Source organism: Atlantibacter sp., assembly GCF_032062175.1.
Lineage (GTDB): Bacteria > Pseudomonadota > Gammaproteobacteria > Enterobacterales > Enterobacteriaceae > Atlantibacter.
Genome location: NZ_DAMBQK010000010.1, coordinates 1 through 115343 on the forward strand (window position 1 = coordinate 1; position 115343 = coordinate 115343).

The 115343-nt window shown below is 55.6% G+C and carries 114 protein-coding genes, 1 tRNA gene and 3 pseudogenes; 42 read left to right on the forward strand and 76 right to left on the reverse strand.

The annotated features are described in order from the left end of the window. Positions 1-550: 550 nt before the first annotated feature. The 8 genes from RT120_RS10940 to RT120_RS10975 form a co-directional block, all read right to left on the reverse strand. Positions 551-847, reverse strand: a complete 297-nt coding sequence (locus tag RT120_RS10940; protein WP_312982581.1) for a c-type cytochrome — start codon at positions 845-847, stop codon at positions 551-553. After that, positions 847-1332, reverse strand: a complete 486-nt coding sequence (locus RT120_RS10945) for a TlpA disulfide reductase family protein (RefSeq protein WP_312982583.1) — start codon at positions 1330-1332, stop codon at positions 847-849. Before RT120_RS10945 ends, RT120_RS10940 begins: the two co-directional genes overlap by 1 nt. Continuing rightward, entirely contained in the window at positions 1319-2011 is a 693-nt protein-coding gene (locus tag RT120_RS10950; protein WP_161659950.1) for an ABC transporter ATP-binding protein, read from the reverse strand. Before RT120_RS10950 ends, RT120_RS10945 begins: the two co-directional genes overlap by 14 nt. A gap of 4 nt (positions 2012-2015) precedes the next feature. Beyond that, entirely contained in the window at positions 2016-3146 is a 1131-nt protein-coding gene (locus RT120_RS10955; protein ID WP_312982584.1) for an ABC transporter permease, read from the reverse strand. Continuing rightward, on the reverse strand, positions 3136-4419 hold the full coding sequence (locus RT120_RS10960) for an ABC transporter permease (protein ID WP_312982586.1): 1284 nt from the start codon (positions 4417-4419) through the stop codon (positions 3136-3138). Before RT120_RS10960 ends, RT120_RS10955 begins: the two co-directional genes overlap by 11 nt. Positions 4420-4421: 2 nt before the next feature. Further along, the gene (locus RT120_RS10965; RefSeq protein ID WP_312982588.1) at positions 4422-5795 is read right to left on the reverse strand and encodes a Fe-S-containing protein; all 1374 of its coding nucleotides are present in this window, start codon (positions 5793-5795) and stop codon (positions 4422-4424) included. A gap of 108 nt (positions 5796-5903) precedes the next feature. After that, positions 5904-6431, reverse strand: coding sequence for an iron transporter (locus tag RT120_RS10970; RefSeq protein WP_312982590.1), 528 nt, complete (start codon positions 6429-6431; stop codon positions 5904-5906). A 34-nt stretch (positions 6432-6465) separates the two neighbouring features. Continuing rightward, a complete protein-coding gene (locus tag RT120_RS10975; protein WP_312982592.1) occupies positions 6466-8397 on the reverse strand; it encodes an FTR1 family protein in 1932 nt (643 codons plus the stop codon). Between the two features lie 311 nt (positions 8398-8708). Here RT120_RS10975 and RT120_RS10980 point away from each other — a divergent pair, with 311 nt between their 5' ends. From RT120_RS10980 to RT120_RS11000, 5 genes are all read left to right on the forward strand, one after another. Then, positions 8709-10055 (forward strand): LLM class flavin-dependent oxidoreductase, encoded by a 1347-nt coding sequence (locus RT120_RS10980; protein WP_312982593.1) that lies wholly within the window; start codon positions 8709-8711, stop codon positions 10053-10055. Between the two features lie 10 nt (positions 10056-10065). Then, complete coding sequence (locus RT120_RS10985) at positions 10066-10905, forward strand: ABC transporter permease (RefSeq protein WP_312982595.1); 840 nt, start codon at positions 10066-10068, stop codon at positions 10903-10905. A 50-nt stretch (positions 10906-10955) separates the two neighbouring features. Next, positions 10956-11921, forward strand: coding sequence for an ABC transporter substrate-binding protein (locus RT120_RS10990; RefSeq protein ID WP_312982596.1), 966 nt, complete (start codon positions 10956-10958; stop codon positions 11919-11921). Positions 11922-11926: 5 nt separating this feature from the next. After that, a complete protein-coding gene (locus RT120_RS10995; protein WP_312982598.1) occupies positions 11927-12700 on the forward strand; it encodes an ABC transporter ATP-binding protein in 774 nt (257 codons plus the stop codon). Between the two features lie 191 nt (positions 12701-12891). Further along, complete coding sequence (locus tag RT120_RS11000; protein ID WP_312982600.1) at positions 12892-14631, forward strand: alpha,alpha-trehalase; 1740 nt, start codon at positions 12892-12894, stop codon at positions 14629-14631. Positions 14632-14898: 267 nt separating this feature from the next. On the opposite strand, the gene RT120_RS11005 is transcribed toward RT120_RS11000, so the two are convergent. After that, positions 14899-15153: a GlsB/YeaQ/YmgE family stress response membrane protein gene (locus RT120_RS11005; RefSeq protein WP_312982790.1), complete on the reverse strand. Its 255-nt coding sequence runs from the start codon at positions 15151-15153 to the stop codon at positions 14899-14901. 217 nt (positions 15154-15370) lie between these two features. Between RT120_RS11005 and RT120_RS11010 the strand changes: the two genes are divergently transcribed. After that, positions 15371-16102: a flagellar brake protein gene (locus RT120_RS11010; RefSeq protein WP_312982601.1), complete on the forward strand. Its 732-nt coding sequence runs from the start codon at positions 15371-15373 to the stop codon at positions 16100-16102. Here the strand turns inward: RT120_RS11010 and emtA are convergent, their stop codons facing one another. Continuing rightward, complete coding sequence (emtA, locus tag RT120_RS11015; RefSeq protein ID WP_312982602.1) at positions 16103-16714, reverse strand: membrane-bound lytic murein transglycosylase EmtA; 612 nt, start codon at positions 16712-16714, stop codon at positions 16103-16105. A gap of 139 nt (positions 16715-16853) precedes the next feature. Between emtA and ldcA the strand changes: the two genes are divergently transcribed. Both ldcA and RT120_RS11025 read left to right on the forward strand, forming a co-directional pair. Beyond that, positions 16854-17789 carry a muramoyltetrapeptide carboxypeptidase gene (ldcA, locus tag RT120_RS11020; protein ID WP_312982603.1) on the forward strand — a complete coding sequence of 312 codons (936 nt, stop codon included), beginning with the start codon at positions 16854-16856 and terminating at the stop codon, positions 17787-17789. 97 nt (positions 17790-17886) lie between these two features. Beyond that, complete coding sequence (locus tag RT120_RS11025; RefSeq protein ID WP_312982604.1) at positions 17887-19617, forward strand: potassium/proton antiporter; 1731 nt, start codon at positions 17887-17889, stop codon at positions 19615-19617. Between the two features lie 17 nt (positions 19618-19634). Here RT120_RS11025 and dadX read toward each other — a convergent pair whose 3' ends face one another. Next, complete coding sequence (gene dadX / locus RT120_RS11030; protein WP_312982605.1) at positions 19635-20705, reverse strand: catabolic alanine racemase DadX; 1071 nt, start codon at positions 20703-20705, stop codon at positions 19635-19637. A 13-nt stretch (positions 20706-20718) separates the two neighbouring features. Then, entirely contained in the window at positions 20719-22017 is a 1299-nt protein-coding gene (locus RT120_RS11035; protein WP_312982606.1) for a D-amino acid dehydrogenase, read from the reverse strand. 323 nt (positions 22018-22340) lie between these two features. Here RT120_RS11035 and RT120_RS11040 point away from each other — a divergent pair, with 323 nt between their 5' ends. After that, the gene (locus RT120_RS11040) at positions 22341-23873 is read left to right on the forward strand and encodes a SpoVR family protein (protein WP_312982608.1); all 1533 of its coding nucleotides are present in this window, start codon (positions 22341-22343) and stop codon (positions 23871-23873) included. Positions 23874-24557: 684 nt separating this feature from the next. Here the strand turns inward: RT120_RS11040 and RT120_RS11045 are convergent. From RT120_RS11045 to RT120_RS11085, 9 genes are all read right to left on the reverse strand, one after another. Next, positions 24558-25097 (reverse strand): glycine zipper 2TM domain-containing protein, encoded by a 540-nt coding sequence (locus tag RT120_RS11045; RefSeq protein ID WP_312982610.1) that lies wholly within the window; start codon positions 25095-25097, stop codon positions 24558-24560. Positions 25098-25287: 190 nt separating this feature from the next. Next, the gene (locus RT120_RS11050) at positions 25288-26592 is read right to left on the reverse strand and encodes an NAD(P)/FAD-dependent oxidoreductase (RefSeq protein WP_312982612.1); all 1305 of its coding nucleotides are present in this window, start codon (positions 26590-26592) and stop codon (positions 25288-25290) included. Between the two features lie 222 nt (positions 26593-26814). After that, the gene (gene ycfP / locus RT120_RS11055) at positions 26815-27357 is read right to left on the reverse strand and encodes an alpha/beta hydrolase YcfP (RefSeq protein WP_312982613.1); all 543 of its coding nucleotides are present in this window, start codon (positions 27355-27357) and stop codon (positions 26815-26817) included. Positions 27358-27390: 33 nt separating this feature from the next. Further along, positions 27391-28416 carry a beta-N-acetylhexosaminidase gene (nagZ, locus tag RT120_RS11060; RefSeq protein ID WP_312982615.1) on the reverse strand — a complete coding sequence of 342 codons (1026 nt, stop codon included), beginning with the start codon at positions 28414-28416 and terminating at the stop codon, positions 27391-27393. A gap of 12 nt (positions 28417-28428) precedes the next feature. Beyond that, complete coding sequence (gene thiK / locus RT120_RS11065) at positions 28429-29253, reverse strand: thiamine kinase (protein WP_312982617.1); 825 nt, start codon at positions 29251-29253, stop codon at positions 28429-28431. Then, complete coding sequence (gene lpoB / locus RT120_RS11070) at positions 29231-29878, reverse strand: penicillin-binding protein activator LpoB (RefSeq protein WP_312982618.1); 648 nt, start codon at positions 29876-29878, stop codon at positions 29231-29233. The genes thiK and lpoB overlap by 23 nt, the downstream gene beginning before the upstream one ends. Positions 29879-29890: 12 nt before the next feature. Next, positions 29891-30265, reverse strand: coding sequence for a YcfL family protein (locus RT120_RS11075; RefSeq protein ID WP_312982620.1), 375 nt, complete (start codon positions 30263-30265; stop codon positions 29891-29893). A gap of 1 nt (position 30266) precedes the next feature. After that, positions 30267-30626, reverse strand: a complete 360-nt coding sequence (gene hinT, locus RT120_RS11080; RefSeq protein WP_312982622.1) for a purine nucleoside phosphoramidase — start codon at positions 30624-30626, stop codon at positions 30267-30269. Positions 30627-30812: 186 nt separating this feature from the next. Next, positions 30813-31862, reverse strand: coding sequence for an NAD(P)-dependent alcohol dehydrogenase (locus RT120_RS11085; protein ID WP_312982623.1), 1050 nt, complete (start codon positions 31860-31862; stop codon positions 30813-30815). A 376-nt stretch (positions 31863-32238) separates the two neighbouring features. On the opposite strand from RT120_RS11085, the gene fhuE reads away from it, so the two are divergent. Further along, positions 32239-34416, forward strand: a complete 2178-nt coding sequence (gene fhuE, locus RT120_RS11090; RefSeq protein WP_312982791.1) for a ferric-rhodotorulic acid/ferric-coprogen receptor FhuE — start codon at positions 32239-32241, stop codon at positions 34414-34416. Between the two features lie 107 nt (positions 34417-34523). On the opposite strand, the gene ptsG is transcribed toward fhuE, so the two are convergent. From ptsG to yceD, 14 genes are all read right to left on the reverse strand, one after another. Further along, the gene (gene ptsG, locus RT120_RS11095; RefSeq protein ID WP_312982625.1) at positions 34524-35957 is read right to left on the reverse strand and encodes a PTS glucose transporter subunit IIBC; all 1434 of its coding nucleotides are present in this window, start codon (positions 35955-35957) and stop codon (positions 34524-34526) included. Positions 35958-36262: 305 nt separating this feature from the next. After that, complete coding sequence (locus RT120_RS11100; protein ID WP_312982627.1) at positions 36263-37051, reverse strand: metal-dependent hydrolase; 789 nt, start codon at positions 37049-37051, stop codon at positions 36263-36265. Between the two features lie 8 nt (positions 37052-37059). Further along, complete coding sequence (gene holB, locus RT120_RS11105) at positions 37060-38067, reverse strand: DNA polymerase III subunit delta' (protein WP_312982629.1); 1008 nt, start codon at positions 38065-38067, stop codon at positions 37060-37062. Next, positions 38067-38702, reverse strand: a complete 636-nt coding sequence (gene tmk / locus RT120_RS11110) for a dTMP kinase (protein WP_312982631.1) — start codon at positions 38700-38702, stop codon at positions 38067-38069. Before tmk ends, holB begins: the two co-directional genes overlap by 1 nt. Continuing rightward, on the reverse strand, positions 38680-39714 hold the full coding sequence (gene yceG, locus RT120_RS11115; RefSeq protein WP_312982632.1) for a cell division protein YceG: 1035 nt from the start codon (positions 39712-39714) through the stop codon (positions 38680-38682). Before yceG ends, tmk begins: the two co-directional genes overlap by 23 nt. Positions 39715-39718: 4 nt before the next feature. Further along, on the reverse strand, positions 39719-40525 hold the full coding sequence (gene pabC / locus RT120_RS11120; protein ID WP_312982634.1) for an aminodeoxychorismate lyase: 807 nt from the start codon (positions 40523-40525) through the stop codon (positions 39719-39721). Positions 40526-40630: 105 nt separating this feature from the next. Continuing rightward, positions 40631-41872, reverse strand: a complete 1242-nt coding sequence (fabF, locus tag RT120_RS11125; RefSeq protein ID WP_312982635.1) for a beta-ketoacyl-ACP synthase II — start codon at positions 41870-41872, stop codon at positions 40631-40633. Between the two features lie 83 nt (positions 41873-41955). Beyond that, entirely contained in the window at positions 41956-42192 is a 237-nt protein-coding gene (gene acpP / locus RT120_RS11130; protein ID WP_000103754.1) for an acyl carrier protein, read from the reverse strand. A 274-nt stretch (positions 42193-42466) separates the two neighbouring features. Then, on the reverse strand, positions 42467-43201 hold the full coding sequence (fabG, locus tag RT120_RS11135; protein ID WP_125292105.1) for a 3-oxoacyl-ACP reductase FabG: 735 nt from the start codon (positions 43199-43201) through the stop codon (positions 42467-42469). Between the two features lie 13 nt (positions 43202-43214). Beyond that, positions 43215-44144: an ACP S-malonyltransferase gene (gene fabD / locus RT120_RS11140; RefSeq protein WP_312982638.1), complete on the reverse strand. Its 930-nt coding sequence runs from the start codon at positions 44142-44144 to the stop codon at positions 43215-43217. Between the two features lie 18 nt (positions 44145-44162). Then, positions 44163-45116, reverse strand: coding sequence for a beta-ketoacyl-ACP synthase III (locus tag RT120_RS11145; RefSeq protein WP_312982640.1), 954 nt, complete (start codon positions 45114-45116; stop codon positions 44163-44165). 6 nt (positions 45117-45122) lie between these two features. Next, positions 45123-46220: a phosphate acyltransferase PlsX gene (plsX, locus tag RT120_RS11150; RefSeq protein WP_312982644.1), complete on the reverse strand. Its 1098-nt coding sequence runs from the start codon at positions 46218-46220 to the stop codon at positions 45123-45125. A gap of 73 nt (positions 46221-46293) precedes the next feature. Continuing rightward, a complete protein-coding gene (gene rpmF / locus RT120_RS11155) occupies positions 46294-46467 on the reverse strand; it encodes a 50S ribosomal protein L32 (RefSeq protein ID WP_002435125.1) in 174 nt (57 codons plus the stop codon). 50 nt (positions 46468-46517) lie between these two features. After that, on the reverse strand, positions 46518-47039 hold the full coding sequence (gene yceD / locus RT120_RS11160) for a 23S rRNA accumulation protein YceD (RefSeq protein ID WP_312982646.1): 522 nt from the start codon (positions 47037-47039) through the stop codon (positions 46518-46520). A 139-nt stretch (positions 47040-47178) separates the two neighbouring features. Between yceD and RT120_RS11165 the strand changes: the two genes are divergently transcribed. Next, positions 47179-47763, forward strand: coding sequence for a nucleoside triphosphate pyrophosphatase (locus RT120_RS11165; protein WP_312982648.1), 585 nt, complete (start codon positions 47179-47181; stop codon positions 47761-47763). A gap of 36 nt (positions 47764-47799) precedes the next feature. Here the strand turns inward: RT120_RS11165 and rluC are convergent, their stop codons facing one another. Further along, positions 47800-48753 (reverse strand): 23S rRNA pseudouridine(955/2504/2580) synthase RluC, encoded by a 954-nt coding sequence (rluC, locus tag RT120_RS11170; protein WP_312982792.1) that lies wholly within the window; start codon positions 48751-48753, stop codon positions 47800-47802. Between the two features lie 571 nt (positions 48754-49324). Here rluC and rne point away from each other — a divergent pair. Further along, positions 49325-52531, forward strand: a complete 3207-nt coding sequence (gene rne / locus RT120_RS11175; RefSeq protein ID WP_312982651.1) for a ribonuclease E — start codon at positions 49325-49327, stop codon at positions 52529-52531. Positions 52532-52550: 19 nt separating this feature from the next. Here rne and RT120_RS11180 read toward each other — a convergent pair whose 3' ends face one another. Then, positions 52551-53498: a LysR family transcriptional regulator gene (locus tag RT120_RS11180; RefSeq protein ID WP_312982652.1), complete on the reverse strand. Its 948-nt coding sequence runs from the start codon at positions 53496-53498 to the stop codon at positions 52551-52553. A gap of 114 nt (positions 53499-53612) precedes the next feature. Between RT120_RS11180 and RT120_RS11185 the strand changes: the two genes are divergently transcribed. The 3 genes and pseudogenes from RT120_RS11185 (at position 53613) to RT120_RS11195 (ending at position 56878) form a co-directional block, all read left to right on the forward strand. Then, a complete protein-coding gene (locus tag RT120_RS11185) occupies positions 53613-54821 on the forward strand; it encodes an MFS transporter (RefSeq protein WP_409515043.1) in 1209 nt (402 codons plus the stop codon). A 180-nt stretch (positions 54822-55001) separates the two neighbouring features. Next, positions 55002-56246, forward strand: coding sequence for a phosphoadenosine phosphosulfate reductase (locus RT120_RS11190; protein ID WP_312982655.1), 1245 nt, complete (start codon positions 55002-55004; stop codon positions 56244-56246). Continuing rightward, a pseudogene (locus RT120_RS11195) lies at positions 56231-56878 on the forward strand (ParB N-terminal domain-containing protein). Before RT120_RS11190 ends, RT120_RS11195 begins: the two are co-directional and overlap by 16 nt. A 92-nt stretch (positions 56879-56970) precedes the next feature. On the opposite strand, the gene flgL reads toward RT120_RS11195, so the two are convergent. From flgL to flgB, 11 genes are all read right to left on the reverse strand, one after another. Next, complete coding sequence (flgL, locus tag RT120_RS11200; RefSeq protein WP_312982656.1) at positions 56971-57933, reverse strand: flagellar hook-associated protein FlgL; 963 nt, start codon at positions 57931-57933, stop codon at positions 56971-56973. A gap of 15 nt (positions 57934-57948) precedes the next feature. Beyond that, a complete protein-coding gene (gene flgK, locus RT120_RS11205) occupies positions 57949-59592 on the reverse strand; it encodes a flagellar hook-associated protein FlgK (protein ID WP_312982657.1) in 1644 nt (547 codons plus the stop codon). Between the two features lie 76 nt (positions 59593-59668). Next, positions 59669-60616: a flagellar assembly peptidoglycan hydrolase FlgJ gene (gene flgJ, locus RT120_RS11210; protein WP_312982658.1), complete on the reverse strand. Its 948-nt coding sequence runs from the start codon at positions 60614-60616 to the stop codon at positions 59669-59671. Between the two features lie 9 nt (positions 60617-60625). Next, on the reverse strand, positions 60626-61723 hold the full coding sequence (locus RT120_RS11215) for a flagellar basal body P-ring protein FlgI (RefSeq protein ID WP_312982659.1): 1098 nt from the start codon (positions 61721-61723) through the stop codon (positions 60626-60628). An 11-nt stretch (positions 61724-61734) separates the two neighbouring features. Then, positions 61735-62433 carry a flagellar basal body L-ring protein FlgH gene (gene flgH / locus RT120_RS11220; protein ID WP_125292496.1) on the reverse strand — a complete coding sequence of 233 codons (699 nt, stop codon included), beginning with the start codon at positions 62431-62433 and terminating at the stop codon, positions 61735-61737. A gap of 55 nt (positions 62434-62488) precedes the next feature. Continuing rightward, positions 62489-63271 (reverse strand): flagellar basal-body rod protein FlgG, encoded by a 783-nt coding sequence (flgG, locus tag RT120_RS11225; protein ID WP_125292120.1) that lies wholly within the window; start codon positions 63269-63271, stop codon positions 62489-62491. A 12-nt stretch (positions 63272-63283) separates the two neighbouring features. Beyond that, positions 63284-64039, reverse strand: a complete 756-nt coding sequence (locus RT120_RS11230; RefSeq protein WP_312982662.1) for a flagellar basal body rod protein FlgF — start codon at positions 64037-64039, stop codon at positions 63284-63286. Positions 64040-64058: 19 nt separating this feature from the next. Then, on the reverse strand, positions 64059-65273 hold the full coding sequence (gene flgE / locus RT120_RS11235; RefSeq protein WP_312982664.1) for a flagellar hook protein FlgE: 1215 nt from the start codon (positions 65271-65273) through the stop codon (positions 64059-64061). Positions 65274-65297: 24 nt separating this feature from the next. Further along, positions 65298-65984 carry a flagellar hook assembly protein FlgD gene (flgD, locus tag RT120_RS11240; RefSeq protein WP_312982666.1) on the reverse strand — a complete coding sequence of 229 codons (687 nt, stop codon included), beginning with the start codon at positions 65982-65984 and terminating at the stop codon, positions 65298-65300. 10 nt (positions 65985-65994) lie between these two features. Beyond that, entirely contained in the window at positions 65995-66399 is a 405-nt protein-coding gene (gene flgC, locus RT120_RS11245; RefSeq protein ID WP_125292124.1) for a flagellar basal body rod protein FlgC, read from the reverse strand. Positions 66400-66401: 2 nt separating this feature from the next. Next, a complete protein-coding gene (gene flgB, locus RT120_RS11250) occupies positions 66402-66818 on the reverse strand; it encodes a flagellar basal body rod protein FlgB (protein WP_312982668.1) in 417 nt (138 codons plus the stop codon). A gap of 153 nt (positions 66819-66971) precedes the next feature. Here flgB and flgA point away from each other — a divergent pair, with 153 nt between their 5' ends. From flgA to flgN, 3 genes are all read left to right on the forward strand, one after another. Further along, positions 66972-67628: a flagellar basal body P-ring formation chaperone FlgA gene (flgA, locus tag RT120_RS11255; RefSeq protein ID WP_312982670.1), complete on the forward strand. Its 657-nt coding sequence runs from the start codon at positions 66972-66974 to the stop codon at positions 67626-67628. 200 nt (positions 67629-67828) lie between these two features. Further along, positions 67829-68125 (forward strand): flagellar biosynthesis anti-sigma factor FlgM, encoded by a 297-nt coding sequence (flgM, locus tag RT120_RS11260; protein ID WP_312982672.1) that lies wholly within the window; start codon positions 67829-67831, stop codon positions 68123-68125. A gap of 4 nt (positions 68126-68129) precedes the next feature. Next, positions 68130-68552, forward strand: coding sequence for a flagella biosynthesis chaperone FlgN (gene flgN, locus RT120_RS11265; protein WP_312982674.1), 423 nt, complete (start codon positions 68130-68132; stop codon positions 68550-68552). 43 nt (positions 68553-68595) lie between these two features. On the opposite strand, the gene murJ is transcribed toward flgN, so the two are convergent. The 4 genes from murJ to rimJ form a co-directional block, all read right to left on the reverse strand. Continuing rightward, on the reverse strand, positions 68596-70131 hold the full coding sequence (murJ, locus tag RT120_RS11270; protein ID WP_312982676.1) for a murein biosynthesis integral membrane protein MurJ: 1536 nt from the start codon (positions 70129-70131) through the stop codon (positions 68596-68598). A gap of 300 nt (positions 70132-70431) precedes the next feature. After that, positions 70432-71355 (reverse strand): Gfo/Idh/MocA family oxidoreductase, encoded by a 924-nt coding sequence (locus RT120_RS11275; RefSeq protein ID WP_312982677.1) that lies wholly within the window; start codon positions 71353-71355, stop codon positions 70432-70434. Position 71356: 1 nt separating this feature from the next. Continuing rightward, a complete protein-coding gene (locus RT120_RS11280) occupies positions 71357-72004 on the reverse strand; it encodes a YceH family protein (protein ID WP_312982679.1) in 648 nt (215 codons plus the stop codon). A gap of 9 nt (positions 72005-72013) precedes the next feature. Next, entirely contained in the window at positions 72014-72598 is a 585-nt protein-coding gene (rimJ, locus tag RT120_RS11285; RefSeq protein WP_312982681.1) for a ribosomal protein S5-alanine N-acetyltransferase, read from the reverse strand. A 244-nt stretch (positions 72599-72842) separates the two neighbouring features. Here rimJ and mdtH point away from each other — a divergent pair, with 244 nt between their 5' ends. From mdtH to RT120_RS11335, 10 genes are all read left to right on the forward strand, one after another. After that, positions 72843-74051, forward strand: a complete 1209-nt coding sequence (gene mdtH / locus RT120_RS11290; protein ID WP_312982683.1) for a multidrug efflux MFS transporter MdtH — start codon at positions 72843-72845, stop codon at positions 74049-74051. Between the two features lie 61 nt (positions 74052-74112). Further along, positions 74113-74760 carry a glutaredoxin 2 gene (grxB, locus tag RT120_RS11295; protein WP_312982685.1) on the forward strand — a complete coding sequence of 216 codons (648 nt, stop codon included), beginning with the start codon at positions 74113-74115 and terminating at the stop codon, positions 74758-74760. Between the two features lie 108 nt (positions 74761-74868). Further along, positions 74869-75429 (forward strand): lipoprotein, encoded by a 561-nt coding sequence (locus RT120_RS11300; RefSeq protein WP_312982686.1) that lies wholly within the window; start codon positions 74869-74871, stop codon positions 75427-75429. A 127-nt stretch (positions 75430-75556) separates the two neighbouring features. After that, positions 75557-76603, forward strand: a complete 1047-nt coding sequence (pyrC, locus tag RT120_RS11305) for a dihydroorotase (protein ID WP_312982688.1) — start codon at positions 75557-75559, stop codon at positions 76601-76603. An 81-nt stretch (positions 76604-76684) separates the two neighbouring features. Then, positions 76685-76930, forward strand: a complete 246-nt coding sequence (dinI, locus tag RT120_RS11310; protein WP_312982690.1) for a DNA damage-inducible protein I — start codon at positions 76685-76687, stop codon at positions 76928-76930. Positions 76931-77297: 367 nt separating this feature from the next. After that, the gene (gene bssS / locus RT120_RS11315; protein ID WP_183171914.1) at positions 77298-77552 is read left to right on the forward strand and encodes a biofilm formation regulator BssS; all 255 of its coding nucleotides are present in this window, start codon (positions 77298-77300) and stop codon (positions 77550-77552) included. A gap of 228 nt (positions 77553-77780) precedes the next feature. Continuing rightward, entirely contained in the window at positions 77781-78902 is a 1122-nt protein-coding gene (solA, locus tag RT120_RS11320; protein ID WP_312982692.1) for an N-methyl-L-tryptophan oxidase, read from the forward strand. Positions 78903-78991: 89 nt separating this feature from the next. Beyond that, on the forward strand, positions 78992-79105 hold the full coding sequence (locus RT120_RS11325; RefSeq protein WP_312982693.1) for a YceO family protein: 114 nt from the start codon (positions 78992-78994) through the stop codon (positions 79103-79105). A 233-nt stretch (positions 79106-79338) separates the two neighbouring features. Beyond that, positions 79339-79890, forward strand: coding sequence for a cytochrome b (locus RT120_RS11330; protein ID WP_312982696.1), 552 nt, complete (start codon positions 79339-79341; stop codon positions 79888-79890). A 21-nt stretch (positions 79891-79911) separates the two neighbouring features. Continuing rightward, the gene (locus RT120_RS11335; protein ID WP_312982698.1) at positions 79912-80487 is read left to right on the forward strand and encodes a YceI family protein; all 576 of its coding nucleotides are present in this window, start codon (positions 79912-79914) and stop codon (positions 80485-80487) included. Between the two features lie 36 nt (positions 80488-80523). Here RT120_RS11335 and RT120_RS11340 read toward each other — a convergent pair whose 3' ends face one another. Further along, a complete protein-coding gene (locus tag RT120_RS11340; protein WP_312982700.1) occupies positions 80524-81573 on the reverse strand; it encodes a rhodanese-related sulfurtransferase in 1050 nt (349 codons plus the stop codon). Positions 81574-81787: 214 nt separating this feature from the next. On the opposite strand from RT120_RS11340, the gene RT120_RS11345 reads away from it, so the two are divergent. Both RT120_RS11345 and RT120_RS11350 read left to right on the forward strand, forming a co-directional pair. Then, positions 81788-82708, forward strand: a complete 921-nt coding sequence (locus RT120_RS11345; RefSeq protein ID WP_312982701.1) for a Kdo(2)-lipid IV(A) acyltransferase — start codon at positions 81788-81790, stop codon at positions 82706-82708. 139 nt (positions 82709-82847) lie between these two features. Then, positions 82848-83222 carry a MysB family protein gene (locus RT120_RS11350; protein WP_312982702.1) on the forward strand — a complete coding sequence of 125 codons (375 nt, stop codon included), beginning with the start codon at positions 82848-82850 and terminating at the stop codon, positions 83220-83222. Position 83223: 1 nt separating this feature from the next. On the opposite strand, the gene RT120_RS11355 is transcribed toward RT120_RS11350, so the two are convergent. The 3 genes from RT120_RS11355 to mdoG all read right to left on the reverse strand — a co-directional run bounded on the left by RT120_RS11355 (position 83224) and on the right by mdoG (position 87586). Next, entirely contained in the window at positions 83224-83451 is a 228-nt protein-coding gene (locus RT120_RS11355) for a YceK/YidQ family lipoprotein (RefSeq protein WP_312982704.1), read from the reverse strand. 72 nt (positions 83452-83523) lie between these two features. Continuing rightward, on the reverse strand, positions 83524-86088 hold the full coding sequence (gene mdoH / locus RT120_RS11360; RefSeq protein ID WP_409515044.1) for a glucans biosynthesis glucosyltransferase MdoH: 2565 nt from the start codon (positions 86086-86088) through the stop codon (positions 83524-83526). Further along, on the reverse strand, positions 86051-87586 hold the full coding sequence (mdoG, locus tag RT120_RS11365; protein WP_312982793.1) for a glucans biosynthesis protein MdoG: 1536 nt from the start codon (positions 87584-87586) through the stop codon (positions 86051-86053). Before mdoG ends, mdoH begins: the two co-directional genes overlap by 38 nt. 271 nt (positions 87587-87857) lie before the next feature. On the opposite strand from mdoG, the gene mdoC reads away from it, so the two are divergent. Then, complete coding sequence (gene mdoC, locus RT120_RS11370; RefSeq protein ID WP_312982707.1) at positions 87858-89018, forward strand: glucans biosynthesis protein MdoC; 1161 nt, start codon at positions 87858-87860, stop codon at positions 89016-89018. Here mdoC and RT120_RS11375 read toward each other — a convergent pair whose 3' ends face one another. The 6 genes from RT120_RS11375 to csgB form a co-directional block, all read right to left on the reverse strand. Next, positions 89019-90506, reverse strand: coding sequence for a phospholipase D family protein (locus RT120_RS11375; RefSeq protein WP_312982708.1), 1488 nt, complete (start codon positions 90504-90506; stop codon positions 89019-89021). Further along, complete coding sequence (gene ymdB, locus RT120_RS11380) at positions 90439-90981, reverse strand: O-acetyl-ADP-ribose deacetylase (RefSeq protein ID WP_312982710.1); 543 nt, start codon at positions 90979-90981, stop codon at positions 90439-90441. The genes RT120_RS11375 and ymdB overlap by 68 nt, the downstream gene beginning before the upstream one ends. A gap of 56 nt (positions 90982-91037) precedes the next feature. Then, positions 91038-91349 (reverse strand): hypothetical protein, encoded by a 312-nt coding sequence (locus RT120_RS11385; protein WP_312982711.1) that lies wholly within the window; start codon positions 91347-91349, stop codon positions 91038-91040. Positions 91350-91529: 180 nt separating this feature from the next. Then, complete coding sequence (gene csgC, locus RT120_RS11390; protein ID WP_312982712.1) at positions 91530-91859, reverse strand: curli assembly chaperone CsgC; 330 nt, start codon at positions 91857-91859, stop codon at positions 91530-91532. A gap of 54 nt (positions 91860-91913) precedes the next feature. Then, positions 91914-92348: a hypothetical protein gene (locus RT120_RS11395; RefSeq protein WP_312982713.1), complete on the reverse strand. Its 435-nt coding sequence runs from the start codon at positions 92346-92348 to the stop codon at positions 91914-91916. Positions 92349-92445: 97 nt separating this feature from the next. Then, positions 92446-92901: a curli minor subunit CsgB gene (gene csgB, locus RT120_RS11400; RefSeq protein ID WP_312982714.1), complete on the reverse strand. Its 456-nt coding sequence runs from the start codon at positions 92899-92901 to the stop codon at positions 92446-92448. Positions 92902-93673: 772 nt separating this feature from the next. On the opposite strand from csgB, the gene csgD reads away from it, so the two are divergent. From csgD to csgG, 4 genes are read left to right on the forward strand one after another with little or no spacing between them, the layout of a single operon-like run. After that, positions 93674-94324 carry a biofilm master transcriptional regulator CsgD gene (gene csgD, locus RT120_RS11405; protein ID WP_312982716.1) on the forward strand — a complete coding sequence of 217 codons (651 nt, stop codon included), beginning with the start codon at positions 93674-93676 and terminating at the stop codon, positions 94322-94324. Between the two features lie 3 nt (positions 94325-94327). Continuing rightward, positions 94328-94717, forward strand: a complete 390-nt coding sequence (csgE, locus tag RT120_RS11410; RefSeq protein WP_312982718.1) for a curli production assembly/transport protein CsgE — start codon at positions 94328-94330, stop codon at positions 94715-94717. Between the two features lie 30 nt (positions 94718-94747). Beyond that, entirely contained in the window at positions 94748-95164 is a 417-nt protein-coding gene (gene csgF / locus RT120_RS11415; RefSeq protein ID WP_161661590.1) for a curli production assembly/transport protein CsgF, read from the forward strand. A gap of 23 nt (positions 95165-95187) precedes the next feature. Then, a complete protein-coding gene (csgG, locus tag RT120_RS11420; RefSeq protein ID WP_125292158.1) occupies positions 95188-96021 on the forward strand; it encodes a curli production assembly/transport protein CsgG in 834 nt (277 codons plus the stop codon). 28 nt (positions 96022-96049) lie between these two features. Here csgG and RT120_RS11425 read toward each other — a convergent pair whose 3' ends face one another. The 4 genes from RT120_RS11425 to ghrA form a co-directional block, all read right to left on the reverse strand. Beyond that, positions 96050-96538, reverse strand: a complete 489-nt coding sequence (locus tag RT120_RS11425) for a DUF1097 domain-containing protein (protein WP_312982720.1) — start codon at positions 96536-96538, stop codon at positions 96050-96052. 97 nt (positions 96539-96635) lie between these two features. Then, the gene (locus RT120_RS11430) at positions 96636-97193 is read right to left on the reverse strand and encodes a molecular chaperone (protein ID WP_312982721.1); all 558 of its coding nucleotides are present in this window, start codon (positions 97191-97193) and stop codon (positions 96636-96638) included. Between the two features lie 20 nt (positions 97194-97213). Next, positions 97214-97951, reverse strand: coding sequence for a phosphatase (locus RT120_RS11435; protein ID WP_312982795.1), 738 nt, complete (start codon positions 97949-97951; stop codon positions 97214-97216). 87 nt (positions 97952-98038) lie between these two features. Continuing rightward, positions 98039-98980 (reverse strand): glyoxylate/hydroxypyruvate reductase GhrA, encoded by a 942-nt coding sequence (gene ghrA, locus RT120_RS11440; RefSeq protein ID WP_312982723.1) that lies wholly within the window; start codon positions 98978-98980, stop codon positions 98039-98041. Positions 98981-99184: 204 nt separating this feature from the next. On the opposite strand from ghrA, the gene RT120_RS11445 reads away from it, so the two are divergent. Continuing rightward, a tRNA-Ser gene (locus tag RT120_RS11445) sits at positions 99185-99272 on the forward strand. Between the two features lie 260 nt (positions 99273-99532). Here the strand turns inward: RT120_RS11445 and RT120_RS11450 are convergent. After that, positions 99533-100288, reverse strand: coding sequence for a DeoR/GlpR family DNA-binding transcription regulator (locus RT120_RS11450; RefSeq protein WP_312982725.1), 756 nt, complete (start codon positions 100286-100288; stop codon positions 99533-99535). 87 nt (positions 100289-100375) lie between these two features. On the opposite strand from RT120_RS11450, the gene RT120_RS11455 reads away from it, so the two are divergent. Further along, complete coding sequence (locus RT120_RS11455; RefSeq protein ID WP_312982727.1) at positions 100376-100960, forward strand: NUDIX domain-containing protein; 585 nt, start codon at positions 100376-100378, stop codon at positions 100958-100960. Positions 100961-101005: 45 nt separating this feature from the next. Here the strand turns inward: RT120_RS11455 and RT120_RS11460 are convergent, their stop codons facing one another. Continuing rightward, complete coding sequence (locus RT120_RS11460) at positions 101006-101878, reverse strand: helix-turn-helix domain-containing protein (protein ID WP_312982728.1); 873 nt, start codon at positions 101876-101878, stop codon at positions 101006-101008. Positions 101879-102055: 177 nt separating this feature from the next. Here RT120_RS11460 and celB point away from each other — a divergent pair, with 177 nt between their 5' ends. Genes celB through RT120_RS11485 form a run of 5 tightly spaced genes read left to right on the forward strand, consistent with a single transcriptional unit; the run spans position 102056 to position 106408 of the window. Next, positions 102056-103339, forward strand: coding sequence for a PTS cellobiose transporter subunit IIC (gene celB / locus RT120_RS11465; protein ID WP_312982729.1), 1284 nt, complete (start codon positions 102056-102058; stop codon positions 103337-103339). Positions 103340-103353: 14 nt separating this feature from the next. Further along, complete coding sequence (locus RT120_RS11470; protein ID WP_312982730.1) at positions 103354-104319, forward strand: N(4)-(beta-N-acetylglucosaminyl)-L-asparaginase; 966 nt, start codon at positions 103354-103356, stop codon at positions 104317-104319. Next, entirely contained in the window at positions 104312-105787 is a 1476-nt protein-coding gene (locus RT120_RS11475) for a leucyl aminopeptidase family protein (protein WP_312982732.1), read from the forward strand. The genes RT120_RS11470 and RT120_RS11475 overlap by 8 nt, the downstream gene beginning before the upstream one ends. After that, positions 105784-106095, forward strand: a complete 312-nt coding sequence (locus RT120_RS11480; RefSeq protein WP_312982734.1) for a PTS sugar transporter subunit IIB — start codon at positions 105784-105786, stop codon at positions 106093-106095. Before RT120_RS11475 ends, RT120_RS11480 begins: the two co-directional genes overlap by 4 nt. Position 106096: 1 nt before the next feature. Next, the gene (locus RT120_RS11485; RefSeq protein WP_312982735.1) at positions 106097-106408 is read left to right on the forward strand and encodes a PTS lactose/cellobiose transporter subunit IIA; all 312 of its coding nucleotides are present in this window, start codon (positions 106097-106099) and stop codon (positions 106406-106408) included. Between the two features lie 48 nt (positions 106409-106456). Here RT120_RS11485 and RT120_RS11490 read toward each other — a convergent pair whose 3' ends face one another. From RT120_RS11490 to RT120_RS11525, 8 genes and pseudogenes are all read right to left on the reverse strand, one after another. Further along, positions 106457-107596: a glycoside hydrolase family 88 protein gene (locus tag RT120_RS11490; RefSeq protein WP_312982736.1), complete on the reverse strand. Its 1140-nt coding sequence runs from the start codon at positions 107594-107596 to the stop codon at positions 106457-106459. A 4-nt stretch (positions 107597-107600) separates the two neighbouring features. Beyond that, the gene (locus tag RT120_RS11495; RefSeq protein WP_312982738.1) at positions 107601-109163 is read right to left on the reverse strand and encodes an MFS transporter; all 1563 of its coding nucleotides are present in this window, start codon (positions 109161-109163) and stop codon (positions 107601-107603) included. Positions 109164-109442: 279 nt separating this feature from the next. Then, positions 109443-109835: a flagellar protein FlhE gene (locus RT120_RS11500; RefSeq protein WP_312982739.1), complete on the reverse strand. Its 393-nt coding sequence runs from the start codon at positions 109833-109835 to the stop codon at positions 109443-109445. Beyond that, positions 109835-111913 (reverse strand): flagellar biosynthesis protein FlhA, encoded by a 2079-nt coding sequence (gene flhA / locus RT120_RS11505; RefSeq protein WP_312982740.1) that lies wholly within the window; start codon positions 111911-111913, stop codon positions 109835-109837. Before flhA ends, RT120_RS11500 begins: the two co-directional genes overlap by 1 nt. Beyond that, a complete protein-coding gene (gene flhB / locus RT120_RS11510; protein WP_312982742.1) occupies positions 111906-113057 on the reverse strand; it encodes a flagellar biosynthesis protein FlhB in 1152 nt (383 codons plus the stop codon). The genes flhA and flhB overlap by 8 nt, the downstream gene beginning before the upstream one ends. Positions 113058-113302: 245 nt before the next feature. After that, positions 113303-113737, reverse strand: a complete 435-nt coding sequence (locus tag RT120_RS11515; protein ID WP_312982744.1) for a hypothetical protein — start codon at positions 113735-113737, stop codon at positions 113303-113305. Beyond that, positions 113734-114086: pseudogene (locus tag RT120_RS11520) on the reverse strand (tlde1 domain-containing protein). Before RT120_RS11520 ends, RT120_RS11515 begins: the two are co-directional and overlap by 4 nt. A 10-nt stretch (positions 114087-114096) precedes the next feature. Next, positions 114097-114587: pseudogene (locus RT120_RS11525) on the reverse strand (Hcp family type VI secretion system effector). Positions 114588-115343 lie beyond the last annotated feature (756 nt).

A 115343-nucleotide genomic window follows, 5' to 3' on the forward strand; every position in this document is an offset into this window, starting at 1 on the left:
TCCCTGCGGGGCTGACCTGGCTCGTCAATTGCGCCTCGGCGATTTTGATGCCGGACTCACCCCCCAACTTTGAGATTTTTATTTTTTACTGAGCTGTCGTTGCCGCTGTGAGTATTTTTCATACTTTCAGCGACACGTTGGTTTCATTGAAAACCTGAACGTATCGCGGGGGTTTTTACTCCCCATCGAAATCGCCGAGGCGTTCGCGGGAGGCCGGGGCTGGCGGCATGGATGCCGCCAGAGGGGGCGAGCTACAGGATGTAGCATCGCGCCCGACCCGGAGCCGGACGCGATAAGCCGAGGGCACCGCGAAGCGGCGATTTCGCTCGGGGGAGCCGGGGGTGTTGGGGGCGCGGCGGCGAGCGCCCCCAACCCGTTCGCGTACTACGGAGCCAAAGATTGACTCGAAAGCCCAGGCGAACGGAACAATTCCACTAAACGGAACAATTCCACTGAACGGAACAATTCCACTGAACAAACTGAACGGGACAACTCCACTGAACGAAACAATTCCACTAAACAAAAACAAACACGCCCAAAAGCGTAACACCTACTTCTGCGTCTGAATAAACGCCGCCAGCCCCTTAATCTGCTCATCCGTAAGCTTCGCCTTCGCCCGCGCCGCCGCGCTATTCCCCCCGCCATCGCGGATCGTCGTCATCCCTTCCACCGCCTGCTCCTCGCTGAGTGTGATCAGCGGCGGCGCTTTATTAAACGCCGTTTTATCCGCCTTACGCCCGTGACAGCTTGAGCAATCGCGCTGGAATTGCCGGCCATAATCCTCGGTGGCAGCAGCACTGGTGGAAATGAACGCCAGACCACACAACATCAACATCCGACGCTTCATCACCCTTCCCCCGCCAGTTTGCGGAAGGTCGCGGTCAGCGCCTGTTCATCCCGTGCGCCCTGGTGCATATCAATCACCCGGCCTTTAGGATCAATCAAAAACGAGGTCGGCGTGCCGATCACCTGATAACGCTCCTGGGTGATTTTCATCTGGTCGCGCACTACCGGGTAGCTTATGTGGTGCTGCGCCAGCAGCGGCGCGATATCCACCGCGTCGTTATCGGTATTCACTGCTACCACTACCAGCTTGTCGCCCCACTGCTGGCTGAGTTTTTCAAGCGATTGCATCTCCGCCAGGCAGCCGCCGCAGCTAGCGGACCAGAAATTCAGGTACACGCCCTTGCCCTGCCACTGTTCCAGTTTCGCTTCGTGGCCCTGGCTGTCGAAGGCTGCCAGTTGGGGTGCCGGTTCGCCCAGCGCCAGTTTTTCCTCTTTGCAGCCCGCCAGCGCCACCAGCAGGATGAATAACAGGTTACGCCAGCGCATGGTTTCGCTCCTCGCTCAGGTATTTGCCGTGTTGCAGACGGATCACCCGGTCAGCAAACTGACCCAGCGCCGGGTTGTGGGTCACCATCACAATGGTGCGGCCCTGGCGGTGCAGATCCTTTAACAGCGCCAGCACCCGGCTTTCGTTTTCTTCGTCGAGGTTGCCGGTAGGCTCATCGGCGAAGATCACCGGTGGCTCGTTGACCAGCGCCCTGGCGATGCACACGCGCTGCTGTTCCCCGCCGGAAAGCTGGCTCGGCAGGTGCGTCATACGGTGCTCCATGCCGACCTGCGCCAGTACCGCTCTGGCGGCGTTTTCATCCACCACGCTGTGGTAATGCTGCGCCAGCATCACGTTTTCCAGCGCGGTAAGAAACGGGATCAAGTGGAACTGCTGGAACACCAAGCCGATTTTCTCGGCGCGAAAGCGGCGGCGGCCCTCTTCGTCCAGCCCGGCGGCGTCGGTGCCGTCGAGAAACACCTGGCCGTCGCTCACCGTATCCAGACAGGTGAGAATGTTCATCAGCGTGGTTTTCCCGGAGCCGGAGGCGCCCATAATCGCCACAAACTCGCCGCGCGCGATACGCAGGTTGATGTCATCCAGCGCGGTTACGTCGCCGAAGCGTTTATACAAATGGCGGGTTTCAATCACCGCCTGCGGAATGCGCGATACAGACATAGCGCTACTCTCCTTTGAGAACTTTTGCCGGTTCGACGCTCACCGCGCGGCGCACCGGGACAATGGCCGCCGCAGCGGCGACCAGAAGCGATAAAATTAAGGTGATCGGCAGGACCGGCAGGCGCAGCGCGATAGTGGCGTTAAACACCGTCATGCCCAGCAGTTGGGCCAGTAAATAACCCAGCACCCAGCCGCAGGCCACCGCCGCCAGGGCAATCAGCCCGGTTTCCGCCAGCATCTGGCGGATGATGTCCCGGTGGGTTGCGCCGAGCGCTTTTTGCAGGGCGAACTCTTTGGCCCGCTCGCCGACGATCGCCATCAGCGTGGTATTCACGCACAGCGACGACAGCGCGAGGATCACGATCGAGACAAGCCCCATCAGCCCTTTGATTTTGTCCAGCACCTGGCCTTCGGACGCCGAGACTTTGCGGATCGGGCGGATATCCAGTTGTGGATACTGTTTTTGCAGGGTGTCGGCGTACTGGTCCACCTGCCCGAGATCGTTATTCACGCTGAGCAGCGCGTGGTTCAGTTCGCCGGTTTTGTGCAGCAGGGTTTGCGCCAGGTCGACGTTGACGATCAGCATGTTGTCAGTGGCGTCGCCCGCTTCCACCCGCCCCTTAATGCGCAGCTTTTTCTTGCCGTCATCGGTCATCACGGTGACGCTGTCGCCGACTTTCAGGTTCAACCGCTCGGCCAGCTTGACGCCCACCATAGCGTTGCGATCGTCAAAGTTAACGCCCACCCAGTCGCCGGTTACCTGCCAGTACGGGGCCAGCTTCGGCATTGATTCGAACCACACACCCATCACCACCACTTTTTCCAGTTCGGTGCGGGCCATGCCGTAGAGCATCGGGCTGGCGGCGTTGATTAAGCCCGGCGGCGCGTCGGCGATAATTGGCTCCAGCTCGCGCTGTTCCATGCTTTTGCCGTGGCCAGGGCCGATGTAAAAGTTGGCGCCGAAAGTGCGCAGTTCTTCGCTCATCTTGGCGTTGATATCGAAATAGACCGCCGACAGCGCCGTGACAATCGCCGCGCCGACGGTAAGCGCCGCGAACACCACGCTGACGCGCTGCATCCGCAGGCGCAGCGCGCGCCACACCAGCAGCCACAGCATGGAATGCTTACCGCCCATACAGCACCTCCACCGGGTAGAGGCGCGCAATGCGCCGCGCCGGAAACCAGGTGCCGATCAGCGAAATCAACACCGCCACCACCAGCACGCAGGGCACCACCACCCAGGCAAAATTCAACGGGGCGTCAAACAGCATCAGGCCAATGGACTTCGCCAGCCCCCAGCCCGCCACGCAGCCCGCCGCGCCGCCCAGCAATCCGCTGCTGGCCGCTTCGAGATAAAACAGCAGCATGATTTGCCACTGGCGCGCGCCGAGGGCTTTCATCAGGCCGATCTCGTTGGCGCGCTCCATGATGGTGCTGGTCATCAGCGAGGCGATGCCCATCGCCGCCGCCACCAGCGCCGCGAGGGTGACTACCGCCAGCAACAGTTGGATTTTGTCGATCACCACGCCTTCCGAGGCCGCCACCTGCCAGATCGGGCGCACCACCGAGCCAGAAATCGCCTCTTCAAGCTGATGAGCAATCGACGAGACAAACGCGGTGCAGTACCACAGGTCGTACTCTTCGGCGTTCAGCGCGTCGAGGTTTTCCCTGGCGCGGCGCGACAGTTCATTTTCCGGCACGGTCAGCGCCGACACGCGGATCGCCTGCACTTTACCCGGCAATCCCAGCAGCGTTTGCGCGATGCTCAGCGGCATCACTAACTGGTTGTCTTCATCGCCGCCGCTGGCCAGGAGCCCGCTCACGGTGACGGTCTGGACGGTTTTCTCGCCCTGTAATGTCAGAACGTCGCCTGTTTTCAGACCCAGGCGCTTCGCCAGGGTCTGGCCGACCAGCGTTTGCGGCTGCGCGGCCACCGGCTCCTGCGGCCACGCGCCGGTCACTTGCCAGTACGGGCTCACCGCCTGCTGGCCGATGCGGTAATCCTCTTCATCCGGTACATCCACCGGCTGGTTGAAGAAGGTGCCAAGAATATTCACCGGCTTACCGTTGAGCATCACCTCACCGCCCAACAGCGGGGCGAAGCCGACGATGTTATTGCGCCAGAAGATGTCTTTGATATTTGGCAGCTCTTTCTCATCGAGAAAATCCTGGCCGGAAAGCGGATTGCTCTGCTCGCTGAACAGCGCAGGCAACGCCGCCTGGCCCGCCGGTTCGATCAGGATATTCGCGCCGTAGGATTTCAGCTCCCGGGACATTTTGTCGCCGATATCAATCGACACCGCCAGCAGCGCGGAAATCAGCCCGGAGGCCAGAAATACCGTCAACACCGCCAGCAGTTTCCGGCGCAGATTTCGTCCCCAGGTCTGACGCAGCATTCGCCACAGCATGGTTACTCCTCCTTCTCGCCCGGCACGAACTGCTCCGGCGCGTCGCGAAAGCGGTTGTAGTTGGCTTCGGAGGCAAAGAACCAGGTTTTGCCGCCATAGCTGAATTTGTATTCGGCTTTGTCGTTGGTCAGGGTCGCGCCGTTCACCGGATCGGTGACGTTCATGCTGATCACGGTAGAGAAGTAATTGACGCCCGCTTCCAGCGACGCTTTGGTCAGGGTCAGCTCTTTGTCGTCACTCTGCCAGTCCTCAATCGGCACCGGGTTGCAGCCGCCCGCTTTGCCAATGGACGGGATAAAGATATGCACCCCGCAGGCCACGCAGATCACCTGGTTACCTTCCATTACGTAGCCCTGGTCACCACACAGCAGGCAGGCGTCAAATACCACGCCGAGACGCAGCTTATCCGGGTAGCGGTTGATCACAAAGAAGCGCACCGCTTTGCCGTCGTCGGCGACCCAGACAAAGCGGTGAAGTTTACCGTCGCGCACCTGCTCGATGGGAATATGCACTTTGCCGTCTTTTTCCAGCATCACCGGTTGGGCTTCAGAGAGGCGCGGCGGCTGAGAGGCGACCAGATCCCAGTACAGTTGCCCGGCGGCGATCAGCACTGCGGCGCATCCGGCGGTAAGCAGCAAACGGCGCGCGCCCAGATAACGGGCGCAGGCGAGCCGATGGGGGATCGGCTCGTTGGTTTGCGCCAGGGTTTTACGGCGGCGCTGCAACTCCGGCAGCCAGCAGGCCGCCAGCGCCAGCAGCAGCGCGGCTCCCGCCCAGTTAAACCACGGGGCGTTATTGGTGACGCGCGAGACAAAGCTCAGCAGCGCTTTGGTCAGCGGCAGCACCTGCAATTTCATTAACAGCAGCAGCAAATCCCCCGCCAGCGGCACCAGCAGTAAAACGGTGACGGCGATAACGGTCGGCCACTGGGCGCGCGGCATCCGGCGCAGCAGCATAGCGCACAGCACCGCCGCCAGCGCCAGTAGCGCAAATGCCCCGACCAGCGCGGTGATGTTGAGCAGCAAATCGGTATTGAGCACATGGGTGGTGGTGACCGCGCCAAGATTCGGGTCCTGCACCCAATGGCGGGCCGCGCCGAAAATCAGTACGCCCTGCCAGAGATAACCGAGCCGAGAGGAAGGGTGACGCCAGGTTATCAGGAACAGCAGCAGCGCCCCGATTTCCACGCCGGTCAGCGTGAGCGGGATCGTCTGATTATTCGGCAGTTGCAGCCCCAGCCAGCCGCCCAGCGCCACGGCCAGCAGGCTTACCCACACCAGCGGACGCAGCGTCGCCGTCCGCCGCACCCCGTTCACCCCGCACAGCAGCGCAATACATAAAAACGCCTGCAGGGTCGTGACAAAAAAGTAACTCATAACGTCAACTCAATGCGCTCAAAACCGCCGTAGCGTAAAACCAGAAAAGGGCGGCGGCATAGCCGACACCCTGGTCACATCCTGTTGCATCTTGTGCGATGGTGGCGATCAGTTCAGCCCGACGTATTTAAACTCGTAGCTGACGTCAAACGGCTTCCACCAGCGACCTACGCCGGTTTCACCATCGGTATGGCGATGCATGCCCGCTTTTGACGGCGGATCGATGTGATAGGTGACTTTATAGTTGCCCACGCCCATCATTTTAATGTTCGCGCCATAGTGCGGGCCGTCGCTCGCCACCATCGGCATGAAGGTGCCTTCCTGTTTCGCGCCGGTATCGGTGTTCACCAGGGTGTAATTAATGGTCAGGAACGGGATCCACTCACCCGCGCCGAAGCCGTTTTTATTGCCTTCCACCGCGTGAATATCCGCTTCAAGGTGAATATCCGCTTTGGCTGCCGGCAGGCCCATGCCACGCGGCTCCATGTCGATCGGCTGGAGGTAAACTGCCGCCAGTTCCATTTCATTCATGGTGATCGGCTCGCCCGCCGGGTACTCTTTAAAGGCAAACGCCGCAGGTGCGGTAAAAATCCCGGCGATCACGGCACTGGCAATCAGGCTCTTCTTGATGGTCATCAGACTTATCCTCTCGTCTCAAAGAAAAATTCAGTTAAGGTTTGCTTTTAATGATGTCTGGCCCGGATACCGTCGCCCCGCGCCGTTGCATCACCCACAGGGCGATCAGCGCGGCGACCAGTAAAGCGGCCTGCGGCAGCAAGGTTTCAACATAGGGATAGATGCCAAGCCAGCCGATTTCCGGCACACCTGGCAATAACGTAGGCTGGAACAGCTTGCCCTCGATCAGCTCCAGTACCCCTTTCCCGGCGAAGACAAACGCCATTAGGTACATAAAGCTGCCGGTAAACATAAAGAACGGTTTAAGCGGCAGTTTGACCACCGAGTAACGCATCACCAGCCAGGCCACCAGCAGCACCACGCAGCCGATGGCGAAGCCTGCCAGGATCGCCAGATGGCCGGAGACGTTGCTGGCATCGCCCACCAGTGCGTAATAAAACAGCACGGTTTCCGCGCCTTCGCGGTAGACCGCCAGGAAGCTGGTCATCCACAGGCCAATCAGCGACCCACGGCTCAGGGAGTGAGAGAGTTTGCCTTCCAGCCAGGCTTTCCAGTGGCGGGCTTCCACTTTGGAAAGCAGCCAGTAGCTCATGGAGAACAGCATAAACACGGCGATCAGCATGGTGATGCCTTCGAGCAGTTCGCGGCTGGCCCCGGAGTGGGTAAACACCGCCTGGAAGATCGCGGCGGTGATCACGCTGCACACCAGCGCCACCACTACCGACTGGCGGATCAGCGGCAGCTTGTCCTGATGGTTATTTTTCACCATGTAGGCCACGATGGCGGCCACGATCAGCAGCGCTTCCAGCCCTTCACGGACGATGATCATCAGGCTATAGAGCAGCAGGCTCCACTGGGTTTGTTCGCCTTCGCCAAGCAGAGAAACCGCTTTTGCCAGATCCTGCTCCAGCGCCTGCGCTTCGGCATTCAGCGCCGCTTCAGGCTGCCCGGCTTTCATCAGGCTAACCAGGCGGGTGAAGTGGCCTTCGAGCTGGGTTTTAAAGGCGGCATCCCGGGAGCCGACTTTGTTTTCCATGCCGCTGGCTTCAAACAGGTCAAAGTAGGTGTCCTGCACCGCCATCATGCCGTCCTGGACGTTGCCATCCTGATAAACCGCAATGGCTTCTTTCAGGCTGCTGTTGATGCTGGCGGAGACCTTGCCCCAGTCGGCCTGGGCGGGGGTATCGGCTTGGGCGGGCGCATCGCCGCGTTGCGGGGCGCTCACGGCCTGGGTCTCGCGGGTCGTCGGCAGGCCCGGCAGCACGTCCTCGATATCCTGCAACAGCGTGGTGACGCCGTAAGCGACATCGTTAAGATTGTCCGGTTTGGCGGTCAGGGCGATAAGCGTGGTGAACTGCTGATTGATCGACGCGGCCCGTTGCGCAGAGCGGTTCTTGCGCACCGACATTTCCATTTCCGAGTTTTTGAAACCCTGATAATGGGCCTGCTGTACGCTCTGGCTGGCTGCGGCAAACTGCCCTTGCTGATACTGCGTAACCGCCTGGGCCAGTAGATCGTCGATGGTCTGGAAACTCTGCTGCCAGTAGTGGGCGATTTCCCCGTTGCTGTACGCGCCGTGCTGCTCTTCCGCCACCAGCTTATGGCCGCCGTCCAGCACCGGTTCAACCTGATCCAGCTCGTGCTTCAGCCAGTCGATTTTACCCTGCACGTCCGCCACGGATTTGCCTTCGCCGATCATCTTGCGGATTTCGCCGAAGGTGCTCTCCATCTGGTAGCTTTTCTGGGCAGAAATATTAATACGGATCGGGCCTTCGAGATTTTCGAACACTTCGAAATAGGCCATCTGCACTTCGCGGCGGGCTTCACTGACCTGCTGCTGCTGATACAGCGTGGCGGTTTTATCGAGGCGAGTTTTAATGTCGTTGATATAAGGGGAATAATCGGTGGCTGCCCACGCCAGTGAACTCACCAGTAAGCAGCAAACGGCAAGCAAGAATGAACGCATGTTGAACACGGTACGCCCTGATAATCTAAATAATATTCATTATCATTACCTGTTTTGTCAGGTTTTGTACATGATTAAGATCATATAAGTGACAATTATTGACGTTACCTTTCAAAAACTGCGATGAATACATCCTTTTTGATTGAATTTTGTGCTACCCGGCGAATTTTCCTCCGCAATGCCCTTTACGTGACACCAATCCCAAATTCCAGCTATTGAATTCAGGAATTGATATTTCATTTTCAAATCTTCGCAACGTTATGCTCTCAAAACGTTAACAAACACGTCTGCGAAAATGATGGAGATGAACAATGACAAGACAAATTAAACTCGGCGCATTTCTTCCTGGCGGCGGCCAGCACGTGGCGGCCTGGCGTCATCCCGATCAGCCCGCTGATGGCGCAACCAGTTTCGAATTCCACAAACAGCTGGCGTTGACCGCCGAACGCGGCCTGTTTGACGCTTACTTCCTGGCCGACGGCCTGGCGGTCCCGGCTAAAGGCGGCACCGAAGGCGGCCGCGCAAAAATCGCCGGGTTCGAACCGGTGACGCTGTTTTCCGCACTGGCGCCGTTAACCAAAAATATCGGTTTTATCGCCACCGCCTCCACCACTTACGAAGAGCCCTACAACACGGCGCGTAAATTCGCCTCGCTGGATCTGATTTCCCAGGGCCGCGCGGGCTGGAACGTGGTGACGACCGCCACCGAAGCGGCGGCGGTGAACTTCAACCTCGACCAGCAGCATCCGCATGATTACCGTTACGAGCGCGCCCAGGAGCACGTTGACGTGGTGAAGAAGCTGTGGGATAGCTTTGAAGACGACACCTTTATTCGCGATAAAACCTCCGGGCAGTTTATCGACCCGGACAAAGTGCATACCGCCGATCACGTCGGTAAGCATTTCAAAGTGAAGGGCCCGCTCAACGTGCCGCGCTCGCAGCAGGGGCACCCGGTAATCGTCCAGGCCGGGCAATCGGATAACGGGCGTGAACTGGCTGCCGCCACCGCCGAGGTGATTTTCACTTCCCACCAGCATATTTCCACCGCCCAGGAGTTTTACCGCGACATTAAAAACCGCGCCAGAGCGTTGGGCCGTCGCCCGGAGCATATTCTGGTGATGCCCGGCGTCGCACCGTTTGTTGGCCGCACCGAAGAAGAAGCCCAGGAAAAATACCGTGCGCTGACTTCATTAATCGTTGAGGAAGACGGGCTGGCGCTGCTCAACGGCCTGACCGGCGGCACCCTGAATTTCGCCGATTACGATCTTGATGGCCCGCTGCCGCCGCTGCCTGCTACCGAAGGGATGAAGTCGCGCCAGGCGCTGATCCGCCAGATTGCCGATGAGCACCAGTTCACCATCCGTGAGCTGTACCAGTGGATCGCCACCGCGCGCGGCCACTTCACCATCGTGGGCACCGCCGAACAGGTGGCCGATACCCTGCAAGCGTGGTTTGAAAACGAAGCCGCTGACGGTTTCAACATTCTGCCGCCGTACCTGCCGGGCGCGCTGAACGATTTTATCGACCTGGTGATCCCGGAACTGCAAAAGCGCGGCCTGTTCCGTACCGCCTATGAAGGCACCACCCTGCGCGAAAACTTAGGATTACCGTATCCAGAAAACCGTTATTCCATTCTCCGCAATAACAAAGTGGCATGAGGGGTTCACGATGACTGACTTCAGCAAAGTATGGGTGCGCCCCCGGGCGCGCAGCCCTGGCGTCAAGCTGACGATTAACGGGAAATGGCGCAAGCGCGCGCTGGCGTTCAGCGCCGATTACGGCCTGCTGGTGTTTTTCTTCGCGGGCTGGCAAATCGCCAGCACTCAGGGATGGCTGAACCCGGCGGTGATCCCGCCGCTGGATAAGGTGTTTTTTGCCCTGTGGAACGGCATCACCTCCGGCGCGTTGCTGGACGATATCACCATCAGCCTGCAACGCGCCGGGCTGGCGTTCTTCTCGGCAGTGATTATTGGTATTCCGCTTGGGCTGTTTATGGGGCAAATCCGCCCGCTGGAGCGCGCGCTGGACCCGCTGTTGCAACTGTTCCGCCAGACCTCAGCGCTGGCGTTGTACCCGGTGTTTATCCTGCTGTTCGGGCTCGGCGAAGGCTCTAAAGTGTTCGTGATTTTCTGGGCCGCGCTGTTCCCGGTGCTGTTGGCGACCATCAGCGGCGTAAAAGAGGTGGATCCGAAGCTGTTGGAAATGGCGAAAACCTTTGGCGCACGCCGCTTGACGGTGTTCCGCCGGGTGATTGTGCCGGCGTCGGTGCCGTCGATTTTCGTCGGTTTGCGTCTGTCTGCCACGACCGCCCTGCTGCTGCTGATTGCCGCCGAGATGATTGGCGCCAATAAAGGCATCGGCTTCCAGGTGATGAATGCGCAATACAACTTCCAGATCCCGGTGATGTTTGCCGCCATTTTCCTGCTGGCATTCTTAGGGCTGATGGCGAACCGCATCCTGGTGGTCCTGCAACGCCGTCTGTGTCGTTGGAATACTCATAACCATTAATTAGCCGTTCACTTTTCGATTATCGATTGTCTTATTTGGGAATTTCAAAAATGAAAAAACGCATCGCCTTGTTTGCCGCATTCGCCTTTGCCAGCCTGAGTTTTACCTCACTCGCCCAGGCGCAGGACAACGTTACGTTACGTTATCTCGCCAGTTACGGCGGTATTTCCGCCCATGAACTGGCCGACGCGCTGGGTTATTTCAAAGGCACCGGCGTGTCGCTGGAAAATAAAGGCTATGCCAGCGGCGGCCCGGAATCGTTATTCGCGCTGGCCTCCGGCAGTGTGGATATCGGCTCTGCCGCCACCCCGGCGGTGCTGAATTCCATCGCCAGCGGCAATAAATTCGTGGCGGCCTACCCCACTAACGGCATCGATAACACCACCAAGTCCATCTTCTACGTGCGGGAAGACAGCCCGATCAAGACCGTAAAAGATCTGGCCGGTAAATCCGTGGCGATCAATACCCTGGGCGCGCATCTGGATTACACCCTGCGCGAAGCGTTACGCCAGGCGGGTTTACCGCAAAACGCCGCTAAGCCGGTGGCGGTCCCTGGCCCGCAGCTTGAGCAGGTGCTGCGTTCCGGGCAGGTGGATGTCGCCGCGTTCGGCTACTGGCAAACCACCTTTGAAGGCGTGGCCCGCAGCCACGGCGGCCTGCGTCCGGTGTTCAACGATACCGCCGTATTAGGCGAAATCGCGGGCGGCTTTACCGTACTGCGCGAGGATTTCGTGCAGGAGCACCCGGAAGCGGCGAAAGCCTTTGTTCAGCAATCGGCCCGCGCGCTGGACTATGCCCGCGAACACCCGCAGGAAGTACGCACAATTATGGCGAAAATCCTTAAGGAGCGCGGTGAAAACCCGGACGTCGCCCAGTACTTTACCGGCTACGGTGTGCGCCCTGGCGGCAAGGCGGAAACCCGCGATGTGCAGTACTGGATCGATATCCTTGAGCGCGACGGCGCGCTGGGTAAAGGCCAGATCCAGGTGACTAACGTCCTGTTTAAAGCGCAGTGAGGTGAATGATGACGACAGCAACCGATATCCGCCGGGGTGAAGTGTCCGTACAGCGCGTCTATAAATCGTTTTCCCTGAACGGCGAGCAGTTTGATGTGTTCCGCGATTTGAATCTGCATATCAGCGCCGGGCAAAGCATTGCCATCGTCGGGCCGAGCGGCTGTGGCAAAACGACCCTGCTGCGCATCCTGGCCGGGCTGGAAGAGCCGAATGCCGGCGATGTGTTGATTGACGGCAACGCGGTTCACGGCCTGAGCCGCGAGCGGGCGGTGATTTTTCAGGAGCCGCGCCTGCTGCCCTGGCTGTCGGTGCTAGATAACGTCAGTTTTGGCCTTGATGTGCAGGGCGTGTCGACGCGCGAAGCCCAGCAGCGCGCCCGCAAGGCGCTGGCGCTGGTGGGGTTGAGCGAGTTCGAAAAAGCCTGGCCACGCCAACTGTCCGGCGGAATGGCCCAGCGCGTCGGTATCGCCAGGGCATTAACCGTGCAGCCGGAGATTCTGTTGCTGGATGAACCGCTGGGGGCGCTGGATGCGATGACCAAAATCACCATGCAGGAAGAGCTGGCGCGCATCTGGGCAGAAGAAAACGTGACCATGATTCTGGTGACGCACGATCTGGAAGAGGCCATTTATCTCGCCGACCGGGTGCTAGTACTGCCGAAACATAAAGGCGGGGAAATCCGCTTTATCGACGTCACCCTGCCCCGCCCGCGCCTGCGCAGCCAGAGCGAGTTTGTCGCTTTACGCCAACAGTTGATGGCGGAGTTCGGGTTACACTAAGCCGCTGTATTTACATGGCTTACCGCGTCCTGGCAAAAACCAGGGCGCTTTTTTTTGCCCGATTGCCAGGGAATTCGTCTGTAAACCTCAGATTTGCCACCTCAGATACCTCGGTTCGCCAATATTCGTCTAAGGTTTTTCTATGGTTGTTTTCAGCCCCTGCGCTGAACGCCCTATATGGAGAATCATTGATGACAAAATCAGCTATGCGTCAACCCCGTACCCTGCTGTTCGCGATCCAGACAGCGCTGGGTAGCGCCTTCTTACTCTTCGGCCCGCAGACCGCGCTGGCGGAAGATCAACCCAAAGCCGCCGTGCAGCCGCCCGATGTGCTGTTAGGCCCGCTGTTTACTGATGTGCAGAGCGCCAAACTGTTTCCCGATCAGAAAACCTTCGCCGATGCGGTGCCGAAAAGCGATCCGTATATGATCCTGGCGGATTACCGGATGCAGCGGAACCAGTCGGGCTTCGATCTGCGCCACTTCGTGAACCTGAATTTCGACCTGCCAAAAGCGGGCGAGAAATACGTACCGCCCGCCGGGCAAAGCCTGCGCGAGCATATCGACGGGCTGTGGCCGGTGCTGACCCGCACCACCGATAAAGCCGCGAAGTGGGATTCACTGCTGCCGTTGCCGGAATCCTATGTGGTGCCGGGCGGGCGCTTCCGCGAGGTCTATTACTGGGACAGTTATTTCACCATGTTGGGGCTGGCGGAGAGCGGTCACTGGGACAAAATCGCAGATATGGTGAAGAACTTCGCTTATGAAATCGACACCTGGGGCCATATCCCCAACGGCAACCGCAGCTACTATCTGAGCCGCTCGCAGCCGCCGTTTTTCTCGCTGATGGTCGAGCTGCTGGCGACCCACGATAAAGACGCTCTGAAAACTTACCAGCCGCAGCTGACCAAAGAGTATCAATACTGGATGGAAGGCGGCGACAGTCTTGCGCCAGGCAGCGCCAGCAAGCGGGTAGTGAAGCTGGAAAACGGCGCGCTGCTTAACCGCTACTGGGATGACCGCGATACGCCGCGTACCGAATCCTGGCTGGACGACGTGACTACCGCGAAGAACAACCCGGATCGCCCGGCTACCGAAATTTACCGCGATCTGCGCGCAGGGGCGGCGTCTGGCTGGGACTTTAGTTCGCGCTGGATGGATAACCCGCAGCAACTGGGCTCGATCCACACCACCTCGATCATCCCGGTGGATCTGAACGCCCTGATGTATCAACTGGAAAAAACCCTTTCCCACGCCAGTAAAGCGGCGGGCGATGAGGCGGGCGCGGCACGCTATGACAAACTCGCCAGCCAGCGCCAGCAGGCGATGGAATCAACCCTCTGGAATGACAAACAGGGCTGGTACGCCGATTACGATCTACGCCGCAAAGCGGTACGCGATCAGCTCACCGCTGCGGCATTGTTCCCGCTGTTTGTTAACGCCGCCGCCCAGGATCGTGCCGATAAAGTAGCGGCCGCCACCCAGTCTCAACTGTTAAAACCGGGCGGCGTGGTGACTACCACGGTGAATACCGGCCAGCAGTGGGATGCGCCAAACGGCTGGGCGCCGTTGCAGTGGGTCGCCGCCGAGGGGCTGGAGAACTACGGTCATAAGGATTTGTCGATGGAAGTGACCTGGCGATTCCTGACTAACGTGCAGCATACCTACGACCGCGAGAAGAAACTGGTGGAGAAATATGATGTGTCTTCAACCGGGACCGGCGGTGGCGGCGGGGAGTACCCGTTGCAGGACGGGTTCGGATGGACTAATGGGGTTACGCTGATGATGCTGGATAAGCTGTGCGCGGCACAGAAACCGTGTGATAGCGTGCCGCAAACGCGGCCGGGGGCGGGGTCGTCGGCTCCGGCGGATTCGGATTCGGGGTCTGAACCCGCGAAGGTGGCGGAACCTGAGGCGGCGAACGCACAGTAAGATTTTCTCTTGGGGGATGTCCGGTGGAATGTTCCGTTCGCTCAGGCTACGTCCATCTATGCGGCTTCAGTGACGGCGAACGTGTCAGGGGCGCGGCGGCGAGCGCCCCCAACCCGTTCGCGTACACTGGCGCACGAGACTGACTCGACAGCCCAGGCGAACGGAACAATTCCACTAAACAGAACAATTCCACTAAACAGAACAATCCCCCCGAAAAACGCATAAAAAAAACGGCCCATCAGGCCGTTTTCTCATTACTGAAAAAGCTTAATCCCGTCGTAGCATACGGTAGATCAACAGCACCACAATAGCACCCACTACCGCGACCAGGAAACTCTGTAGGTTAAAGCCCGTGACATCTCCGCCAATACCGAAGAAAGTCGCCAGCCAACCACCCACAACCGCACCCACAATCCCGAGAACACAGGTGAGGATAAATCCGCCCCCGTCCCTACCCGGCATAATGAACTTGGCAATCACACCTGCTATCAATCCAAAAACAATCCAGGACAAAATACCCATCGTGCGGCTCCTTTTTCTTCGCTGAAAAACATCACCCGCCACTGGCGGGGTACTCTTGATGAAAGACAGATCAAGTATAGGCAACTTTTGGAAAAAGGTGAGGAAGGTCACACGCTTAATCGTCATTTTGCCGATTCCCCCCTGGAATTTGTATTAAGTTTTTTGCCGCGTTGCCGATATTCTTGCCATCACTTTGTACAGAGCAGGTATCGGGGACGTGAGTAGCTATAATGAGCAGTTTCTGAAACATCATCCGCTGGCGGTGCTGGGCGTTTTACGGGATTTGCACAAGAATCGCGTGCCGATCCGCATTTCCTGGGGCAGCCAACAGCTGATCAGCCGCATTCTCGACGTGGATGCCAGCAAGCTGGTGATGGACTTCGGTAGCCAGAGCCATGAAAACAAATCGGTGCAGGAAGCCAGTGATATCCAGATTTCCGCCGAAACCCAGGGCGCGAAAATCGAGTTCAATTTGCCGCAGCTTAAAGCGGGCGATTTTCAGAGTCTTCCGGCCTTTGTCACCCAGCTTCCCCCTTCCCTGTGGTTTGTGCAGCGCCGCGAGTATTTCCGTATTCCTGCCCCCCTGTCGCCCATTTTCTATTGCGAGGCGACGCTGAACAGCGGCAACGCCTTTCGTTTTCGGCTGGCGGATTTATCCCTCGGCGGTATGGGCGCGCTGGTCGACGGCCCGGTGCCCGAGGGGCTCCAGGAAGGACAGCTGTTTTCCCAGGTGAAAATCGAGCTGGGCGAATGGGGAACGTTTCACTTTGATATGCAGTTGATCACCATTTCAGAACGCCTGACGGTGAGCAATAAAAACGAGACGATTGTGACGCCCCGCCTGAGTTTCCGTTTTCTCAACATCAACCCGGCGGCGGAGCGGGAATTGCAGCGGATTATTTTCGCGCTTGAACGTATCGCGCGCGAAAAAGCCAATAAAGTGCGCTAATTACATCGCGTCCATGGCCTTCTGCATTTTCCAGATATAACGAGGGGCCTGCGGCGACGGGTGATTTTTTTGCACGTGTTCGACAAACTCATCCGGGCTGAGATCGTTAATCTTATCAATCGCCTTTTTACGATCCGACGAGAAGGTGCGCAGCAGCGCGCCTGCACCGTTGGCATACGATACCATTAGCGCGTATTGCATGGTCGTGGTGTTCTCAATGCCGTTTAACGCGCCATGTTCGAGAATGCTCAGGTACGCCGTTCCCATCGAAATATTGCGCTCCGGGTTTTTGAGCTCGCTGGTGGAGGGCTGCCCGCTCCAGCCCATATGGCGATAAACGTCACGCCCGGAGGTAGAGGCTTTGAGCTGCATCAGGCCGACAGCGTTCGATTTACTGACTGCATTGGGATTACCGCCTGACTCAATCGCGATGATGGCGGTAATCAGACGCGGGCTGACGCCCCAGGCCTCGCCCGCTTTTTCGCTAATCGGATACCACTGCATGGCGCGTTTGACCGGAACCTCAGGGTCCCACGGTTGACTCTTGTAGTCGGGTGTTGAGGAACAGCCTGCCAGCAACAGGACCAGTACAATCAGCCATTTAAAATTCACGCAAACTATCCTTATCGTTTCGCCAAACCGGCATGAAAACCCCGTCGCGCTGGCGAGCCGCAAACCACACGACGGATGACAACCCTCAATGTTAGCGGCATGATAACCATTCTATGTAATAAATCAGCAAGGAAATGCCATGTCTCGCATCCATCTTATCGCCCCTTCCGGTTACTGTATTGCGCAGGAAGCCGCGCAACGCGGCGTGCAAAGACTCACTGAAGCGGGCCATCAGGTGAACAACCAGGCGGTGATTTCCCGGCGTTTTCAACGGTTTGCTGGCGATGATGCGGCGCGTCTTCACGATATCAACCATCTGGCGGCGTTAACCAATTCTGATATCGTGCTGCCGGTACGTGGCGGTTACGGTGTCACGCGGCTACTCGAAAATATAGATTATTCCGCAATCGCGGCGCGCCAGCGCCGGGACCCGTTGGTGATTTGCGGGCACAGCGATTTTTCCGCCGTTCAGCTACAGTTGCTGGCGACCGAAAATGTCATCACCTTCTGCGGGCCAATGCTGGCGGGCAATTTTGGCGCGCCGGAAATGAACGCCTTCACGTGGGACCATTTCTGGCAGGCCATTACCTCGCCGGAGTTTACCCTTCACTGGCAGACACGCGCGCCGGCCTGCCAGGCCAGCGGCACGATTTGGGGCGGCAACCTGGCGATGCTGTGCTCGCTGCTGGGCACGCCGTGGATGCCGGACATTGACGGCGGCATTCTGGTGGTGGAAGACATCAACGAACACCCGTACCGCATCGAACGGATGCTGTTGCAGCTGCATCAGGCGGGCATTCTGAACCGGCAGCGCGCGCTGGTACTCGGTAGCTTCAGCGCCAGCAAACCCAATGATTACGACAACGGCTACGACCTGGATGCAATGGTAGATGCCCTGCGCCAGCGTCTGGCGATCCCGGTGATCCCGGGTCTGGACTTCGGCCACGAGCAACGCACCGTTACGCTACCGCTCGGTGCCTCCGGCACGCTGAACTGTGATGTGAATCAGGCGTCGTTGACCGTCAAAGGTCATCCCGTTGTGAATAATTGCGCAAATAATCATTCACATCGTTAATTAGTCCATCACGCCCACCGTAATTGTGGTATACCAAAAATAGGCCCGGCGGCGTTGCGCCGCCTTGATGAGAGCATGATAAAGGAGAACGATAACGTTGGACGGCGGGGCGATTTTTAGTCTTTTTATTCTGGGTTCGGTGCTGATTACCTGTAGCATTTTATTAAGTTCGTTTTCTTCCCGTCTCGGTATCCCTATTCTGGTTATCTTTCTCGCCATCGGCATGTTGGCGGGCATCGACGGCGTTGGCGGCATTCCTTTTGACAATTACCCTCTCGCCTATCTGATCAGTAACCTGGCGCTGGCCGTGATCCTGCTGGACGGCGGGATGCGCACCCAGGCGAGTTCATTTCGCGTGGCGCTGGGCCCGGCGCTGTCGCTGGCGACTGTCGGGGTGCTGATTACTTCCGGGCTGACTGGCATGGCGGCGGCGTGGCTGTTCGGTTTGCCGATGATGGAAGGCCTGTTGATCGGCGCGATTGTCGGCTCGACGGATGCGGCGGCGGTGTTTTCCCTGCTTGGCGGTAAGGGGCTGAACGAGCGTGTCGGCGCGACGCTGGAAATCGAATCCGGCAGCAATGACCCGATGGCGGTGTTCCTGACCATTACCCTGATTGAGATGATCCAGCACCACACCAGTACGCTGAGCTGGATGTTCGCCTGGGAAATCGTCCAGCAGTTCGGTCTGGGTATTCTTATTGGTCTGGGTGGCGGCTTCCTGCTGTTGCAGATGATCAACCGTATTTCCATGCCCCAGGGGCTGTATCCGCTGCTGGCGCTCAGCGGCGGGATTATGATTTTCGCCATTACTACGGCGATGGACGGCAGCGGCATTCTGGCGGTGTACCTGTGCGGCTTCCTGCTGGGCAACCGGCCAATCCGTAACCGCTACGCCATTCTGCAAAACTTTGACGGCCTGGCCTGGCTGGCGCAAATCGGTATGTTCCTGGTGTTGGGCCTGCTGGTTAATCCATCAGATTTACTCGCTATCGCCATTCCGGCCCTGTTGCTGTCGCTGTGGATGATCCTGTTCGCCCGCCCGCTGTCGGTGTTCCTGGGCTTGCTGCCGTTCCGTGGCTTTAATCTGCGCGAGCGGATTTTTATTAGCTGGGTGGGGCTGCGTGGCGCGGTGCCGATCATTCTGGCGGTGTTCCCGATGATGGCGGGCCTTGAAAATTCGCGGCTGTTCTTCAACGTGGCGTTTTTTGTGGTGCTGGTGTCGCTGCTGTTGCAGGGGACCTCTCTGGGCTGGGCAGCGAAAAAAGCCAAAGTGGTGGTACCGCCGGTAGGCGTGCCGATTTCCCGGGTTGGGCTGGATATTCACCCGGAAAATCCGTGGGAGCAGTTTGTTTACCAGCTCAGCGAAGAGAAATGGTGCGTGGGCGCGGCGCTGCGTGATTTGCATATGCCGAAAGAGACCCGCATCGCGGCGCTGTTTCGCGATAATCAGCTGTTGCACCCCAACGGCAGCACCCGGCTTCAGGAAGGGGATATTCTGTGCGTGATTGGCCGCGAGCGCGATTTACCGGCACTGGGTAGGCTATTCAGCCAGTCGCCGCCGGTGGAGCTGGATCAGCGCTTCTTTGGCGACTTTATCCTTGAAGCCAGCGCCAAATTCACCGATGTGGCATTTATCTATGGACTGGAAGCGGATGCCGCGCATGACGCCCAGCAAACCGTTGGCGAGATGATGCTGGCGCAGTTGGGTGCCGCACCGGTTGTCGGCGATCAGATTGAATTTGCCGGGATGACGTGGACCGTGGCGGAGAAAGAAGATAACCAGATCCGCAAAGTGGGCCTGCGGGTGCCGGAACCCGAGGCGGAGTGATCCGCCCCGGTGCGTTGCTAGAGAGTGACTACCGGCACGCGCGGCGCGAGCGCGCACATCAGCTCATAGCCCACGGTGCCTGAGGGCGCGGCCACATCGTCGATTTTGATGTTGTCGCCCCACAATTCTACCGAACTGCCGATGCCCGCCTGCGGGCACGGCGTTAAATCTACCGTCAGCATATCCATCGACACCCGGCCCACCAACTCGGTGCGCACGCCATCGACCATCACCGGCGTACCGGTTGGTGCCTGGCGCGGATAGCCGTCGGCATAACCACAGGCCACCACCCCGATACGCTGTTCGCCAGTGGCCTTGTACAGGCTGCCGTACCCCACCGTATCCCCTGCTTTCAGGTTTTGAATCCCGATGATTTCGCTGTTAAGCGTCATCACCGGTTTGATGCCGGAGGTGGCGACATCGCGCCACTGCCCGCTCGGCGAAGCCCCATACAGCACAATCCCCGGACGCACCCAGTCGAAATGGGCTTCCGGGTGCCACAACGTGGCGGCGGAGTTCGCCAGCGAGCGTGGGCTGTCCAGCCCTTCCGCCGCCTGTTCAATGCGCGCCAGCGGTTCAGCAATGCCGTCCGGGTGTTCAGCATCGGCAAAATGCGCCATTAACGTCAGTTGGCCAACGTTTTTCAGCTCGCGCAATTGCCTCCACACCGTCTGAACCCGCTCCGGCGTGAAGCCCAGCCGGTTCATGCCGCTATTAATTTTAAGGTACACATCGATGGGCGCGTTCAGCCGGGCGTTAGCCAGCACTTTCACCTGCCAGTTACTGTGCAGGCTGGTGGTTAGCCGGTAGCGGTCGAACAGCGCCAGTTCATCGGCATGGAAAAACCCTTCCAGCATCAGAATCGGACCTTTCCAGCCGCGCTCACGCAGTAAAATCGCCTCTTCAATATTGAGCATTGCGAAGCCGTCGGTGCCGGAAAGCCCCGACCAGATGCGATCGAGACCGTGCCCATAGGCATTCGCTTTGACCACCGACCACACCCGGGAGTGGGGTGCGGCTGAGCGCACCACCTGAAGATTTTGCCGCAATGCTTGCAAGTCGAGACGCGCGACAATTGGACGAGCCATGACTACTCCTGTGTTATTGGTGCGCCCCGTGTAAACGATGGGATGACGTTGGGCGGAACCCGGAGGAGTAACGCGCCACGCCAAGATCGTCAAAAGGAATCGCCGGGGTGCGCCCGGAAATCAGGTCGCTGATTAACTGGCCGGAGCCGCAGGCCATCGTCCAGCCCAGGGTGCCGTGCCCGGTATTCAGCCATAAGTTCTTATACGGGGTGCGCCCGACAATCGGCGTGCCGTCCGGCGTCATGGGCCGCAGCCCGGTCCAGAACGTCGCCAGCTCCACGTGCCCGCCGCGCGGATAGAGATCGCGCACCACCATTTCGAGGGTTTCGCGGCGCGGTTGCAGCAGCGCGGTATTAAAGCCGACGATTTCGGCCATGCCGCCCACCCGGATACGCGAATCGAAACGGGTAATGGCGATTTTGTAGGTTTCATCCAGTACCGTCGACATCGGCGCCCCGCTCTCTTCGGCGATCGGGATCGTCAGAGAGTAGCCCTTCAAAGGATAGACCGGAATATCGACAATGCCCTTGAGCATCGCGGTGGAATAAGAGCCGAAGGCCATGACGTAGGCGTCGGCTTTGACCACTTCCTGGCCGCACTGAACGCCGTAAATCTGGTTGCCTTCATACAGCAGGCTGTCCACCGGGGTGTTATAGCGGAACACGACGCCCGCCTCGGCAGCCATGCGCGCCAGGCGTTGAGTGAACAACTGGCAGTCGCCGGTTTCATCGTTCGGTAGCTGTAAACCGCCGGTCAGCTTGTGGGCAACGTCGGCCAGCGCCGGTTCCACTTCCGCCAGCCGGCGGGATTCCAGCAGTTGATACGGTACGCCGGCATCTTCCAGCACCGCGATATCCTTCGCCGCGCTTTGGTACTGCTGCTCGGTACGGAACAGTTGCAGCGTGCCGCCCTGCCGCCCTTCGTAGGCGATGCCGGTACTGGCGCGCAGTTCTTTCAGGCAGTCGCGGCTGTATTCCGCCAGACGCACCATGCGGCCTTTGTTTTCCATGTAGTGGCGGGTATCGCAGTTACGCAACATCTGCCACATCCATTTAAGCTGAAAGCTGGAGCCGTCGAGGCTTATCGCCAGCGGCGCATGGCGCTGGAACATCCATTTTATCGCTTTCAACGGTACGCCCGGCGCAGCCCAGGGGGCGGCGTAACCCGGCGAGATTTGCCCGGCGTTGGCTGCGCTGGTTTCCAGCGCCGCATCCGGCTCTCTGTCGATGACGGTGACGTCATGACCCTGCTGACGTAAATACCAGGCGCTGGTGACTCCCACCACGCCACTTCCCAGCACAACGACTCGCATATCCACTCCGATTTAACCGAAAGAATAATCTTCTGATTACAAATTGATAACCCAGAAGAAAATATTATTCAACATAGGCTTTTTTTATGGTGACTAACCTCACATCTTGCCGAGCCAGCACAGGATGCTGAAAATTAGCATCTCCTGCTTCGGCGCACATTTCTGCAAGATAAAATTCTGAAGCCGCCCGGCAAATTCCCCGTTCTGGATCACTAAATCGCGGAGAAAAAAAATTCGTTAAGCCACGGATTTTTCCGCTGTGTTCTATGCTTTGTAGGTAAGGTTCCCCGTGCAGAGGGTTCCGCAACAATGAGGGCGCGCTGATGGCTATTATTGATTCCGAAACAAGGGATTCCCGTCGCCTGAGCGATGGGCCAGACTGGACGTTCGAGCTGCTGGATATCTATCTTGCTGAAATTGATAGAGTGGCGAAGCTGTACCGCCTCGAGACTTACCCACATCAAATTGAAGTCATCACCTCCGAACAGATGATGGACGCCTATTCCAGTATCGGGATGCCGATTAACTATCCCCACTGGTCGTTTGGTAAAAAGTTCATCGAAACCGAAAGGCTGTATAAGCACGGCCAGCAGGGCCTGGCGTACGAAATCGTCATCAACTCTAATCCCTGTATCGCGTATCTGATGGAAGAGAACACCATTACCATGCAGGCGCTGGTGATGGCCCATGCCTGCTACGGGCATAACTCTTTCTTCAAAAATAACTATTTGTTCCGCAGTTGGACCGACGCCAGCTCGATTGTCGATTACCTGATTTTTGCCCGCGGTTACATCACCGAGTGCGAAGAGCGCTACGGCGTGGATGAAGTGGAGCGGCTGCTGGACTCCTGCCATGCCCTGATGAACTACGGTGTTGACCGCTATAAACGCCCGCAGAAAATCTCGTTGCAGGAAGAGAAAGCACGTCAGAAAAGCCGTGAAGAGTACTTGCAAAGCCAGGTGAACATGCTGTGGCGCACCCTGCCGCGCCGGGAAGAGGAAAAAGCGGTCGAAGCCGAGCGCCGCTACCCGTCTGAGCCACAGGAAAACCTGCTCTATTTCATGGAGAAAAACGCGCCGCTGCTGGAACCGTGGCAGCGTGAGATCCTGCGCATTGTGCGCAAGGTCAGCCAGTATTTTTATCCGCAGAAACAGACCCAGGTGATGAACGAAGGCTGGGCGACGTTCTGGCACTACACCATCCTCAATCATCTTTACGATGAAGGAAAAGTGACCGAGCGCTTTATGCTGGAGTTCCTGCACAGCCATACCAACGTGGTGTTCCAGCCGCCATATAACAGCCCGTGGTATAACGGTATTAACCCGTATGCGCTGGGTTTCGCCATGTTCCAGGACATCAAGCGGATCTGCCAGTCGCCGACCGAAGAGGATAAATACTGGTTCCCGGATATTGCGGGTTCGGACTGGCTGGAGACGCTGCACTTTGCAATGCGCGATTTTAAAGACGAGAGCTTTATCAGCCAGTTCCTGTCGCCGAAGGTGATGCGCGATTTCCGCCTGTTTACCGTGCTGGATGACGATCGCAATAATTATCTGGAAATTTCCGCTATCCACAACGAAGAAGGCTATCGCGAAATCCGCAACAAGCTTTCATCGCAGTACAACCTAAGTAACCTTGAACCGAATATTCAGGTGTGGAATGTGGATTTGCGCGGCGACCGTTCGTTAACCCTGCGTTATATCCCGCATAACCGCGCGCCGCTGGATAAAGGCCGCCGGGAAGTGCTGAAACACGTGCATCGCCTGTGGGGATTTGATGTGATGCTTGAGCAGCAGAACGAGGATGGCAGCGTCGAGTTGCTGGATCGCTGCCCACCGCGCATGAATACTCTGTAAAATTATTTTTCCACTCAACCTGGCGCCGACGCGCCAGGTTTTTTATTTGCCCTTCCGCTGACTTATAACCTTCCGTAATACATCAAGTTTTCTCGCGGCTTTGAGTTAATAGGCAATCCCTATATCAACGATAGGTAAAACTTTATAAATATATTACCGGGTGTGACTAGAATTTTTAGCATTAACACGGATTATTCGTTAGCTAATGATTAGCGTTGACATAGCTTTACAGAGGAGAACATCTCGCCAGGACGACGAATTTATATGGACTTTTCAATTTGAGCACTGCAACACGATAAAACAGGAGTGTGTCCCCCCATCTGGCTACACCCGCAGAAGGAAAATAATATGATCATGCTATTACCTTTACTGAAAGTGCTAATAGTCATTACGGTGTTGTTCGGTCTCTGGATGTTATTAGGCGGTACCGTACTTTTCGCCTTTGTGTCGGTTCTTATCACTGGCTTATTGTTAATTAGACAACATAACATCATCTAGACCAGCCTGTTTCCTCACGGGCGTTTTCGTCACTACTTTGCTCACTGCGCGCTACAGGTGACATCGCGATTAAAAAGCATGTGGCTTTCGCGAGTGGGCAAAGTCAGTCGCACTGCTTCTCTTTCAGGCAAAAAAAAGCCCCTCTGCCTGAGCGCCAGAGGGGCTAATGATGAAGTCTGTCTTTTTTTACGCGTTGTTATTCAAAATCAGTTGGCCATTGCTGTCCAGAGGGATAGTTTCGCCAGGCTGTTTGTCCATACGGATTTTGCCCTGCTGATCGCCAATCTTGTATGTGACGTCATAGCCGATCATCTTCTCAGACTTGTCATAGACCGTCTGGCAACGCTGTTGGGTGGTGGTATAGGTATCACGATCCTGCATAGCGCCCTGAATCTGGTTACCCGCATACCCGCCGCCTAACGCGCCAGCGACCGTGGCAATATCTTTACCGCGTCCGCCGCCGAACTGATGGCCAATCACGCCGCCTGCCACCGCGCCTAATACCGACCCGGCGAGGCGGTTTTCATCCTGCACCGGACGCCGATGCGTCACAGTAACGTTGCGACACTCTTTACGCGGCGTTTTAACCGTTTCCTTTATCGGCGTGGCGGAAACCACCTGCGCGTATTTTGGCGCTGGATTGAATACATTTAAGCTGGCTACCGCAGCCACACCCAGCGCGGCTGCTACGCCAATCCCTATACCCGCTAACATTGATTTGTTCACAGGACATCCTCCTGGCTGTGTTATTCATAACAATTCTGCAACCAGATGTAAGGAGAAAACATCAGACGAAGGAGTAAAAGCGAGCAATAGTTGGCTTTTGAAGGGGGTTTCAGAGGAGTCCGAGGTGACGTAAGGCAAATTTGCCTGATTTATGCTGAAACCCTCCCGGCATGCGGGAGGGGCATGACGATTAATGCAGCTTCAGACGCGGGCGAATAACCCGGTTGATACTGCCTACCAGCATCATCAGGCCGGTTTTGATGTAGCCGTGCAATGCGATCTGGTGCATACGGTACAGAGAGATGTACACGAAGCGCGCGATTCGCCCTTCCACCATCATTGAGCCGCGCATCAGGTTGCCCATCAGGCTGCCTACGGTGGAGTAATTAGAGAGCGACACCAGCGAACCGTGGTCTTTATAGACGTAGTTCTTCAGCGGCTTGTTCTTGTACTGCGCCAGGATGTTATCCAGCGCCAGGGAGGCCATCTGGTGCGCCGCCTGGGCGCGCGGCGGCACAAATCCGCCTTCCGGGCGGGCACAGGATGCGCAGTCGCCGATGGCGAAAATGTCCGGATCGCGCGTGGTTTGTAGCGTCGGCTCTACCACCAACTGATTGATGCGGTTGGTTTCCAGACCGCCGATATCCTTCATAAAGTCCGGCGCTTTGATGCCTGCCGCCCAGACCATCAGATCCGCTTTGATAAACTCGCCGTCTTTGGTGTTCAGTCCGTTGGCTTCCGCGCTGGTTACCAGGGTGTTGGTTAACACGCGCACGCCCAGTTTGGTCAGCTCGCTGTGTGCCGCACTGGAGATACGCGGCGGCAGCGCAGGCAGGATGCGTTCGCCTGCTTCCACCAGCGTGACGTTAAGCGCCTCGTTGGTTAAGCCTTTGTAACCGTAGCTGTGCAGCTGTTTTACCGCATTATGCAGCTCCGCCGACAGCTCAACACCCGTTGCCCCACCGCCGACGATGGCAATATTCACTTTGCCGCTGGCACCGAGATTGGAAGAATATTTCAGGAACTGGTTAAGCATTTCCTGGTGGAAACGCCGCGCCTGATGCGGGTTATCCAGGAAAATGCAGTTCTCTTTCACGCCCGGGGTATTGAAATCGTTGGAGGTACTGCCCAGCGCCATCACCAGGGTGTCGTAGGCAAGCTTGCGCTCAGGCACCAGCAGTTCGCCCTTCTCATCGCGTAGTTCCGCAAGGGTGAGGGTTTTGCTTTCGCGATTGATATCCACCACAGAACCCAGTTGGAACTGGAAATGGTGATTACGCGCGTGGGCCAGATAGCTCAGCGCATCCACGCCTTCGTCGAGGGAGCCGGTAGCCACTTCGTGCAGCAGCGGTTTCCACAGATGGCTGTGATTACGATCCACCAGGGTGATTTTGGCTTTTTTACCGCGACCCAGCTTTTTACCCAGCTGCGTCGCCAGCTCCAGTCCGCCAGCACCACCGCCGACAATCACAATCTTTTTCAATGGTGTAGTCAACGTGACCCCCTTAAATTATTAACCAATTGTTAACTAAAGGTTATAAAAATAGCTTTTAATTAACAAAGGGTTACCGGTGTTTCTTCATCCTGTTGACCAAAGAATAACATGAACGGGTCAATGGTCATACCAAATTTGATGTGAATCAATTTTTCCGCCGAAAACTTCAACAAAAAGGGCCAGCACATGGCTGACCCGTTAACATTTTGACCGCAAAAACGCTTATCCGAGGCTTTTAAACGCCTTGATACGCTGCAAATGGGGCGAAATGTTTTTAAATTTGTGGGTCTGCTGCTCGTCCCAGACAATTTCGTAATAAGGGAGCAGCGCCTGCGCCGAACGCTGGCTGTCGAGCGCCTCGTCATTACGGGATAACAGCACCAGGCAGCGATCGCGGTTTTTCTCGCGGAAGTTCTCCACGCATTTGGTGGCAATGTCCTGATACTCTTCCGGGCGGTCAATTTTCCCTTCCATATTTTCATAGGGAAACAGGTTCGGGTTGAAAATAGCCTGGCGGATGTCACACAGGAACCCCACCCGCTCGGCCCAGTAGCCGCCGAGCCCGACGCCGCAAATCAGCGGTCGGTCATCCGCATTTAACTGTAGCATCTTGTCCACTTCACGCAGCAGATGTTGCATATCATGTTTGGGGTGCAACGTGCTGTAGCTGATCAGCCGCACGTCCGGATCGATAAATTGCAGTTGCAACACTTTCTCATGGTTACCCGGACTGCTGGAGTCGAAACCGTGTAAATAAATTATCATCGTAACCTCACCCTGCCGCTTACCGATAAACGATTACAGCCCTGCTTTATGGGCCTGCCAGCGCTCATGCTGCGCTTCCAGCACGCGAGTCACCTGCTTCCAGCGCGATGAAGCAAGCAGTTCGCTGCGCGAAAATGAACCTTTATGATACAAATGCGTAACACGTTCAGCATTGATCGGCGACAGGTTATCTAACACGCTAACCGCGCCTTCACGATTATTACAAACCAGGATCATGTCGCAACCGGCGTCCAGCGAAGCCTGGCCGCGCTCGGCATAGCTGCCCATGATCGCCGCGCCTTCCATTGACAGATCGTCGGAGAAAATCACGCCGTCGAAGCCCAGCTCCCCACGCAGCACCGTTTTCAGCCAGTGCGGCGACCCGCTGGCCGGACGGTCATCCACCTCCGGATAAATGACGTGAGCAGGCATAATGGCGTCGAGCTTGTTGTCGAGGATCAGATTTTTAAAGATCGACATGTCGCGGGTGCGGATTTCCTCTTCAGAACGCGGATCGCGCGGCGTCTCTTTGTGGGAGTCCGCCATCACCGCTCCGTGGCCGGGGAAGTGTTTGCCAGTGGTTTTCATCCCGGCGCTGTGCATGCCGTCGATAAACTGTTCGGCAACACGCAGAGCAATTGCCGGGTCGGCGTGGAATGAACGCTCGCCGATGGCGGCGCTGATATGCCCGAGATCCAGTACCGGGGCGAAGCTGATGTCGATGTCCATGGCGATCATCTCGCTGGCCATCAGCCAACCGGCGTCAAACGCCAGTCTGGCTCCCTCTTCCTCGCCATACAGCTCGGCGAAAGATTGCGCGGCGGGCAGGCGGGTAAAGCCTTCACGAAAACGCTGAACGCGTCCGCCTTCCTGGTCCACCGCCACCACCAGACGATGACGGGACGCCGCGCGGATTTGCCGCACCAGTTCGCGCAACTGCGCCGGATCGTGGTAATTGCGGGTAAACAAGATCAGCCCGCCCACCAGCGGATGGTTTAAAATCTCGCGCTCTTCGGCATCCAGTTCGAAGCCCGCTACATCCAGCATTACTGGTCCCACATCAACCTCCGGTTAATTATTCTTAAGCCTGTTCCAGGCGTCATGAGCAAGTGTAATAAACTCGCTATCGCGCGTTTGCCAGAAATGGCGCTCGTACCAGCCCGCCATCAGTGCGACAGTCCAGGGCCGCCAGCGCGCGACCTGTAAACGCAACTGCGCCGGGTTAAGCGCTGCGTGCCGCGCGTAATCGGTTATTAACTGTTGCCGTTCGCTTTCATCCAGGCTGGCAGCGGCAAGCTCCAGCGCCACATCGCCATCTCCGGCGTATTCCCAGTCGATAAGCCGTAGCTTATCCGCGCTGCGTACCAGATTGCCCGCATGAAGATCCATATGCAGCGGCGCCAGGCGCAGCGGGCGCGGCTCACCCTGCGCGCCCAGACGTTGCAGCGTGCGTAGCCATAGTGGCGTGCGCCTGGCCGGATCGCTCTGCTGCCAGTAGCTTATCAGCAGCGGCAGCAGGTGAATGCGCCAGCCGAATCTTTTCTGGCGATGCAGAGTATACAGCAGCACGGCCAGCTCACCCGCATCGGGTAACGTTTCGACCACATCACCGCGAATAAATTCGCTGACCAGCCAGCCGTCGCCCAGGGCGTAAGGTTTTGGCCCGAGGCCGGGGGCGAGCCGCTTCAGGGCGCGGTAGTGGCGGCGCAGGCTAACACCAGATTGCAGCGTCGCGCTATCGCGCCGGGCAACCAGCGGCATGCCTGCCCATTCAAGGCGCAGGCTCTGGCCGCTGGAGCCGGGGAGCGGAGAAACAGAACCGGCGGCCTGAGCCGCCGGAAACCGGGTTTGAAGCAGTGCGTTTAATGCCGCATCACTGGATTTGGGAAACCGCACCTTTACCTGACCAGATAATTTCGCCAGTTTGCACCAGCATCAGTTGCATTTGCAGGGTCGGGGCGCTGACGTTGCCGCCTGCGCTGGTATACAGCACATAGTGCGCACCGACGTTACGGGCAATGCCAATCGCCTTGCTGCGCGTGCCCAGGCTGTCCTGCGGGGAGAGGCCGAGCTGCTGCTTCGCCATCGACAGTTGTTGCGCGGAGACCAGCGTGAAGGTGTTGTTATTGGCTAAAGCATTGCGCAGTGCTTCAGTAGCCGGACCGGTTTGCAGCGAACCGTTGGTACGGTTGTTGACCGAATCCACCAGCAGCACGCTACCGGCATTGACACCGCCCGCCTGCAACATTTTGCCGACCATCGGCTGAACCGCGCCGCTCCAGTCGTACTGGCGCACTTTCGGCTCCGCAGGGGTCGGCTCCTGATGCTCAATCGGACCCGGCTGCGGCGGAACTTCAGGTACAGACGGCACCGTTGGTACCGGTTCAGGTGTTGGCACCGGTTGCTGTGGCGCAGGTGTGGCTTGATCGACCGGCGCAGGCTCCTGTTGCCCACGCATCACACACCCGGAAAGTATTAACGCTACTGTCGCCAGTAGCCAAAAACGAGGCATCGCCCTCATTAATATCACCCCTTATAACCAGAGATAGAGTCGAACCTGGCTGGCGCCCAGAAAAGGCGACGCCGCATTCAGCACGATGCGGCTGTGCGCAGGTATGATTATCGTGGCGGACTTATCCAGTGGATGCAATTCCAGTCCGCTCTCTTCGTACCAGTAAAATTGATAGTTCAGCGTTACGGGCACATCCTTTTCATTGTAAAGCGTACTGGTGGCGACGAGCTTGCCGGATTGACTGGATAATTCTGGTTTTTCAGCCATCACGCCCGCCGCCATCACTGAGGTTTCCATCACCAGCGTCTGGCGATCGCTCACCGGGATTTCCGGGCGCGAGCTACACCCCGCCAGCACCATCAGTGAACACAATGCAAGAAGGCACGCACGTTTCATGTTACAGCCCTTTATGGGAAAGCATCGGCCCCAGCGCGCGTCCGCCCAACAGGTGCATATGGATATGGTATACCTCCTGCCCACCGTGACGATTACAGTTCATGATCAGGCGATAGCCATCTTCGGCGATGCCTTCCTGTTCGGCAATTTTCGCCGCCACGGTCAGCATACGGCCCAGTGCCTGCTCGTGTTCCGGGGTGACGTCATTAACGGTTGGGATCAGCACATTAGGAACGATTAAGATATGGGTCGGCGCTTGCGGAGAGATATCGCGGAACGCGGTGACCAGTTCATCCTGAAAGACGACGTCGGCTGGGATCTCGCGACGAATGATTTTGCTAAAAATAGTTTCTTCAGCCATGACCGTATCCTTTTTTAACGCTGCGGCGGTATTAAGCGCAGTAAACGAGTGAGCATCTGTGCATTCAGTATATCACCCTCGCTGATTGCCACAAATGAAACACTGGTTTTAATCAATAGGTTGCGTGGAGTTTAACGGGATAAAACGGTTTGTTTCGCCGCATCGCCAGCAAAACAAACCGCAGGGTTACGACGCCAGGGACGCCATATCGATCACGAAGCGGTATTTTACGTCGCTTTTCAGCATCCGTTCGTAGGCTTCATTGATCTCCTGAATCTTAATGATTTCCACGTCTGAAACGATGCCTTTTTCCGCGCAGAAATCGAGCATTTCCTGAGTTTCCGCAATCCCGCCGATGCAGGAACCCGCCACCGAGCGACGGCCCAGGATCAGCGGCACTGTGTTGACATAGGGTTGCAGTTCGCCCAGCAGGCCGACAAACACCAGCGTGCCGTCGAGGGTCAGCGTCGGCAGATAGGGGTTGATGTCGTGGGTATAAGGCACGGTATCGATAATCAGGTCGAACTGGTTTTTCACCTGCTCCATATGCGACGGATCGGTGGAAATAATCACGTGATGGGCCCCGAGGCGACGCGCATCCTCTTCCTTGCCCGGCGAACGGGTAAACAGCGTGACTTCCGCGCCCAAACCGTTCGCCAGCTTGAGGGCCATATGCCCTAACCCGCCGAGACCGACTACCGCGACTTTACTGCCCTCGCCAATATTCCAGCGCTTGAGCGGTGACCAGGTGGTAATGCCCGCGCACAGCAGTGGTGCCGCGCCTTCTAAATCCAGGCCCTCCGGGATACGCAGCACAAAATCTTCACTGGCGAGAATAGCCTGGGAATAGCCGCCAAAGGTGGGGCGATGATCGAAGCGATCCTGGCCGTTATAGGTCTGGATATTGCCTTCTTCGCAGTACTGCTCCAGCCCCTGCCGGCACGGATTGCACTCGCGACAGGAATCCACCATACAGCCGATGCCCGCCAAATCGCCAGGCTTGAATTTCGTTACTTTGTCGCCGACCTCAGTCACCCGGCCAATAATTTCGTGGCCCGGCACCAGCGGATACTGGCTGAAACCCCAGTCGTTTCTGGCCTGATGGAGATCGGAGTGGCACACGCCGCAATACAGAATTTCTATCGTCACGTCATCGGGGCGCGGCGTGCGTCGCTCAACCTGAAAAGGCGCTAACGGCGCGGTGGGGGAAAGCGCTGCATAACCTGAAACTTTCATCTTGGTTCTCTCTCGCTGTTAACAGACCTATTCACTGTAGACCCGCCCCCTGCTGATAACCACTGCGCGAAAAAAAACGCCGCGCGCTGCGCCACGGATAACGTCTGTTCCCGATGTATTTATGGGTGTTTATGTTGATAAACCGTTATTTCGCGAGAGGAATGACGTTAATCGTTTAACTCTTCAGCGCGATCGCTATCACCGTTTCTGGAATCCTGTTTCAGTTTCACTCTTACATTTGTTTACACCGATCAACCAAATGCATATAGTTCTCATTTTTATTCGTATCTCTGATGTTATTACCACACACAACATGCCACGCGCCGTTGGGAAACCCAGGCCGCGCAGCAAAAATTGCGTCTTTTATTAAGGGTTAATCATGTCTTCTGTTTTTGATACCAGGAAAAATTCTCTGCCCCACCGCTCACTGCTGGCGATGTGCATTTGCGCCGCGCTGCCGGTGAGTTCGGCATTTGCCGCGCCGCAGTCTGAAGATACGGTGTTAGTTGAGGCATCAGCCGTTAACGCACAAGCCGAAGAAAGCCAGGATTACAGCGTTAAAACCACCTCTGCCGGCACAAAAATGATGCTGGTACAGCGCGATATTCCGCAGTCTGTCAGCGTGGTCAGCGAACAGCGTATGCAGGATCAAAAGCTGCAAACGCTGGGCGATGTTCTGTCTAACACCACGGGCGTTAGCGCATCGGTAGCCGACTCGGATCGTATTTCTTATTACTCTCGCGGATTCCTGATCGATAACTACATGGTGGACGGCATTCCCACCTTCTTCGAAACCCGCTGGAACCTGGGCGATGCCCTTTCCGATACCGCATTGCTGGAGCGTGTGGAAGTTGTGCGCGGCGCGACCGGTTTGATGACCGGGCCAGGCAACCCTTCCGCCGCCGTGAACATGGTACGTAAGCACGCCGACAGCCGCGAGTTTAAAGGCGACGTCTCTGCGGAATACGGCAGTTGGGATAAACAGCGCTATGTTGCCGACGTACAGTCACCACTGACCGATGACGGCAGAATTCGTGGCCGTATGGTAGCCGGTTACCAGAATAACGACAGCTGGCTGGACCGTTATAACAATGAGAAGAAATTCTTTTATGGCGTGCTGGATGTTGATTTGACCGACATGACCCGCTTCTCCGTGGGCTACGAATACCAGGACATCAACGTCGACAGCCAGACCTGGGGCGGCCTGCCGCGCTGGTATACTGACGGTAGCCTGGTTGGCCATAACAAACACGACAGCACCGCGCCAAACTGGGCCTATAACGACAAAGACTTTAATAAAGTCTTCGCGACACTGAAGCAGGGTTTCGAAAATAACTGGGAGCTGACCCTCAACGCCACCCATACCGAAATGAACCTCGACAGCAAAGCGCTGTATCTTGACGGTCTGGTGGATAAATCTACCGGGATCATGGAAAGCTATTACGGCGCAAGCTACCCGGTGGTGGGCGGTACGGGCTACAACACCGGTAAACGCAAAGTGGATGCGCTGGATCTCTACGCCAGCGGGCCGTATGAACTGTTAGGCCGTCAGCATCAGTTAATGGTGGGCTCAAACTACAGTAAACAGCATAACCGCTACCTGAACAGCTGGGCTAACATCGGCGCAGACGAGCTGGGCAGCTACTACGACTACAACGGCAACTTCCCGGAAACCCAGTGGGGCGAACTGACAGTAGCGCAGGACGATAAGATCCATATTAAATCGGCCTATACCGCGACCCGCATCTCGCTGGCCGATCCGCTGCACCTGATTGTGGGCGCGCGCTACACCAAGTGGAGCAGCGACACCCTGACCCAGAACATTGAGAAAAACAACACGACGCCATACGCCGGTCTGGTGTTCGATATCAATGAAAACTGGTCAACCTATGCCAGCTACACCTCGGTGTTCCAGCCGCAAACCGTGCGTGACATTAACGGTAAATACCTGTCGCCGATCACCGGCAATAACTACGAGCTGGGCGTGAAATCTGACTGGATGGACAGCCGCCTGACCACCTCGCTGGCGGTATTCCGCATTGAGCAGGACAATCTTGGCGTTACCACAGGCCAGGTAATCCCAGGCAGCGCGGGTGAAAGCGCATATGCTGAAGCCGATGGCACGGTAAGCAAAGGCGTAGAGTTTGAAGTTAACGGTGCCATCACCGACTACTGGCAGATGACCTTCGGGGCGACGCGCTACGTGGCGGAAGATCGCGACGGCAACGCGTTTAACCCTAACCTGCCGCGCACGACGCTGAAACTGTTCACCAGCTATAACCTGCCGATGCTGCAACAGCTGACCGTCGGCGGCGGCGTGAACTGGCAGAATCGCGTCTACCAGAACGTTGCTACCCCATACGGCACCTTCCGTGCTGAACAAGGCAGCTACGCGCTGGTGGACCTGTTTGGCCGTTACCAGGTGACCAAAGACTTCGCCGTTCAGGCCAACCTGAATAACCTGTTTGATAAAGAGTACGATACCAATATCGAACAATCCTATATCTACGGCGCGCCGCGCAACGTCTCTGTGACCGCGAACTACAGCTTCTAATCACTCTCAGGCGAGGGCGTTAACGCGTCCCCGCCTCTTTCCTGTCTCAAAACCGCAGGCAATAAAAAAGGGAGCCTTGCGGCTCCCTCAGTCTCCCCGAACAACACTTAGCTGTTACGGATGTATTCATCCATTTCAGTTTTCAGGTTATCGGATTTAGTACCGAAAATCGCCTGAACGCCTGAACCTGCCACCACCACGCCAGCGGCGCCGAGTTTTTTCAGGCCAGCCTGGTCTACTTTCGCCACGTCAGCGACGCTGACACGCAGACGGGTGATGCACGCATCCAGGTTAGTGATGTTTTCTTTACCGCCGAACGCAGTAACCAGAGCCGGAGCCATTTCGCTGGTGCCGGTGGTTTTGCTGTCTTCGGTAGCATCTTCACGGCCCGGGGTTTTCAGGTCCAGCGCTTTGATCAGCACGCGGAAGATGGTGTAGTACACCACCGCGTAACCTGCACCCACAATCGGGAACAGCCACAGTTTGCTGCTGTTGCCAGACAGAACGATAAAGTCGATCAGGCCGTGAGAGAACGAAGTACCGTCACGCATACCCAGCAGGATACAGATCGGGAATGCCAGGCCTGCCAGAATCGCGTGGATGATGTACAGGATCGGCGCAACGAACATAAAGGAGAACTCGATCGGCTCGGTGATACCGGTCAGGAACGAGGTCAGCGCAGCGGAGATCATGATACCGCCGACTTTAGCGCGGTTTTCCGGCTTAGCAGAGTGCCAGATGGCAATCGCGGCAGCAGGCAGACCGTACATTTTAAACAGGAAGCCACCAGACAGCATGCCCGCAGTCGGGTCACCCGCCATGTAACGCGGGATATCGCCGTGGAACACCTGGCCTGCCGCGTTGGTGTACTCACCAATCTGCATCTGGAAAGGAACGTTCCAGATATGGTGCAGGCCGAACGGCACCAGGCAGCGCTCGATGAAGCCATAGATACCAAACGCCACTACCGGGTTCTGATAAGCAGCCCACTGGGAGAAGGTCTGAATGGCGGAGCCAATCGGCGGCCAAATGAAGGACAGGATCACGCCAGTGAAGATCGCAGCCAGACCAGAGATGATCGGCACGAAACGTTTACCGGCGAAGAAGCCCAGATACTCAGGAAGCTTGATGCGGTAGAAACGGTTGAACATGTAGGCGGCAATCGCACCCGAGATGATCCCGCCAAGCACACCGGTATCGGCCAGGTGTTTAGCCGCGATCTCTTCTGCGGGGAGATGCAGAACCAGCGGCGCAACCACGGCCATGGTTTTCACCATAATGCCGTAAGCCACCACAGCGGCCAGAGCGGAAACGCCATCGTTATTGGTAAAGCCAAGTGCGACACCAATAGCGAAAATCAGCGGCATGTTGGCGAAAACTGACCCGCCCGCTTCTGCCATAACGTGGGAAACCACCGCTGGCAGCCAGCTGAAGTTTGCGGAACCGACGCCCAGCAGGATACCTGCGATCGGGAGTACGGATACCGGCAGCATCAGCGATTTACCCACCTTTTGCAGGTTAGCAAATGCATTCTTAAACATAATTGAGAGTGCTCCTGAGTATTAGTGCTTTTTACGCGTTTAACGCATCAGCCTGTGGGGAGAGACAGGCCATAAACAGGGCATCTAAGCGCCCTTTATTTATTACGCAGAGTAAAATAAATAGGCTCAACATTGTTTGACAGCTATCACGTTTCAGCAAAGCGCAGGCCAAAAACTTGCATTTCTTTACATTGAGGATGTCTAAATGTGTCTAAACGCTGCGTCACCGCCCATTTTTAGGCGGTGAACTTTACTCGCTTTAAATATTAATTACGAGCTTTAAAATAACTGAGAGAGCCTGCAAATCAGGCGAGATGGGAGAGGTCAAGATGGAAGAGTTCGGAGAAATTACGCGTCGTGATACGCGCCAGTTCCTCGACGGAAACCCCTTTAAGCACAGCCATGTACTCAGCGACATCTCTCACTAACGCTGGCTGGTTCTCTTTGCCGCGATGAGGCACTGGCGTGAGCCAGGGGGAGTCCGTTTCGATCAGCAAACGGTCGAGCGGTACATAACGCGCGGCCTCGCGCAATTGCTCTGCATTGCGAAACGTCACGATACCGGAAAACGAGATATACATTCCCATATCGAGGAGCTTCGCTGCCGTTTCCCTGTCCTCAGTAAAACAGTGTAGTACGCCACCGCATTCCGTCACGTTTTCCTCACGCAGGATCGCCAGGGTGTCTTCACGGGCATCACGGGTATGGACAATCACCGGTTTATTCAGCTCGCAGCCAATACGTAAGTGGTTGCGGAATGATTCCTGCTGCTGAGGTTTGGTTTCGGGGGTGTAGTAATAATCGAGCCCGGTTTCGCCCATGGCGACAACGCGCGGGTCCGCCGCCAGTTGGCGCAGTTGCGCGACATCCCAGGCTTCATCCTGATTCAGCGGATGAACGCCGCAGGAGTACGCCACGTTATCGCGCTCGCCGATCAGATCGCGCATCGCCCGATAGCCCGGCAACGTGGTCGCCACCGCCAGGCAAAATTTCACGTCGCGCGCGGCAGCTTTTTCCAGTACATCATCAACGCTGCTGTGTAGCGTTTTATAGTCCAACCCATCAAGGTGGCAGTGTGAATCAACTAAAAACATAGCATCTCTCAGAGAGGGGAATGTGGGAGCGGTGCGCCAGTGCGCCATACTTGTTCCCAGTTTAAGAGTAGTTCAGTAAGCATCAGTTCGCGGTTAAGGCCGGCGACCGAGATAAGCTGCTCGCGGCATGGCAGCAGCCCATCCAGCATAGCTTGCAGGTGGCCGGTGGGAAGTAACGTCGCCAGCCGCTGGCTGTGCGCGGTTAAATCAGCATGAGTAATATAGCCTGCCGCGCCCTGCTGGCATTTAATGGCATCCAGCAACAGCGCCGCCAGCCAGTGCAGACGCATCGCCGCATCGTCGTGATGCAGTTCCGGCAGCAGCGCCAGCGCATCACGGGTGTTAATGGCCTGTTCCAGGCGCTCCGCCAGCAGCGGACGCTGCGACCAGGCGCTGGTTTGCAACAGTTCCAGTGCCGCAGCAGGCGCACCGCCGCTTAGCCGCAACGCGGCAATACGCTGGGCCTGAGGTGCATCGGTTTCACGCGCCAGCCAGGCTTCAGCCCAGCGGTCTTCCGGCGGTGCCAGATGCCAGTATAAACAGCGGCTACGCAGCGTCGCGGGTAAACGTTCCGGCGCGCGGCATCCCAACATAAACCAGGTATTTGCTGGCGGCTCTTCAAGGGTTTTCAACAACGCGTTAGCAGCAGCTTCCGTCAACTGCGCGGCATCTTTGATCCAGACCACTTTCGCCCCGCCCAGCCGGGCGTGATCGTAGAGTTTTTCAGTAATGTCGCGGATCGCGTCAATGCCCAGCGTCGCCTTCCCTTTCTCGGGTTCAGCAAGATAATAATCGGGATGCGTCTGGGCCTGCATCAACTGGCAGGCGCGGCATTTCCCGCAGCTCTTCTGCCCGTCGGGCTGCTGGCACATCAACCAGCGGCTGATCGCATAAATCAGCGAGTCTTCACCCATGCCCGGCAAGGCATGCACGAGTAATGCATGATGACCTCGGCCAGCCTGATGGTTCGCCACCAGTTGCTCATAGCCCGGACGCAGCCACGGGTACCATTTCATTACGCCTGCTCCCTAACCCAGCGCGTAACCGTCTCACGAATCGCTTGCGTCACCGCCTCCAGCGATTGCGTGGCATCAATGGTATGGATACGGCTGTCCGCCGCCGCCAGTTCAAGGTAGCGGGCGCGGGTGCGATGAAAGAAATCAAAGGATTCTTGCTCGATGCGGTCCAGCTCGCCGCGCGCGCGCGCGCGTTTAAGCCCCACCACCGGATCAACATCCAGATACAACGTCAGATCGGGGGCGAAATCACCTAACACGGCCTGGCGTAACGTGCTGAGGAGATGGGCATCGATACCCCGTCCGCCGCCCTGATAGGCCTGGGTCGAGAGATCGTGCCGATCGCCAATCACCCACGCGCCGCGCGCCAGCGCCGGTTTAATCACGGTTTCCACCAGCTGAACACGTGCGGCGTAAAACATCAGCACTTCGGCTTTATCGGTAATCACTTCGTCACCGACGGATTTGATATCCAGTACCAGGCTACGCAGTTTTTCTGCAAGGATGGTGCCGCCAGGCTCGCGGGTAAAGGCCATATCTTCAATGCCCAGCGATTTCAGCGTCTCTACCACCACATTGCGCGCCGTGGTTTTCCCTGCTCCTTCTAATCCTTCAATGACAATGTACTTGCCCATCTTTTTCCTTCATAACTTTTAAATAATCCTGCACCGACTTGTTATGGTCCGCGAGGTTGGTATTAAACGTGTGTCCGCCATCGCCATCGGCAACAAAGTAAAGATAAGGCGTTTTTGCCGGCTTCGCCGCCGCCATCAGTGAGGCTTCGCCCGGAATGGCGATCGGGCCTGGCGGCAAGCCGTTAATCACATAGGTGTTGTACGGCGTAGGCGTATCCAGCGCTTTGCGGGTTAAATTGCCGTCATAGGCTTTGCCCATGCCGTAAATCACGGTGGGATCGGTTTGTAAACGCATGCCGATGCGCAGGCGATTCACAAAAACCGAGGCAACGTCAGGACGTTCACTGGCTACCGCCGTTTCTTTCTCGATAATCGAGGCCATAGTCAGTAACTGCTCTTTATCCTGGTATGGCAGCCCCGCGGCTTTTTCATCCCAGGCTTTATCAACGGCCTTTACCATACGCAGGTGCGCCCGTTTTAGCAAAGCCACGTCGGTGGTATTGGCGGTATACAGCCAGGTGTCTGGATAGAACCAGCCTTCGATCGATTTAGCACTGTCGAACCCGAGCGCCTCAGCAACGGTCGCGTACTCATCGTCTTTCAGGGTGTGCTTGATATAAGGCGCTTCACGCAGCTTACTGAGCCAGTCGCTCAGGCGGGTGCCTTCGACAAAACGTAGCGGGAACTGCGCCTCTTTACCGCTTTCCAACAGCCTTAACATGTCGCGCACGGTGATGTCCGGCGTGAAACGATAGGTGCCGGCTTTGAAATGCGAAAGCTCTGGCTCCACTTTCAGCAGCCACTGAAAAACACGCGGCCGGTTAATAATTTTCTCATCGGAAAGCTGGTTACCGAGCGCCAGGCGGCCGGTACCGGCTTTCAGGGTAAAAATAGTTTCTTGTTTAATCAGCAGGTGACTGTCCGCCAGTTGGCGTACTTTCCAGTAGCCAACGCCTGCGGCAATTGCCAACCCGATAATCATCAGCAGAACAAAACGCAGCATTTTCTTCATTGGTTCAATACGACTCACAAAGAGGGGCTAAATAGTGGTAAAGGTCGCGGGAAGCAAAGCGCGTGCGTATGGCCTGTTTCACCGGGACAAGCGGCATCAGCGCATTGCAGATAAACACCTCATCCGCCGTTTCCAGATCGCTCAGTAAGGCGCGCACTTCTTCAACGTACCAGGGGCTGTCATTCAGTTGGCGCAGGATATGCTGGCGCATCAACCCATTGACGCCTGCCTGGTCGAGCTTCGGCGTATAGACACGCTGACCTTTGCGCCAGAACAGATTGGCGGCACAGCACTCCGTCAGCCAGCCTTCGCTATCCAGCACCAGCGCTTCCTGGGCTTCAGTCTGTTCCAGATGACGCCGAATCAACACCTGCTCCAGCCGGTTGAGATGCTTAATTCCCGCCAGATACGGGTTACGCCCCAGCTGTACCGGGCTTTGGGTTAAGGTAATGCCCTGCTCCCGCCATTGGGCATAAAACGCTGGATAAGGCGCAACGGACAGCAGACGGGTCGGCGCACCGCAGCCTGCGGCGCTGTACCCTCGCCCGCCCGCGCCACGGGTAATAATGACCTTCAGTACCGCGTGTTGATGCGGCTGGGCCACGGTGCGCATCTCTTCGCCCAGCACAGTGGCGTCAGGAATGGCGATACCCAGTCTTTCGCACGCCTGCGCCAGCCGTTGCAGATGCGCATCGAAAAGCTGAATCTGACCATTGATGACCCGCGCCGTGGTAAAACACCCGTCGCCAAACTGGATCGCCCGATCGTTTGCCGCCAGGGTATGTTGCCATGTGCCATTGATTAAGAACATGAAGGCTCCTTACCGATAGCGCGCTAGTTTCGCAGGATGTAAAGCGAGGGGCAAGAGGAGAAGTCTGATGAAAAGGCCCGCAGAGGGGCCTTTAAAAAGAATCGGTTAGATCTTTTTGAAGATCAACGAACCGTTGGTGCCACCGAAGCCGAAGGAGTTACACAGGGCATAATCCATACCGGATACCTGGCGTGCTTCGTGCGGGACGAAATCCAGGTCGCAACCTTCATCGGGGTTATCCAGGTTGATGGTCGGTGGGATAGCCTGATCGCGCAGTGCCAGAATAGAGAAAATGGACTCTACCGCACCCGCTGCACCCAACAGATGGCCCGTCATCGATTTGGTGGAACTGACCATCACGCGATGGGCTGCATCACCAAATACCGATTTCACCGCCTGCGCTTCCGCCACGTCGCCCGCAGGGGTCGAGGTGCCGTGGGCATTGACGTAGCCAACCTGGCCCGCTTCGATACCCGCGTCACGCAGGGCATTGGTCATCGCCAACGCCGCGCCCGCGCCGTTATCCGGCGGAGAGGTCATGTGATAAGCGTCGCTGCTCATTCCGAAGCCAACGATTTCGCAATAAATTTTCGCGCCGCGTTTTTTTGCGTGTTCGTACTCTTCCAGCACGATAATACCCGCGCCATCGCCCAGTACGAAACCATCGCGCTCTTTATCCCACGGACGACTTGCCGCTTGCGGATTGTCGTTACGAGTGGAAAGTGCACGAGCGGCACCAAAACCACCCACGCCCAGCGGGGTACTGGCTTTTTCAGCGCCGCCCGCAAGCATTGCGTCCGCATCACCATAGGCAATCATGCGCGCGGCATGACCGATATTGTGAACACCAGAAGTACAGGCCGTGGCGATAGAGATGCTCGGTCCGCGCAGGCCGAACATGATAGTCAAATGACCTGCCACCATGTTTACGATAGTAGACGGGACGAAGAACGGGCTGATCTTACGGGGACCACCAGCCACCAGCGAGGTGTGGTTTTCTTCGATAAGACCTAAGCCACCGATCCCGGAACCGATAGCGGCGCCAAATCGGGTTGCGTTTTCTTCCGTTACTTCCAGACCAGAATCATGCATGGCCTGAATACCGGCAACAACTCCATATTGAATGAAGGCATCCATCTTGCGTTGATCTTTACGCGAGATGATGTCATCACAGTTAAAATCCTTTACTAAGCCAGCAAATTTCGTTGCATAGGCGCTAGTATCGAAATGGTCGATCAGGCTGATGCCACTCTGACCGGCAAGGAGAGCTTTCCAGGTAGACTCTACGGTATTGCCGACAGGAGACAACATGCCCAGTCCGGTCACAACTACACGACGCTTAGACACGTTTGTCCTCCAGGGAGGGATAAAAAAGGGATTCGTGGGATAAAAAAACTCAGGCGGTCGAGTGACCGCCTGGAGATGTTCACTTACGCCTGGTGACCGTTGATGTAATCAATGGCAGCCTGAACAGTAGTGATTTTCTCAGCTTCTTCGTCCGGAATCTCAGTATCAAACTCTTCTTCCAGAGCCATTACCAGCTCAACGGTGTCAAGAGAATCAGCGCCCAAGTCTTCAACGAAAGAAGCATTGTTGGTAACTTCTTCCTGCTTAACGCCCAGCTGCTCGCCGATAATTTTCTTAACGCGTTCTTCGATAGTGCTCATACTCTTAAATTTCCTATCAAAACTCGCTTTCGCGATGGTTTTCGTAGTGTATAAAATGTTGAAAAAGTTGCAACTAAATCCCGGCAGGTCGTACCACGATTTTACGCTATTTTGCGGGCATTCGCCCTAATAACGCAAATAATTTTATACCCTTCCTCATTCAGGCGGCAGGTTTTAAGCCATCTCTGACCATTCTTGCTCACAGAGTAAACTGTCAGGCGAGAATCTGTTCAGCGGCTTTTCCTGCCTCTGGCAGCGAGAGGTATAAACATGGTTAAACCATATACATCCCGCCGTTGACGTGCAGAGTTTCACCAGAGATGTAACCCGCTTCATCAGAAGCTAAGAATGCAACCGCACTGGCGATTTCCTTCGCATCGCCTAAGCGACCCGCAGGAACCTGCGCCAGGATACCCGCACGCTGATCGTCAGATAGCGCACGCGTCATGTCCGTTTCAATAAAGCCCGGAGCAACAACGTTCACTGTAATACCGCGAGACGCTACTTCGCGCGCCAGCGATTTACTAAAGCCGATAAGACCCGCTTTCGCCGCAGCGTAGTTGGCCTGACCCGCATTTCCCATGGTACCAACCACAGAACCGATAGTAATAATACGCCCATGACGTTTTTTCATCATAGCTCGCATTACTGCTTTTGACAGACGGAAAACAGATGAAAGATTCGTTTCGAGGATATCGCTCCACTCTTCTTCTTTCATGCGCATCAGCAAATTATCGCGAGTGATACCGGCATTATTGACCAGAATATCCACTTCACCAAATTCGCTACGAATATTTTCCAGCACAGATTCGATAGATGCCGGGTCGGTCACGTTAAGCATCAGACCTTTACCGTTAGCACCCAGATAGTCGCTGATCGCCTGCGCGCCGCTTTCGCTGGTCGCGGTGCCGATGACTTTTGCGCCGCGCGCCGCAAGGGTTTCAGCAATTGCGCGGCCGATGCCGCGGCTCGCGCCGGTAACCAGCGCGACTTTTCCTTCAAAACTCATGGTATTCCTCGTCTTATTGCTCGAGTGCTGCGGCCAGGCTTGCCGGCTCGTTGATCGCGGACGCGGTTAAGCTGTCCACGATGCGTTTAGTCAGGCCGGTCAATACTTTGCCTGGACCAACCTCATAAAGATGGGTGATATCACGGGAAGCCATGAGTTCAACGCTTTTAGTCCACTGCACCGGGCTGTAGAGCTGGCGCACCAGGGCATTGCGGATCTCATCGGGATCGGTGGCGCAGGCGACATCAACGTTATTCACTACCGGGACTGCCGGCGCGTTAAAGGTGATGTTTTGCAGCTCTACCGCCAGTTTTTCCGCAGCAGGCTTCATCAGGGCGCAATGTGACGGCACGCTGACCGGCAGCGGCAGCGCGCGTTTAGCGCCAGCGGCTTTACAGGCTGCGCCTGCACGTTCAACCGCCTCTTTATGCCCGGCAATAACCACCTGGCCCGGCGAATTGTAGTTAACCGGCGATACCACCTGGCCCTGCGCGGATTCTTCGCAGGCTTTGGCGATGGACTCATCATCCAGACCGATAATGGCCGACATGGCGCCAGTGCCTTCCGGCACCGCATCCTGCATCAGTTTGCCGCGTAACTCCACCAGACGGACCGCATCGCTAAACGCGATAACGCCCGCGCAGACCAGCGCGGAATATTCGCCAAGACTATGGCCCGCCATCATTGCAGGGGCTTTTCCGCCTTCCTGCTGCCATACGCGGTATAACGCGACGGATGCGGTCAGTAGCGCAGGCTGAGTCTGCCAGGTTTTATTTAATTCTTCGGCCGATCCTTGCTGAACCAGCGCCCAGAGATCGTAACCTAAAACCGCAGAAGCCTCGGCGAAGGTCTCTTCAACGATGGGATACTGCGCGGCAATATCCGCCAGCATACCCACGGCCTGGGAGCCCTGTCCCGGAAACACAAATGCAAATTGCGTCATGTTTTTAATCCTTGTTTATCAGAAACGAACCAGCGCCGAACCCCAGGTAAAGCCGCCGCCGAAAGCCTCGAGCAGCACTAAATGGCCTGGTTTAATACGGCCATCACGCACGGCTTCATCCAGCGCGCTGGGCACGGATGCGGCGGAGGTATTGCCGTGACGATCCAGAGTCACCACGACATTATCCATCGACATGCCGAGTTTTTTAGCGGTTGCGCTGATAATGCGCAGGTTCGCCTGGTGCGGCACCAGCCAGTCCAGCGAGGAACGGTCGAGCTGATTCGCGGCCAGCGTTTCATCAACGATATGCGCAAGCTCAGTCACGGCAACTTTAAAGACTTCGTTACCGGACATGGTTAAATAAATAGGGTTTTCCGGCACCACGCGGTCGTGGTTCGGCAGCGTCAGCAACTCACCGTAGCGGCCGTCTGCATGCAGGTGGGTCGAAATAATGCCCGGCTCTTCAGACGCACCCAGTACGGCTGCGCCCGCGCCATCACCGAACAGAATGATCGTGCCGCGATCCTGCGGGTCAAGGGTGCGTGCCAGCACGTCGGAACCGATCACCAGCGCATACTGCACCGCGCCGGATTTCACGTACTGATCGGCAATGCTGAGCGCATAGGTAAAGCCCGCGCAGGCGGCGGCGACATCAAACGCCGGGCAGCCTTTAATGCCCAGCATGCCCTGAATCTGGCAAGCGGCGCTTGGGAAAGCATGGGTGGCGGAGGTGGTTGCTACCACGACCATACCGATTTGTTCTTTATCGATACCGGCCATCTCAATGGCGCGCAGCGCCGCCTGATAGCCCATGGAATCAACAGTCTCGTCAGGACCGGCGATACGACGCTCACGAATGCCTGTGCGGGTGACAATCCACTCGTCAGTCGTTTCCACAATTTTTTCAAGATCGGCGTTAGTCCGCACGTGCTCAGGCAGGTAGCTGCCCGTGCCAATAATCTTCGTATACATGTACGCTCAGTCACTCTTGGGTAATATACCCGCCGTTGGCATTGCCGGGGCGTTTTCGCCTTGCTGCAATTCGAAACCTGCGGGATATAAACATTCCAGGCGAGCGGCTATCCGTTGTGGAACCTGCCGCTGCACCGCCTGCACTGCCTGTTCAATCGCCACGCTAAACGCGCGCTGATTAGCCGCGCCGTGACTCTTAATCACGGTGCCGCGTAATCCTAACAGACAGGCGCCATTATACTGGTCGGGGTTGAGGTGACTGAATCGCCTTGAGAGGCTTTTTTGTAACCAGTGCTTTAATAAACGCCACCACCACGACCGTTTTTTCCCTTCTCCCTGCGATTTGAGCAGAGAAAGGAACATTCGTACAACGCCCTCCATGGTTTTGAGTGTGACATTGCCTACAAAACCGTCACACACCAGCACGTCCGTTTTGCCGGTTAACAATTCATTGGCTTCAAGATAGCCAATATAATTCAGCGACGGCATGGTTTTTAGCATAGCCGCCGCGTCACGAATACTGTCGAGCCCTTTGGTTTCTTCTTCGCCGATGTTCAGTAACGCCACGCGCGGCGTCTGAATGCCGAGCACGTCCTCGGCCATCACCGAGCCCATAATGGCGAACTGCACCAGCATCGTACTGTCGCAGGCCACGTTAGCACCTAAATCCAGCACCACGGTTTTGCCCTTTTGCTGATGGGGCAACACCGTCATCAGCGCCGGGCGTTCAATGCCGTCAATCGGTTTAAGCAGCAGCTTCGCAAGCCCCATCAACGCGCCCGTATTTCCGGCGCTGACGCAGGCCTGGGCCCGCCCCTCTTTCACCAGCTCCAGCGCCATGCGCATCGAGGAACCCCGGCTATTGCGCACGGCCTGAGACGGTCTTACATCACTGGCGATAACCGACTGGGAGGCAACGATCTGCAAACGCGAACGTTGTTCAAAATCAGCTTTGGCGAGTAATGGAGTAATGGCGTCGGGATCGCCGACTAAAAGGAGATTCAATTGCGAATTAGAATTCAGTGCCTGCAAGGCTGCAGGCACTGTCACGGAGGGACCAAAGTCCCCGCCCATGGCATCTAACGCAAGGGTTAGACGTGTCAAGGTATCGCCGGGCGACGTTATATCCCCGCATAAACGGGGAAACGACGCTAAGTTTAATCACGCTTGCGCGTGATTACTTAGCGATAACCTTGCGGCCGCGGTAGTAACCGTCGGCAGTGATGTGGTGACGCAGGTGGGTTTCACCAGAAGTCTTGTCAACAGACAGGCTGGTTACAGCGGTCAGTGCATCGTGAGAGCGACGCATGCCGCGTTTGGAACGGGTTGGTTTATTCTGTTGTACGGCCATGGACCTTACTCCTCAATTACGGTTTACCCCGTTTGCGCGGGGAAGACCAATTACTTACGCTTTAAGCTGGCTAATACGGCAAACGGATTTGGCTTTTGCGCTTCTTCAGGCAGTTCACCAAATACCATGTCCGCTTCGGACACTTCACAGTGTTCATGATCATGCACCGGAACCACTGGCAAGGCGATGATGATTTCATCTTCGACTACCGCCAGCAGATCGATTTCACCGAATTCGTTAACCTCAATCGGCTCATACGCTTCCGGGAGTGCTTCAGCCTGTTCGTCTGAACGGACCGGACTGAAACAATACGTCGTGTGAACCTGATGGGAGAACGGTTTCCCGCAGCGCTGACATGCCAACGTCACCGTCACCTTCGCATCGCCGGTTAACACCGCGAGACGTTGGTTATCGATGGCGAAGCGCATGGAGCATTCCACATCGCTGTCCACACTGACAACTGATTCGGCGACGCGCTCCACCTGTTCAGGGGTATACACGCCATGATAATCAAGGCGCTTTTGAGCGGTACGAACCGGATCGAGAGTCAGGGGTAATTTTACCTTTTGCATAGGGCGCGCATATTAACGTCGTAATGTCATAGAGTCAAAGGAAAAGGCGGTATCAACATGCCATTTGCTAATAAATCACACACAGCCTTGTCCACAGTTTAAGATGTCATAAATAGAATCGCGAATTATGGCAGAAAAAATGACCCGACTGGTACTTGCTTCAACGTCTCCCTTTCGTCAGAGCCTGCTTGAAAAATTGGGCCTTCCCTTTATTACTGCCGCGCCAGGCTGCGATGAAACGCCGTTACAGGGCGAAGAGGCTCGCCATCTGGTGGTGCGCCTGGCGAAAGAAAAAGCGCAGTCCCTGGTAGGCCGTTTTCCGAATCATTTGATCATCGGCTCCGATCAGGTCTGCGTGCTGGACGGCAACATCACCGGCAAGCCGTTAAGCGAGGAAAACGCGCGTTGGCAACTGACTCAAGCCAGCGGTCATGTCGTCACCTTCTACACCGGTCTGGCGCTGTATAATTCCGCCAACGGGCAATTACAAACCGAATGCGAGCCGTTTGACGTGCACTTCCGTCACCTCAGCGCGGAAGAAATCGCTGGCTATGTAGAGAAGGAACAGCCGCTTTATTGCGCGGGCAGTTTTAAAAGCGAAGGGCTCGGCATCACGCTTTTTGACCGCTTAAATGGACGCGATCCGAATACCCTGGTTGGCCTGCCGTTGATCGCGCTGGGCCAGATGCTGCGCAACGAGGGTATTAATCCGCTGGCGTCTTAATAAAAAAAGCCCGGTGCTAAACCGGGCCGTTTTCTGTTACTTGCCGTTGCGCAGTATGCTCAGACAATGTTTAAGCTCATTATCGAGCGGCGCTTCAACACGCAGGGTCTCGCCCGTGTTGGGATGCTGGAATTTCAGCGCCGCCGCATGCAGGAACAGGCGGCCTAGCCCGGTATTCGCCAGCTGTTTGTCAAACTCCCGGTCGCCGTAACGATCGTCAAACGCGATAGGATGGCCAGCATGCAGGGTATGCACGCGGATCTGGTGAGTACGGCCGGTAACCGGGCTACAGCGCACCAGCGTGGCGAATGCATAACGCTCTTCCACCTTAAAGCGCGTTTCCGACGGTTTGCCTTCGCTGTTAACCCGTACAATGCGCTCACCGCTTTGCAGGATATTTTTCAACAACGGCGCCTGCACCACTTTCACATGCGACTGCCACTGCCCGCGCACCAGCGCCAGGTAATCTTTTTGCATCTCTTTGCCGCGCAACTGTTCATGCAGCGAACGCAGTGCCGAACGTTTTTTCGCCACCAGCAGGACGCCGGAAGTATCGCGATCCAGACGGTGGACCAGTTCCAGGAAACGGGCTTCCGGGCGTAATGCGCGCAGGCCTTCAATCACGCCAAAGCTTAATCCGCTGCCGCCGTGAACAGCAGTGCCGGACGGCTTATTCAGCACCAGGATATAATCATCCTCATACAAAATCGCCTCGGTGAGCGCGGACACTTTTTGCAGATGCGGCGATACCGCCTGCTCTTCACGCTCGGCGACGCGAACCGGCGGGATACGCACTTCATCGCCGTCTTCGAGTTTATATTCCGGCTTAATACGCTTTTTATTTACCCGCACCTCGCCTTTACGCAGGATGCGGTAAATCATGCTCTTAGGCACACCCTTTAAGTGGGTGCGCAAAAAGTTATCGATACGCTGCCCCGCTTCATCAGCGGAAATGGCAACGATTTTTACGGCTGGGGTCTCAGTTTTCATGGTGGCGATTCTAATTATCGACATTCATTAGCGCCACTCATTTTTATATGCTTATACTTACTGTCACCCGGATTCTGGCGGCTTATGAATCACCGGATTGGTGGATATAACAACAATCGGTAATTTGTGGTTAAGAAACTGTGAGTAACCGGGTGATAAATGGCAAAAGTCATCTTGCTATAACAAGCTTAGCAATGGAATAATGCTGTAGTTTTCCGTGTTAAAACTTGTTAAGACAAGGAACTTTGCGGAATTACCAGTTTTGCCTGACCGTTCATCCACGCAGCAATGGCGTAAGACGTATTGAACCTTCAGGCAGTTAGCGGGCTGCGGGTTGCAGTCCTTACCGGTAAAATGGAAGCTTCTCTGGCGAAACATCCCAGGCAGTTCCCCTGATAATTGCGCTGTATTTCCAGATGAAATACAGGCTACCGACACTCTGCGCCTCTTAAGCGAACGACAACCGTGAGGTTGGCGACGTGAATAGTCACGAGGCCATCGGTTCATACCCGGAAAGGCGATATCTTGCCCGCAGCTTAGTCGTCAATGTAAGAATAATGAGTAAGTTACGATGAAAAGAATGTTAATCAACGCAACTCAGCAAGAAGAGTTGCGTGTCGCCCTTGTGGATGGGCAACGTCTGTACGACCTGGATATCGAAAGCCCGGGGCACGAACAGAAAAAAGCTAACATCTACAAAGGAAAAATCACCCGCATTGAACCTAGCCTTGAAGCCGCCTTTGTTGATTATGGCGCTGAAAGACACGGTTTTCTCCCTCTCAAAGAAATCGCCCGCGAATACTTCCCTGCTAACTATGCTTCCCACGGTCGCCCGAACATCAAAGATGTGCTGCGCGAAGGCCAGGAAGTTATCGTTCAGATAGATAAGGAAGAGCGCGGCAACAAAGGCGCAGCCCTGACCACGTTTATCAGCCTGGCGGGCAGCTACCTGGTTCTGATGCCGAATAACCCGCGCGCGGGCGGCATTTCTCGCCGTATCGAAGGCGACGATCGTACCGAACTGAAAGAAGCGCTGGCCAGTCTCGAACTGCCGGACGGCATGGGTCTTATCGTGCGTACCGCAGGCGTGGGTAAATCCGCCGATGCGCTGCAGTGGGACCTGAGCTTCCGCCTGAAACACTGGGAAGCCATTAAGAAAGCCGCTGAAAGCCGCCCTGCCCCGTTCCTGATCCATCAGGAAAGTAACGTGATTGTGCGCGCATTCCGTGACTATCTGCGCCAGGATATCGGCGAAATCCTTATCGATAACCCGAAAGTGCTTGAGCTGGCTCGCCAGCACATTTCCGCGCTGGGCCGCCCGGATTTCAGCAGCAAAATTAAGCTGTACACCGGCGAAATCCCGCTGTTCAGCCACTACCAGATTGAATCGCAAATTGAATCGGCGTTCCAGCGTGAAGTGCGCCTGCCGTCCGGCGGATCTATTGTTATCGACAGCACCGAAGCGCTGACCGCTATCGATATCAACTCCGCCCGCGCAACCCGCGGCGGCGACATAGAAGAAACCGCGTTCAACACCAACCTGGAAGCGGCAGATGAAATTGCGCGTCAGCTGCGCCTGCGTGACCTCGGCGGCCTGATCGTTATCGACTTTATCGATATGACCCCGGTGCGCCACCAGCGTGCGGTGGAAAACCGCCTGCGTGAAGCCGTTCGTCAGGACCGCGCGCGCATTCAGATTTCCCATATTTCACGCTTCGGCCTGCTGGAAATGTCCCGTCAGCGCCTGAGCCCTTCTCTCGGCGAATCCAGCCATCACGTGTGCCCACGCTGTAGCGGCACCGGCACCATTCGCGACAACGAATCCCTGTCCCTGTCGATTCTGCGTCTGATTGAAGAAGAAGCGCTGAAAGAGAACACCAAAGAAGTTCACGCCATTGTTCCGGTGCCGATTGCTTCTTATCTGCTGAACGAAAAACGTGACGCCATTACCGCCATTGAAACCCGTCAGGGTGGCGTGCGCGCGGTGATTGTGCCGAACGACCAGATGGAAACGCCGCATTATTCGGTACTGCGCGTGCGTAAAGGCGAAGAGACCAAAACGCTGAGCTACATGCTGCCGAAGCTGCATGAAGAAGCTATGGCTATGCCGTCTGATGAAGAGCCTGCCGAACGCAAGCGCCCGGAAGAACCCGCGTTAGCGACCTTCGCAATGCCGGATATTCCGCCAGCGCCGCAGGAGATCCCAGCCGTTCAGGAAGCCCCCGCTAAAGTTCAGGCCGCGCCGCAGCCTAAAGCCCCGCAGGAGGCTAAACCTGGCCTGCTTTGCCGCTTTATTAGCGCGCTGAAATCCCTGTTCGCCGGTGAACCTGCCGCACCTGCTCCAGTGGCAGAAGAGCCGAAGAAAGAAGCCGGTGAAGAGAAGCAGCGTGGCGATCGCCGCAATAACCGCCGCCAAAACAACCGTCGCGATCGTAACGACCGTCAGGGCCGAGACAACCGCGATAACCGTGAGCCGCGTGAACCACGCGAACCACGCGAACCGCGCGAACCGCGTGACGAAAATCGCCGTAACCGCCGCCAGGCGCAGCAGCAAACGGCAGAAGTGCGTGAAGTGCGCGACGTCGCCGTTGACGAAACGGAGCAGGCCAAAGGCCGTGATGAGCAGCAGCCGCGTCGTGAACGCAACCGCCGCCGTTCAGATGATAAACGCCAGGCACAGCAGGACGTTAAAGGGCTGAACCGTGAAGAGCTTCCGGAACAGGATGTCGAGCAGGAAGAACGCGTTCAGGTGATGCCGCGCCGTAAACAGCGCCAGTTGAGCCAGAAAGTTCGCTTTACTAATGATGTGGTTGAATCAGAAGCGATTGTCGATGTTGAACCGCAAGAAACCGCGCCGGCACAGCGTACCGAGCTGGCGACCATCCCGCTGCCTGCCGTGGTTGAAAACGAGGTTGCCGAGCAGGAAGAAAGCGTTGAAAACCGCGCTGATGCTAACGGTATGCCGCGCCGCTCTCGCCGTTCGCCGCGTCACCTGCGCGTAAGCGGCCAGCGCCGTCGCCGTTACCGCGATGAGCGTTACCCGACCACGTCGCCGATGCCGTTGACCGTCGCATGCGCTTCACCGGAAATGGCCTCTGGCAAAGTCTGGATCCGCTATCCGGTCGCCCAGGCGCCTGTAGTTGAACAGGTTGAACCGCAGGAACAGCCGGTTGAGCAGGCAGCGATTCAGATTGCGCCAGTAGTCACTAACGTCGCTGAAGCGGCACCGGTTGAAACCACCCATCCGCAAGTTATCGCCACGCCGGTAGATGCCCAGCCGGAAATGATCGCGCCGCAGGACGAAGTGGTTGCTGAGCAGGTCGCGGAAGAAGCCAAACCGGTGGACTCTGCTCCTGTTGAAGAAGAGGCACAAGGTGCCGCGCAGGAAGAAGCCATCGTGGTAGAACCTGTTGTGGAAGAAAGCATCGCTGATGCGCCGCAGGAACAACCTGCCGAGCTTGACGTTGAGCCGCAGCCAGCAGTGGTTGAACCATCAAAAGCAGACGTTGCCGCGCAGCCTGAGCCAGTTGTTGAACCGGTGAAAGCCGCAGAACCGGTGAAAGCGGTGCCGCAATCTGAAGCGACACCGGCTGCCGCTAAACTGGTTGCCAGCGCGCCGATGACCCGTGCGCCTGCGCCTGAATACGTACCGGAGCCGCCGCGTCATAGCGACTGGGTGCGTGAGCCGTTTGACTTTAGCGGTAAAGGTTCTGCCGGCGGCCACAGCGCCAGCCATCAGGCTACCGCACCAGCCACCCGCCCGGGACAAGCTGAATAACCTCCCCACAAGCCGGTCTTTATGACCGGCTTTTTTTTGGCTTCTCCGGCGGTTGCATACCCATCAGTTCAGGCAGAATTTCACGCATTAAATCGAGGAATTTACGCAATCGTGCTGGATAGTAGCGGCTGTACGGATAGGCCAACCACACCGGCAGCGGCGCCGCCTGCCACTGCGGCAGGACATGAACTAGTTTGCCCTCTTCAAGATCCTGCGCCACAATCCACGCCGAAACGATACCCACGCCTAACCCCGCCAGCACCGTCTCTCTGACCGCGTACAGACTATCGGTACTCAAACGCGGTGCGATAGTGAGCGAGCGCGTGTCGCTGCCTGCGATCTGTTTCAGAGTCACTTCCTGCTGATAGAACAGGTTTAGCGCCACCCAGGGCAATGCCGCCAGCGCCTCAGGCTCGTGAATCTCGGGGTATTGCGCCAGCAATTCCGGCGTCGCGACCACGATACGCGGCACTTCCGCCAGCAACACCGAAATGGTCGACGGGTCAGGCTGCGCGCCGAGGTGGATTGCGCAATCAATATTCTCGCTGATAAACAGCGGCGCTTTGTCGTTCAGCATCCACTCCACATTCATCTGCGGATACTGGCGGAGAAACTGCGTTAGCGGCGCGATCAACTGCTGTTGGCCGAAAGCGTGAGGCGCACGCACCCGCAATGTCCCGACCGGTTCATCCCCGGCGTTGCGCAGATCATCTTCCAGCCTCATCCAGTGGCCCGTCACGGTTTTGGCGTGCTGATAACAGCGTTCGCCATCGTCAGTGAGCTTCATCGCGTGCGTGGTACGTAGCAGCAGTTTGCAACCCAGCATTTCCTCCAGCGATTTTAGCCGTCGGCTGACGGTCGCCTGCGTGGTCGTTAACTGCACCGCTGCCGCGCTTAGCGAGCCGCTTTCAATGATGCGAATGAAAGTATTCATCAGTTCAATTCTGTCTATACGCTCATACTTCATTATTTTTTACCTGTTATACGTATCACGTATAACCGTTTTATCAGTTGTCCTTCTACCGCGCCAACGCGGCGTGACTGACAATCCATCTCAATGTCAGACAACGAGGATTTATCCATGAATACACTTTCTCCTTCAGCCTTACTGCGGACGTTACTGGTGCTGGCCACTGCAGCCGGATTCAGTGTGGCGTCAATCTACTATGCCCAACCGATCCTGCCGCAAATTGGCGAGAACCTGCATCTCAGCATCGCCAGCCTCGGGCTGATCCCTACCCTGACACAGGCGGGTTATGCGCTGGGTATCTTGTTCCTCTTACCGCTGGGTGACCGTTTCGATCGCCGTCTTATCATCCTGATTAAATCCCTGGCGCTGGCACTGATGCTGATGCTGTACAGCTTCTCGACGGGGGAACACAGTCTGCTGGCGTTAAGCCTGCTACTGGGCGCCTCAGCCACCGTGGCGCAGGACATCGTTCCCGCAGCCGCCATCCTTTCCACCTCAGGCAAACAGGGTAAGGCTGTTGGGATGGTGATGACGGGATTATTACTGGGGATCCTGCTTTCCCGTACCGTGAGCGGGCTTATTAGCGCCGCCTGGGGCTGGCGCATGATGTACCAGCTGGCAGCGCTGAGTATCGCGCTGGTGGGTGTGGCGCTATGGCGGGTACTGCCGCGTTTTGCCGCCCAGTCAGCGTTAACTTACCCGTCGCTGATGAAATCGATGGTTTCCCTGTGGCTCCGTCATCCTGCATTGCGCCGCGCGGCGCTTGCGCAGGGCCTATTGTCCGTCGGGTTCAGCGCCTTCTGGTCGATGCTGGCGGTGATGTTAAGCCAGCAGTTTCATATGGGCAGCGCCGTGGCGGGAGCCTTCGGCATTGCGGGAGCCGCGGGCGCGCTGGCCGCGCCGCTGTCGGGTTCGCTTGCGGATAAAGTAGGTTCAAGCCGGGTCACGCAATATGCCGCCACACTCGCCACGCTGTCATTTGGGCTGATGTTCTTTCTTCCCCTGCTCTCGCCCTTCTGGCAACTAACGCTTATCGCGCTGTGCGCCGTTGGTTTCGACCTTGGGCTGCAATCCTCGCTGGTGGCACATCAGACGCTGGTCTACCGTCTCGATCCCCAGGCGCGCGGTCGTCTTAACGCGCTACTGTTTACCGGCGTGTTTATTGGTATGGCGGCAGGCTCCGTACTCGGTAGCGCCATGTGGGAAGAGTATGGCTGGATGGGAGTCGTAATGCTGGCAGTATTGGCCAGCGCAGGCAGTCTGCTGGTGCGGATGGCAGAGCGTCGTCAGCCTCACGCTAAAACACGCGCTTTATATTAGTGAAATCCTAAAACCAGGGCTTACTGCGCGTATGATCGTTCATTTGAGATAATATTCAGCCCTGCATCACCCTTGTCTAAGCCACTGATAATTAATATCAGTCAGCATTACGATGATCAAAGCCCGGCGATATGGATTGCATCGGGCACGATCGTCCCGTCACTGAATAAAGGGAATTATATGAGCAACGTCCGTCAAAGTACGCCGGATCGTAAAATCCCGCTCAACATCACTGTCTACGATGCAGCTGTTGAGCGAATTTCATGGGTCTTCGACACCTTTTCCCGGGTTTGTGTATCATTTTCCGGCGGTAAAGATTCCACCTTATTATTTCATTTAACGGCGCGGGAAGCGCGCAAGCGCGGTAGAACGTTCAGCGTGCTGTTTCTCGACTGGGAGGTCCAGTTCCAGTACACCATCGACCACGTTCAGGCGATGAAAGCCTTATACGCAGATTGTACGGAAACGTTTTATTGGGTGGCCCTACCTGTCTCCACCGTTAACGGTACATCAGCCTACCAGCCGGAATGGACGGCCTGGGAGCCAGGCATCGATTGGGTTCGCACTCCGCCAGCAGATGCCATCACTGAACCTGAGTTTTTCCCGTTCTATACACCCGGCATGACCTTTGAAGATTTTGTTCCTGCATTTAACGACTGGCTGGCCCGCGTAGCGCCTATAACCCCCACCGCTATCCTCACAGGAATGCGCGCCGATGAATCCCTGATGCGTTTTCAAAGCATCTGCGATCGCCGTAAAAATCGCTACAGCATGGATCGGCCCTGGACGACAGCCAGCATGACATCCGGAGCCTGCACCGTTGCCCCGTTATACGACTGGCACACCGCAGATGTGTGGTCGTGGTTTGCCCGTACAAACGCGCAATGCAATCCGCTTTACCAACTGATGCACCAGGCAGGCGTAAAACCCCGTTATATGCGGATCTGCGAACCCTTTGGCCCGGAACAGCGCGCTGGCCTGTGGCTGTTTCATGTCCTTGAGCCAGAGCGGTGGGACAGGATCTGTTGCCGGGTGAGCGGCGCGCATACCGCGGAGTTATACGCCGCCGGACGCAATGGATTTTATGGTCAGGGGCATATCTCAAAACCGCAGGATAAGACCTGGAAAGAATACGCCTTGTTTTTACTCGACAGCCTTCCGCCGTCAACCGCAGAGCATTATCGCAACAAAATCGCCATTTATTTACAGTGGTTCCGGCAGAGGGATTATCCCGACGATATCCCCGATTATCAGGACAAAGATACCGGCAGCCGGGATATCCCCTCATGGCGGCGCATTTGCCGAACCATCCTGCGCAACGACTACTGGTGTCGGACGCTCTCATTCAGTCCTACCCGTACCCACCATTATGAACGCTGGAAAAAACGTGTTCAGGAGAAACGTAAACTATGGCAAGTGATATGACATCTACTCTGGCAACGCTAATGGAGCCGCTGACACACTGGCTAAACGAGCTGCCGGAACAGGCGCGTATTGAGGCGCTGAATGGAATTAAAACGCAACTGCACAGCTTAAGTCCCTTTCAATAAGAGCCGGTCGACTGTGTACTGTGGCTTAAAACCGACCGGTTAAAAGAGAATAACTACAATCCAAACGTTATGGCGGCAACGGAACGAAAATTACTGATTCGCTCGCTGATCCAGGATGGCTACACGCAACCGGTGGTGGCTATCTCCACCGTTGAAAATAGCCTGAATTTAGTGGATGGGGCGAATCGTTTTCGTGCAGGAATAAAAGATCGTACGCTGGCGGAGCGGCTAAACGGTTATATACCGGTCGTGCTACTTCAAAAAGACGCCACGGAACGTGACGCCAGTATAGCCTCCACGGTACGCCATAACCGTGCCCGCGGTAAGCATCAGGTGCCCGCCATGTCGGATCTGGTCCAGGAATTAGTCCGGTACGGGTGGGATGATGAGCGTATCGCAAAAGAGTTAGGTATGGAGGCGGATGAAGTGTTGCGCCTGAAGCAGACGGCGGGCTTAAAAGATATGTTTGCTCACCGTCATTTTTCGCAAGCCTGGACGGTAGAGTAACACCACCCTAACCGCTAAAAAAAAGCCCGCTCCGGGGTGCGGAAGCGGGCATAAAGCATATCCAGTTTCAAAATATGCTCAAATTGTTCACCCTATCTGTTCAACTGGAACAGCGACATGCCCTGCATATCGGTGAAGGTCTTGTAAGACGCCTGAAGCGCGGCTTGCTGCATCACATAGGATGAAATCACCGAGTTCCAGTCTGCATCAATCAGGTTGCTCATCTGCTGCGTTTGTCCGAGGGCACGATCGCTGCCCAGGGTATCCAGGCTGCCCAGTTCGGCCAGTTGGGTACCCAGCTCAGCCTGCACCGTCAACACGTTGTTGAGCGAGTTTTTCAAACCGCGGTTGGTTTTATCCACAGCGGCATCCAGCGCGGCCTGTTCTTCTTCCGTCGCCCCGGTTTTCGGGGTTTTCAGCGCCGCGATCGCGGTGTCGAGCATGTTAAACAGGCTCTTCTCCTGGGTGCTGCCTTCCGGCTCTGGTACGGCGTTACTGGTGACGTTCATAAACACCGAATCGCCGGTATGCCCAATCACCATGCTGCGCGCGGCGTCCACCTTTTGGGTGATCTGCTCGGTGCCGCCGTTGTATTCGATTTTGCCCGGCTCGCCGCTGAACGGCGCGGCATCGGTTTTGAAACCGGCGAAAATATAGCGCCCGTTACCGTCGGTGCTGTTCGCCAGGTTCAGCAACTGATCGCGGATCCCTTGCAAATCGGTAGACAGTGAGGCGCGGTCGTCATCGCTCAGCGTGCCGTTGCCCGCCTGCACGATCTTTTCCTGCGCGGTCTGGATCGCGGTGGTGACCTGGGTCAGCACGCTGGTTTCCAGCGATACTTTCTGGGTCGCGAACAAACGTGCCTGGGTATACTGGTTGTTTTCCGCCTGAGCCTGGGACAGCACCACCGCCTGCGCGGCGGCAATCGGATCGTCCGAAGCTTTATTCACCCGCTTGCCGGTGGACATTTGCTCGCCGTAACCCAGCCATTCGGTCTGCGCATTGGTGATACCGCGCATATTCTGCTGGTACATCATTTGAGTACTGATACGCATCGATCAATTCTCCCGTTAGCGGATGGACAGCAGCGCATCAAACAGCGTGGACGCGGTCTGAAGCACCTGGGCATTCGCCAGGTAATATTGCTGGAAACGTTGCAGATTGCCGTACTCTTCGTCGAGGTTGACCCCGGAGATAGACTGCTGCTGGTTGGTCAACTGCACAACCACATTGCTCTGGGTGGTGCTGGTCACTTTGAGCGTGCTGGTTTGGTTACCGACATCGCTCACCAGGCTGGCGTAGGCGTCGTTAAAGGTTTTATTGCCGCCGACCATTTTTTTGTTTTGCAGGTCGAGCAGTTTCTGACCGTTGGTATTGTCGCTCTCACCGGTGTCTTTGCCGCCCGCCATCGCAATGAGCGACTCGTCTTTGATCTTCACTTCCATATTGATAATGGCGTTGGTGACCGGTTTAACCATAAACGAATCGTTATTGGCCGCCGTACCGGTGATGTCGATCTTCAGACCGTCGAATTCAATGGAGTCGCCATTGTCGGTCAGCTTAACATTGGCATTGTCGGACAGCCGTGTTACCTGCCACTCACCGCCGACGCGGGTCACTTTATAATCCGACGCCTGCACTTCCGACGTATTGGCGAAACTCACCTCAAACGTCGCGCCCGGTTTGCTGTTTTTAGTATTGCTCAGCGCTTCCGGTTTACCGAAGCTGAAGAAATCGGTGCCGCTTTCATTATTCGCATCCACACCCGCTTTATGCTGGGTGTTGAAGGCATCGGCAAACGCCAGCGCCATCTGGTTCAGGGAGTTACGCGTTTGATCCAGGTTCTGGGAACGGAACGTCATCAGGCCGCCCAGAGAGCCGCTGGTCAGCAGTTTTTCCGGGATCTCGACGTTGCCTGCGGTTTTATCAACAAACGCCACCGTCGTGCGCGACGGATCGGCGCTTGACGTTACCGCCGCCAGTTGGTTGGCCGTACTGCCCTGCACCAGGGTGTAGCCGTTGCCGACGGTCACGTTGTAAGTGCCACCGTCCTGAACCGTCACTTCCACACCGACGATCTTGTTCAGCTCGCTCACCAGTTGGTCGCGCTGATCCAGCAAATCGTTCGGCGACGCCCCTGCACCCACGCCGGTCAGGCGCGTGATCTGGTCATTAAGATTGGCGATCTGCTTCGCGTAAGTGTTGATCTGGCTGACGCTGGTGCCGATAGAGCCATTCACTTCTTTATTCTGGTCGCGCAGATACTGGTCAGTGACGCGGAACTGGTTAACCAGCCCTTCCGCCTTGCCCAACAACGCCTGGCGCGACGCCGGATCTTCCGCGTTGCTCACCAGCGTCTGCATGGTTTTAAAGAAATCCTGCATGGTGGTCGACAGCGTGTTGGTACTGCTGGAGAGCATATTGTCGATTTTCGACATCTGCTCATAGCGGGTCGTCAGGCCGCTGCTCTGGTTTTGCGCAGCGCGTAATTGATTGGAGATAAACGCGTCATATTCACGGTGTACACCGGTCACGTTAACGCCATTGCCCACCCATCCACCGGCACCCAGCGTACTGTTGGCCTGAGAAAGCACCGTCGTCTGACGGGTAAAGCCCGCAACATTGTAATTGTTGATGTTGTTACTGACAGTATTCAGTGCCGCCTGAGCCGCAGAAAGGCCGCTCATTGCGCTGTTAATTAAGCTACTGGACATGGAGGTTCCTTATGAACTTTCAGACTCGGTTCCTGCATACCGTTATCGGCAACCCTGTACCGAACTTGAGGCATTTTCAGAACAAAGTAGAAATATCGTTGCTATAGGCTTTGGAGACTTTTTCGCTCATCGCTTTCAACTGGCCAATCATAGTGGTCAGCTTGCGGGCGTAGTTGGGATCGGTGGCGTAACCGGCGTTTTGTAGGGCCGTCGCGCCCTGCTCCGCCGTCGCCGCGCTGGTCACGGCGGCATAGCGCGGGTTGCGGGTCAACAAGCTGACGTAATCCGACAACGCTTCCAGATAAGAGCCGTAAGCGCGGAATTTGGCTTTCACTTTTTTGGCTTCACCGTTTTCATATTCGGTGGTGGTGATTTCAGCCACCTCACCTTTCCAGCCGGGGCTGGCTTTAATGCCAAACAGGTTGAAGCTCGGCTCGCCGTTGGCTTTTAAAATCTGCCGTTGGCCCCAGCCGGATTCCAGCGCCGCCTGGGCCAGAATCAGGTGATGCGGCACGCCGCTTTGCTCGCTCGCCAGCTTCGCCGGCAGCGACAGCGCCGCAAGAAAGTCTTTGCTGTCGCCGCTGAGCGGCTCTTCCTGCGACGGCGCGCGTGGCACCGCCTGGCGCACGGTCTGCGCCAGGGTTTGGGTCTGGTAGCGGTTGATGGTTTCCAGATCGAACTTCAGCGGCACCTGATCCGGCGTGTCGGCTGGCTGCTGGGATTCGCTGGTCATTTGCTTAACCATCGCGTCCGCCAGGCCCAGCCCTTTGCCGCCAGACAGATGCTGGGCGATCTGCTGATCGTACATACTGGTGTAAAGCCGCGTCTGGTCGCTGCTGAACAGGCCGTCTTTCGGCAGCGCCTCACGCATGCTTTTCAGCATCATCTGGACAAACATGCCTTCGACCTGCTGGGCCACCGCTTTGACGTTCGCCTTCGGGTCCTGTCCCGCTTTCGCTTTGAGATCGTTCAGCGAGTTCGCGTCCCATGCGGCGCTGGAGAGCAGTTTGGTGTCGTTCAGCATAACAATGACCTAGATGATTTCCAGTTTGGCGCGCAGACAGCCCGCCGTTTGCATCGATTGTAAAATCGACATCAAATCCATCGGTGTGGCACCCAGCGCGTTAAGCGCCCGCACCACGCTGTTCAGGCTGGCGCTGGACTGCACGCTTTGCAGCGAACCGCCGCTCTGGCGCATATCGATCTGGGTGTTCGGCGTGACCACCGTCTGGCCGCCGCCGAACGGCGTATCCGGCTGGCTGACGTCAAGCTGGCGGTTTACGGTGACCGACAGATTGCCCTGCGCCACGGCACAACTGTCCAGCGTCACTTCGCGGTTCATCACCACCGAGCCGGTACGCGAGTTAATAATCACTCTGGCATCCTGCGGCGCGACGTTCACTTCCAGGTTCTGGATATCCGCCAGGAAGCGCACCTGGGAGCTGCCGCCGGTCGGCACGCGCACCTGGATTGTGCGGGAGTCCAGCGCCGTGGCGCTGCCGTAGCCGCGAACCCGGTTAATGGTGTCTGTGATTTGCTGCGCCAGCGTGAAGTCTTCGCGGTTGAGCTGAAGATTCAGGGTATTGCCGTTGCCGAACTGGCTGGGCAATTCACGCTCGACCACCGCGCCGTTGGTGATGCGCCCGCCGTTCAACTGGTTAACCTGAACGCTGCTGCCGCCCGCCGACGCGCCCGCGCCGCCGACCAGAATGTTGCCCTGCGCCAGCGCATAAACCTGGTTGTCCACGCCTTTCAGCGGGGTCATTAACAGCGTGCCGCCGCGCAGGCTTTTGGCGTTACCCATCGAGGAAACCACCACATCGATGGTCTGTCCCTGGCGGGCAAAGGCCGGGAATGACGCCGTGACCATCACCGCTGCGACGTTTTTCAACTGCATGTTGGTGCCCGGCGGCACGGTGATGCCCAGTTGGGAGAGCATGTTATTTAAGCTCTGGGTGGTAAACGGCGTCTGGGTGGTCTGGTCGCCCGTTCCGTCCAGGCCCACTACCAGCCCGTAGCCAATCAAGGAGTTTTCCCGTACGCCCTGTACGCTTGTGAGGTCACGAATACGGTCGGCCTGGGCGAATGACGCCACCAGCAGCAACCCGATTGTGAGGAGTGATTTCAACATAGTCACCTCGCTTACATCGGCGATAAGTTAAGGAAGAAACGCTGCAGCCAGCCCATGTTCTGCGCTTCATTGATATAGCCGTTGCCGACATATTCGATACGCGCGTCCGCCACGTTGGTAGACGGAACGGTGTTGCTGCCGCTGATGGTGCGTGGGTTCACGACACCGGAGAAACGAATGAATTCTGTGCCCTGGTTAATGGCGATCTGTTTTTCGCCTACCACGTGCAGGTTGCCGTTCGCCAGAACCTGATCGACGGTCACGGTGAGCGTGCCGCTAAAGGTGTTGCTGGCGTTGGCGCCGCCTTTGCCGTTAAAGCTGTTGCCGCCGGAGGCGTCCACCGTTGCGCGGTCGTTGCCGAATAATCCCTGTAGGTAGCGCGGCACCGCATCAAAGCCGAAGTTGGTTTTGCCGTCGCGACTGGCGTTGGCCGAGGAGCTCTTGCTGGCGCTGACGTTTTCTTGCAGGACAATCGTCAGGGTATCGCCGATATTGCGCGGTCGGCGGTCTTCGAACAGCGGCTGGTAGCCGTAGTTAATCGGCTGGGCGGACTGGAAAATAGAACCGTTGACCACCGGCGCGGCGCCAGGCGCGGGCTGCGCGGTTGTCGCGCCCTGCACCAGCGGCTTCGAGGGTACCCAGGCACACCCGGATAATGTCACCATCAGGGCGATAAAGAGAGGGCGATATTGCGCACCGGTATTTTGCATTGCTTTCATCTTCAGTATTCGTGCCCGGCGCGGCGCGAACCGCGCCGGAGTCACGTTAGAGTTGTGTCAGTTTTTGCAGCATCTGGTCAGTGGTGGAGACCGCTTTACTGTTGATTTCGTAAGCGCGTTGCACCTGGATCATGTTCACCAGCTCTTCCGCCACGTTCACGTTAGAGGTTTCCACATAGCCCTGATACAACAGTCCCGCACCGTTCAGCCCTGGCGTACTTTCGTTCGGCGCGCCGGAGGACTGGGTCTCGATGTACAGGTTTTCACCAATGCTTTCCAGACCGGTGTCGTTCATAAAGGTGGTCAGGTTTAACTGCCCGACCTGAACCGGTGCGGCCTGGCCCTGCTGGGTCACGCTCACCAGGCCATCGCGACCGATGGTGATGCTAAGCGCATTCGCCGGAACGGTGATCGCAGGCTGCACCTGGAAACCGCCCGCCGTGACCAGTTGGCCGTTCTGATCCACCTGGAACGAACCGTCGCGGGTATAGGCAGAGGTGCCGTCCGGTAACATCACCTGGAAAAAGCCCTGGCCTTTAATCGCCACGTCTTTGCTGTTGCTGGTTTGCGACAGGTTACCCTGGCTGTGCAGACGTTCGGTCGCCACCGGACGCACGCCGGTACCAATCTGCAAACCGGACGGCAGCGTGGTTTGTTCAGAGGACTGCGCACCCGGCTGGCGGATGGTTTGATACAGCAGGTCTTCAAACACCGCGCGCTGGCGCTTAAAACCGTTGGTGCTGACGTTCGCCAGGTTGTTGGCGATCACATCCATATTGGTTTGCTGGGCGTCGAGGCCGGTTTTCGCAATCCATAATGAGCTAATCATAAAGTGCCCTTATTAAGTCATCGACAGCAGCTGGTTAGCCCGCTGAGAATTTTCATCGACGCTGGAGATCACTTTCATCTGCATCTCAAAGCGTCGGGCGTTGGCGATCATATCGGTCATCGCTTCGACGGGTTTGACGTTGCTGCCTTCCAGCACGCCGGACATCACGCGGATGCTCGGGTCGGCCTGCAACATCGGCCCACGTTGCGCCTGCGCGGCGGCGCTCAAGCGGAATAAACCGTCATCGCCACGCACGATTTCATTCCCATCGGCTTTAACCAGCTTCAGACGGCCTACCGGCGCGACGGTGTTCGGCGGATCGCCGGGATTAAGCGCCGAAATGGTGCCGTCCGCCGCGATGGTGATTTCCGCCCCTTCCGGCACCACAATCGGGCCGCCGTCGCCCATCACCGGATTACCCTGAATGGTCAACTGCCCCCCGGCAGTCACCTGGATATTCCCGTTTCGGGTATAGGCTTCGGTCCCTGCCGCACTCTGCACGGCGATCCAGCCATCCTGCTGTAGCGCCACGTCCAGCGGGCGTGAGGTGTAATCCAGCGCGCCCTGGGACATATTGGCCCCCGGAGTGGACGCCGCCACCAGGGTGCGGGTCGGCATCGACAGGCCTTCCACCGGCACCGCACGCAGCGCGGTAAGCTGGGCGCGGAAACCTGGCGTAGAGGAGTTTGCCAGGTTGCTTGCGTTGACCGCCTGTTGGTTCAGGGTCTGGCTGGCAGCCCCCATAGCGGTATAAATAGCGTGATCCATTAGGCCGTCCCGTCAGGCGTTAACGCAGGTTAACCAGCGTGTTCAGGATCTGGTCCTGAGTCTTGATGGTCTGGGCGTTCGACTGGTAGTTACGCTGGGCCACGATCATGTTGACCAGCTCTTTACTCAGATCGACGTTGGAGGCTTCCAGCGCGCCGTTGGTCAGTTGGCCAAAGTTGCCGCTGCCCGCAGTGCCCAGCAGAGCCACGCCAGAGGCGTTGCTCGCTTCCCACAGGTTATCGCCCTGTGATGAGAGCCCTTCCGGGTTGGCGAAGTTCGCCAGTACGATTTGACCCAGCAGTTGCTGCTTCTCGTTGGAGTAGTTGCCGACCACGGTGCCGTCATCGTTAATCTGGTAGCTCACCAGGTCGCCCGGCTTATAGCCGTTCTGCTCGGTGGATACGATGTTGTTGGAGCCGGTGTTCTGCTGCATCGAGCCGGTAAAATCCAGGGTGAACCCGGTCGGCGCAACGCCGTTTAATGAACCCGGCGTCATGGCGATCGAAGCCGGATTCGGCGCGGTCAGGTTACCGTTGCCGTCAAAGGTCATGGTGGTCGGCGCGGAAACCGGGCTGCCCGCCACGCTGCTGTCCTGGTAATACACCGCCCAGCTGCTGTCGGCGTTCTTACGGAAATAGACGTTCATGTCATGGGCGTTACCCTGGGTATCGAATACCGTGACGCTGCCCTTTTTGTTGTAGCTGTCTGCGTTAGCCGGGTTAAACGCCACATCCGCAGCAATGGTTTTATCCGAAGAGTTCAAGTTAACCACCATCGACGCGGTGGTGGTGACTTTCGCAGACATCAGGGTGTTCGGGATAGTCAGACCTACCGGGTTTGCGCCCTGCTGAATAGTCGGCGGGGTGCCTGTCGCCGGGTAGCCGGTCACCTGCATGCCCTGCATGTTGGTCAGGTTGCGGCTTTCGTCCAGTTTGAACTGGCCGTTACGGCTGTAAAACACCGAACCGTTACTGTCCACCAGACGGAAAAAACCGTTCTGGCTGATGGCGACGTCGAGGCCACGACCGGTATTAGTAGTAATGCCGTCGCTGAAATCCTGCGTTACCGCCGCGACTTTCACGCCGAGGCCCACTTTCGAACCGGCGAACATATCAGCGAAGGAAACGGAAGCGGATTTAAAACCATAGGTCGCGGAGTTGGCGATGTTGTTGCCAATCACGTCCAGGTTGGAGGCCGCAGCATTCAGGCCGCTGACCGCTTGAGAAAAGCCCATGTCTTACTCCTGTAAGTGCAAGCGTTAGATAATTTGTCTCACTTCGCTGATTGCGAGAGTGCCGTAGGTGCCTAAATCCAACAGGGTGCTGCCATTGCTGCGCGTCACGCCGTTGACTAAAGCGAAGTTAAGCGGCTGCGCCACCAGTTGCGTCGTGCCTGAGCTGGCAGAAATAGTCACGTTATACGCGCCGTCCGGCACGGCAGTGCCGTCGGCCATCTTGCCGTCCCAGCTAAAGGTGTGAACGCCTGCGCTCAGCTTGCCGATATCCAGCGTCTGCATCACCTGGTTATCTTTATTGGTGATGGTAGCGGTGACTTTATCCGCCGCCTGCTGCAGCTCGACACCAAACGGCGTAGTGGTTTCTTTACCGGCCAGAATGGTGCTGCCGGGGATCATCACGCCGCGATCGATCAGGGCGCTGGCCTGCAACGACTGGTTGTTATCAAGCTGGCCGGATACCGCGCCAAGCGTGGTATTCAGCTTCTCGATACCACTCACGGTGCTGATTTGCGCCAATTGGGTGGTCAGTTCGTTGTTTTGCAGCGGGTTGGTGGGGTCCTGGTTTTTTAACTGCGCCACCAGCAGCGTCAGGAAGCTGCTCTGGAGATCCGACGCGCTGTTGCCGGTCAGGCTATTGGAACCGGTTGAGGAACGGGTTCCACTGACGCCGGTATTGGTTGGGTCGTTGACGTTAACGGCAATGGACATGGTGTTCTCCTTATTGTCCGATGGTCAGCGTTTTCAGCATCATGCTTTTCACGGTGTTCAGCACTTCGACGTTGGCCTGATAGCTGCGCGACGCCGACATGGTGTTGACCATTTCGCCGACCACGTCGACGTTAGGCATTTTGACGTAGCCGTTCGCGTCCGCCAGCGGGTTGCCGGGCTCATAGACCAGCTTGTCCGGTGCCTGGCTTTCTACCACCTGGCTGACCTTTACGCCGCCTGTCGCTGCGCCGGGCTGGGCATCCACCTGGAACACCACCTGTTTGGCGCGATAGGGCTGGCCATCCGGCCCGGTCACGCTGTCGGCGTTGGCGAGGTTACTCGCCGCGACGTTGAGGCGTTTCGATTGCGCGGTCATGGCAGAACCGGCGATATCAAAAATATTGAGCAGTGCCATGATTAGTTTCCTTGTTGCAGCACGGACATCATGCCTTTGATTTGCCCGCTCATCAGCGTCAGATCCGACTGGTATTTCAGTGCGTTATCTGCAAACTGGGTACGCTCGCGGTCCATATCCACCGTGTTGCCGTCCATCGACGGTTGGTCGGGGATGCGGTACAGCAAATTCATGGATGGGGCCGTGGAAGCCTGGGCGGGAATGTGTTGCGCGGAGGTCATGGTCAGTGCAACCGTGTTGCCTTGAGCCCGTCCGCGCTCCATTACCTGTTTGAGTTGGCTGGCGAAATCGATATCCCTGGCCTGGTAGCCTGGGGTATCGGCATTAGCAATGTTCGCCGCCAGGATCTCCTGACGCTGCGCGCGCAAATTGAGCGCTTCCTGCTGAAAACGCAACGCGGCATCGAGTTTGTCGAGCATGGTTCCTCCGCGAATAGCATGGTGATGGCGACAGCTTAATGCGCGACCACCTCGCCTTATCGTTGGAATAAGCGCAAAATGCGTCGCTATTTGTTGCCTTGAGTCATTACGAGTCGCGGTAAAATCTTCACCATCGCGCTACCGGAGCCTCGGATGAAACGTTTACCCGCCACGCTTGCTACCGCTTTAATGCTGCTTAGCGCATCGGCTCATGCTGATGTGACGGCAGGATTGACGGCTTTTTTCGCCCAACGACTGGCGGGTATCAGCGACGAGGTTCAGGTCACGGTCAAGTCGCCGCAAAGCAACTGGCCAGCCTGTGACAATCCGGCTTACAGCCTGCCCGGCAACGCCAGGCTGTGGGGCAACCTGAGTGTGCTGGCGCGCTGCGCAAACGATAAACGCTATTTGCAAGTCACGGTTCAGGCATACGGCGAGTATGTGGTGGCGAGCGCCCCTGTCGAACGGGGCAGCGAGTTGAATGAGAGTAACCTGCGCCTGCAACGCGGTCGGCTGGACCAGTTGCCGCCGCGGGCGATGTTGTCGCTCGATCAGGCGCGTCAGGCCCAGACGCTGCGCGATCTGGCACCGGGACAAACCCTGACGATGGCAATGGTACGCCAGCCCTGGCGGGTAAAAGCTGGGCAGCGCGTGATTGTGATCGCCACGGGCCAGGGATTCAGCGTCAACAGCGAAGGACAGGCGTTAAATAACGCCGCCGTAACGCAGAATGCCCGGGTCCGCATGGCTAACGGCCAGGTGGTCAGCGGAACGGTAGATAATGATGGGAATATTCTGATAACGCTATAATCTCCAGCCTCTACACTCAACCCGATGCCGCGTAACAGGCGCACCGGGGCTGAGACCGTAAGGTAAAACATTCATTCTCGTCATTAATCTTCGGGTAAGCGTAATGATGGGTGTAAAGATTTTGCTGCGGCTGCCGATAGAATATCAACAAATGATAAGACAGGCTCACAGCCACGAGCCCCCTCGATGAGGATTGTACAATGAGCATAGAACGCACATCGCCTTTAAAACCAATCGGCACTGTCCAACCGCGCGAGGCGGCCGAGCCTGCACACGTTCCCGTCAATCGCCTGGATAAATCCGCATCCGCCACCAGCACCAGCGTAACCTTCAGCGGCGCACAGGCGCGGCTGATGCAGGCCGGAAGCAGTGATATCAATATGGAGCGCGTTGAAGCGCTCAAAACCGCGATTCGAAACGGCGAGCTCAAAATGGACACAGGCAAAATTGCCGATGCGCTAATTAACGAAGCTCAGAGTTTCCTGCAGAGTAAATAATGGTATGAGTCGTCTGTCAGAAGTGCTGGATCAAATGACGGCCGTCCTTAATTCACTGAAAGAGGTGATGGACGCCGAGCAACTTCAATTATCAGCAGGCCACGTGAATGGCAGCGCGTTACAGCGCATCACCGAGCAAAAAAGCTCGCTGCTGGCCACGCTGGATTATCTGGAGCAGCAGCGCCGTGCGGAACAAAACGCAGGGCGTAGCGCCAATGACGACGCGCCGGGACGCTGGCAGGCGATCACCGAAACCACACAGCAATTGCGCACGCTTAACCAGCACAACGGCTGGCTGCTGGAAGGGCAGATTGCCCGCAATCAGCAGGCGCTGGAGGTGCTGAAACCGCACCAGGAACCGACGTTGTACGGCGCGGATGGCCAGACGGCGAATCCCCTGCGCGGCGGGAAGAAGATTTCGATTTAATCTGTTTGTCGGGCCTGACGTTCTGTCAGGCCCGTTGATTCACTCACGCTGTCCTGCGAGCAAAATCCCGCACTCTGAATCCCAGCACCGCCAGAGTCGCGAAATACGCCACCACCCCGACGATCACCACCGCCAGCAGGCGCAGAATACGGTACGGCATGGTACCGGTATCCCAGGCAGGCATCACCATCATCATGCCGATCAGCGCGCCCGCCATCACCAGCACCGCGATAATCAACCGGATCAAAAAGCCCGCCCAGCCGGGTTCAGGCTGGAAGATTTTTTGCTTGCGCAGTTGCCAGTACAGCAGGCTGGCGTTGAGGCAGGCGGCAAGGCCGATAGACAGCGACAGCCCGGCGTGCTTCAGCGGGCCGATAAACGCCAGGTTCATCACCTGGGTCATGATCAGCGTCACGATAGCGATTTTGACCGGGGTTTTAATGTCCTGGCGCGAGTAAAAACCCGGTGCCAGCACTTTCACCACGATCAGCCCCATCAGGCCCACCGAATAGGCAATCAATGCCCGTTGGGTCATGTCGGCGTCAAAGGCGGTAAATTTACCATACTGGAACAGTGCGGCGATCAGCGGTTCGGCCAGGATACCCAGCGCCACGGCGCTCGGCAGCGCCAGTAAAAAGCACAGCCGTAATCCCCAGTCCATCAGGCGGTTATATTCATCATGGTTGCCGCTGGCGAAGCTGCGTGACAGCGACGGCAGCAGGATAGTGCCCAGCGCCACGCCCAGCACGCCGGACGGGAATTCCATCAGGCGATCCGCGTAGTACATCCAGGAAACCGAACCGGACACCAGGAATGAAGCGAAAATGGTGTTAATAATCAGGGAAATCTGGCTCACCGACACACCGAGGATCGCCGGACCCATCTGCTTCACCACCCGCATCGCGCCCGCATCGCGCAGATTAATGCGCGGCAATACCAGCATGCCGATCTTCTTCAGGTGCGGCAGTTGATACAGCAGTTGCAGCACGCCGCCTACCGTCACCGCCCAGGCTAACGCAAGAACCGGCGGATGAAAGTACGGCGCGGCAAACAGCGCAAAGCCAATCATGCTGATGTTGAGCAGCGTCGGGGCAAATGCCGGAACGGAAAAACGGTTCCAGGTATTGAGGATCGCCCCGGCCAGCGAGGCCAGCGATATCAGCAGGATATACGGGAAGGTAATTCGCAGCAGTTGTTCAGTCAGTGCGAATTTATCGGCGGTATCCACAAAGCCCGGCGCAGTCACCAGGATCACCCAGTGCGCGCCGATAATCCCCAGCACCGTAACAATCGCCAGCGCCAGAGTCAGCAGGCCCGAGACATACGAGATAAACAGCCGCGTGGCCTCTTCGCCCTGCTTGCTTTTATATTCCGCAAGGATCGGTACAAAGGCCTGGGAAAATGCCCCTTCGGCGAAGATACGGCGCAGCAGATTGGGTAATTTGAAAGCCACAAAAAAGGCGTCGGTCGCCATCCCTGCGCCAAATACCCGTGCCACAATGGCGTCGCGCGCAAAACCCAGCACGCGGGAAAACATGGTCATTGAGCTGACCGCAGCCAGCGATTTTAATAAATTCATTATTCCGTTCCACAAACACTGACGCCTGCAAAGCAGGCGTCAGGTATTCAGCGAGCGCCTAGTCTACCCGAGCGCCGGTGAAATTCTAGCGGCAGATGTTCCCCTTCATAATTAAAGTTGCAGATGCGTTGGCATTACTCGGCCCTCCGGGCCTCGCCCTAAAGGGCCGCCGCAAGCGGCGTTCAAATCGGCTAAGCCGATTTGTCCTCGCTCACCCCAGTCACTTACTGATGTAAGCTCCTGGGGATTCGCTGCGTCGCCGCCTTCCTGCAATTTTAATTATTTTGGGTATCCAGGCGGTTATTCTTCCATCGCCTCGCGCCACAGTTTTTCCACCACCCGCTGGGCCAGCAGCGCCTGTTCCCCTGCGGTTTCGGGAAGGGTCTGATTTGCCACGCAGTCGATAAAATGTTCGGCGCAACCGACGAATCCGCGCTGTTCAAGTGTGCTTTGCCAACCGGGGATGGGCTGCGTCACGACGCCTGCTCCGCGCTCTTCCTGCCAGTCGCGCATATCAGTGACCTGATACAGGCCGCCGTCAGTAACCGCCTGCACCCACTCGCGCTGGCTGCCCGCACGGCGGTGCATGCTGGTGGTGATCTGCAACTGCTGATGGGCGAAATGGTGCTCGGCATACAGCATCTCTCCCTGATCGTTAGTTTGCAGCACCCCGCTTTGCAGTTCCGCCGCACCGTCCGCCAGCCAGAGCGCGGTATCCACCACGTGGAGATAGTCATCCAGCAGAGTGAACCGTAAATCATGCGGGCCGACGCTGTCTGCGCGGTGTTTATCCATCCGTAGCGACGCGCACTGGGTAAGGCGAGATTTCAGTTCCCGGTAGCGCGGTGCAAAACGGCGGTTAAAGCCCACCATCAGGGTGCGTTTTTTACGCGCTGCCAGCTCCACCAGCCGTTCGGCATCCGACAGGTTTTCCGCCAGCGGTTTATCCACGCAGACGTGAACCCCCGCGTTCAGCAGTTCATTCACCACCGCGTAGTGGCTGGCGGTGCTGCTGTGAACAAAAACCGCATCGCAACGTGTCGCCAGTTCGGCAATCGACCCAACGTAAGGAATACGGTAAGCGTCGCAAATCGGCTGCGCTTTGGCCTGCGTTGGGGAAAACGCCCCCGCCAGTTGCCAGCGCGCTGCTGCAGAGAGTACCGGCAGCCAGGCTTTTTGGGCGATACCGCCCAGGCCCACCATGCCAACCCGCAATAACGTCATATTATTCTCCGAGGTGTGCTAACAGGGAATCGAGCCGGGTTTGTAACTCTTGAACCTGTGCTTCCAGCGCCTCGACACGCAGCACAAGATCGTCAGAGGGTGCACTGATGGGCTCTTCATCCTGAGCGGGAATGACCGCATCGCCGCTAAACAGGTGCATATAGCGGCTTTCGCGCTTGCCCGGCTCGCGCGGCAGGCGCGCCACAAACGGGCCGTCCTCACGGGCCGCCAGCCGTTCCAGGGTGTTTTCTACTTCCGCCATATCCGCGAATTCGTGCATCCGCGAGGTGCGCCCGCGCAGTTCCCCCGGCGTTTGCGCGCCGCGCAGCAGCAGCGTGGTAATGAGTGCCACTTCTGCGCTGTTCAGCTTGAGATCGCCGAACTCGGAATTGCAGAAGCGTTGTTCGTATTTCATCACCCGATTGCCGAACCCGCTGACGGTGCGCAGGTAGTGGCGCTTCACCAGCAAATCCAGGGTGTTTTGCACCTCAGACTCGCTGAGATTCAGCACCGGCTCGCGGTTAGTTTTCTGATTGCAGGCCGTGACGACACTGTTAACCGACAGCGGATATTGCTCGGGCGTGGTGACCTGTTTTTCCAGCATACAGCCAATCACGCGGGCTTCAGTGGCGCTGAGTGAGTATTTCATTGGGGCTCCTTAACGACCTGCGGTCCATTCTTTGGTAGTCAGTGCGGTTAAAACGTGATCGCGCCAGACGCCGTCGATCAGCAAATACTCTTTGGCATAGCCCTCTTTTTCGAAACCCAGCCGGGCGAGCAGATCCCCGCTGCGCTGGTTATGGGGCATATAGTTCGCCATGATGCGGTGAATATGCTGGGTGCGCTGCATATAGCGGATCGCGGAGGTCAGCGCTTCGAACATCAACCCTTGTCCCTGCCACTTTTCCCCCAGCGAATAGCCCAGATAGCAGGCGTGAAACGACCCGCGCACCACGTTCGAAAAGTTGGCGACGCCGTAAATCTCTTTTTCATCAGGATCGAACAGCGCGAAATAGAAGGCGCTGCCCTGCTTGTGCAGTTCGTTGATCATGCTGAGCCGCGCCTGCCAGCCGGACGGATAGCAATGGCTCTCGTCGCGGATCGGCTCCCAGGGCTTCAGAAATTGCCGGTTCTCGGCATAGTAATCCGCCAGGCGCCAGGCATCCCGCTCGTAAATCAGGCGGACAACCAGGCGGTCGGTCACTAAGCGTATTTTCGGCACATTATTGCGATAGCCAAACATCTGTCGTTACTCCTTGCAGGCATTCTGTCGTCGCCCGTTAGCCACGCCATGTTTTTACTATACCTGTTGCCAGGAGAACAGTGAAAACAGCAACATGCCTTTTTTCAGGCCGTTATCGCGTTTCGATTAACGCCATCAATCAATCTCATAGATTGATAAAAAAATATTGTCGCAACGATGATGGGAAAATGTGACCGGGCACAGCAGAATGGTTTTCTGTGGTTTCGTTTCCCGGGAGGGGGAAATGGCTGGGGTCTCGCAGGCAAGGAGCCTGGGTAAATATTTCCTGCTGCTCGACAATATGCTGGTGGTGTTGGGCTTCTTCGTTGTCTTTCCGCTGATTTCGATTCGCTTTGTTGACCAAATGGGTTGGGCCGCGCTGTTGGTCGGGATTGCGCTCGGCTTGCGTCAGCTCACGCAACAGGGTTTGGGGATTTTTGGCGGCGCGATTGCCGACCGATTTGGCGCCAAACCGATGATCGTCACCGGTATGCTGCTGCGCGCCGCGGGCTTCGCCACCATGGGGATCGCCCATGAGCCCTGGCTGCTGTGGTTTTCCTGCTTCCTGTCCGGTATTGGCGGCACGCTGTTCGACCCGCCGCGCTCGGCGCTGGTGGTCAAACTGGTTCGCCCGGACCAGCGCGGGCGTTTTTTCTCATTGCTGATGATGCAGGACAGCGCCGGGGCGGTTATCGGCGCGCTGCTCGGCAGTTGGCTGCTGCAATATGACTTCCGGCTGGTGTGCGCCGTGGGCGCGGTGCTGTTTGTGGTATGCGCGGGCGTGAATGCCTGGCTGCTGCCCGCCTATAAGCTTTCTACCATTCGCACCCCGATGCGCGAAGGCATGGGCCGGGTGTTGAAGGACAAGCGGTTTATCACTTACGTGTTGACGCTGGCAGGTTATTACATGCTGGCGGTACAGGTGATGCTGATGCTGCCGATTATGGTCAACAACATTGCCGGGACGCCTGCGGCGGTGAAATGGATGTACGCCATTGAAGCGGCACTGTCGCTGACGCTGCTGTACCCCATCGCCCGCTGGAGCGAAAAGCGCTTCCGCCTTGAACAGCGCTTAATGGCGGGGCTGTTGCTGATGACGTTCAGCCTGGTGCCGATGGGCCTCACCGCCTCCCTGCAACAGCTTTTTACCCTGATCTGCGTGTTTTATATCGGCTCAATCATTGCCGAACCAGCGAGGGAAACGCTCAGCGCTTCACTGGCGGACGCCCGGGCGCGTGGCAGCTATATGGGCTTTAGCCGTCTCGGCCTGGCGATTGGCGGCGCGTTCGGTTACGCGGGCGGCGGCTGGCTGTTCGACATGGGGCACACGCTTGGCCAGCCGGAGTTGCCCTGGGCGATGCTGGGCGCGGTGGGGCTCATCACCTTCTTCGCGCTGTGGTGGCAGTTCAGCCTGCGCCGCATCGACCCGTCAATGCTGGAGCCGGGTAGCTGATTTGCCCCCTGCTTTTTTCTCCTCCATACTGAAAGTTACGCTCATCATATGGAGGAGAAACGTGAAGCTATATATTTACGATCACTGCCCATTCTGCGTGAAAGCGCGCATGATTTTCGGGCTTAAGAATATCCCCGTCGAGCTCAACATTCTGATGAATGACGATGTTGATACCCCCACCCGAATGATTGGCCAGAAAATGGCCCCCATCCTGCAAAAAGACGACAGCCGCTATATGGCTGAAAGCATGGATATCGTGCACTACGTCGATAAGCTGGACGGCAAGCCGTTGCTGACGGGCGCGCGTAACCCGGCTATCGCCACCTGGCTGCGTAAGGTCAACGAGTACGCCAACCGTCTGCTGCTACCGCGTATGGCGAAAGCGCCGTTTGACGAGTTCTCCACGCCGGAAGCCCGTGCCTATTTTACTGAGAAAAAACAGGCGTCAATTGGGGCGTTTGACGAGCATATGGCCCACTCCCCGGGGTTGATTAAAAACATCAGCGACGATCTACGTGCCCTTGATAAGCACATCAAAGCGCCAAACGCGGTTAACGGTGAGCTTTCTGACGACGATATCGATCTGTTCCCGCTGTTGCGTAACCTGACGCTGGTACAGGGTATTACCTGGCCGACCCGCGTGGCGGACTATCGCGACAATATGGCGAAGCAGACCCAGGTCAATCTTCTTACCTCAATGGCGATCTAAGCCTGAGCCGGCGCGCTGCGCCGGCGTTTCAGTTTTTTTCCCTGTTATTTTCCGCCTCATTGCGCGATGCTGCCGTTAATTAAGGATGGCGTAACGCTGAGGAATCTGATGAAAAAAATCGTTGTCGCACTCGTCGGGCTACTGACGATGCTGCTGGTGGGCTGCAACCAGCTAACCCAATACACCGTAACCGAGCAGGAAATTAACCAGGCGCTGGCGAAGCGCAATAACTTCACCAAAGACATTGGCCTGCCCGGTGTCGCCGACGCGCATATTGTGTTGTCGAATCTTTCCAGCCAGATTGGCCGCCAGGAACCGAATAAAGTCACTCTGACCGGTGACGCGAACCTGGATTTGACCTCGCTGTTTGGCGACCAGAAAGCCACCATGAAACTGACCCTGAAGGCGCTGCCAACCTTTAATAAAGAGCAGGGCGCAATCTATTTACAGGATATGGAAGTGGTGAGCGCTGAGGTGTTACCCCAGAAAATGGAAGGCGTATTAAAAACGCTAACACCGTATCTTAACCAGTCGTTAAAAAGTTATTTTAACCAACAGCCCGCTTACGTATTGAGTGAAGACCGCACCAAAGGCGAGGCGATGGCGAAGCAGTATGCCAAAGGTATTGAAGTCAAACCGGGCGAAATAGTTATCCCGTTTATTGACTGATCGACACGGGGGGCACCCGCTGCCCCCGCAATAAAAAGGATGCAAACGAAAACGTTTCCGCATATCCTTTGTGCCCGGCATAAATCCAGCCATTGTTGACTGATTTCCCACCAGCCGGAGCACGCTCATGACCGTATCATCCCAGGAATTAACCATCCGCCGCCCAGACGACTGGCACGTCCATTTACGCGATGGCGACATGCTTAACATCGTGGTGCCTTACACCAGCGAAACCTATGGCCGCGCGATTGTGATGCCTAACCTGGCACCGCCTGTGACGACCGTCGATGCCGCCCGTGCCTACCGTCAGCGTATTCTGGATGCCGTACCGGCTGGCCATACGTTCGAACCGTTAATGACCTGCTATCTGACCGACACCCTTGATGCCGACGAGCTGGAACGCGGATTTAACGAAGGCGTGTTTACTGCCGCCAAGCTCTATCCGGCCAACGCTACCACCAACTCCAGCCACGGCGTGACCAGCACCGATGCGATTATGCCGGTGCTGGAGCGAATGGAAAAAATCGGTATGCCGCTGCTGGTGCACGGCGAAGTGACCCATGCCGATATCGATATTTTCGACCGGGAAGCGCGTTTTATTGAAACCGTGATGGAACCGCTGCGCCAGCGCCTGACCCACCTGAAAGTGGTATTTGAGCACATCACCACCAAAGACGCGGCCCAGTATGTGCAGGACGGTAACGAGCGGCTGGCCGCCACCATTACCCCGCAGCATTTGATGTTTAACCGCAACCATATGCTGGTAGGCGGCGTGCGCCCTCACCTCTATTGTCTGCCGATTTTAAAACGCAGTATTCATCAACAGGCACTGCGCGAACTGGTCGCCAGCGGCTGCGACCGGGTGTTCCTCGGCACCGACTCCGCGCCCCATGCGCGCCATAAAAAAGAAACCAGCTGCGGCTGCGCAGGCTGCTTCAACGCTCCGTCTGCGCTGGGTGCTTATGCCACCGTGTTTGAAGAAATGAACGCGCTGCAACACATTGAAGCGTTCTGCTCACTGAACGGCCCGCGCTTTTACGGCCTGCCGGTAAATGAAACGCAGATTACGCTGGTAAAACAAGACGAAACCATCGCCCAGAGCATCGCCCTGAGCGACGACACCCTGATTCCTTTCCTTGCGGGCGAAACGGTGCGCTGGTCGGTAAAACGCTGACAGAGAAATATTTTCTGCCTCCTGTTGCAACCTGGACAGCTTAACTGTATAAATATCCAGTATAAACAACAGGGGGCGATCATGCGTATTGAAGTCACCATAGCCAAAACAACTGTATTACCACCCGGCGCGATTGATGCGCTGACAAATGAATTGACGCGTCGTATTGAGCACTCTTTTCCAGACACCGGGAACCAGGTTAGCGTGCGTTATGCCGCCGCGAATCATCTTTCGGTACTGGGCGGCGCAAAAGAGGACAAAGACAGGATCAGCGAGATCCTCCAGGAAACCTGGGAAAGCGCTGACGACTGGTTCTCTTCACCCTAGATTCGTGCTGTATCAACATGCTGCTTTGATATCGTTTCTGTCGTGGCATGTTGATGCATTTCGGATAGCGAAAATAAAAAATTATTCTCTCATTGTGCATTTCCGGGCTCGCCGCCCGGCTTTTTAATATCCCCCAAAGCGCAATTATTTTTTCAGTTTTATCTGTAATAATGGCCGCTAAGCGCTTATTTATACGAATAAGTTGCCGTTTTATTGTTCAAACTTTTCCACCGATTTAAAAAATGTGTTGCAGGAAATATATTTTTTAGACGTTGATGCTAATCCACTGATATACTCAAATTGCTTCAATAAAAGACGCATTGAACCTCGAATGACGTTGTCTATAAACACGATTAAGGGGGTTATAATGGTAAAGAATAATGAAGTTATTCAAACGCATCCCCTTGTAGGATGGGATATCAGCACCGTCGATAGCTACGATGCGCTGATGCTACGTCTGCACTATCAATCGCCAAATCGCCCTAATCAAGAAGACACCGAAGTTGGGCAAACCCTTTGGCTCACTACCGACGTAGCACGCCAGTTTATTTCGATTCTCGAAGCTGGCATTGCAAAAATAGAATCCAGTGATTACCAGGAAAACGATTATCGCAAGCATTAACGTGCTTATCTTTTAATCGACAGGCACCTTCGGGTGCCTTAATTTTTTGAATATTCTGATTGCAGCCGCTTATATTAATTTCACTTAAGCATCGTTGCGCAAACAAATCTGTCCTGTGATGTAGTTATATTTCCCGCGATATGGGTTGTTAACCATTAGGGTAAATCTTGTTTCTTTTCCTCAGGTTCTTTACTCTGCACTCCCTTCACTCAAATGGAGAAAATGTCCATGGAGTACGATCTCATTATTGTTGGCAGTGGTTCCGTGGGTGCCGCTGCCGGGTATTACGCCACCCGTGCGGGCCTGAAGGTGTTAATGACCGATTCAGCCCATCCGCCGCACCAGGAAGGCAGTCATCACGGTGAATCACGTCTGATTCGCCATGCCTATGGCGAAGGCGAGAAATACGTTCCGCTGGTGCTGCGGGCGCAAAAACTGTGGGATGAACTCCAGCAGCTGAGCGGCGAGAAAATTTTCACCCGCAGCGGCGTACTGAACCTCGGCCCTGCGCATTCCGACTTTCTGGCAAACGTGGAGCAAAGTGCGCACCAGTTCAGCCTGCCGCTGGAAAAACTTGATGCTGCCGCACTGATGGCATGCTGGCCAGAAATCACCGTTCCGGCAGATTTTATCGGTCTGTTCGAACCCAATTCCGGCGTGCTTCACAGCGAAACCGCCATTGCCGCCTGGATACGCCTGGCAGAAGAAGCCGGTTGCGCACAGCTCTTTAACTGCCCGGTGCAGGCGATTCACACCGATGCGGACGGGGTCAGTATCGACACGTCAGAAGGCACGTTCCGCGGGCGTAAAATGCTATTAAGTGCCGGAACCTGGGTTACGCGTCTAATCCCTGAATTACCCATTACCCCGGTACGGAAAATTTTTGCCTGGTATCAGGCCGATGGCCGTTACAGCACGAATAACCGTTTTCCGGCCTTTACCGGTGAGCTACCTAACGGCGATCAATTCTATGGTTTTCCAGCAGATAACAACGAGCTGAAAATCGGCAAGCACAACGGCGGGCAAATCATTAGCGCGCCTGAAGAACGAAAACCGTTCGGCGCAGTGCATACCGATGGCGCGGAAGCCTTCCCGTTCTTACGCCACATCCTGCCGGGTATCGGCGGCTGTCTGTATGGCGCAGCCTGTACCTACGATAATTCCCCGGATGAAGATTTTATTATCGATACGCTGCCCGGCGCGCCAAACACCCTGGTCATCACCGGTCTGAGCGGGCACGGATTTAAGTTCGCCTCCGTGCTCGGTGAAATCGCCTGCGATTTTGCGCAAAACGCCGCGCCTCAGTTCGATCTTTCCCCTTTCGCCCTGAGCCGTTTTAAAAACGCCTGATTACAAGGGTGGGTTTCCGCCCCTGTTATTCCCCTTACGGCGCGGTAAACGGGTATAATGCCGACGACTTTCCTGAAACGGGTTTAATTATGCGCCGGCTTTTTCATTTTCTGGTCAACAACGTGCGCGAGCATCTGGTGCTTTACCTGGTGCTGTGGTCGCTGTTGGCGATTATCGATCTTATCTGGATCTGGTTTTATTGATGAGTTTGCCATCAATAAAACTGACATAGATTGACATAATGCTGACGCAGATTTAATCATCCCCTCCCCTTTTCAACCGTTATTCCATGCAAAGACAACGCTAAATTACACATTAGTTAAGCATTCTTTTATCGTTCAATTTCTTTGATGGACTGCTTCCATTTTTTTGGATTGCTTTTGATTCCCGCTCACGCCATTGTTGCACCAACTTTAAAATTTAACAGGCGCACAACATGCAGTGGCGTAATTCTCCCACCCGATACGGACATCTTTCAGTGCTTTTACACTGGGTCATCGCCCTTACCGTTTACGGTATGTTTGGCCTGGGCCTGTGGATGGTGACGCTGAGTTATTACGATGGCTGGTATCACAACGCGCCAGAACTGCACAAGAGCATTGGCATCCTTTTGATGATGGCGATGGTGATCCGCCTGGCCTGGCGCGTTATCTCGAAGCCGCCGCGCGCGCTGCCCACCTATACCCGCGTTACCCGTGTCGCCGCTGCGGCAGGCCACGCCCTGCTGTATCTGCTGCTGTTCGCCATTCTGATCAGCGGTTATCTGATTTCCACCGCCGACGGCAAGCCAATCAGCGTGTTTGGCTGGTTCGAGGTGCCAGCGACCCTGAGCGACGCGGGCGTCCAGGCCGATCTCGCTGGTCAGGTTCACCTGTGGCTGGCCTGGGGCGTGGTGATTTTTTCTGTTTTACACGCGCTTGCCGCGCTTAAACATCACTTTATCGATAAAGATGCCACCCTGAAGCGGATGCTCGGGAAAGCGTCATAAACTAAGGACTGAGGAGCGAAAATGAAAAAAAGCCTGCTGGGGTTAACGATGGGTGCCCTGTTATTTACTACCGGTTCCGCTGTGGCTGCGGATTATGTTATCGACAAACAAGGCCAGCACGCCTTTGTTAATTTCCGTATTCAGCATCTGGGTTACAGCTGGCTGTACGGTACGTTCCGTGATTTCGACGGCGCATTCACCTTTGATGAAAAAAACCCGGCGGCGGATAAAGTGAATGTCACCATCAACACCAACAGCCTGGATACTAACCATGCTGAGCGTGACAAACACCTGCGCAGCGCGGATTTCCTTAACGTCGCCAAGTTCCCGCAGGCCACCTTCACCTCGACAGAAGTGAAAAAAGATGGCGATGGTCTGGATATTACCGGCAACCTGACTCTGAACGGCGTCACCAAACCGGTAACCCTGGACGCGAAATTAATCGGCCAGGGCAGCGATCCGTGGGGTGGTCAGCGCGCAGGTTTTGAAGCCAGCGGCAAAATTCATTTGAAAGATTTTAATATCACCACCGATCTGGGCCCGGCGTCTCAGGATGTTGAGCTGATCATTTCCGTGGAAGGCGTTCAGAAGAAATAACCGATTCCCTCGCGGCGGTTACCGCGAGGGGAAAGGTCACTCGGGGTCGGGAATGCCCAGTTTGGTGTTTAACCGTCCCCGGGATTTATTAAAGATTTTCGCGCCGTTCTCCCGCCCAGCACGCAGTTGACGCTGCTGTTCCTCCGGCAACGCCAGCTCTTGCTGGCACTTCTCGCTACAACACCCGTTGAATTTCTCAGCGCAGGCCGGGCACTGAATAAACAGCAGGTGGCAACCGTCGTTTTTGCAGTTGGTGTGGGTGTCGCACGGTGAACCACACTGGTGGCAATGCGCGATCACGTCATTACTGATGCGCTCGCCCATCCGCTCGTCAAACACGAAATTTTTACCGACAAAACGCACCGGCAACCCCTGTTCACGGGCGCGGCGGGCGTATTCAATGATCCCGCCCTCAATGTGCCACACCTGCTTAAAACCGTTATGGCGCATCCAGGCGCTGGCTTTTTCGCAACGAATCCCCCCGGTGCAGTACATGACGATTTTTTTGTCTTTGTGCGTTTCCATCATCTCAACGGCTTTCGGCAACTGTTCACGGAAAGTGTCCGCCGGGATTTCCAGCGCATTTTCGAAATGGCCGACTTCGTATTCGTAGTGGTTGCGCATATCGATAAACACCGCGTCAGGATCGTCGAGCATAGCGTTCACTTCAGCGGCCTTCAGGTATTCGCCAACGTCGCTGGCGTCAAACTGCGGATCGTCTATCCCGTCCGCCACGATGCGATCGCGCACTTTCATCCGCAGCACCCAGAACGATTTCCCGTCGTCATCCAGCGCGATATTCAAACGCAGGCCGTTCAGCGCCGGATCAAACCCGTACAGCAACTCGCGCAGCGCGTCGAGCTTGCTGGCCGGAACGCTAATCTGGGCGTTAATCCCCTCGTTAGCAAGATACACGCGGCCAAACACGCTCAGTTCGACAAAAGCCTGGTACAGCGCGTCGCGGGTGGCCTGGGGATTAACAATGGTGAAATATTTATAGAATGAGACTGTGGTGCGCGGCTCGGTTTCTGCCAGCATACGCGCCCTGAGTTCCTCATTCGAAATGCGGTTATGCAACACTGGCATGGTGTTCGTTCCTGCAATCGGTAAGGGGAATTTATCGCGCGGCATGATAAAGCATTTAACACCAATTTACATCCACACATTCTGCGCTACATTTGCCCTCTTATTCCAACAAACCCAGCGGCATCCCTGGCTAACTCGCTGAGATTTTTGGCCCAGAGAAAAATTAATGCCACAATAGGCCCTATAGTTTCTCGATTTATCATTCAGGAAATTCATGACTCAACTACCCACATTCTCGCGTCGCCTGCTCCATCCCCGTTACTGGCTTAACTGGCTGGGTATTGCGCTGCTCTGGCTGGTCGTGCTGCTACCCTACCCGGTGATTTATCGTCTCGGCTGCGGTATAGGCCGCCTGGCGATGCGTTTTATGAAGCGCCGGGCGCGTATTGCCTACCGTAACCTTGAGCTGTGCTTCCCGGAAAAATCGGATGCGGAACGTCATCAGATGGTGGTGAAAAACTTTGAATCGGTGGGCATGGGCCTGATGGAAACCGGTATGGCCTGGTTCTGGCCCACCTGGCGTGTTGAACGCTGGTTTGATGTTTCCGGCACCGAACATATCACAGCGGTTCAGTCTCAGGGCAAGGGCGTGCTACTAATTGGCGTGCACTTCCTGACGCTGGAACTGGGTGCACGCATTTTCGGCATCCATAACCCCGGTATTGGCGTATATCGCCCTAACGATAACCCCCTGCTCGACTGGCTGCAAACCTGGGGACGGATGCGCTCCAATAAGGCGATGATCGACCGCAAAGATCTTAAAGGCATGGTGCGGGCGCTGAAAAAGGGCGACATCATATGGTATGCGCCGGACCACGACTACGGCCCGCGCAGCAGCGTATTTGTACCGTTCTTCGCCGTGGAACAGGCCGCTACGACCACCGGTACCTGGATGCTGGCGAGAATGTCCCAGGCCTGCGTGGTTCCGTTTGTGCCACGCCGCAAACCCGATGGCAAAGGCTATGAAATGGTGATCCTCGAGCCAGAATGCAACCCACCCCTGGAGACCGCTGAAGACACCGCCCGCTGGATGAACGGCGTGGTAGAGCGCTGTATTCTGATGGCCCCGGAGCAGTACATGTGGTTGCACCGCCGTTTCAAAACCCGCCCTGAAGGTGTCCCTTCGCGCTACTAAACCCTTGCGGCGGCAGGGAACTGCTGCCGCGTTGTGGCGACCCTCTGATATTTCAGCATTAAAATTTCACATTCATACTGGCAAATTGTCAGATTCGTCTATTCTTTCCTGAAAAGCCCATGCACACAGGGAGATTGCCATGTCTATGTACGCCACACTTGAAGAAGCCATTGACGCCGCTCGCGAAGAATTCCTGGCGGATAACCCCGGGATCGCTGAAGACGAGGCAAACATACAGCAGCTTAATATCCAGAAATACATCCTGCAGGATGGCGATATTATGTGGCAGGCTGAATTTTTTGCCGATGATACTGAAGATGGCGAGTGTCTGCCGATGCTAACCGGTGAAGCCGCCCAGAGCGTGTTTGACGGCGATTTTGACGAAATCGAGTTGCGCCAGGAGTGGCTGGAGGAAAATACTCTCCATGAATGGGATGAGGGCGAATTCCAGTTGGAGCCGCCACTGGATACCGAAGAAGGCCAGGCAGCGGCCGATGAGTGGGACGAGCGTTAAGTTACTCGTAAGGACCGTGGCTCGCATCGATCGGCAGTAGCAGGGTATCGAATACCAGCGAAAACGGCAGATCGAGCACGGTGACGTAACGCCATGCCGAGTCTCTGACATCCCACTGTACGCCGGGGTAATACTGGTTGCCGTGTCCCTGCCCGGGGATGGTTCGGCTAATAATACTGCCGCAACCGCTTAACAGCATGGCGACGATGATGATGACAACAGCGCGCATGAAATAATTCCTGTCGTTTTTCGTGATAAAAAAGCCGGCCCTGGTGGCCGGCTTTTTACATTGCAGTACAGTTTAGCGCGTTTTCAGGGCGCTGGGATTGAGCGTTAATCCCTGATAGTCCGACACCCAGGAAGAATACTTCTCAGGTGCCGCCCATACGCGGTAATGCAGTCGCGCCAGGGTGACCGGGTCACTCAGCAATACCAGACGGCGGTCGCGGTTAAGTTTATCCGGCGTTTCATTCAGCGCCTGTTCAACATGGCGATCGCGCGCGATTTCCAGCACGTGGCTGGCGCGGTGGCGTGCGGTAGCCATTGCCGTTGCCAGCGCGTTAAACGATGGATGGAACACCGCATGCATAAAGCCGTCGTCCAGCGTGCGTTCACGGTTCAGGTGCAAATAGCGTTCGGTATCCAGCAGCACCTGCGGCGTATTGTACTCTTCCGGGATAAGGAACAGTTTCCAGCGCTTAGTACGCAGACCAACGGTCGCGCGGCTGGAAATTACCGACACGAACGGCGACAGGATCAGCGAGAACACAATCGGCGCCAGCCAGAACAGGAAGCGCAGGTCGAGCCACGCCATCCCCACTGCCCATACCAGGCCCAGCAGCAATTGCGAACCGTGACGCATAAAGGCTTCGCCCCACGGTGTGGAGTCGTCGTCACGCTGCGGCGAATTCCAGACCACTTCCCAACCGAGAAACGCGCTCACTACGAATACCGTGTGGAATAGCATACGCACTGGGGCGAGCAGCACTGAGAACAGCACTTCCAGCAGCAGTGACGCGGTCACGCGCAGGAATCCGCCGTACTCTTTGGAGCCTTTGCACCAGATCAACAGCACGCTCAACAGCTTAGGCAGGAACAGCAGCACCATGGTCGACGCAAACAGTGCAATCGCCAGTTCTGGCCGCCACTGCGGCCACACCGGAAACAGCTGGCGCGGTTGCAGGAAGTACTGCGGCTCGGTTAACGCATGCACCACCTGCAAGGCCGTGGACAACGCGAGGAACATAAACCACAGCGGTGCAGAGAGATAGGACATCACACCGGTCAGGAACACCGCGCGGTGCACCGGGTGCATGCCTTTCACCAGGAACAGGCGGAAGTTCATCAGGTTGCCGTGGCACCAGCGACGGTCACGCTTCAGTTCATCCAACAGGTTCGGCGGCAACTCTTCATACGAGCCTGGCAGGTCATACGCGATCCACACGCCCCACCCTGCACGGCGCATCAGCGCGGCTTCCACGAAGTCGTGAGACAGTATCGACCCGGCGAACGACCCTTCACCCGGCAACGGCGCGAGGGCGCAGTGCTCAATGAACGGCTTAACGCGGATAATAGCGTTATGGCCCCAGTAGTGCGATTCACCCAACTGCCAGAAATGCAGGCCAGCGGTAAACAACGGACCATAGACGCGGGTAGCAAACTGCTGGCAACGGGCGTACAGCGTATCCATACCGGAGGCTTTCGGGGAAGACTGAATGATCCCGGCATTCGGGTTCGCTTCCATCAGGCGCACCAGCCCGGTCAGACAGTCGCCGGTCATTACCGAGTCGGCGTCCAGCACCACCATATAGCTGTACTGGCTGCCCCAGCGACGGCAGAAATCGTCGATGTTACCGCTTTTACGCTTCACGCGGCGGCGGCGGCGGCGATAGAAAATCTGCCCCTCGCCCTGCACTTCGGCGATCAACTCCATCCAGGCTTTTTGCTCAGCGACGCAAATATCCGGGTTGTAGCTGTCGCTCAGGATATAGACGTCGAAATGCTGCTGTTGCCCGGTGGCTTTTACCGATTCCCAGGTCGCCCGCAGGCCCGCGAAAACGCGATCCACGTCTTCGTTGCAGATCGGCATAATCAGCGCAGTGCGATGCTCCGGATTGATAGGCTCATCGCCCACCGTCGAGGCGGAAATACTGTATTTATCCCGGCCAATCAACAGTTGCAGGAAGCCCATTAACGCCGTCCAGAACCCCGCCGATACCCAACAGAACAGGATAGCGAACAGGATCAGGATGCCGCTTTGCAGAACATAGGGCAGCAACTGCATGAAAGAGACCCACAAATTCTGGCCAAACATATCAGCAGGATTGATCAGCGCCCAGCCCTGGTAAGGGAGAATGGTTTTCATATACCAGGTGGCGACGACCGTTTGCGACAGGGTCAGCAGCAGCAGGATGTAACGGCGGATGGTGCCCACGGTACGCCACTTCTGTTCCGATGCCTGCTGTTCTTTCGTCAGGCGCGAAAGATAGCGCGGCGCGACTTCGCGCCCACGCAGGCGATCCCAGAAACGCCCAACCGGGTTGGTACGCCAGGGGTCCGGGAACATAGAAGAGCGTTTGGCTTTTGGCATCGCCTGAAGCTGGGTGCGCCCTTCGTCATCTTTGATTAACTGGCCATCAGCCAGCGAATCGGGCCAGCTCATCTCCAGACGCGTTTTTACAGATTCCAGCGGCGAATCATCGTCCCGGGAAACGGTATAATCCGCTTCGCCGAGAGCATGATGGATTTCGCGCAGGTCGGAGGTATTCTCCACCAGCGCCGCTTTCGCCTGGGCGGAAAGCGGCAACGCCTCAATGTAGGGATTAGACTTATTCATTGGCAGGTAGCTGATAGCTCCAGGTTTCACTCAGCGTCTGATCGCCATTGACCAGCGCGGCACGCATTTCGGTGGTTTTCTTGGCGTCTTTCAGCTTAACGCGCACAATCATCCGCCACCCTTTGGTGACAGGATTATAGCGCACGGCGCTTTCAACGATTTCACCGTTGTCGCCAATGCTGGTTTGCGCGCTCACCGGCGTTTCAGGCGGCAGCTTTTTCATTTCCGGACCAGAGAAATCCACGACAAAGGCAATAGTGCCGTCCGGCTGGCGGATCAGGTTCGACTGCTTCACGTCGCCGGTGGAACGGCGGGTCTGGGTAACGTACGCGCTTTCCGGCGCATGGAGCTTGTCTTCATCACGACTGAAAGTGATCGTGTATTTGAAGTTCATCTCTTTACCCGGCTCCGGCAGTTGATCCGGCGTCCAGTAGGCGACGATGTTGTCGTTGGTTTCGTCATTGGTCGGGATCTCGACCAGTTCGACTTTTCCTTTACCCCATTCGCCAACAGGCGTGACCCAGGCGCTCGGGCGCTGATCGTAACGATCGTCGATATCTTCAAAACGCGAGAACTCACGGCCACGTTGCAGCAGACCAAAGCCCTGTGGGTTTTCGGTGCTGAAGGAGCTCACGGCCAGGTGTTTCGGGTTATTCAGCGGACGCCAGATCCATTCCCCGTTGCCGGCTTTAATGGATAAACCGTTAGAGTCATGCAGTTCCGGGCGGTAGTTAGTCGCAGGGGACGGCTGGTTCGGCCCGAACAGGAACATGCTGGTTAACGGCGCAACGCCGAGTTTGCCGACTTTATCGCGCAGGTAAACTTTAGACTGGACGTCCACCACCGTGTCGCGGCCCGGCATAATCACAAACCGGTAAGCGCCGGTAGCGCGCGGCGAGTCAAGCAGCGCATAAATAGTCAGGCGCTTGTCGGTGGGTTTTGGACGCTCGATCCAGAATTCGCGAAAACGCGGGAACTCTTCGCCGGAGGGCAATGCGGTATCAATCGCCAGACCACGCGCGGAGAGACCATACACCTGGCCCTGGCCGATCACGCGGAAGTAGCTGGCGCCCAGCATACTGACGATTTCGTCGTTTTTGTCTTTGCTGTTGATCGGATAAAGCACTTTGAAGCCAGCGAAACCGAGATCTTTAACGGTGTCTTTATCGTGCTGGACGTCGCCGAAGTTGAAATAATCCGGGTTGTATTTGATTTTACGCACCGCCGTTGACGTCACTTCATTGATCGTGACAGGCGTGTCGAAGTACATACCCTGATGATAAAATTCAAGCTTAAACGGGGTCTTTACGTTGTTCCAGTAGGCTTTGTCGTGATTGAACTGGATCTGCTGATAGTCCGCGTATTTCATGTCGCGGAAAACGGACGGCAGATTGCTTTTCGGCGCTTCAAAGCTTTTATCGGCTAATGATTTGGCCTGTTTTGCGACATCGTCAATGGAGAATGCCCAAACCGAGGTGGTATAAAGGGACAACATCACTGCCGCGCCTAACCAGTGCAATTTCAACATCTGTGGTTTAATTTTCATATTAATTAGCACATCCCCCTTTGTGTGCTTAAATCAATCCGATCCATTTTAATGGAAACTCAGGCTTTCCGACAACATAATCCCCTCTTTGTTCATCCCGCTGGCTCAGGGTTTATACAGTTGCGGGCGTAGGGATTCGTTTTGCGAGTTAAACCTGGAGACACTTACCAGGAGTTGGTGTAGGGTTGCCGACGAATTTACCCACATACGCACATTGCGATAAGACGAAAAGTCCGAGAGTTTGCGGAGTTATATGAAGACGACGTCAGTACAGCGAGAATATTTCCTGGATTCTATCCGCGCCTGGTTAATGCTGTTGGGGATCCCGTTTCACATTTCACTCATTTATTCGAGCCATCACTGGCATGTGAACAGCGTTGCGCCGTCGTGGTGGCTGACCCTGTTCAATGACTTTATTCACGCCTTCCGCATGCAAGTGTTCTTCGTGATTTCCGGTTACTTTTCATACATGTTGTTCCTGCGCTACCCGCGTCCAAAATGGTGGAAAGTACGCGTTGAGCGCGTGGGGATCCCTATGTTGACCGCTATCCCTCTGTTGACCCTGCCGCAATTTATTATGTTGCAGTACGTCAAAGGCCAGGCGGACAATTGGCACACGCTTAGCAGTTATGAAAAATATAATACACTGGCCTGGGAGCTCATTTCCCATTTGTGGTTTTTACTGGTGCTAGTGATATTAACCAGCATCGGGTTAATTTTGTTTAAGAATATATCCAACGGGATCGCTGAAGGGCGTTTTCGTGGGTTAAAAAATATCACCTTAGGAAAACTCTCAATTATTTTCTGTTTCCTCGGGTTGGTTTACGCGCTAATTCGCCGCACGCTGTTTATTGTCTGGCCCCCTATTTTAAGCGATGGGTTGTTTAATTTTATTGTTATGCAGACGCTGTTCTACGCACCGTTTTTTATCCTCGGCGCGCTGGCGTTTAAACACCAAAACATCAAACAGTTATTCATTCAACCGTCACGCGGTTGCACGCTGGGCGCGGCTGCGGCGTTTGCGGCCTATCTGGCAAACCAGCGATACGGCAGTGGCGATGCCTGGATGTACGAGACGGAATACGTCATCACCATGGTGCTGGGATTATGCATGGTGAATGTGGTGTTTTCGTTGGGTTACCGCCTGCTTAATTTCCAGTCTGCGCGCGTAACCTATTTCGTTAACGCATCGCTTTTTATCTATCTGGTGCACCATCCGCTGACGCTGTTCTACGGGGCATATATTACGCCGCATATCGCGTCAAATACCCTTGGATTTATCAGTGGATTAGTGTTTGTTGTCGGCATCGCGCTGGCGCTATATGAAATCCACCTGCGCATTCCTTTACTGCGCTTCTTGTTTTCCGGCAAGCCGCAAAATAAAGGGTCAGCCGCCATCGCGCCAACCAAATAACTACAGCAACCATTCTACCGGGAGCCAGTAAGCCAGCGTCACCAGCACCCGCTGCCAGAAGCGGGTTTGCGGCTCCCGTGTCAACACCACTTCCTCTCCGTCACGATGTTCAATCCAGTTTATCCGCCCGGTTTGATCGAGCCGTAAGGTCCAGGCCGCCAGTTGCTGGCTTTGGGTGAACCGCGTATGGATCTGCTGCGCCAGTTTCGGGCTTTCAATCACCAGGCCCATTTCGGTATTCAACATGGCGGAGCGCGGGTCGAAATTAAACGAGCCGATAAAAACGTGCGTGCCGTCAACGCTGAAGGTTTTGGCATGCAGGCTTGAGCCGGAGTTGCCTGTCAAACCGCGGTCATGCTGGACTCGCTCCTTCTGCGGGCCGGGTTTCAGTTCATAGAGCGCAATCCCATGACGCAGCAGTTTCTTGCGCCAGCGCGCATAGCCGGCATGAACCACGGCCACATCGTTGGCCGCCAGCGAGTTGGTGAGAATAGCGATATTGACACCCTTGCGCTTAAGCATCAGCAACTGGGCGACGCCCGCGCGGGTCGGCACAAAGTAGGCCGAGATAATATCAATCTGCTTTGTCGGTTCGCCGATGACGTTTAATAAACGCAGCGGCAGCAGGGAATGACGGCGCGCTTTCCCCTCCCCTTTGCGCGGATCGTCACTCAGTAAACGCGTTTTAGCCCAAATCATGGTCAGCGTCCCGGCATCCAGATGGGTGGCGAACTGGGTAGTGGCAAGTTTATCCAGATAGGATTTTGCGACCGGGTCCTGCTGCCACTCTTCCGGCAACTGAACACGCTGTTCGATTTCCTGCTCATTGACGTCGAGCACTTTTTCAAGCGTGGAAACCGACGCGCAGTCCCAGTAGCGTTCAAAATCGTTGCTGACATGCTCGACCACTGGCCCGATGGCCAGGACATCCAGATCGGAAAACAGCGGCTCATCCCCCGCGCCGAAATAGGCGTCGCCGACATTGCGGCCACCGATAATGGTTGCCTCGCCATCGACGGTAAAACTTTTGTTATGCATACGGCGGTTAAGGCGCGCAAAATCGGTGAGATAACCTAACGCACGCAGGGTGCGGAATGAAAAAGGATTAAATAACCGGACTTCAATGTTGGGGTGGGAATTGAGCAGCCGCAACGCGCTATCCAGCCCGAGGGTATTATTGTCATCCAGCAGCAGCCGTACCCGCACACCGCGCCTGGCAGCCTCAAGCAGTGCGTTAAACAACAGCCGGCCGGACATGTCGTCTTCCCAGATGTAGTACTGCACATCCAGCGTCAGCTCCGCCATCTCAGCCAGCATATAGCGGGCGGCGAACGCATCCAGGCTATCAGCCAGTGGATGGACGCCGCTATAGTCGGGATGCGCCTGGGTTTTTGGGGCGATGGCACGCCCAAGACGCGTGTTATGCGTCTTGTTCTGGTGGGCGTTGCGCAAGTAAGCGCTGGTAAAGTCGGGTGTTTTCTTCGTCATAGCAGACAAAGTATACCTGCTCCGGTAAAGCGTGCCGGGTAAGATAGTCTGAAACCGTGTTGACCGCGATTTCTGCCGCCGCCGGTTTCGGGTATCCATAGATACCTGTACTGATTGCCGGAAACGCCACGCTCTTGTAACCGTTGTCGCACACTAACTGTAGGCTGTTGCGGTAAGCGTCGGACAAGAGCTGCGCTTCATGCGCATCGCCATCACGCCAGACCGGGCCAACGGTATGCACCACCGCTTTTGCCGGCAAATTCCCCGCAACGGTGATCACCGCATGGCCGGTTGGGCACGTGCCCTGCTGCTGGCGGACCTGCATACAGGCCTCCATCAGCGCGGGGCCTGCTGCGCGGTGTATAGCGCCATCAACGCCGCCGCCCCCCATCAGGGAAGAATTTGCTGCATTCACAATCACATCAATCGTCATTCGGGTGATATCGCCCTGAACAACCTCTATTCTGGATTTCATTGCCGCCTCCTTAATGCCCAGTATTGAGTGTAGAACATCCGCAGTCTGGGCCGAAGCTAGCGATAAACAACGCTGAGAACGGCTAATTTTTTGCTGTCATCAAGATAGCGAAGCTGAACCGTTGCCGGTACGTTACTTGTGATGTTGGCTGTATTAATGTCAGCCACTGCAATGGATTGTTTGACGCGTTTGGAGCCGACGGGGCAATCAACCATCACTCTGCGCTGGTTGTGGGAAAAATCGCAGCTATCTTCAACAACAGAGCCGACGAAGTGGATAACACCATCCGCGCCTGAAGCGCTAAATACTGGCGAAAAGATCGAAAAAAGGGCCAGGCCACACAGCGATAGTACTGAACGCATAAGCATTTTTGCAGTTCCTCATAAGCGCTTCATCCTGAAGACGTGAAAGGTCCTCGTGTAACTATAATCCAACCAAAAATTAACATATTGTTAATATTGTGAGCAGAATTACACAGTTAGCAGCAACGGTCGCTTGAAGAGTCATAACGGCAAAAAACAGTACAACTTTAATAAGGAAGGGAAGATTTATAAAATTGCCGGTGGCGACCACTGCTGTTTAAGGTTGATCGCTTTGCCATCGCTGACGGTGACAAGAATAGTCAGGTCATCACCCGGGTCGACATTGATCGCCAGACGCGATACCGAATAGGGTTCATTGCCTTTTATATGTGCCCGCGAATGTTGGCGGGTGTTGCTGTTGCCAGATGTGCCTTTACGTACGGCTTCGAGTTGGATCTGGCATTCGCAATCCTGCGTGAGCATGACCTGCGGCACGATGGTCCAGATGGAGCCTTGTTGTTGAGCATCAAAAACGATTTGGTTGGTCAGCGCGGCGAGTAGCACCATGGTGTACATAACTTACCTCCAAAAAAAACAGGGCCGAAGCCCTGTTCTTAATGCATCGTACGATTAGTACTGAGCAGCGTTTACGAAGTTGTTGTAACCGCGCTGAGTCACGTCTGCTTTCGCGTAGTTGTCGGTCTGGACAACGTTAGCGTAGTGAGAGTTACCGCGCTGGCTGATAGTGATGTCAGAACGGATAGCGTTCTGGTTCACGTTAACAGCGTTGTAGTTACCTTTCTGGGTAACATCGGTATCAGAGCCGAAACCGCCAGGTTGTTTAATATCAGCGGTGTTTTTCACACCATCCTGATCCAGCCAAATGTTGCTGTCTTTAGCAGACTGCTGAACATTCGCGAAGTTGTTGTAATGCGTTTGGTTAATATCTACCAGGGAGCCGTCAGCACCAGTCTGAACTGAATTCACAACGTGATGAGCACCGTCCTGATAAATTTTCAACTCAGCGCCAGACTGAGAAGGACGAAAGTCATTACGATCTGCCATCGCGCTTCCAGAGATAACTACTAATGCTGCAACTGCTGCCACTTTGAATAATTTCATGGTGAAACCCCCATCGGATTGATATTAAGTCGTTCTGAATTTAGCGTTGAGTAACGCGAATATTCATAAACGAGTTCTTTTGAACAACGACTGCGGTTTTTTGCGTACCATATTGGGTAACGTTCGCTCTATTATTCGAACCTTTCTGAATAACGATCGCACTATTACCGAACCCATTCTGCTGTATATCTGCATCATTACGGAAACCGTCCTGAGAGACATACGTCAGATTGTAATTTCCTGATTGGTCTACATTTGCTCTGTTACCCGTGCCGTTTTGTACCACCACGGTTTGCAACTTATGGCCGTCCTGGCGAGTGTCGACTCTATTATGAGAGCCGTCTTGACCAATAATCGCTGCCTGATTGTATGAAGACTTGCTTAATTCATTCACAGCAAAGTTGTATTCTGCTGCCGCAAGATCATTACTATATGAATAAGCCACAGCGGGCGTACCCAATATAGTCAACATCATCAACAACAATTTGTTTTTCATGTTGTCACCTTGGGCTGGCAGGATAATTAATACAATTATCCTTTCAATCATTTCTAATTTGTAAACACAACTAACAAAATGTTATTGCTGCGTTACGGAGAAGAGTATGTCGAAGGAAACATATTTAATATCTCACCCGCGAGTCGTATTTTTTCTCATTCCGTCACCAAAAAGTATGAGAATTAAATCAGGTAATAAAGGAGGGAAATACTTTTAACGGCAAAATCCATAAAAAGCAAAGAAGAGATTCATGAGGTTGTAACAAACGAAACGGCAAAAAACAGCCGCGAGAGGTTGATCAAAAAAAATCTTCGAAGAGTCTGTCACCGCTTACTCATTATCTATACAAACCCCGCAACCGCCTTTCCAGCAGGGTGATCCCGTGGATTAGAGGTAATACGTTTTCAACAAAAAATATCATAAACGTTAAATAACAATGACTTAAAAATATTTGTATGATTTTAAAAATGATGCAACTCATTAAAAATGTACAACTTACCTATTAATTTTTTCATATTTGAAATCCTGAAATTAACATTTATATATTCCATTTTACATTATGTAACATCTTTAACACTTGATTTAAGATTAGTAATGGCTAGATTGAATTCAGCAGTACAAATAAAAGTTTCTCTTTTTCATCACCCTCTCCGGGGATGACTGATTATTTTTCTATACACAGCAGTGCAGCATCTGTCAGTACTTCTGGTGGGCTGAATATCTATTCAGCCCAGCTGTCAGGTGTCAATATAAAAAACAGTGGGGTTTCATCATGTACAGTGAAGTCCAGAGCATGCATGGCCAAACGTTGTTCTTGATTACTAAGCCATCTTTGCAAGCGACAGCGTTATTACAGCATTTAAAAACATCTCTTGGAATAAACGGTAAACTGCATAACATTCAGCGCTCCGTTGATGATATTGCAGCTAACAGTTTGATTCTCCTTGATATGATGGAAGCTGATAAGAAGCTGATTCAGTACTGGCAGGATAATTTAGGCCGCAAGAACATCAATCTCAAAATCGTGTTACTGAATACACCCGATGAATATCCGTTTCGAGAAATCGAGGGTTGGCCGCATATTCATGGGGTGTTTTACGCCCATGAAGACCAGTCCTGCGTGATCGAGGGAATGCGAGGCGTGCTGCGCGGCGAATGCTATTTTTCGCAAAAGCTTGCCAGTTATTTGATTACGCACTCGGGGAATTATCGGTACAACGGCGGTGAATCCACGTTGCTCACGCATCGTGAAAAAGAGATCCTTAATAAATTACGCGTCGGCGCTTCAAATATTGAAATCGCTCAGGCCTTATTTATTAGTGAAAACACGGTAAAAACCCATCTTTATAATTTATTTAAAAAGATCGCGGTAAAAAACCGTACTCAGGCTGTTTCATGGGCAAACGATAACCTCAGGCGATAAGCCATGAAAAATCTAAGACCTTTGTTGGTGGCCTGCGGTATCTTCTGGGCCACTGCGACTGCACACGCCGTAGAAGTAGAAGTGCCGGGATTATTAACAGACCGTACCGTTTCGTCTATTGGTCATGATTTTTATCGTGAATTTAGCCATAAATGGGAAAGTTCATATCCTGGAAACTTATCAATAAATGAAAGGCCCAGCGCCCGATGGGGAAGCTGGATAACCATTACCCTGGATCAGGAGGTGCTTTTCCAACTTTTCCTGTTCCCCACAAAACGAGACTTTGACCAAAACGTCGATATTGCACTTGCGCAGACACAGGAAGCATTGCAGCGTCGTCAAATAGATAAAGTGTTATTGAGTACCGGTGATTTAACCAGCGATGAATTTTAATTCTCAATAAAACCTATTCAGGAGGCTGACATGCGTCTCGCATACGGCATGATTTCGTTGATGTTAATTGCACCATTATCGTGGGGAGGAAATATGACGTTTCAGTTCCGCAACCCGAATTTTGGCGGCAACCCAAATAACGGCGCGTTTTTATTAAACAGCGCGCAAGCGCAAAACTCTTATAAAGACCCCAGCTATGACGACGATTTAGGCTACGAAGCCCCAACGGCGCTGGATAGCTTCAGTCAGGCTTTGCAATCCCAGGTACTGGGTAACCTGATGTCGAATATCAGCACCGGCACCCCAGGCAGAATGGTAACCAGTGACTATATCGTTGATATTGCGAACCGCGACGGACAGTTGCAACTGAACGTCACCGACCGTAAGACCGGCAGAACCTCTGTTATTGAGGTCTCGGGCTTACAGTACAGTTCCGGCACAGAATAACCCGGTTAAAAAGGATTCTTATCATGCAGCGCTTACTTTTACTTCTGGCAGTGACGTTATTAAGTGGCTGTTTAACCGCTCCACCAAAAGAAGCGGCAAAACCCACTCTGATGCCCCGCGCGCAAAGCTATCGCGATTTGGTGAAGCTCCCCGATCCAAAAGGCAAGCTTTATGTGTCGGTGTATAACATTCAGGATGAAACCGGGCAGTTTAAGCCTTACCCGGCGAGTAACTTCTCAACTGCGGTACCGCAAAGCGCCACGTCAATGCTGGTCACCGCACTGAAGGACTCAAAGTGGTTTGTTCCACTTGAGCGCCAGGGGCTGCAAAACCTGCTTAACGAGCGCAAAATTATCCGCGCCGCGCAGGAAAACGGCACCGTCGCCCCCAATAACCGCCAGCCGCTGGATTCGCTGCGCGCAGCGAACATCATGATCGAAGGTTCGATTATCGGTTATGAAAGCAACGTTAAATCAGGCGGTGTGGGGGCGCGTTACTTTGGGATCGGCGCAGATACGCAGTATCAGCTGGACCAGATTGCCGTGAACTTACGTGTGGTCAACGTCAGTACCGGTGAAGTGCTGTCGTCGGTTAACACCAGCAAAACGATACTGTCTTATGAAGTCCAGGCTGGTGTGTTCCGCTTCATTGATTATCAGCGACTGCTGGAAGGCGAAATGGGCTACACCTCGAATGAGCCTGTGATGATGTGCCTGATGTCAGCCATTGAAACCGGTGTTATCTATCTGGTGAATGACGGGATTAACCGCGGGCTGTGGGACCTGCAAAACCCGGCTGACATGAACAACAAAGTATTGGCGAAGTACCGGGATATGGCGACGCCGCCGGAATCCTGATAGCGCATCGCGCCCATAAAAAACCAGCTCAGGCTGGTTTTTTTTCGCCCTGCGCCAGGACTTTTTTCTCGCTGCGGCTGCCAAGCCAGATGCCGCTGGTTTTCATGGCGAAACCAAACAGCAAGCCTAACAATAAGGAAGGCACAATCACTTTCCAGTCCCCCTGCCCTGCAAAAGTGGCGCAGGCACCAATAAAAGTGCCCGGCACAAACGAGAGCAGCAGGTGCTTTGCCTGAACGCACATCAAAAACGCGACCACGCCGGTAATCACATAACCGAGCAGAGAAAATTGCGGTGCCAGGGCGCTGGTATGAATAATGATCTGCGCCCACAGCACGCCGCTGCACAGTGTGCAGGCCGTCATTAACAGGCCCTTAAAGCCGGTTTTTGGGCAGGCAAAATAAGCGGTGCACCCCAGGAAGCCCGCCCAGCTAATCAGACCGAGCGAAATCGCCACCCAGCCCCAGAGGCCGGAGAGGATACCTGTTGTCAGTGCCAAAGAAATGAGTATGTTCATGGCGGCATATCTTATCAGAAGCCCAGGCTACTGGTGAGATATGCCGCACATAATTTGCAATTTGAATATTGTCGTTACATTTATTTTGTGACGAATATCACTCCTCATCACCTTCTTCAGTTAACTCGTCCCACATTGCCAGTACGGCTTCGCGAGAAAGCTGGGCAAGCGTGCGCCAGAAAGCCGTGGTTGCGTTGGCTTCAACTTTACCAAAAAAGGTATCGCACCACGGCAGCAGATAGTCGGCAAACAACGCTTCCAGCGCCTCGCTCTCGTCATCTGCCGAATTATCTTCCAGCCAGGAAGCGGCCAGCAGCAACGTACCGATATGATCGGCCGGCGTTTCGCCCAGCGGCATGCCGCGGGTTTGCAAAAAGGCCCGGACATCTGCTTCACTTTTTTCTTGCTGCCACTGCGAACCATAGGGTGATACGCGGCATTCCTCGCCGACAAACAGCGCATCGTAGTCTGCGCTCAACGCGGGCAGGTCAACGCTTTTTTGCAATCGCGCCAGCAACGCGTCCTGCTCCAACGGCCAGTTCTGCGCCAGTTTGCCCTCATTAATCAGGGTAAAAATCGGAGCCATTACTGGATCGCTGGGGTGACGGTAATACAGGGAGCCCAGCAGGCGGCAAATAATAGAAAACTCGTTCATAAACATTCCATGGAGAGGTATTAGAAATCGGTAAATTCAGGGATAGGCGCTCTACCGCGCGACTCAAGGAAATTCAGAAAGCGGCGCGGCGTCACATTAAGGATCCGGTCTTCCGGGAAATCAACGGCACGGATGATTTTCAGGCTTTCATCGAAATTGCCGAGAGTAAACGCGGTATGAGAATCTGAACCCAGCGCCAGCCAGCCGCCAGCATCGCGTACGGCTGCGGCAATTTTCGTACAGTTGGCTTCGCTCCCCTTACGAGAATGTAAAAAGGACGAGTTATTGATTTCCAGCGCCACGTGATATTTCGCAGCGGCCTCGGCGATGGCATCAATATCCACCGGAAATTTCGGGTTACCGGGGTGGCTAATCATATGTACATCGCCGTTGGCCATGGCAGCGATCATCGCTTCGGTATGGGTATCGCGGTCCTGCGGTGGGAACACCGGCTCGTGGAAACCGGCGATGATAAAATCCAGCGCATCCAGCATCGGTCCGGTGCAGTCAATCTCGCCAGCGGTGTTTTTAATATTGGCTTCTATGCCGCGTAAAATCCCAACGCCATCCACCACGCGTGGCCAAATACGCATATTGATAAAGTGCCAGTGGTGCGGTGCATCCGCCATATCAGGGCCGTGATCGGTAATGGCAAACAGTTTGATGCCGTTTTGCTTTGCCGCGACGATATAGTCATGAAGGTTGCTGTAAGCGTGAGTACTGGCGACGGTATGCATATGCAGGTCAACGGGATACATGGTTTTCTCCTCTTGCGTTTTCACTAAGGATACCAGTTTCAGCGTTGAAGCTCACGAAATGCCCGGCGAGAGGCGCCGGGCGGGCTTTCAGTAGCCGCGTTTAAGGTCAACCTGACCTGCGGGGATCTCGCCGCGATCGAGGCTGGCAATGGTTTTGCTGATATATGCGATCGCTTCCAGAGGACGAGTCACTGCGGCGACATGCGGGGTAATGGTCACCCGAGGATGCGTCCAGAGCGGGCTGGACGCCGGCAACGGCTCGCGGCTGAAGACGTCCAGCATCGCCGCTTTGATTTTGCCGCTATTCAGCGCCGCCAGTAAATCGTCTTCCAGCAGGTGCACGCCGCGCGCCAGGTTGATGACATACGCATTATCCGCCAGTTTATTGAGCAGTTGCTGATTAATAATGCCGGCAGTTTCCGGCGTATTCGGCAGCAGGTTGATCAGCACGCGGGTGCCGGACAGAAACGCATCCAGTTCGCCCTGCCCTGCGAAGCTTTCTACGTGCGGATAGTTTTTACGGGTACGGCTCCAGCAACGCACCGGGAAATCCCATGCAACCAGGCTTTCCGCTACTTTGCCGCCCAGCACACCGGCGCCGAGGATACCGACGGTAAATTCTTCACGGGTATAGTCATCCAGCGGGTTCCAGATCCCCTCGCGCTGTTGCGCCTGATAATCATCGAAGCGTCGGAACCAGTGCAGCACCTGGCTCACGGCATACTCCTGCATTTGCAGCGCCATGCCGGTATCTTCAAGGCGGTACAGCGGAACCTCAGTTGGCAGCATGTCGGGATGTTTTTGAAGCTGGCTGAGGATGGAATCTACGCCCGCGCCCAGCGCGAAAACGGCTTTCAGCGTCGTGCGTCCGCTGAGCATTTCAACGGGTGGGTGCCACACCAGCGCATAATCCGCGGGGTCATTGTCACCGGGTTTCCACTCACGTACCCGGGCTTGCGGGAGCGCCTGGTGTAATTTCTCGAGCCAGAATGCCGTATCGAAGGTGGGGTGATAATAAATGATGTCCATAGTGTCTCCTCTTTTTATACCAGGATCGCGGCAAACCCGGTCAGATGCAAGTCGCATTGCCCTGAATTTCATCAATTTGCTGTTTTAAGAAGCAGGTTGCTTGAAGTTTGATTAAACACGCGCAATAACGCGAAAAGTTGATTGACGGCTTCGCGGGATTTCCCTACATTAGCGCCCGTCCCGGACAGAACGGGATGACAATATGGTGAGGTGTCCGAGTGGCTGAAGGAGCACGCCTGGAAAGTGTGTATACGGCAACGTATCGGGGGTTCGAATCCCCCCCTCACCGCCATATTTTGAAAAAAGCTCATACGCAAGTATGAGCTTTTTTCTTATCCGCTCCGTGTCGGGGGGATGAGAAGCCCCGAGCGGGGTTCAATCACTGGCGCAGCCAGTGGTACGGAATGGCCGCAGGGCGAGCGAAGCGAGTCAATCCCCCCCGACAGTTTACCCACCTCCCCGTTTACATCCTGCCTTGTTAAAACTTAACAACTCCGGCGCCGCGACATCCAACCCGATATCAATTAGTATGTTGTAACTAACATCGTAGCCTTACCCGAACACCACCCCAATCCCCCGCTCCACAAACGGCTTCACCAGTTCATCTTCCGTCTCTTTCACCACCACCAGCGTATTCACCAGCGATATATCACCAATCTCCCACGGTGAAGCGGTATTCATTTTTTCCGGAGACGCCATCACAATCGTTTCGGCCGCCCGTGCCGCAAGTGCGCGTTTAATACACGACTCTTCAAAATCGCCGGTCGTCAACCCCGCCTCGACATGCACGCCGGTTACGCCTAAAAAGCACACATCAGCATGAACTTTGGCTATCCCTTCCAGCGTGGCGGCTCCGACAGTCACAATTGAGTGCTTATAAAGCCGTCCACCTATCAGCACCACGTCAATATGGGGATGATCGCAAAGCCCCAGCGCAATTCCGGGGCTGTGTGTGACCACGGTGATGTTTAGATCCAGCGGCAGGCACTTCACCAGCTCACTTGTAGTGGTACCGCCGTCAATCAGCACCACCTGCCCCGGCATAATCAACTCCGCTGCCTTACGGGCGAGACGTTGTTTACTGTCCAGGGATAAATTTTTGCGTTCCGCAAAAGTGGCAATAGCCGCTGAAGCCGGTAATGCCCCACCGTGCACGCGCTGTAATAGCCCTTCCGTAGATAATTCTCGTAAATCCCGGCGGATAGTATCTTCTGATACGGCAAACGTTTCGCTTAATTGCTTAGAAAGCACCTGTCCCTGAGCCGCCAGCAATTCGAGTATTTTCTTTTTACGTTGAGGAGTGAGCATAAATCGCCTTCACGAGTTTGCACGAATACAATTGACTATGCACGAATGTGCGCGTTATTGTGCAACCTTACTGAGGGAGGTGGCAAAATGCAATCTGAACATTCGCGAGTTCGTCTTATAGACAGTAAAACGCTATCCGACGACTGGTATCTGCTAAAGAAATACACCTTCGATTTTTTACGCCGCGACGGCAGCTGGCAACGGCAAAACCGCGAAGCGTACGATCGGGGCAACGGCGCAACGGTGTTGCTGTATAACCGCGAAAAACGCAGCGTGATCCTGGTGCGTCAGTTCCGACTCCCGGCATTTCTCAACGATCATGATGGTTTTTTGCTGGAGGCCGCTGCCGGTCTGCTGGACAATCTTGACCCAGAAACGTGCATTAAAGCCGAAGCGGAAGAAGAAACCGGCTATCGGCTTGAAAACGTCCACAAAGTGTTTGAGGCGTTTATGAGCCCCGGGTCAGTCACCGAGAAACTGCACTTTTTTATCGCCGAATATCACGCCAACCAGTTCACCGGCACGGGAGGCGGTATTGAAGAGGAAGGTGAAGACGTCGAAACCGTTGAGCTGGGTTTTGATGACGCGCTAAGAGCGATTAAAGAGGGAAAAATCGTCGATGCCAAAACCATTATGCTGCTCCAGTACCTGGCGCTCGAAGGGGTGATGTGATCCGTAACGCCCTTATTATCAGGTGCGTTGCGATCCCATCACCGCTCAACGGTACTGTTGCCAAAACTGGGTTGGCGTAAGGTCGCCCAGTTTTTTTTGCGGCCAGTGCTGGTTGTACTGCCCGCAAAGCTGTTGCAGATACTCATCGAGGCTTTGCCGATCGCTGGCCGGGATTAATTCCGCTAAGCGGCATTCCAAATGCAGGGTGATATCGGTAGTTTCATCGGCACTGACGCACAGGGTTAATCCTTTTTCTGCGCACCATTCCTGGAGCGGGTAACCGTTCACCGCCCCCATGCCGAACAATTTTTTATTTTCAGTCTCAATAGATTGTATAGCACCCGGCGTAGCGCCCATCACATCTTCAAGCCAGTGCGTCACCAGCTGCGGCGATGCACCTGCGTAAGCGCGGGCCGCCAGCCATCCGCTCACCGCCTCTTCTGCCCACAACACGTGAAACTCACCGCCATCCTGCGGCAACAGGCTGATACGACAATAAAAAATTCGTAGGTGCCCCGGCAAAAAACCGCCCCTGACCGCTTTTTTACCGCGCATAATGCGCGCGCCTAACACGTTCATATGAGCGATGTCCGCCCGCCGCAGATAGCGATCCAGCCCCGCGCGGGACACGGGCTGTTGCATTCCAGAATTCACTATTGTGACCAGTTCATCCAGCGGGACGGTAAAGGTTTGTCTCAGCCAGTTGATCACGGCGCTTTGTTCTGGTCTCAGGACTTTGTGTATTGATTTCGGCGTGGTTGCCCGGTCCGTGGCATCGGTCCGCTTGCGCCAGCGGCGTACGGTAGAAACTGAAATACCTAGTTCCTGCGCCAGTTCCCGGTCACTTTTAGCGGATTCCTGAATATAACGACGCACACGGGGAGTCGTGGTCGCGTTGGCATGAAGTTTAATTTCCACACTAATTTTCCTGCTCAGAAAATAAATTATCGGTATCTAATCATATGAGACTAGTTATGGGTAGCGGGAATGTTGTGAAGTGACGCAAATTTATGCCAAACGGTTTCGCTGATAATCGCCGCATTCGGCAGAGGTAAAAACACGTGTTCATCATAAAAAATAATCACGGAGTACACCATGAGTAATGTCCTGGGATTTCTCGAAGCCAGACTGATGCCCCTGGCGGCAAAGGCGGCACAACAGCGCCATTTGTGCGCCATACGCGCCGCCTACGTGTCATTTATGCCCTTTATCATCGTCGGATCGGTGCTGCTGATCGTTTCATCGTTCCCAAATCAGCAGTATCAGCAGTTTATGACGCAAACCTTCGGTGCTACGTGGAGCAACATTGTTGAGATCCCCTTCAACGCCGTGTTTTCCACTATGTCGCTGTTTATCAGCTTCCTGGTCGCCTATCGCCTGGCAGAACACTATGAAGAGGACCGCGTATCCAGCGGCATCCTGGCGCTGGTGGCGTTTCTGATCCTGACGCCATTTATCAAAGTCGAAGCGTTGGGCAATATCACCGTGGTACCCACTGAGTGGATTGGCAGCAAAGGCCTGTTTGTCGCCATGATTGGTTCGCTGCTGTGGACCGAACTGTTCTGCTTTCTGAAGCGTAAAAATTGGGTGATCAAAATGCCCGAAGGCGTGCCGCCTGCGGTTCAGGAGTCTTTTGCGGCGCTGATCCCCGCGCTGACGGTGATCGTGCTGGTGCTGATTATCCGTATCGCTTTCGAACATACCTCGTTCAATACCATTCACCAGTTTATTTATCAGGTGGTTGCCACGCCGGTCCGCCATTTTGGCACGTCCTACATCGGCGCGCTGCTGACTGTGCTGTCGATTACTCTGCTGTGGTCGGTGGGCATTAACTCTGGCTCGATGGTAAACGGCATTATTCGCCCACTGTGGATGGAGAACCAGACCGATAACATCGCGGCCATTCAGGCAGGCGTCACCCCACCGCACATTATTACTGAACAGTTCTTCGACATGATCTGGATGGGCGGCGCGGGCGCCACGCTGTCGTTGGTCATCGCCATGCTGATTTTCGCGCGCAGTAAAAGTATGCGCGAAGTGGCGCGGCTGGGCGCGGGGGCGTCGGTGTTTAACATCAATGAGCCGATCCTGTTTGGCCTGCCGATCATCATGAACCCGATCATGCTGATCCCCTTCAACCTGGTGCCGCTGGTGCTGGTCACCGTGCAATACGTGGCGATGAAAATTGAGATGGTCGCGGTGACCACCGGCGTGTTTATTCCGTGGACGCTGCCGCCGGTGATTAGCGGGTTTATCGTCACCGGGCATATCAGCGGCAGCGTGATGCAAATTCTGAATCTTTTGATTGGCGCGATGCTTTATCTGCCTTTCCTGAGGATCGTTGATAAGCAGTACTGCGCGTCTGAAGCGCAGAAATAACACTGGAGACGGATATGTGGGGAATGATCGCAACGTGGCGTATGGCGCTGGAGGGCATTGTCCAGGCCAGCGATGCGCTAAAAAAAGGCGCGACGTCCGCCAGAGCGGTGGTCGATGCCGTTGCAGAGGTGGAGGATTTTCCCTTCTACAAATCGGTGGGCTACGGCGGTTTGCCGAACGAGCAGGGCGAAGTGGAACTGGATGCGGCGTTTATGGACGGCGATACCCTGGCCTTTGGCGCAGTGGGCAACCTGATCGACATCGCCAACCCGGTACGCGTCGCCCATGCCCTGAGCCGTCAGCGTTTTAACAGCCTGCTGGTGGGGGCGGGTGCCCGTGAATGGGCGTTGAGCGAAGGGTTTGCCGCCAAAACCATGCTGACCGAACGCGCCACCCAGCACTACCGCAAGCGCTGCCGGGAAACTATCGACCGGGGATTAAGCCCCTATGACGGTCATGACACGGTTGGCATGATCGGCCTGGATACCCAAGGTTCGATGAGCGTCGCCACCTCCACCAGCGGCCTGTTTATGAAACGCCGGGGCCGCCTGGGCGATTCACCGGTGATCGGCTCCGGTTTCTACTGCGACAGCCAGATCGGCGCAGCAACCGCCACCGGCGTGGGCGAAGACCTGATGAAAGGCTGCGTCAGCTATGAAATTGTCCGGCGTATGGAAGGCGGTATGTCGCCCCAGCGGGCGGCAGATTCGGTGGTGCTGGAGCTGGAAGACAAGTTGATGGCGCGTTTTGGCCGGGTGGGTGACCTGTCGGTGGTGTGCATGAACCGGGACGGCGAATTCGGTGCGGCCACCAATATTAAAACCTTTTCTTTTGTCGTCGCGAATGAACACCTTCCACCAACGGTTTATCTTGCCGACAGGCGTGATGGGCAAACGTGCTATACCGAGGCGGATGAACAATGGATGAACGATTACGCGGCGCGCATCCGCGCTCCCATCGGAGACCCTCACTATGATTAATTCCCTTCTGACCCACGGGTCGCTGGCGGCACGTGATGACATGCATCTGGTCACGTGGCCGGACAGTTCTTTATTACAAAATTGCGAGATCGGCGCAGCGCTAACAGAGGCGCTACGCCAGCAGGCAGCGCACAGCCTGGCAGATTGCGCCTTCGGCTGCGCGCCGTTTGGCCGGGTGACGGTCGTGCCTGAAAGCGACTGGCTGGATGGACTGACGCAAAAACTGGCGGCAGCGCTACGCGGTCTTTGCCGCAAAACTGCCTGTCCGCATCTGGTGCTGGATACCAGCCGCTGGGACATGGATGACAAAAAGCATCGCGCCATCGTGATTTCTTTGCTGCACAACCTGTTTAATCTGGAGTATCAGGTAAGCGATCTGGGATATAAAAAACCCGCCGATCGCGCCGTGCGCCTGAGCCACTTGACGCTCTGGTGTTTACCCCATCAGGAACATGCGCTGAGCGCCCTGCTTACCCAGACCGCCGCCTGCGCCAAAGGGATGATTGCCGCCCGGCGTCTTGCGGACCGGCCTTCCGAACATTGCACCCCTGCCTTTATGGTCAGCGATATTGTTCGCCAGGCCGAAGATTACCCGCAACTGCGCTGTGACGTGTTGGATGAGAACCAAATCCAGCAGCACGGCCTGGGCCTACTGCACGCGGTGGGCAAAGGGGCCAGTAACCCGCCCCGGCTGTTGGTTATTCATTATGACGGCTGCGACGAGGGGCCATTTGGCGTATACGTCGGCAAAGGCATCACCTTCGATACCGGCGGCTTATGGCTGAAGAGCGGCGAAGGCATGTACACCATGAAATATGACATGTGCGGTGCCGCCAATGTCTTTGGTCTGTTGGTAGCCACGGCGGAACTTAAGCTGCCGGTACGCCTGGTGGGTGTGCTGGCGCTGGCGGAAAACATGCCGGGGCCGGATGCAATGCGCCCCGGCGAGATTGCCACCAGCTATTCAGGCTTAAGCGTTGAAATTAACAACACCGATGCCGAAGGCCGCCTGGTACTGGCGGATGCCATCGCCTGGGCCGCCGCGCTGCGTAAAGAGCAGCAGCCCCCGCACTACATTATTGATATGGCCACACTTACCGGCGCGGTGGTGAAAGCGCTGGGTTATGACATCACCGGCCTGTGGAGCAACGATTCGGCGTTGACCCGCACCCTGTCGACGGCGGCGGAGCACAGCGGCGACAGCCTGTGGCCGATGCCGCTGGATGCCCGCTTTGCCCCGCAGGTGGAAAGCCGCATCGCTGATATCTGCAACACGCCGACCAACAACGCCGCCATTAGCACCTCCGCCGCCTGGTTCCTCAATCGTTTTTGCCCGGCAGAAATTCCCTGGGCGCATCTGGATATCAGCGGAACGGCGCTGTGGCGGGAACAGGGTTACAGTGTGGCGTCGGGCCGCCCTGTCCCCCTTTTAATTCAGCATTTGCTCGAAACGGGAGAAGTAAAATGAAAAAGATCCTTCTGGTATGCGACCTGGGGATGTCGACCAGCATGATGGTTAAGAAAATGCAGGACGAAGCAGAGAAGCGCGGGCTGGCGGTCGAGATCTGCGCTAAATCGGTGCGCGACTATAAAACCTGCGCCGCCGAATTTGACGTGGCGCTGCTGGGCCCGCAAATTCGCTATAAGCTGCCGGAGTGCGAAAAAATCGCCCAGCAGCACGGCAAGAAAATCGCCTGCATCGACATGATGGCGTACGGCACCATGAAAGGTGACAAAGTGCTCGATCAGGCGCTGGCGCTAATGGATGAGGCATAACATGGATCTTGAAAATGAGGTGATGGAACTGATTGCCAACTCCGGCTATGCCCGTAGTCTGGTTTTCCAGGCGATCCGCTGTGCCCGCGAGCAGCAGGACTTTGCCCAGGCACAAGACATGATGCACCAGGCCCAGGAAGCGCTGTCATCGGCGCATCACGTGCAAACCCGGCTGATTGAAATGGATGAAGGCAGCGGGAAGATCCCGGTGCATCTGGTGATGGTGCATGCCCAGGATCATTTAATGAATGCCATCATGCTGATGGAACTGGGCCAGGAAATTATCGCCTTACACCAAAAAATGGCGGCGTAAGCGTATCGCGCGCCGGGCCTGATGCTGTCAGGCCCGGCTGTTATTGCCTTAGTAATAGGTCCGTAAATATTCCGTCAGGCAGAGTATCGCCATCGCCTGCCCATACGGCATCGAGGTCTGTGGGATATTGCGATAAAACGCCAGATCGTGCCCCATGCCGGTACCAAACGACACCTGTTGAAGCTCACCGTCGTGGGAGATATGCCCGACGATCCCGGCAATCGCGTTTTCCGCCACCTCGGCATAGCGCTTCGGCAGATAGCGTTGCCGCACCCCCTTGAGGATCCCGTAGGCAAAACCCGCCGTGGCAGAGGCTTCAGTATACGAATGCGGATCGTCCAGCAGGGTATGCCACAGGCCACTTTCATCCTGGCATTTCGCCAGCGCTGCCACCTGGTTTTCCAGCACCTGCACCAGATAACGGCGCACCGCATTATTATCTGGCAGATCGACCAGTTCGAGAAAATCGGGGATCACAATGGTCAGCCAGCTATTGCCGCGCGCCCAGCGCGCATGGGCAAAATTATGCCGCCCCTGGTAATTCCAGCCGTGGAACCACAGCCCGGTTTCGCGATCCATCAGGTTCTGCACATGCAGCAGGAACTGATAAGTGGCCTCTTCGACGTATTCGGGCCGGTTGAGCAATTTGCCGATTTTAACCAGCGGCAGGACGGTCATCATCAGGGTGTCATCCCACATCTGCTGATGATTCTCCTCGGCGAGGGTGATGTGCTGCATGCCGCCATAATCGGTACGCGGCATCTGGTACATCGCCCACTCGGCCCAGGTTTCCAGCCAGGGGAGAAGTTCCGGGTTGCGCGTTTCCTCATAGCGGTAAGCCAGCGTCAAAAACGGGGCCATGGTATTCACGTTTTTGGTGGTTGCTCCTTCGGCGAAGCGGTCGGCAAACCAGGCGTCGATAATCTGGCACATCCCCGCATCGCCGGTCTGGTGGTAATACTGCCAGATACCGTATAGCCCGATGCCATGCGTCCACTCCCAGCCTGCCCAGCCTTTGGTATCAATAACCCGCCCGTCATCCAGTCGCAGCAAAAACTGGCCGGTCTCATCGTGAATATGAATCAGGTTATCGGTCACTTTATGGATCAGGGCTTTCAGCTCCTCGCGGGAAATGATGCGCTCGGGCTGGCGCAGCAGCGGGCTGTGTTTTACAGGATAAATAATCATTCGCTTAACCTTGTTGGGAAGTCAGAGTTCGCGCAGCGGCGGATTTGTTACGGTTCAGATAGCCGATGTCGTTATTGCCCCACAGCGCCTCATACGGCATACCCGCCAGCATTTCGATGGTTGTACGCGCCTGTGGGGTAATGGCTTCCGGCACCGGGCGATTGGCAAGGCGCATTTTCGCGGTTTCTTCACGCAGTACGCTGTGGGTGTGCAGATTGAGTTTGAAGCGCAGGGAAATCACGAAACCGCAGGCCAGCACAATCACCGTGCCGACACTCAAAATCAGCAGGATAGTCTGGCTAACGGCGGGCGGCTGGGTCGTCTGGCCGGAGACAAAGCCGGACATCTGCATCACGATCCCCACCAGCATTACCGCCCCCGCCTGCGATGCCTTGCGGGTCAGGGTCATAATCCCGGCGAAAATCCCTTCGCGCCGCTGCCCGGTGATCACTTCATCCACATCGGCGATATAGGTGTAGGTATTCCACGGCACATAGTTGATGCCGCCACGCCCCAGCCCGGCGACGCCGGATACCAGTAACAGCAGCGCAAACACATCGCTTAACCCCGCATACCACAGCACGCCGTAGGAAATGGCGCTCAGGCCGAACAGCACTACCACCACCCGGTAAGACGGTGCCGGGCCAAACTTGATGCACAGCGGGATCATGGCGATCACCGCGATAAACTGCATGATCGCCATCGCGCCCATCAGACTGGAGGCCAGCGATGCGCTCTGCATCAATACAAACACCACGTAATACGTAAACACGGCGTTGAACACGTCCTGGGCGATGTACCCTCCCAGATACATCCCCAGATGCTGGCGGAAAATTTTAATCCGCAGCGTTGAGGTTAATTCGATATTCAGCCGCTTCATGCTTTGCAGGAACGTCAGGCTTTTCTTTTCCTGCTCCGCGCGCAGCGCCGCTTCGGTCCACTCCGAGCGCGGCCGTTCCCAGGTAAAGCACCACACCAGAGTCAGTACGATGGCGCACAGGGTGGCGAATACCACGCTGGCGTAGAAAAAGGAGATGGCGTTGTCCTTACCGAAGATAGTTAACAGAATACCCGGCAGGAAGGCGGCGAGGATTGCCGAGAGTTGTGCCATCGAGATGCGCGCGCCGGAAAACTTGGTTTTCTGTTTGAAGTCATCGGTCATTTCCGGCACCAGCGTTTCATACGGCACCAGGATCATGGTGTAAACCACGTCGAAGATCAGGTAGGTCACCAGGTAATACCCGTAGCCCATGCCGCCCACCCACATAAAGGTGTAGCTAAACACCAGCGGGATACCCAGCAGGATAAAGAACTTACGTCGTCCAAAGCATTTGCCGAGCCAGGTCGAGCCGAAATTATCGGTTAAAAAGCCCATTAATGGGCTGACCACCGCATCCAGCACTCTTGCCATTGCGAAGATAAACGTCGCCTCAACCGGCGTCAGCCCACAGAAGGTGGTATAGAAGTACAGCAGCCAGGCGGCGGTGAGCGCGGTGGTCCCTGCTCCCAGGAAATCGCCTGAGCCATAAGCCAGATAATTTGCCAGTCCAATTTTACGTTTTGTCATTGCCGTCAACCCGTTACAAGGAATAAGGGAGATTGCAAGTCACGGCCCGGTGAGGGGTCTGCATGAAATCTTTCATGCCTAAAGTAAAATCAGCGCCGGTGGGAAACCTTTGTGTTTTCGCCACGATTTTACAAAAGGTGGCAATGACGTGAAGAACGCCCGTTTACATCGCGTTTTTGTGAAACAATGGTTCGTTTTTATCGGACAAGTGTATTGAAATGGACAGAGAAAAATAAAACCCGCCTGGGCGGGTTTTACATGATTTGGGGAAGAATGCCCTTAACGATAATTGACGATCACCTGGTTGGATCGCACTCGCAATACCGGGAACAGTTTACCGCCACCGGGGACTTCCCAGATAAAGCGCAAGGGTTCGCTGGCGGCGATGTTTGCGAAACCCTGGGTTGTCCCGCTCTGCCCTTCAATCGGCACACAGTGGTTTGCACTGCACAACCGCACCTGCAATCCAGCAGGCGTTGGGCCAGTAAGTTCATAGCGCCAGGCGACCAGCGTCATTAAACCGGATACCGGCTGCGAAGGAGCCAGCGGCGGTGATGAGACCGCCTGGCCGCGCCAGCCCAGCGTGGCCCCTACCGCGCTGCTCTGCCATGCGCCTTCTGCCGCGTGGGCAAACAGCGGCGCGAGTAACAATAATCCCGCCAGTACGCGCATTATTTACCTCCGATAATCGCCGTCATGCGGATGTTACGGTTCTCCGACAATTCCATATTAGAGAGCACCACCAGCTGCGACAGCGTTCGGCGCAAAAAGCGCGACAGCAGCGGGCGCAGCGCATGGTTTACCAGCAGCACCGGCGGCGCGCCCAGCATCTCCTGGCGCTGCAACGCTTCCTGCGCCTGCTCAAGCAGGCGATCCGCCAGCCCCGGCTCCAGCCCGCCACCGCCTTGTAAGGCCTGCAATAGCAAACGCTCCAGCGCGGTATCCAGGCCAATCACCTGCACTTCCCCGCTACCTGGGAACCACTGCTGAGTGATGGCGCGGCCCAGCGCCACGCGCACCACGGTGGTCAGTTCATGGGGATCGTTCTGCAACGGGGCATGTTCCGCCAGGGTTTCGATAATGGTGCGCATATCGCGGATCGGCACTTTTTCGGCCAGCAGGCTTTGCAGCACTTTATGCAGCGTAGTGAGGGTGATCACGCCTGGCACCAGATCTTCGGTCAGCTTCGGCATATCCTGTGTTACGCGGTCAAGCAGTTGCTGCGCTTCCTGACGGCCAAACAGCTCCGGCGCATACTGGCCGATAAGATGGTTAAGATGGGTCGCCACCACGGTACTGGCTTCCACCACGGTAAAGCCCTGGATCTGCGCCTGTTCTTTCAGGGCGCTTTCAATCCAGATTGCCGCCAGACCGAAAGCCGGATCGATGGTTTGCTCGCCCGGCAAGGTGCCTGCGGCGGTGCCAGGGTTGATCGCCAGCCAGCGTCCCGGATAGGCGTCGCCGCTGCCGATTTCCACGCCCTTCATCAGAATGCGATAGCGCGCCGGGGGCAGATCCATATTGTCGCGGATGTGCACTACCGGCGGCAGGAAGCCCATATCCTGGGCGAATTTCTTACGAATACTGCGGATGCGGCCCAGCAGTTCGCCGTCCTGCTGGAAATCCACCATCGGAATCAAGCGGTAGCCCACTTCCATTCCCAGCGGATCTTCCAGTTGGACGTCGCTCCAGGTGGCTTCCACCGCTTGCGGATTTTCTGGTTGTTTAACCTGTTGCGGCGCGGGAGCTTCGGCGGTTTCCCGACCGCGCATCCACCAGGCCAGGGCCAGCAGCGCCACGGTAAACAGCAGGAACACCAGGTTCGGCATGCCCGGCACCAGCCCCAGCAGCCCCAGAACGGCGGCGCTGAGTAGCATCACACGTGGATTGCTGAACAACTGGCCGACCATCTGCTCGCCGACATCCTGATCGGTGCTGACGCGGGTCACGATCACGCCTGCGGCGGTTGAAATCACCAGCGCCGGGATCTGCGCGACCAGACCGTCGCCGATAGTCAGCAGCGTGTAGCTCTCCGCCGCCTGTGCCATCGGCATGCCGTGCTGAATGACGCCAACCAGCAGGCCACCGACAATGTTAATCACCATAATCAGCAGCCCCGCCACGGCATCGCCGCGCACGAACTTACTGGCACCGTCCATCGAGCCGTAGAAATCGGCTTCCTGGGTCACTTCGGAACGGCGTTTTTTGGCTTCTTCTTCCCCGATAATGCCGGCGTTCAAGTCGGCGTCGATCGCCATCTGTTTACCGGGCATCCCGTCCAGTACGAAACGCGCCCCTACTTCTGCGATACGCCCGGCACCCTTGGTGATAACCATAAAGTTAATGATCACCAGGATGATAAACACCACGATACCCACCGCGAAGTTTCCACCCACCAGGAAGTGGCCGAAGGCTTCGACCACTTTACCCGCCGCCGCGCCGCCGGTATGGCCGTCCATCAGGATGATACGGGTGGAAGCAATGTTCAGCGCCAGGCGCAGCAAGGTGGTGAACAGCAGAATGGTCGGGAAAGCGGCAAATTCCAGGGTGCGCTGGGTGAACATCGCCACCAGCAGCACCATAATCGACAGTGCGATGTTGAAGGTAAACAGCAGGTCGAGGACGAATGCCGGCAACGGCAATACCATCATCGACAGGATCAGCATGATCAGAACCGGCCCGGCCAGAATCTGCCATTGGGTTGTTTTCAAATTGCTGGGCAGGCGCAGCATCGCCACCAGATTAGCCATCGGTGTCCTTCTCGTTCATAAAGTCCAGCGCCTCAGGCACCGGTAAGTTTTGCGGTTTTTTGGGGATCAGTCCGCCAGCCATGCGCCAGCGTTTGAGCTGCCATACCCAGGCCAGCACTTCCGCTACGGCGGCATACAGTTGGCCGGGGATCTGCTGACCGATTTCGGCGTGACGCCACAGCGCACGCGCCAGCGGCGGGGCTTCCAGCATCGGAATGCGGTGTTCATTGCCAATTTCGCGGATGCGTAACGCCACCAGGCCTGCGCCCTTCGCCAGCACCTTCGGCGCGCTCATTTTGTTTTCGTCGTATTTCAGCGCCACGGCGTAGTGCGTGGGGTTGGTCACGATCACATCTGCTTTGGGCACGTCCGACATCATGCGGCGGCGCGCGGCAGCGCGCTGCTGCTGGCGGATGCGCCCTTTCACGTGCGGGTCGCCTTCCTGGTCTTTAAATTCGTCGCGGATATCCTGGCGGGTCATGCGCAGTTTTTTGATATGGCTATAGATTTGCCAGAACACGTCAAACCCAACCATTGGGATCAGGCCCAGCACGATCAGCAGGCCGCACAGCGCCACCAGATTGAGGGAATTACTCAGAGCAGCGACAGGCGCTTCGCTGACCAGCCGCAGCATTTCGGGCCAGTTGTGCATCAGATACCAGGCCGTGACGCTGCCTACCAGCGTCGCCTTTAACACCGCCTTGACCAATTCCGCCAGCGCCTGAGAGGAAAACAGCCGTTTGATCCCGGCGATGGGGTTGAGTTTGCCGGGGTTAAACGCCAGGGATTTGGCGCTAAATAACACGCCGCCCAACATCATGGGCGCGGCGATCGCCACTAACACCAGGCCGACCAATAGGGGTAACAGCGCCAGCAGCGCCTGTTTGATCAGGCTGCTGATTTGGCTCACGATAAGTCCAGGGTCGTTGATAATACTGTGGTCGAAATGCAGGCCAGCCGTGAGCATCGCCGCCAGTTTGCGGGCGACAGGCTCCCCGCCGATCCACAGAATGCTGATCCCCACCAGCAGCATCAGCAGCGAGGTCAGTTCACGGGAACGGGGGATTTGCCCCTCTTCACGCGCCTTATCAAGTCGGTGGGGTGTGGGGGCTTCTGTTTTTTCCTGGTCGCTATCTTCAGCCACAATGGAGATTCCGTAATGTCATGCGTCCATTATGCGCAACGACACCCGGATTCAATCGCCGGAAAAGCGGAAGGAAACGCGAGGAATTCAGGATTTAAATTAAGTCATGCTTGTATTGCATGCACTGCGCCCGATGCAGAAAAAGTACTTCTTAGATCTGCGAGATTTACACTTTTAATATAATCAGCCAGAGCAAGAGCGTGTGGAGGGATTACCCAGCCATAACATTGGCCGGGTAACGTATCTCACTGGGTCTTTCTGATTTTATCTGCGTTCAGTTCTTCCCAGGACGCCTCAAGGATCCAGAGACACTGAGCGCCATCGTTCGTCGTCAGAAGTGCATGGCGTGTACGCTGATAAAATACCTCAACCTCTGCCGGTGTTTTCTCGGTCGGTGGCGAACAAACGATATCGGACCCAATCATATGCGGCCACTTACCAGCATCAATTCTGCGAAGGGTTTGTAGTGCGGCGGTCGGGTTATTCGACAGTGCCGTAGCCAGCGCATCCTCAAGCTCCTGTGCCTGCTTAACATCGGCAATTTTTGCCAGCGCCGGGGTCCGCTCTAACCAGCCCGCATCACCTGCTGCCACTTTTTGCAACGCTATGGGCCAGTCTATCTCGGCAGCAAATAGCGGAAGCGCCAACCCCGCCAGCAGTAGTACGGTCAGTCGCATCATCGGACAACCTCCAGATTCCCCCATCTCGTAATATTTTCCGACGTGTCGATAACGAAAGAATAATACAGCCCTCAGAAGCAAACCCCGCCGGACTATGAACACGCTCGCCATGTATACGAAAATCTGAGCGACCAAACGATTCCCCGGAGATTTGCTCCAGAATTATTGTCACCGGTCCCTTTGAAGTTGAGTGGCCGGCAATTTTATAGGTCCCACGTGGCAATGGACTAAGTCCCTTAACATGCTGGCGGTCGGGGTTGTTTTTATTGGTAAGTGCGCCGGAGTAGCCTGTCTCTACTAGCTTGCAGTCGTCATACATTTCCCCGGTCGACTGATGATAAGTCCACATATTGTTCTCCTTACGCAGTTAGGCGTTCGTTCCAACTATCTGAATGAATTATGTTGCCGTCTACATAACGCCAGGTGATTTTTTCATACAGTAGCTCAACCAGTTCCATATGATTATGCTTCTCATAGTTGGGGTCTTTAATGTCCATCATCATCGGGCAGACACTGACAATTTTCACGCCTTCCATGAGGGTGGAAAAATATTCCTCTTCCAGACCGGCATCGTTAATACGGTAATATTTTACCTCTGCTGATTTAAGTTTCTGACCTGTGGTCACAGCCTTATAAATATAAGGACTGGAAGCATCGACCTCCTTGTCGAATGAGAAGGGGAAATGAACGCGAAGGCTGGTTGCCTTGCCGTTGTGCTTATCAGTAGGTTGCATTACGCCATGATTGAGTCCGTTTATCTCAATGCTCCCTTCCGCCCCTGGATGTCGACAGAGCCTTTGATCTCTGCTCCGCCTTCATCTTTAAGCCATAAATACACAGGAATTGCCATTGTTTAAAACTCTATTTAAAACAGTAATTAAAACAGCCTGTTACATTCACCAGTAATGCTGTAGGCACACAGCAACGGCTAATTAACATACCGTTCGCTTTTAACGGCAACAGCGAATTTTTCTTAATTTGATAAGAATAAAAAAAAGGGAAAATAAGGCAGTGTCTTACTGTGCAATTTTCTACTAAAGCAATTTATCCCGGATTTTGCCGAATCAGTGACTGATCGCCTCCATTGCATGATTTTACTTTCAGTCCACCCTTGCTCAGTACTTCAGTCCTGCCCACTCGACATAACAGTCCTGTCCATATGCATTTGACGGGAAAATTGTACACACGTCACGTTTATTTAACTTTTTTACAGGTATTGTTTGTGAAAGCGATTCCACAACCCCCAGATTTAACAGGTTTACAGCCGATCTAAAGCACATTACCTGCAATACGTTGCAACAATTACCCACCCAAATGTGATCACCTTCGCAAAACAATTTTGCAACAGTTTTATCCATAACTATGACAGTAAAACACATAACTTTTTCAGGCGGTAACTCCTACATTCGTTAAGTCGCCTAAGAAGTGTCTTAAGGGAATGCATGAGTCACAGGGAAACTCTCATCCGGCATTTTATTTCCACTACACGCCTTGATTTTGTGAAGGGCTCACTTCGGCTTTGAAATCACATAACAGCGACTCACCCCTGTAACACAACGTGTTTACACCATTAACCCTATAACTTATGTCACCATTCAGAGGTGTT

Coding starts and splice junctions, on each gene's coding strand:
- RT120_RS10940 (WP_312982581.1), bottom strand. CDS start 847: ATGAAGCGTCGGATGTTGATGTTGTGTGGTCTGGCGTTCATTTCCACC.
- RT120_RS10945 (WP_312982583.1), bottom strand. CDS start 1,332: ATGCGCTGGCGTAACCTGTTATTCATCCTGCTGGTGGCGCTGGCGGGC.
- RT120_RS10950 (WP_161659950.1), bottom strand. CDS start 2,011: ATGTCTGTATCGCGCATTCCGCAGGCGGTGATTGAAACCCGCCATTTG.
- RT120_RS10955 (WP_312982584.1), bottom strand. CDS start 3,146: ATGGGCGGTAAGCATTCCATGCTGTGGCTGCTGGTGTGGCGCGCGCTG.
- RT120_RS10960 (WP_312982586.1), bottom strand. CDS start 4,419: ATGCTGTGGCGAATGCTGCGTCAGACCTGGGGACGAAATCTGCGCCGG.
- RT120_RS10965 (WP_312982588.1), bottom strand. CDS start 5,795: ATGAGTTACTTTTTTGTCACGACCCTGCAGGCGTTTTTATGTATTGCG.
- RT120_RS10970 (WP_312982590.1), bottom strand. CDS start 6,431: ATGACCATCAAGAAGAGCCTGATTGCCAGTGCCGTGATCGCCGGGATT.
- RT120_RS10975 (WP_312982592.1), bottom strand. CDS start 8,397: ATGCGTTCATTCTTGCTTGCCGTTTGCTGCTTACTGGTGAGTTCACTG.
- RT120_RS10980 (WP_312982593.1), top strand. CDS start 8,709: ATGACAAGACAAATTAAACTCGGCGCATTTCTTCCTGGCGGCGGCCAG.
- RT120_RS10985 (WP_312982595.1), top strand. CDS start 10,066: ATGACTGACTTCAGCAAAGTATGGGTGCGCCCCCGGGCGCGCAGCCCT.
- RT120_RS10990 (WP_312982596.1), top strand. CDS start 10,956: ATGAAAAAACGCATCGCCTTGTTTGCCGCATTCGCCTTTGCCAGCCTG.
- RT120_RS10995 (WP_312982598.1), top strand. CDS start 11,927: ATGATGACGACAGCAACCGATATCCGCCGGGGTGAAGTGTCCGTACAG.
- RT120_RS11000 (WP_312982600.1), top strand. CDS start 12,892: ATGACAAAATCAGCTATGCGTCAACCCCGTACCCTGCTGTTCGCGATC.
- RT120_RS11005 (WP_312982790.1), bottom strand. CDS start 15,153: ATGGGTATTTTGTCCTGGATTGTTTTTGGATTGATAGCAGGTGTGATT.
- ldcA (WP_312982603.1), top strand. CDS start 16,854: ATGTCTCGCATCCATCTTATCGCCCCTTCCGGTTACTGTATTGCGCAG.
- dadX (WP_312982605.1), bottom strand. CDS start 20,705: ATGGCTCGTCCAATTGTCGCGCGTCTCGACTTGCAAGCATTGCGGCAA.
- RT120_RS11035 (WP_312982606.1), bottom strand. CDS start 22,017: ATGCGAGTCGTTGTGCTGGGAAGTGGCGTGGTGGGAGTCACCAGCGCC.
- RT120_RS11040 (WP_312982608.1), top strand. CDS start 22,341: ATGGCTATTATTGATTCCGAAACAAGGGATTCCCGTCGCCTGAGCGAT.
- ycfP (WP_312982613.1), bottom strand. CDS start 27,357: ATGATAATTTATTTACACGGTTTCGACTCCAGCAGTCCGGGTAACCAT.
- lpoB (WP_312982618.1), bottom strand. CDS start 29,878: ATGAGGGCGATGCCTCGTTTTTGGCTACTGGCGACAGTAGCGTTAATA.
- RT120_RS11075 (WP_312982620.1), bottom strand. CDS start 30,265: ATGAAACGTGCGTGCCTTCTTGCATTGTGTTCACTGATGGTGCTGGCG.
- hinT (WP_312982622.1), bottom strand. CDS start 30,626: ATGGCTGAAGAAACTATTTTTAGCAAAATCATTCGTCGCGAGATCCCA.
- RT120_RS11085 (WP_312982623.1), bottom strand. CDS start 31,862: ATGAAAGTTTCAGGTTATGCAGCGCTTTCCCCCACCGCGCCGTTAGCG.
- ptsG (WP_312982625.1), bottom strand. CDS start 35,957: ATGTTTAAGAATGCATTTGCTAACCTGCAAAAGGTGGGTAAATCGCTG.
- RT120_RS11100 (WP_312982627.1), bottom strand. CDS start 37,051: ATGTTTTTAGTTGATTCACACTGCCACCTTGATGGGTTGGACTATAAA.
- holB (WP_312982629.1), bottom strand. CDS start 38,067: ATGAAATGGTACCCGTGGCTGCGTCCGGGCTATGAGCAACTGGTGGCG.
- tmk (WP_312982631.1), bottom strand. CDS start 38,702: ATGGGCAAGTACATTGTCATTGAAGGATTAGAAGGAGCAGGGAAAACC.
- yceG (WP_312982632.1), bottom strand. CDS start 39,714: ATGAAGAAAATGCTGCGTTTTGTTCTGCTGATGATTATCGGGTTGGCA.
- pabC (WP_312982634.1), bottom strand. CDS start 40,525: ATGTTCTTAATCAATGGCACATGGCAACATACCCTGGCGGCAAACGAT.
- acpP (WP_000103754.1), bottom strand. CDS start 42,192: ATGAGCACTATCGAAGAACGCGTTAAGAAAATTATCGGCGAGCAGCTG.
- fabG (WP_125292105.1), bottom strand. CDS start 43,201: ATGAGTTTTGAAGGAAAAGTCGCGCTGGTTACCGGCGCGAGCCGCGGC.
- fabD (WP_312982638.1), bottom strand. CDS start 44,144: ATGACGCAATTTGCATTTGTGTTTCCGGGACAGGGCTCCCAGGCCGTG.
- RT120_RS11145 (WP_312982640.1), bottom strand. CDS start 45,116: ATGTATACGAAGATTATTGGCACGGGCAGCTACCTGCCTGAGCACGTG.
- rpmF (WP_002435125.1), bottom strand. CDS start 46,467: ATGGCCGTACAACAGAATAAACCAACCCGTTCCAAACGCGGCATGCGT.
- yceD (WP_312982646.1), bottom strand. CDS start 47,039: ATGCAAAAGGTAAAATTACCCCTGACTCTCGATCCGGTTCGTACCGCT.
- RT120_RS11165 (WP_312982648.1), top strand. CDS start 47,179: ATGACCCGACTGGTACTTGCTTCAACGTCTCCCTTTCGTCAGAGCCTG.
- rluC (WP_312982792.1), bottom strand. CDS start 48,753: ATGAAAACTGAGACCCCAGCCGTAAAAATCGTTGCCATTTCCGCTGAT.
- rne (WP_312982651.1), top strand. CDS start 49,325: ATGAAAAGAATGTTAATCAACGCAACTCAGCAAGAAGAGTTGCGTGTC.
- RT120_RS11180 (WP_312982652.1), bottom strand. CDS start 53,498: ATGAAGTATGAGCGTATAGACAGAATTGAACTGATGAATACTTTCATT.
- RT120_RS11185 (WP_409515043.1), top strand. CDS start 53,613: ATGAATACACTTTCTCCTTCAGCCTTACTGCGGACGTTACTGGTGCTG.
- RT120_RS11190 (WP_312982655.1), top strand. CDS start 55,002: ATGAGCAACGTCCGTCAAAGTACGCCGGATCGTAAAATCCCGCTCAAC.
- flgL (WP_312982656.1), bottom strand. CDS start 57,933: ATGCGTATCAGTACTCAAATGATGTACCAGCAGAATATGCGCGGTATC.
- flgK (WP_312982657.1), bottom strand. CDS start 59,592: ATGTCCAGTAGCTTAATTAACAGCGCAATGAGCGGCCTTTCTGCGGCT.
- flgJ (WP_312982658.1), bottom strand. CDS start 60,616: ATGCTGAACGACACCAAACTGCTCTCCAGCGCCGCATGGGACGCGAAC.
- RT120_RS11215 (WP_312982659.1), bottom strand. CDS start 61,723: ATGTTGAAATCACTCCTCACAATCGGGTTGCTGCTGGTGGCGTCATTC.
- flgH (WP_125292496.1), bottom strand. CDS start 62,433: ATGCAAAATACCGGTGCGCAATATCGCCCTCTCTTTATCGCCCTGATG.
- flgG (WP_125292120.1), bottom strand. CDS start 63,271: ATGATTAGCTCATTATGGATTGCGAAAACCGGCCTCGACGCCCAGCAA.
- RT120_RS11230 (WP_312982662.1), bottom strand. CDS start 64,039: ATGGATCACGCTATTTATACCGCTATGGGGGCTGCCAGCCAGACCCTG.
- flgE (WP_312982664.1), bottom strand. CDS start 65,273: ATGGGCTTTTCTCAAGCGGTCAGCGGCCTGAATGCTGCGGCCTCCAAC.
- flgD (WP_312982666.1), bottom strand. CDS start 65,984: ATGTCCATTGCCGTTAACGTCAACGACCCAACCAATACCGGCGTCAGT.
- flgC (WP_125292124.1), bottom strand. CDS start 66,399: ATGGCACTGCTCAATATTTTTGATATCGCCGGTTCTGCCATGACCGCG.
- flgB (WP_312982668.1), bottom strand. CDS start 66,818: ATGCTCGACAAACTCGATGCCGCGTTGCGTTTTCAGCAGGAAGCGCTC.
- flgA (WP_312982670.1), top strand. CDS start 66,972: ATGAAACGTTTACCCGCCACGCTTGCTACCGCTTTAATGCTGCTTAGC.
- flgM (WP_312982672.1), top strand. CDS start 67,829: ATGAGCATAGAACGCACATCGCCTTTAAAACCAATCGGCACTGTCCAA.
- flgN (WP_312982674.1), top strand. CDS start 68,130: ATGAGTCGTCTGTCAGAAGTGCTGGATCAAATGACGGCCGTCCTTAAT.
- murJ (WP_312982676.1), bottom strand. CDS start 70,131: ATGAATTTATTAAAATCGCTGGCTGCGGTCAGCTCAATGACCATGTTT.
- RT120_RS11275 (WP_312982677.1), bottom strand. CDS start 71,355: ATGACGTTATTGCGGGTTGGCATGGTGGGCCTGGGCGGTATCGCCCAA.
- RT120_RS11280 (WP_312982679.1), bottom strand. CDS start 72,004: ATGAAATACTCACTCAGCGCCACTGAAGCCCGCGTGATTGGCTGTATG.
- rimJ (WP_312982681.1), bottom strand. CDS start 72,598: ATGTTTGGCTATCGCAATAATGTGCCGAAAATACGCTTAGTGACCGAC.
- mdtH (WP_312982683.1), top strand. CDS start 72,843: ATGGCTGGGGTCTCGCAGGCAAGGAGCCTGGGTAAATATTTCCTGCTG.
- RT120_RS11300 (WP_312982686.1), top strand. CDS start 74,869: ATGAAAAAAATCGTTGTCGCACTCGTCGGGCTACTGACGATGCTGCTG.
- pyrC (WP_312982688.1), top strand. CDS start 75,557: ATGACCGTATCATCCCAGGAATTAACCATCCGCCGCCCAGACGACTGG.
- dinI (WP_312982690.1), top strand. CDS start 76,685: ATGCGTATTGAAGTCACCATAGCCAAAACAACTGTATTACCACCCGGC.
- bssS (WP_183171914.1), top strand. CDS start 77,298: ATGGTAAAGAATAATGAAGTTATTCAAACGCATCCCCTTGTAGGATGG.
- solA (WP_312982692.1), top strand. CDS start 77,781: ATGGAGTACGATCTCATTATTGTTGGCAGTGGTTCCGTGGGTGCCGCT.
- RT120_RS11325 (WP_312982693.1), top strand. CDS start 78,992: ATGCGCCGGCTTTTTCATTTTCTGGTCAACAACGTGCGCGAGCATCTG.
- RT120_RS11330 (WP_312982696.1), top strand. CDS start 79,339: ATGCAGTGGCGTAATTCTCCCACCCGATACGGACATCTTTCAGTGCTT.
- RT120_RS11335 (WP_312982698.1), top strand. CDS start 79,912: ATGAAAAAAAGCCTGCTGGGGTTAACGATGGGTGCCCTGTTATTTACT.
- RT120_RS11340 (WP_312982700.1), bottom strand. CDS start 81,573: ATGCCAGTGTTGCATAACCGCATTTCGAATGAGGAACTCAGGGCGCGT.
- RT120_RS11345 (WP_312982701.1), top strand. CDS start 81,788: ATGACTCAACTACCCACATTCTCGCGTCGCCTGCTCCATCCCCGTTAC.
- RT120_RS11350 (WP_312982702.1), top strand. CDS start 82,848: ATGTCTATGTACGCCACACTTGAAGAAGCCATTGACGCCGCTCGCGAA.
- RT120_RS11355 (WP_312982704.1), bottom strand. CDS start 83,451: ATGCGCGCTGTTGTCATCATCATCGTCGCCATGCTGTTAAGCGGTTGC.
- mdoG (WP_312982793.1), bottom strand. CDS start 87,586: ATGTTGAAATTGCACTGGTTAGGCGCGGCAGTGATGTTGTCCCTTTAT.
- mdoC (WP_312982707.1), top strand. CDS start 87,858: ATGAAGACGACGTCAGTACAGCGAGAATATTTCCTGGATTCTATCCGC.
- RT120_RS11375 (WP_312982708.1), bottom strand. CDS start 90,506: ATGACGAAGAAAACACCCGACTTTACCAGCGCTTACTTGCGCAACGCC.
- ymdB (WP_312982710.1), bottom strand. CDS start 90,981: ATGAAATCCAGAATAGAGGTTGTTCAGGGCGATATCACCCGAATGACG.
- RT120_RS11385 (WP_312982711.1), bottom strand. CDS start 91,349: ATGCTTATGCGTTCAGTACTATCGCTGTGTGGCCTGGCCCTTTTTTCG.
- csgC (WP_312982712.1), bottom strand. CDS start 91,859: ATGTACACCATGGTGCTACTCGCCGCGCTGACCAACCAAATCGTTTTT.
- RT120_RS11395 (WP_312982713.1), bottom strand. CDS start 92,348: ATGGCAGATCGTAATGACTTTCGTCCTTCTCAGTCTGGCGCTGAGTTG.
- csgB (WP_312982714.1), bottom strand. CDS start 92,901: ATGAAAAACAAATTGTTGTTGATGATGTTGACTATATTGGGTACGCCC.
- csgD (WP_312982716.1), top strand. CDS start 93,674: ATGTACAGTGAAGTCCAGAGCATGCATGGCCAAACGTTGTTCTTGATT.
- csgE (WP_312982718.1), top strand. CDS start 94,328: ATGAAAAATCTAAGACCTTTGTTGGTGGCCTGCGGTATCTTCTGGGCC.
- csgF (WP_161661590.1), top strand. CDS start 94,748: ATGCGTCTCGCATACGGCATGATTTCGTTGATGTTAATTGCACCATTA.
- csgG (WP_125292158.1), top strand. CDS start 95,188: ATGCAGCGCTTACTTTTACTTCTGGCAGTGACGTTATTAAGTGGCTGT.
- RT120_RS11425 (WP_312982720.1), bottom strand. CDS start 96,538: ATGAACATACTCATTTCTTTGGCACTGACAACAGGTATCCTCTCCGGC.
- RT120_RS11430 (WP_312982721.1), bottom strand. CDS start 97,193: ATGAACGAGTTTTCTATTATTTGCCGCCTGCTGGGCTCCCTGTATTAC.
- RT120_RS11435 (WP_312982795.1), bottom strand. CDS start 97,951: ATGTATCCCGTTGACCTGCATATGCATACCGTCGCCAGTACTCACGCT.
- ghrA (WP_312982723.1), bottom strand. CDS start 98,980: ATGGACATCATTTATTATCACCCCACCTTCGATACGGCATTCTGGCTC.
- RT120_RS11450 (WP_312982725.1), bottom strand. CDS start 100,288: ATGCTCACTCCTCAACGTAAAAAGAAAATACTCGAATTGCTGGCGGCT.
- RT120_RS11455 (WP_312982727.1), top strand. CDS start 100,376: ATGCAATCTGAACATTCGCGAGTTCGTCTTATAGACAGTAAAACGCTA.
- celB (WP_312982729.1), top strand. CDS start 102,056: ATGAGTAATGTCCTGGGATTTCTCGAAGCCAGACTGATGCCCCTGGCG.
- RT120_RS11470 (WP_312982730.1), top strand. CDS start 103,354: ATGTGGGGAATGATCGCAACGTGGCGTATGGCGCTGGAGGGCATTGTC.
- RT120_RS11475 (WP_312982732.1), top strand. CDS start 104,312: ATGATTAATTCCCTTCTGACCCACGGGTCGCTGGCGGCACGTGATGAC.
- RT120_RS11480 (WP_312982734.1), top strand. CDS start 105,784: ATGAAAAAGATCCTTCTGGTATGCGACCTGGGGATGTCGACCAGCATG.
- RT120_RS11485 (WP_312982735.1), top strand. CDS start 106,097: ATGGATCTTGAAAATGAGGTGATGGAACTGATTGCCAACTCCGGCTAT.
- RT120_RS11490 (WP_312982736.1), bottom strand. CDS start 107,596: ATGATTATTTATCCTGTAAAACACAGCCCGCTGCTGCGCCAGCCCGAG.
- RT120_RS11495 (WP_312982738.1), bottom strand. CDS start 109,163: ATGACAAAACGTAAAATTGGACTGGCAAATTATCTGGCTTATGGCTCA.
- RT120_RS11500 (WP_312982739.1), bottom strand. CDS start 109,835: ATGCGCGTACTGGCGGGATTATTGTTACTCGCGCCGCTGTTTGCCCAC.
- flhA (WP_312982740.1), bottom strand. CDS start 111,913: ATGGCTAATCTGGTGGCGATGCTGCGCCTGCCCAGCAATTTGAAAACA.
- RT120_RS11515 (WP_312982744.1), bottom strand. CDS start 113,737: ATGATGCGACTGACCGTACTACTGCTGGCGGGGTTGGCGCTTCCGCTA.